The 115,343-nt window shown below is 35.8% G+C and carries 94 protein-coding genes; 41 read left to right on the forward strand and 53 right to left on the reverse strand.

Features of this window, described 5'->3' with window-relative positions:
• Positions 1-93 precede the first annotated feature (93 nt).
• From BZG01_RS02700 to folP, 12 genes are all read right to left on the reverse strand, one after another.
• Complete coding sequence (locus tag BZG01_RS02700) at positions 94-1,557, reverse strand: CsgG/HfaB family protein (protein WP_101308291.1); 1,464 nt, start codon at positions 1,555-1,557, stop codon at positions 94-96.
• 28 nt (positions 1,558-1,585) lie between these two features.
• Positions 1,586-2,008, reverse strand: a complete 423-nt coding sequence (locus BZG01_RS02705; protein WP_101308292.1) for a curli production assembly/transport component CsgF — start codon at positions 2,006-2,008, stop codon at positions 1,586-1,588.
• Positions 2,009-2,025: 17 nt separating this feature from the next.
• On the reverse strand, positions 2,026-2,496 hold the full coding sequence (locus BZG01_RS02710) for a CsgE family curli-type amyloid fiber assembly protein (protein ID WP_180327180.1): 471 nt from the start codon (positions 2,494-2,496) through the stop codon (positions 2,026-2,028).
• Between the two features lie 217 nt (positions 2,497-2,713).
• Positions 2,714-3,733, reverse strand: coding sequence for a PorP/SprF family type IX secretion system membrane protein (locus BZG01_RS02715; RefSeq protein WP_101308294.1), 1,020 nt, complete (start codon positions 3,731-3,733; stop codon positions 2,714-2,716).
• 1 nt (position 3,734) lies between these two features.
• Positions 3,735-8,498, reverse strand: a complete 4,764-nt coding sequence (locus tag BZG01_RS02720) for a T9SS type B sorting domain-containing protein (RefSeq protein WP_101308295.1) — start codon at positions 8,496-8,498, stop codon at positions 3,735-3,737.
• A 209-nt stretch (positions 8,499-8,707) separates the two neighbouring features.
• On the reverse strand, positions 8,708-8,896 hold the full coding sequence (locus tag BZG01_RS02725; RefSeq protein ID WP_101308296.1) for a helix-turn-helix domain-containing protein: 189 nt from the start codon (positions 8,894-8,896) through the stop codon (positions 8,708-8,710).
• Positions 8,897-9,056: 160 nt separating this feature from the next.
• Entirely contained in the window at positions 9,057-9,482 is a 426-nt protein-coding gene (locus BZG01_RS02730; RefSeq protein ID WP_101308297.1) for a hypothetical protein, read from the reverse strand.
• Between the two features lie 351 nt (positions 9,483-9,833).
• The gene (locus tag BZG01_RS02735; protein ID WP_101308298.1) at positions 9,834-11,219 is read right to left on the reverse strand and encodes a sigma-54-dependent transcriptional regulator; all 1,386 of its coding nucleotides are present in this window, start codon (positions 11,217-11,219) and stop codon (positions 9,834-9,836) included.
• A gap of 22 nt (positions 11,220-11,241) precedes the next feature.
• Positions 11,242-13,710, reverse strand: a complete 2,469-nt coding sequence (locus BZG01_RS02740; RefSeq protein ID WP_101308299.1) for a response regulator — start codon at positions 13,708-13,710, stop codon at positions 11,242-11,244.
• A 192-nt stretch (positions 13,711-13,902) separates the two neighbouring features.
• A complete protein-coding gene (locus BZG01_RS02745; protein ID WP_101308300.1) occupies positions 13,903-14,781 on the reverse strand; it encodes a TIGR01777 family oxidoreductase in 879 nt (292 codons plus the stop codon).
• A 10-nt stretch (positions 14,782-14,791) separates the two neighbouring features.
• Positions 14,792-15,583 carry a diadenylate cyclase CdaA gene (cdaA, locus tag BZG01_RS02750; RefSeq protein WP_101308301.1) on the reverse strand — a complete coding sequence of 264 codons (792 nt, stop codon included), beginning with the start codon at positions 15,581-15,583 and terminating at the stop codon, positions 14,792-14,794.
• 52 nt (positions 15,584-15,635) lie between these two features.
• Positions 15,636-16,511: a dihydropteroate synthase gene (gene folP, locus BZG01_RS02755; RefSeq protein ID WP_101308302.1), complete on the reverse strand. Its 876-nt coding sequence runs from the start codon at positions 16,509-16,511 to the stop codon at positions 15,636-15,638.
• Positions 16,512-16,610: 99 nt separating this feature from the next.
• Between folP and BZG01_RS02760 the strand changes: the two genes are divergently transcribed.
• The 4 genes from BZG01_RS02760 (at position 16,611) to prmA (ending at position 20,118) form a co-directional block, all read left to right on the forward strand.
• A complete protein-coding gene (locus BZG01_RS02760) occupies positions 16,611-17,153 on the forward strand; it encodes a DUF1599 domain-containing protein (RefSeq protein ID WP_101308303.1) in 543 nt (180 codons plus the stop codon).
• Positions 17,154-17,168: 15 nt separating this feature from the next.
• Positions 17,169-18,422: a BT_3928 family protein gene (locus BZG01_RS02765; RefSeq protein WP_101308304.1), complete on the forward strand. Its 1,254-nt coding sequence runs from the start codon at positions 17,169-17,171 to the stop codon at positions 18,420-18,422.
• The gene (gene tpiA / locus BZG01_RS02770) at positions 18,419-19,174 is read left to right on the forward strand and encodes a triose-phosphate isomerase (protein WP_101308305.1); all 756 of its coding nucleotides are present in this window, start codon (positions 18,419-18,421) and stop codon (positions 19,172-19,174) included. The genes BZG01_RS02765 and tpiA overlap by 4 nt, the downstream gene beginning before the upstream one ends.
• 101 nt (positions 19,175-19,275) lie before the next feature.
• Positions 19,276-20,118: a 50S ribosomal protein L11 methyltransferase gene (gene prmA, locus BZG01_RS02775; RefSeq protein WP_101308306.1), complete on the forward strand. Its 843-nt coding sequence runs from the start codon at positions 19,276-19,278 to the stop codon at positions 20,116-20,118.
• An 83-nt stretch (positions 20,119-20,201) separates the two neighbouring features.
• Here the strand turns inward: prmA and BZG01_RS21485 are convergent, their stop codons facing one another.
• Positions 20,202-20,351: a hypothetical protein gene (locus BZG01_RS21485; protein WP_180327181.1), complete on the reverse strand. Its 150-nt coding sequence runs from the start codon at positions 20,349-20,351 to the stop codon at positions 20,202-20,204.
• A gap of 25 nt (positions 20,352-20,376) precedes the next feature.
• Here BZG01_RS21485 and BZG01_RS02780 point away from each other — a divergent pair, with 25 nt between their 5' ends.
• Positions 20,377-24,720 (forward strand): hypothetical protein, encoded by a 4,344-nt coding sequence (locus BZG01_RS02780; protein ID WP_101308307.1) that lies wholly within the window; start codon positions 20,377-20,379, stop codon positions 24,718-24,720.
• Positions 24,721-24,773: 53 nt separating this feature from the next.
• Here BZG01_RS02780 and BZG01_RS02785 read toward each other — a convergent pair whose 3' ends face one another.
• Positions 24,774-24,971 (reverse strand): YwbE family protein, encoded by a 198-nt coding sequence (locus tag BZG01_RS02785; protein ID WP_101308308.1) that lies wholly within the window; start codon positions 24,969-24,971, stop codon positions 24,774-24,776.
• Between the two features lie 374 nt (positions 24,972-25,345).
• On the opposite strand from BZG01_RS02785, the gene BZG01_RS02790 reads away from it, so the two are divergent.
• The 4 genes from BZG01_RS02790 (at position 25,346) to BZG01_RS02805 (ending at position 29,104) form a co-directional block, all read left to right on the forward strand.
• Positions 25,346-25,813 (forward strand): hypothetical protein, encoded by a 468-nt coding sequence (locus BZG01_RS02790; protein WP_101308309.1) that lies wholly within the window; start codon positions 25,346-25,348, stop codon positions 25,811-25,813.
• 139 nt (positions 25,814-25,952) lie between these two features.
• Positions 25,953-28,064 (forward strand): polyphosphate kinase 1, encoded by a 2,112-nt coding sequence (gene ppk1 / locus BZG01_RS02795; protein WP_101308310.1) that lies wholly within the window; start codon positions 25,953-25,955, stop codon positions 28,062-28,064.
• A gap of 32 nt (positions 28,065-28,096) precedes the next feature.
• Entirely contained in the window at positions 28,097-28,603 is a 507-nt protein-coding gene (locus BZG01_RS02800) for a SixA phosphatase family protein (RefSeq protein ID WP_101308311.1), read from the forward strand.
• Positions 28,604-28,639: 36 nt separating this feature from the next.
• Positions 28,640-29,104: a hypothetical protein gene (locus BZG01_RS02805; RefSeq protein WP_101308312.1), complete on the forward strand. Its 465-nt coding sequence runs from the start codon at positions 28,640-28,642 to the stop codon at positions 29,102-29,104.
• 54 nt (positions 29,105-29,158) lie between these two features.
• Here BZG01_RS02805 and BZG01_RS02810 read toward each other — a convergent pair whose 3' ends face one another.
• The 4 genes from BZG01_RS02810 to BZG01_RS02825 form a co-directional block, all read right to left on the reverse strand.
• A complete protein-coding gene (locus BZG01_RS02810) occupies positions 29,159-31,522 on the reverse strand; it encodes a type IA DNA topoisomerase (RefSeq protein WP_101308313.1) in 2,364 nt (787 codons plus the stop codon).
• A 102-nt stretch (positions 31,523-31,624) separates the two neighbouring features.
• Positions 31,625-32,029, reverse strand: a complete 405-nt coding sequence (locus BZG01_RS02815) for a response regulator (RefSeq protein WP_101308314.1) — start codon at positions 32,027-32,029, stop codon at positions 31,625-31,627.
• 63 nt (positions 32,030-32,092) lie between these two features.
• On the reverse strand, positions 32,093-35,707 hold the full coding sequence (locus BZG01_RS02820) for a BamA/TamA family outer membrane protein (protein ID WP_101308315.1): 3,615 nt from the start codon (positions 35,705-35,707) through the stop codon (positions 32,093-32,095).
• A 44-nt stretch (positions 35,708-35,751) separates the two neighbouring features.
• The gene (locus tag BZG01_RS02825) at positions 35,752-36,684 is read right to left on the reverse strand and encodes an SdiA-regulated domain-containing protein (protein WP_101308316.1); all 933 of its coding nucleotides are present in this window, start codon (positions 36,682-36,684) and stop codon (positions 35,752-35,754) included.
• A gap of 181 nt (positions 36,685-36,865) precedes the next feature.
• Here BZG01_RS02825 and BZG01_RS02830 point away from each other — a divergent pair, with 181 nt between their 5' ends.
• The 5 genes from BZG01_RS02830 (at position 36,866) to BZG01_RS02850 (ending at position 41,598) form a co-directional block, all read left to right on the forward strand.
• The gene (locus BZG01_RS02830) at positions 36,866-38,059 is read left to right on the forward strand and encodes a Pycsar system effector family protein (protein WP_101308317.1); all 1,194 of its coding nucleotides are present in this window, start codon (positions 36,866-36,868) and stop codon (positions 38,057-38,059) included.
• An 82-nt stretch (positions 38,060-38,141) separates the two neighbouring features.
• Positions 38,142-38,843: a 16S rRNA (uracil(1498)-N(3))-methyltransferase gene (locus BZG01_RS02835; protein WP_101308318.1), complete on the forward strand. Its 702-nt coding sequence runs from the start codon at positions 38,142-38,144 to the stop codon at positions 38,841-38,843.
• A gap of 7 nt (positions 38,844-38,850) precedes the next feature.
• The gene (locus BZG01_RS02840) at positions 38,851-39,507 is read left to right on the forward strand and encodes a DUF4159 domain-containing protein (protein WP_101308319.1); all 657 of its coding nucleotides are present in this window, start codon (positions 38,851-38,853) and stop codon (positions 39,505-39,507) included.
• 128 nt (positions 39,508-39,635) lie between these two features.
• Positions 39,636-40,832, forward strand: a complete 1,197-nt coding sequence (locus tag BZG01_RS02845) for a 6-phosphofructokinase (RefSeq protein ID WP_101308320.1) — start codon at positions 39,636-39,638, stop codon at positions 40,830-40,832.
• Between the two features lie 121 nt (positions 40,833-40,953).
• On the forward strand, positions 40,954-41,598 hold the full coding sequence (locus BZG01_RS02850; RefSeq protein WP_101308321.1) for a YgjV family protein: 645 nt from the start codon (positions 40,954-40,956) through the stop codon (positions 41,596-41,598).
• A gap of 144 nt (positions 41,599-41,742) precedes the next feature.
• Here BZG01_RS02850 and BZG01_RS02855 read toward each other — a convergent pair whose 3' ends face one another.
• From BZG01_RS02855 to BZG01_RS02870, 4 genes are all read right to left on the reverse strand, one after another.
• Positions 41,743-41,928 carry a type II toxin-antitoxin system antitoxin gene (locus BZG01_RS02855; RefSeq protein ID WP_101308322.1) on the reverse strand — a complete coding sequence of 62 codons (186 nt, stop codon included), beginning with the start codon at positions 41,926-41,928 and terminating at the stop codon, positions 41,743-41,745.
• Positions 41,929-41,938: 10 nt separating this feature from the next.
• Positions 41,939-42,793 (reverse strand): SPFH domain-containing protein, encoded by an 855-nt coding sequence (locus BZG01_RS02860; RefSeq protein ID WP_101308323.1) that lies wholly within the window; start codon positions 42,791-42,793, stop codon positions 41,939-41,941.
• A 104-nt stretch (positions 42,794-42,897) separates the two neighbouring features.
• Positions 42,898-43,137, reverse strand: a complete 240-nt coding sequence (locus BZG01_RS02865) for a hypothetical protein (protein ID WP_101308324.1) — start codon at positions 43,135-43,137, stop codon at positions 42,898-42,900.
• A gap of 121 nt (positions 43,138-43,258) precedes the next feature.
• A complete protein-coding gene (locus tag BZG01_RS02870; protein WP_425436058.1) occupies positions 43,259-43,846 on the reverse strand; it encodes an RNA polymerase sigma factor in 588 nt (195 codons plus the stop codon).
• A 201-nt stretch (positions 43,847-44,047) separates the two neighbouring features.
• Between BZG01_RS02870 and uvrA the strand changes: the two genes are divergently transcribed.
• Positions 44,048-46,852, forward strand: coding sequence for an excinuclease ABC subunit UvrA (uvrA, locus tag BZG01_RS02875; RefSeq protein WP_101308326.1), 2,805 nt, complete (start codon positions 44,048-44,050; stop codon positions 46,850-46,852).
• Positions 46,853-46,868: 16 nt separating this feature from the next.
• Here the strand turns inward: uvrA and BZG01_RS02880 are convergent, their stop codons facing one another.
• Together BZG01_RS02880 and BZG01_RS02885 are read right to left on the reverse strand one after the other, a co-directional pair.
• Positions 46,869-47,300 carry a hypothetical protein gene (locus BZG01_RS02880; protein WP_101308327.1) on the reverse strand — a complete coding sequence of 144 codons (432 nt, stop codon included), beginning with the start codon at positions 47,298-47,300 and terminating at the stop codon, positions 46,869-46,871.
• Positions 47,301-47,341: 41 nt separating this feature from the next.
• Positions 47,342-48,202 carry a hypothetical protein gene (locus tag BZG01_RS02885; protein ID WP_143470816.1) on the reverse strand — a complete coding sequence of 287 codons (861 nt, stop codon included), beginning with the start codon at positions 48,200-48,202 and terminating at the stop codon, positions 47,342-47,344.
• A gap of 401 nt (positions 48,203-48,603) precedes the next feature.
• On the opposite strand from BZG01_RS02885, the gene BZG01_RS02890 reads away from it, so the two are divergent.
• Positions 48,604-49,125 (forward strand): hypothetical protein, encoded by a 522-nt coding sequence (locus BZG01_RS02890; RefSeq protein WP_101308329.1) that lies wholly within the window; start codon positions 48,604-48,606, stop codon positions 49,123-49,125.
• 36 nt (positions 49,126-49,161) lie between these two features.
• On the opposite strand, the gene BZG01_RS02895 is transcribed toward BZG01_RS02890, so the two are convergent.
• The 4 genes from BZG01_RS02895 to BZG01_RS02910 form a co-directional block, all read right to left on the reverse strand.
• Positions 49,162-50,166 (reverse strand): dihydroorotate dehydrogenase-like protein, encoded by a 1,005-nt coding sequence (locus tag BZG01_RS02895; RefSeq protein WP_101308330.1) that lies wholly within the window; start codon positions 50,164-50,166, stop codon positions 49,162-49,164.
• Between the two features lie 107 nt (positions 50,167-50,273).
• Positions 50,274-50,939, reverse strand: a complete 666-nt coding sequence (locus BZG01_RS02900) for a YggS family pyridoxal phosphate-dependent enzyme (protein ID WP_101308331.1) — start codon at positions 50,937-50,939, stop codon at positions 50,274-50,276.
• A gap of 72 nt (positions 50,940-51,011) precedes the next feature.
• Positions 51,012-51,704, reverse strand: a complete 693-nt coding sequence (locus tag BZG01_RS02905) for a response regulator transcription factor (protein WP_101308332.1) — start codon at positions 51,702-51,704, stop codon at positions 51,012-51,014.
• A 9-nt stretch (positions 51,705-51,713) separates the two neighbouring features.
• Positions 51,714-52,958: a sensor histidine kinase gene (locus BZG01_RS02910; RefSeq protein WP_180327183.1), complete on the reverse strand. Its 1,245-nt coding sequence runs from the start codon at positions 52,956-52,958 to the stop codon at positions 51,714-51,716.
• Between the two features lie 210 nt (positions 52,959-53,168).
• Between BZG01_RS02910 and BZG01_RS02915 the strand changes: the two genes are divergently transcribed.
• Positions 53,169-53,525 (forward strand): hypothetical protein, encoded by a 357-nt coding sequence (locus tag BZG01_RS02915; protein ID WP_101308334.1) that lies wholly within the window; start codon positions 53,169-53,171, stop codon positions 53,523-53,525.
• A gap of 116 nt (positions 53,526-53,641) precedes the next feature.
• On the forward strand, positions 53,642-54,220 hold the full coding sequence (locus BZG01_RS02920; protein ID WP_101308335.1) for a tetratricopeptide repeat protein: 579 nt from the start codon (positions 53,642-53,644) through the stop codon (positions 54,218-54,220).
• Here BZG01_RS02920 and BZG01_RS02925 read toward each other — a convergent pair.
• Complete coding sequence (locus BZG01_RS02925) at positions 54,209-56,227, reverse strand: monovalent cation:proton antiporter family protein (RefSeq protein ID WP_101308336.1); 2,019 nt, start codon at positions 56,225-56,227, stop codon at positions 54,209-54,211. The two genes, BZG01_RS02920 and BZG01_RS02925, sit on opposite strands and share 12 nt — an antisense overlap.
• A 399-nt stretch (positions 56,228-56,626) precedes the next feature.
• Here BZG01_RS02925 and BZG01_RS02930 point away from each other — a divergent pair, with 399 nt between their 5' ends.
• Positions 56,627-57,592 carry a hypothetical protein gene (locus BZG01_RS02930; RefSeq protein ID WP_143470817.1) on the forward strand — a complete coding sequence of 322 codons (966 nt, stop codon included), beginning with the start codon at positions 56,627-56,629 and terminating at the stop codon, positions 57,590-57,592.
• 122 nt (positions 57,593-57,714) lie between these two features.
• Positions 57,715-57,975, forward strand: coding sequence for a 4a-hydroxytetrahydrobiopterin dehydratase (locus BZG01_RS02935; RefSeq protein WP_101308338.1), 261 nt, complete (start codon positions 57,715-57,717; stop codon positions 57,973-57,975).
• Between the two features lie 5 nt (positions 57,976-57,980).
• Here the strand turns inward: BZG01_RS02935 and BZG01_RS02940 are convergent, their stop codons facing one another.
• Positions 57,981-58,820: a prephenate dehydratase gene (locus BZG01_RS02940; RefSeq protein ID WP_101308339.1), complete on the reverse strand. Its 840-nt coding sequence runs from the start codon at positions 58,818-58,820 to the stop codon at positions 57,981-57,983.
• A gap of 630 nt (positions 58,821-59,450) precedes the next feature.
• Here BZG01_RS02940 and BZG01_RS02945 point away from each other — a divergent pair.
• Positions 59,451-59,945 (forward strand): TlpA disulfide reductase family protein, encoded by a 495-nt coding sequence (locus tag BZG01_RS02945; protein ID WP_101308340.1) that lies wholly within the window; start codon positions 59,451-59,453, stop codon positions 59,943-59,945.
• Between the two features lie 11 nt (positions 59,946-59,956).
• Positions 59,957-60,556 carry a thioredoxin family protein gene (locus BZG01_RS02950; protein ID WP_101308341.1) on the forward strand — a complete coding sequence of 200 codons (600 nt, stop codon included), beginning with the start codon at positions 59,957-59,959 and terminating at the stop codon, positions 60,554-60,556.
• 90 nt (positions 60,557-60,646) lie between these two features.
• Here the strand turns inward: BZG01_RS02950 and BZG01_RS02955 are convergent, their stop codons facing one another.
• Both BZG01_RS02955 and BZG01_RS02960 read right to left on the reverse strand, forming a co-directional pair.
• The gene (locus BZG01_RS02955; protein ID WP_180327184.1) at positions 60,647-61,594 is read right to left on the reverse strand and encodes an NAD(P)-dependent alcohol dehydrogenase; all 948 of its coding nucleotides are present in this window, start codon (positions 61,592-61,594) and stop codon (positions 60,647-60,649) included.
• Between the two features lie 224 nt (positions 61,595-61,818).
• On the reverse strand, positions 61,819-62,391 hold the full coding sequence (locus BZG01_RS02960) for a nitroreductase family protein (RefSeq protein ID WP_101308343.1): 573 nt from the start codon (positions 62,389-62,391) through the stop codon (positions 61,819-61,821).
• A gap of 189 nt (positions 62,392-62,580) precedes the next feature.
• Between BZG01_RS02960 and BZG01_RS02965 the strand changes: the two genes are divergently transcribed.
• From BZG01_RS02965 to BZG01_RS02985, 5 genes are all read left to right on the forward strand, one after another.
• Positions 62,581-63,846: a metallophosphoesterase gene (locus BZG01_RS02965; protein WP_101308344.1), complete on the forward strand. Its 1,266-nt coding sequence runs from the start codon at positions 62,581-62,583 to the stop codon at positions 63,844-63,846.
• Positions 63,847-65,125: 1,279 nt separating this feature from the next.
• The gene (locus BZG01_RS02970; RefSeq protein ID WP_101308345.1) at positions 65,126-65,716 is read left to right on the forward strand and encodes a hypothetical protein; all 591 of its coding nucleotides are present in this window, start codon (positions 65,126-65,128) and stop codon (positions 65,714-65,716) included.
• A 369-nt stretch (positions 65,717-66,085) separates the two neighbouring features.
• The gene (locus BZG01_RS02975; protein WP_101308346.1) at positions 66,086-66,703 is read left to right on the forward strand and encodes a nitroreductase family protein; all 618 of its coding nucleotides are present in this window, start codon (positions 66,086-66,088) and stop codon (positions 66,701-66,703) included.
• Between the two features lie 297 nt (positions 66,704-67,000).
• Complete coding sequence (locus tag BZG01_RS02980) at positions 67,001-68,104, forward strand: lipid II:glycine glycyltransferase FemX (protein ID WP_101308347.1); 1,104 nt, start codon at positions 67,001-67,003, stop codon at positions 68,102-68,104.
• A 140-nt stretch (positions 68,105-68,244) separates the two neighbouring features.
• Entirely contained in the window at positions 68,245-68,967 is a 723-nt protein-coding gene (locus BZG01_RS02985; protein ID WP_101308348.1) for a hypothetical protein, read from the forward strand.
• A gap of 77 nt (positions 68,968-69,044) precedes the next feature.
• Here the strand turns inward: BZG01_RS02985 and BZG01_RS02990 are convergent, their stop codons facing one another.
• Positions 69,045-72,086: a DUF2268 domain-containing putative Zn-dependent protease gene (locus tag BZG01_RS02990; protein WP_101308349.1), complete on the reverse strand. Its 3,042-nt coding sequence runs from the start codon at positions 72,084-72,086 to the stop codon at positions 69,045-69,047.
• 206 nt (positions 72,087-72,292) lie between these two features.
• Here BZG01_RS02990 and BZG01_RS02995 point away from each other — a divergent pair, with 206 nt between their 5' ends.
• The 4 genes from BZG01_RS02995 (at position 72,293) to BZG01_RS03010 (ending at position 76,589) form a co-directional block, all read left to right on the forward strand.
• Positions 72,293-73,150: a PPK2 family polyphosphate kinase gene (locus tag BZG01_RS02995; RefSeq protein WP_101308350.1), complete on the forward strand. Its 858-nt coding sequence runs from the start codon at positions 72,293-72,295 to the stop codon at positions 73,148-73,150.
• Between the two features lie 527 nt (positions 73,151-73,677).
• Positions 73,678-74,457 (forward strand): type I methionyl aminopeptidase, encoded by a 780-nt coding sequence (gene map / locus BZG01_RS03000; protein ID WP_101308351.1) that lies wholly within the window; start codon positions 73,678-73,680, stop codon positions 74,455-74,457.
• Positions 74,458-74,722: 265 nt separating this feature from the next.
• Complete coding sequence (locus BZG01_RS03005) at positions 74,723-75,415, forward strand: IspD/TarI family cytidylyltransferase (protein WP_101308352.1); 693 nt, start codon at positions 74,723-74,725, stop codon at positions 75,413-75,415.
• Positions 75,416-75,674: 259 nt separating this feature from the next.
• Entirely contained in the window at positions 75,675-76,589 is a 915-nt protein-coding gene (locus BZG01_RS03010) for a CDP-glycerol glycerophosphotransferase family protein (protein ID WP_180327185.1), read from the forward strand.
• A gap of 34 nt (positions 76,590-76,623) precedes the next feature.
• Here BZG01_RS03010 and BZG01_RS21750 read toward each other — a convergent pair whose 3' ends face one another.
• The 7 genes from BZG01_RS21750 to BZG01_RS03050 all read right to left on the reverse strand — a co-directional run bounded on the left by BZG01_RS21750 (position 76,624) and on the right by BZG01_RS03050 (position 86,219).
• The gene (locus BZG01_RS21750) at positions 76,624-77,448 is read right to left on the reverse strand and encodes an adenylyltransferase/cytidyltransferase family protein (protein WP_218972989.1); all 825 of its coding nucleotides are present in this window, start codon (positions 77,446-77,448) and stop codon (positions 76,624-76,626) included.
• Between the two features lie 869 nt (positions 77,449-78,317).
• Positions 78,318-78,830, reverse strand: coding sequence for a transposase (locus BZG01_RS03025; RefSeq protein ID WP_101308355.1), 513 nt, complete (start codon positions 78,828-78,830; stop codon positions 78,318-78,320).
• Between the two features lie 291 nt (positions 78,831-79,121).
• Positions 79,122-80,963: a CDP-glycerol glycerophosphotransferase family protein gene (locus tag BZG01_RS03030; RefSeq protein ID WP_101308356.1), complete on the reverse strand. Its 1,842-nt coding sequence runs from the start codon at positions 80,961-80,963 to the stop codon at positions 79,122-79,124.
• A gap of 9 nt (positions 80,964-80,972) precedes the next feature.
• A complete protein-coding gene (locus BZG01_RS03035) occupies positions 80,973-82,460 on the reverse strand; it encodes a capsule assembly Wzi family protein (protein WP_101308357.1) in 1,488 nt (495 codons plus the stop codon).
• Between the two features lie 5 nt (positions 82,461-82,465).
• The gene (locus tag BZG01_RS03040; RefSeq protein WP_101308358.1) at positions 82,466-82,996 is read right to left on the reverse strand and encodes an NUDIX hydrolase; all 531 of its coding nucleotides are present in this window, start codon (positions 82,994-82,996) and stop codon (positions 82,466-82,468) included.
• Between the two features lie 387 nt (positions 82,997-83,383).
• On the reverse strand, positions 83,384-85,081 hold the full coding sequence (gene ggt / locus BZG01_RS03045; protein ID WP_101308359.1) for a gamma-glutamyltransferase: 1,698 nt from the start codon (positions 85,079-85,081) through the stop codon (positions 83,384-83,386).
• A gap of 106 nt (positions 85,082-85,187) precedes the next feature.
• Entirely contained in the window at positions 85,188-86,219 is a 1,032-nt protein-coding gene (locus BZG01_RS03050; RefSeq protein ID WP_101308360.1) for a carbohydrate-binding family 9-like protein, read from the reverse strand.
• 219 nt (positions 86,220-86,438) lie between these two features.
• On the opposite strand from BZG01_RS03050, the gene BZG01_RS03055 reads away from it, so the two are divergent.
• On the forward strand, positions 86,439-86,957 hold the full coding sequence (locus BZG01_RS03055) for a nitroreductase family protein (protein ID WP_101308361.1): 519 nt from the start codon (positions 86,439-86,441) through the stop codon (positions 86,955-86,957).
• A 187-nt stretch (positions 86,958-87,144) separates the two neighbouring features.
• Here BZG01_RS03055 and hisIE read toward each other — a convergent pair whose 3' ends face one another.
• The 8 genes from hisIE to hisG form a co-directional block, all read right to left on the reverse strand.
• Positions 87,145-87,765 (reverse strand): bifunctional phosphoribosyl-AMP cyclohydrolase/phosphoribosyl-ATP diphosphatase HisIE, encoded by a 621-nt coding sequence (gene hisIE, locus BZG01_RS03060; RefSeq protein WP_101308362.1) that lies wholly within the window; start codon positions 87,763-87,765, stop codon positions 87,145-87,147.
• A gap of 20 nt (positions 87,766-87,785) precedes the next feature.
• Positions 87,786-88,541 carry an imidazole glycerol phosphate synthase subunit HisF gene (gene hisF / locus BZG01_RS03065; RefSeq protein WP_101308363.1) on the reverse strand — a complete coding sequence of 252 codons (756 nt, stop codon included), beginning with the start codon at positions 88,539-88,541 and terminating at the stop codon, positions 87,786-87,788.
• A 2-nt stretch (positions 88,542-88,543) separates the two neighbouring features.
• On the reverse strand, positions 88,544-89,275 hold the full coding sequence (hisA, locus tag BZG01_RS03070) for a 1-(5-phosphoribosyl)-5-[(5-phosphoribosylamino)methylideneamino]imidazole-4-carboxamide isomerase (RefSeq protein ID WP_218972990.1): 732 nt from the start codon (positions 89,273-89,275) through the stop codon (positions 88,544-88,546).
• A 220-nt stretch (positions 89,276-89,495) separates the two neighbouring features.
• Entirely contained in the window at positions 89,496-90,086 is a 591-nt protein-coding gene (hisH, locus tag BZG01_RS03075) for an imidazole glycerol phosphate synthase subunit HisH (protein ID WP_101308364.1), read from the reverse strand.
• A gap of 68 nt (positions 90,087-90,154) precedes the next feature.
• On the reverse strand, positions 90,155-91,309 hold the full coding sequence (hisB, locus tag BZG01_RS03080) for a bifunctional histidinol-phosphatase/imidazoleglycerol-phosphate dehydratase HisB (RefSeq protein ID WP_101308365.1): 1,155 nt from the start codon (positions 91,307-91,309) through the stop codon (positions 90,155-90,157).
• Positions 91,306-92,370 (reverse strand): histidinol-phosphate transaminase, encoded by a 1,065-nt coding sequence (hisC, locus tag BZG01_RS03085; RefSeq protein ID WP_101308366.1) that lies wholly within the window; start codon positions 92,368-92,370, stop codon positions 91,306-91,308. Before hisC ends, hisB begins: the two co-directional genes overlap by 4 nt.
• The gene (hisD, locus tag BZG01_RS03090; RefSeq protein ID WP_101308367.1) at positions 92,370-93,662 is read right to left on the reverse strand and encodes a histidinol dehydrogenase; all 1,293 of its coding nucleotides are present in this window, start codon (positions 93,660-93,662) and stop codon (positions 92,370-92,372) included. The genes hisC and hisD overlap by 1 nt, the downstream gene beginning before the upstream one ends.
• A gap of 17 nt (positions 93,663-93,679) precedes the next feature.
• Complete coding sequence (hisG, locus tag BZG01_RS03095; protein ID WP_101308368.1) at positions 93,680-94,540, reverse strand: ATP phosphoribosyltransferase; 861 nt, start codon at positions 94,538-94,540, stop codon at positions 93,680-93,682.
• 819 nt (positions 94,541-95,359) lie between these two features.
• Here hisG and BZG01_RS03100 point away from each other — a divergent pair.
• The 4 genes from BZG01_RS03100 (at position 95,360) to BZG01_RS03115 (ending at position 100,550) form a co-directional block, all read left to right on the forward strand.
• The gene (locus tag BZG01_RS03100; RefSeq protein WP_101308369.1) at positions 95,360-95,707 is read left to right on the forward strand and encodes a P-II family nitrogen regulator; all 348 of its coding nucleotides are present in this window, start codon (positions 95,360-95,362) and stop codon (positions 95,705-95,707) included.
• Positions 95,708-95,742: 35 nt separating this feature from the next.
• Positions 95,743-96,984 carry an ammonium transporter gene (locus tag BZG01_RS03105; protein WP_101308370.1) on the forward strand — a complete coding sequence of 414 codons (1,242 nt, stop codon included), beginning with the start codon at positions 95,743-95,745 and terminating at the stop codon, positions 96,982-96,984.
• Between the two features lie 171 nt (positions 96,985-97,155).
• Positions 97,156-97,737 carry a DUF3332 domain-containing protein gene (locus BZG01_RS03110; RefSeq protein WP_180327186.1) on the forward strand — a complete coding sequence of 194 codons (582 nt, stop codon included), beginning with the start codon at positions 97,156-97,158 and terminating at the stop codon, positions 97,735-97,737.
• A gap of 164 nt (positions 97,738-97,901) precedes the next feature.
• Positions 97,902-100,550: an ABC transporter substrate-binding protein gene (locus BZG01_RS03115; RefSeq protein WP_101308372.1), complete on the forward strand. Its 2,649-nt coding sequence runs from the start codon at positions 97,902-97,904 to the stop codon at positions 100,548-100,550.
• Positions 100,551-100,600: 50 nt separating this feature from the next.
• Here BZG01_RS03115 and BZG01_RS03120 read toward each other — a convergent pair whose 3' ends face one another.
• The 4 genes from BZG01_RS03120 to BZG01_RS03135 all read right to left on the reverse strand — a co-directional run bounded on the left by BZG01_RS03120 (position 100,601) and on the right by BZG01_RS03135 (position 105,993).
• On the reverse strand, positions 100,601-102,046 hold the full coding sequence (locus BZG01_RS03120; protein ID WP_101308373.1) for a glycosyltransferase family 2 protein: 1,446 nt from the start codon (positions 102,044-102,046) through the stop codon (positions 100,601-100,603).
• A complete protein-coding gene (locus tag BZG01_RS03125; protein ID WP_143470818.1) occupies positions 102,043-103,056 on the reverse strand; it encodes a HEAT repeat domain-containing protein in 1,014 nt (337 codons plus the stop codon). The genes BZG01_RS03120 and BZG01_RS03125 overlap by 4 nt, the downstream gene beginning before the upstream one ends.
• Positions 103,057-103,432: 376 nt before the next feature.
• Positions 103,433-104,722, reverse strand: coding sequence for a YaiO family outer membrane beta-barrel protein (locus BZG01_RS03130; RefSeq protein ID WP_101308375.1), 1,290 nt, complete (start codon positions 104,720-104,722; stop codon positions 103,433-103,435).
• 98 nt (positions 104,723-104,820) lie between these two features.
• Positions 104,821-105,993 carry a hypothetical protein gene (locus BZG01_RS03135; RefSeq protein ID WP_101308376.1) on the reverse strand — a complete coding sequence of 391 codons (1,173 nt, stop codon included), beginning with the start codon at positions 105,991-105,993 and terminating at the stop codon, positions 104,821-104,823.
• Between the two features lie 302 nt (positions 105,994-106,295).
• On the opposite strand from BZG01_RS03135, the gene BZG01_RS03140 reads away from it, so the two are divergent.
• From BZG01_RS03140 to BZG01_RS03155, 4 genes are all read left to right on the forward strand, one after another.
• Entirely contained in the window at positions 106,296-106,646 is a 351-nt protein-coding gene (locus BZG01_RS03140) for a DsrE family protein (protein ID WP_101308377.1), read from the forward strand.
• A gap of 9 nt (positions 106,647-106,655) precedes the next feature.
• Positions 106,656-107,318, forward strand: a complete 663-nt coding sequence (locus tag BZG01_RS03145; RefSeq protein WP_101308378.1) for a DUF2461 domain-containing protein — start codon at positions 106,656-106,658, stop codon at positions 107,316-107,318.
• 376 nt (positions 107,319-107,694) lie between these two features.
• Complete coding sequence (locus BZG01_RS03150; RefSeq protein WP_101308379.1) at positions 107,695-109,623, forward strand: DUF3857 domain-containing protein; 1,929 nt, start codon at positions 107,695-107,697, stop codon at positions 109,621-109,623.
• Between the two features lie 240 nt (positions 109,624-109,863).
• Entirely contained in the window at positions 109,864-110,217 is a 354-nt protein-coding gene (locus BZG01_RS03155) for a four helix bundle protein (RefSeq protein WP_101308380.1), read from the forward strand.
• Between the two features lie 111 nt (positions 110,218-110,328).
• On the opposite strand, the gene BZG01_RS03160 is transcribed toward BZG01_RS03155, so the two are convergent.
• On the reverse strand, positions 110,329-111,498 hold the full coding sequence (locus tag BZG01_RS03160; RefSeq protein ID WP_180327187.1) for a hybrid sensor histidine kinase/response regulator: 1,170 nt from the start codon (positions 111,496-111,498) through the stop codon (positions 110,329-110,331).
• A gap of 2,175 nt (positions 111,499-113,673) precedes the next feature.
• On the opposite strand from BZG01_RS03160, the gene BZG01_RS03170 reads away from it, so the two are divergent.
• The gene (locus BZG01_RS03170; protein WP_101308383.1) at positions 113,674-114,588 is read left to right on the forward strand and encodes a carboxypeptidase-like regulatory domain-containing protein; all 915 of its coding nucleotides are present in this window, start codon (positions 113,674-113,676) and stop codon (positions 114,586-114,588) included.
• The last annotated feature ends 755 nt before the right edge of the window (positions 114,589-115,343 follow it).

The raw sequence follows: 115,343 nt of genomic DNA on the forward strand, positions 1-115,343 counted from the left end.
TTTTGCAAACTATTAAAGACAATAAGCTGAGAAATACACAAATAAAAAAAGGGTCGAATATTTATTCGACCCTGTTAATAACTTGTTACTATTTTATTCAGCAGAAACAGACTGACTCACTGCTTTTTTTTGTACTTTTTCTTTTCTGTTTTTCTTCTTCTTATTTCTATCCCAAATCTTATCAAAATAGAAGTTTAAGCCGATTTTCCCTTCCCAAAAATAATCATTAAAATTTCCTTGTTTTAATCCATCTATATTATCATTAAATATGTAATGATTCAACACAGAGAAATTCAAACCTATATGATCATTAAATAAAAATTCTACACCTGCTCCATATATTGCCTGAGTATATATCGAATTTGAAAGATCAATAGTATATATGGACTTTTCATGTTCTGAAAAAACACCTAAGCCACCTTCAATATAAGGAGTCCAATCTTTATAAGGCAGTAAACGATATTTAGCTGTTAAATCAAGAGAATTATAAGTTTTTTGAAAATAATTTGTAGTTGCAAGATCTCCCCGGCTAAAATTAAGTCCAAACTGCAATGCTGTTTGAGTATCGTACAATAAAGATACTCCAGCCATAGCTTTCATCTCCGTATGCTTATAATCTCCCATATACAACCATGATCCGCCATTAAAGCCTAAACCAAATTTACGGCGGCGCGGAGTAATTAACTGATCAAAGAAATCTGCCCCCTGATTATCCTCTTTTCCTTCAACATATTTTGTTATTACATCTGAATTAACATCTTCCGGATTCTTCAAATCCCAGAGTCCTTCAATAACACCTTCTATAATCAATGACTCAACGGCTTTCTCTATTGCTTCTTTCACAGCCATTTCAGACGGTTCATTATAGGTGAAACCAACCTCAGCCTCAAGCAGACGTTTAAACTTAACATATCGGAAGATACTGGCGTCCAATTTTTGAGAAAGAATCATTTTTGAAGTGTACACAGTCTTTAGAATTCGACCATTACTTGTAGAAATAGCACGAAGATAAACAGTTACCCTGTCTTGCCGGTACTGACCAGAAGCCCCAGCACCAAAATACTTTAATCCAGCACCGCCAGTCAAAACATTGGCATCGTAACTAATAACGCCGCCTTCCAATACCAAACCGGCAAACAAAAGAGGAGGCAATAATTGAGAACTTTCATTTTGACCTGCGTAATTTGCACGGCTTGATCGTATAATTTTTCGCTCATTCAGTAAATTAGATAAGCCTTCTCTTTCAATAGGAATAAACCAACCCGATTCTTCAATTGCTTTTAAGAGTATTGATGTGGTTCCCTGAGTAACCGCTGTCGACCAATTGGCTCCATTATCAGAAGGCTTATATTGTCCGGTCTGATCACGGAATTTATACACTGCCGCAACTATCTTTTCTTTTGGCTCAGGCAAACCAACCAAACTTTTCCTTGCAGGTGTTTCAGCTCCAATTTCGGCTCTTTGCTCACTTAAAGGTTGATTAAAATATGGAACACATCCATTTAAGAGAGGTAGTAAAATTAAAACACTATAGTAGTGGCGTATACATTTAAACATATATAGGGAATTAGCGAATAACTATTTATTAATAACTGGGAATAACAATATTTGTAAAATTTCCATTTGTAATATCACTGACATTCACAGTAACACCACTTGCATCTTCAGAAATATCTACCTTGTAATTCCCTAGATTATACGAACCGGTTTCAAGCTGATTATTGTCTCCAAAAATAGAATTAACCAATTTACTTGATAGTTGATTCAATATTTGTCGGTTCAGGTTATCCTGAAAATCATCCAACGGATCTTTATTTAATGCACTATCAGCATTTGGATCTTCAATTCTATTTTGCTGTGTTGCGGAATTCAATAACCAATTGTAATTGTACTGATCACCCCCAAAAGATGAATTTATTGGTTTATACACAAAATCCTGAGCCATAGATTCGGTTGGCAATAACAAACTCAGAAAAAACAAGACAAATACTATTTTTATAATATTCATGGTTCACAGTTTAAAGTTCAAAACATTCCCGTTCCCTGTTGATCTTCATCTTCAAGTTGGGCATTCATTTTTTCATAATTATTTAAAAATTGCATCGCCATTTGGTTTGCGTATTGGGACATTTGTTCCAATACTTCATAGCGTGGCTGCACTCTTTGTTTAAATACTTCATTATCATTTACCAAAACAATAATCTGAGTTGCTAAGCCCGGTAAAACCATTTCTTTAATAGTAATGGTGAAATTTTTTGCTTTTTGAGGCGCAACCCAGACGGAAAAAAACATATCATAGAAATCACGTCCTACTTTGGTCATTGTTTCATCCATAACCAAACCATCAACTTCCATCTCGGAACCTACATTTTCATAGGCTGTATTTTTTTCAACAATATCATCAAGTGTTTGTTGAAGAATCTTTAATGTTTTTATTGAGTCACTCACATCTTCAGTTTCCTGTCCCTTCATTTCCGGAAGTGAAACAAAAAACATAAAAAAAAAGATTAATAGTAAAACTCTATAAAAAATTTTCATTTGAATTTCAATAAAATCAATGATTATCACAACATAAATATATCATTTCTAAATTTAATATCATAGCAATACCAAATTCAATAGACTTCTCTTAAGGAATCTTAACTTTTGTTAACCGGTTAATAATAATTAAACTTCAACACTCTATAATTCAATAACATTCAACCTGTTTATTTTAAAATTTCGGACATCGAATTGCACGTATCCTTCTTTTTTTTCTTAAAAAATAAGTTCCGGAACAAGAAGATTTTGCCTTTCCCAATAAATAGCTAAGCGATATCTCGTGAGCTCCTGAATTTGTTTTCACCAAATTAGACACCACATAATCATAGGAATAGCCAATTCTAATTTTATCAGTTTGGTAACCAATCAAAATAATGAATGCATCAAAATCGAAGGAAAGATTATGACGAAACCAAGCACCAACCACCCAGTTATTTCTGGATAAATACATTCCATAATTTATTTGCTCAAAATCCAATTGTCGTTGATACAATATATTTGGGGAAATGGTAAAATTGCTCTTCATTAATCCACGGGAATATCCCATTGGAATATTTGCACCTGCATGCACTGTATATTTACGAGGTAAAACCGCTATATTCTGTTCTGAATTGAATGCCTCATTGGGTTCTGAGAGATGATCAATTACACCTCCAAAATAAAGACTTTTATAATTTACGATGATCCCCATGGAAAAGTCCCAGTACGATTTACTCAAATTATTTGGCTGAACTTCTCTGGAAGGATAAATCACTCCATACAATGGATCTATCATATCTGAAAACACAAATGAACTCCAATCCAATTTTCTTTGAATATAACCAGCCTTGAATCCAACATTCATTGATAAATTTCGATTAATATCCAAGGAGTACGAGTACATTCCCGAGGCAGTTGTTGTTTTAATTGCTCCTTGTCCCTGATTATCCTGAAGAATTAATATTCCCAGTCCGCCATTCATCAAATCAACGAATTGATCGTAAGAAGCACTATAGGTGACAAAAGGACGATTATTCTGAGGCCACTGATTTCGATAAGACATTCCTAAAGTTGGAACGTACTCTGATCCGGCAAACGCAGGATTAAGATAAAGCCGGTTTGCGTAAAACTGAGAGAACTCAACGTCCTGAGCCTTGACCAATGAAGTCCAAAGCAAACAACAGACAATACAAATAAATCTCCATTTTACCATTTTATCGAATTAAAGAAACATTGCCATCCTGACGGGCTTTCCCATTAACAATCAGGATCCAAACATATACTCCCACATTTGCGTTTTTCCCTTTATAGGTGCCATCCCATCCCTGCCCCAAATCAGTATATGTATAGATTAGTTCACCCCAACGATTGTATATATACATCTCAATATCTTCACCTGCAATATCACCTGTGATTGATGGTCCAAAAGTATCATTAACACCATTTCCGTCAGGGGTAAAAGCATTTGGAACAAATATCCGATACCTATCGACATAAACCATGATGGAATCCATCCCAACACAACCGTTCATATCTGTATATTCCAAAAAGTACTTTCCTTCTTCGGTAACCGTATAGGTTGAAGCCGTTGTACCGTCCTGCCATAGATAATTGCCTGGTAAAAACCGAATATCTATTGAAGGAGATAATATTTTTGATTCGGTGTAAAATATTGTTGTATCCATTCCTAAATCAAAAAAAGGCCTGTCATGAACGGTAAAATCAATCACCGAGGAATTAACACATCCATTTTCTATTTTAGCGAAATAACTTTCACCGGAACGAAGTGAAATTTTAAGCGGATTTAAGACAGGAATGAGTAAATCAACATCTTCATACCAACTCACTGTAACAGAGGCATCAGGTGTTATCTGATTATTAAGCGCAGTCAGGTTATAATTCACAACCTCTCCTGTTCCCAAAACATCCTCACATAATTCTATACTTAGATTATTTGCTTCCGGCAGTGGATCGACTAAGAAATTTAATCGTCCGGTATTTTCACAAGAACTCGCATTAGTGGCAAGGGCATAATATGAGCTTTGATTAAAGACAGTTACACCCGAAGGATTCGCTACAGGAATATTCAATTGGTCATCTTCGAACCATTGCACATTTGCAGCAGGATGGTTACTCACCTGCAGATTATAATCGGTAAGGTTTATTCCAGACAATGAGGACGATCCAAAACTCTCTTCACAAACTACCTCGTTTACTGTTGAGGTTTGAGGTAATGATAAAATATCAAATGACAGCTCTGCAAAATTCTCGCAGACACCATTCCAAACTCTGGCGTAATATACATCTCCGTCCGAAACAAGAACATTTCGAGTATTTAAAACAGCATTGGAATAAGTTGCTTCATAATACCAAATAATAGTACTGCTTACTGATGTTGTAATGTCAGAATAGTAATTATTCAAATTCTCTCCTCTCACCTGCCCGGAATTGAAACTATCTTCGCATAACAAGACCTGATGGTTTTGAGCATCAGGCAACGAATTGATTGTAAAATCAATTCTTCCAACATTACTCTCCGCGCCAAAACTTACGCGAACAAAAAAACTATCTCCGTTAGAAATGGCTGCGTTCATAGGATTTGGAACCGGCAAACTCAAGGCCATATCAAAAAACCATTCTTTAACTGTTCCCGGATCATTGTTTACTGCCGGCTCTAATTTTGAAAGATCGTAGGATGTCAATGAACCACTTCCCGATACATATTCACATAACTCAACCTGCAAATCATTTGCTTCGGGCAGATTTCGAACAGTAAATGTTAAAACTGCAGAGTTTTGACAACTGCCATCATCTACCAAGGCATAATAACTGTCTCCTGTTGTTACATTTACATTATCAGGAGTTAATACAGAAATTGTATGCAAAGCATCTTCATACCACGATATTGAATTGCTTGAAATAATTGAATTATAAGCCAATAAATTTATCCCTGTTGCCAGACCTGTTCCAAAAGTATCTTCCCAAACCTCAACAGTTTGATTAACAGCACCGGGTAATGAATTAACGGTATAAGTAAGGGCGGCAACATTCGTATTAAAGGCATCGCTTACTGATGCAAAAAAACGATCGCCATTTGCAGCAATTACATTTGCAGGGTCAGGAATTGCATTCGTTGGTAATCCATTGGGTTCTGTTGGCCAATCACTATACCATGCAAAAGCATCTCCATTCCCTTCATTAATCTGATTTTCAAACAAACTTAAATCAACCAAAGCATTGCCTGTTCCCGCAACATCTTCACAAACAACGGGAAATACATTTCTGGCAATTGGTGTGTTAACCACTGAAAAATCAACAGTTGCAACATTCGAACAAACTCCGTTTGATACAAGGACATAAAAAACATCACCATCCGCAACATCTTGATTTGTTGGATCAGGAACCAAATTTGTAAGACCAGCATCTAAGTACCAATCAATTGAGTTTGATTGCCCGCCAAGTATCATATTATTGTAAAAACTTAAATCTACGCCAAGAGAAATCATAGATCCGGGCACATCTTCAAATTCAACAACACTTTGGTTATTCGCAATTGGTGAGGAAAGAACCGTATAGATAACTGTGGCCGTATTCGACTCACCGGCACTTTGAACCAAAACATAAAACACTTGCCCGTTGGTTACACTTACATTTGAAGGGGTTGCCACAGGAGTTAACAATGCTGCATCGGTAAACCAACTGACACTACTGGTTGTTCCCCCGTTAATGGCACCATTAAGCAACAATAAATCAATATTAGATGCAATTCCACCTCCAAACACATCCTCGCACACATCTATATTTAAATCATTTGCAATTGGCGATGATCGTACTGTGAACTTGATACTTCCACGATTTAAACATGATCCATTGTCAATATATGCGTAAAAAACATCCTGATCATTCACAACAAGGTTAGTTGTATTTACAATTGGATTTGTTAATGCTGCATCAAAATACCATACGATATTATTTGATCCCGCAACCTGTATATTATAGGATGTTAAATCAACACCTGAAGCTGTTCCTGAACCAAAACTATCTTCCCAAATTTGAACTGAAACATCATTCCCCACAGGAAGTGTTTCGATGGTGTAAGTAACAGTGGCAACACTTGTCTCGGTACCTGTTGATACCTGAGCATAAAACACTTCTCCATTGGAAACTATCCTATTGTTAGGATTTATTACCGGCTGTGTTAAAGCAAGATCGTGGAACCATGTTACTGTGAAACCATTATTATTTGTGATTGCTGCTTCGAGCAATGTTAAGTCGATATTGGAAACAATACCCGTATTATAATTGTCCTCACATAGAGTAATATTTTGATCCAAAGCTTTCGGCAAAGTGTTCACCGTATAAGTTACCACAGCAACATTACTGCAAAAACCATCATTCACCTCAACCCAGAATTGTTGTCCGTTGGTAACGGTTACATTGGTGGCATCAGGCACAACCGATGTTAGGGTGACATCAGAATACCATGTAAAAGTTGATCCTGCCACACTATTTACAGCAGTTTCCAAAATAGTCAAATCTACACCTGTTGCTATTCCCGTGCCTTGAACATCTTCCCAAACAGATTGCGATTGATTATTAACTATTGGCAAAGAACGTATTGCTACAGCTTGAGTAACATTATCTGTTCCTCCTGAAATCAGACTAACTTCTAAATTAACATTGTAAGTGTTTGCTGTTCCGTAAATATGATTTACTGTGAAAGGACTGATATTAGAAGTTAATACAGTTCCATCGCCAAAATTCCAGGTTGCACTTGAAATATTTGTCAGATCGGAACTGATTGTAAACTCAGTATTGTCTCCCCTACAGTCAAACTGATAGGCAAACTCAAGAGTGAAAATACTAGTCACAAAATTTGGCAAACCTAACCGACATCTTCTTCCAGATAAATTTTTCGAATCAGCAACAAAATTTGCTCCAGCCCCAGCTACATCCGGATTATTAATCACATCCAGATTAAGACTTCCGGTTGTTCCGTCCGTATTGGTTTTGGCCATGTAAATTCTATTATCCGGAGCTAATTGCAATGCACCATACAACCACGATCCGTTTCCGATAATTTGAGCAGATCCGTTTATAGTGGCCTGATTATTAGATGAAATATTAAACTGATACAAATTGCCACCTAAGAATGAACTTAGATATAAAAATTCCCCCGAAGGAGAAAACTCAATACCATAAGGAGTGCTGTAATTATTCAGCTGAATTGGATTTGAAACAACTCCTGAGGCAGTATTAAAATCGAACAACTCAGCCCGATCCTGAGTATAAATTGCAACAGCCAATTTCGATCCGCCAGGAGAAGTTTTCATATATCCAATAGCAGATTTCCGATCACTATTATGCCGTACTCCAACCGTACTGATTACAGGAGTTGAAATACCTGTGGCTGTAAATTGATAAGCATAAAAATCACGACTGTCCCATGGATGCATAAGAACCCAAAAATCAGTACCATTAGCATGTTTCACCGCGGTTACTTTTTCGCAAACCTCACTGCCATACAATACCGTATTTTTAACTGTTACAACTCCAAGTCCACCATTTTGCGACAAATCAACAATCGAATAATTTAAACCATTTCGAAGAGCATTTTGATGAGCATCAACAGTAAATATATAATAGAGTATCGCACTTCCCGGCTGCTGCACAATTATTGAAGATTGGGTTGCTGAAGAATTGCCATCCAAGCCTGTTCCATTAGCCATTACTGCATGGGTTTTATTATACACAGTAACTCCATCTGTATAAAATAACAGGTCTCCTTGCGCAGTACAAACAGTTGAACAACCTTCCTCTGTATTTAAACTACCATCAGTTAACGCAACGGAAGGGGTTACATTGAAATCCAAACCTGCATTTTCACCAAAATACCATATCCCAGCCTGTCCCTGACCAAATGCTAAATTTGAAGACAAAAAGAGATAAAAAAGCACTATTCGAAATACAGATTTCATACTTGACTGATATTAAAAAATGGAAAGCAAATAAACTGTTTAAAATTGCTTAAACCCTGATGTTCTATCACTTACATACAATTTACAAAATATATCCAATCAATTAATCAGATGCTGATTGTAATTAAATAAAAATCAGGTAATCCTTCCATGAGTCATGAATAATTACCTGATTATTAATATTAGTTAAACGGCATTGGTCAAAAAAATTAACTAAGGCCTAAGTAATCAAAGAGTTTTGACTTAACTGTTGTAGTCAATGGTCGTTTTCCATTAAGAATATAAGACAAATACACATCTGTTACACCAATAATCTTGGCAACTTTCTTCTTCTTGTCATCAAGAATTCTGAGTCTGTCTTTAATTCTAACTAAATCATCCTGAACTTCCTGCTTCATAACTTCAGTTTTATAATTTAACAATTGAGATTAAGGTTTCTTTTTTAAAATTTGAACCGGAAGCAAATGAAACTTTCATTTGCTTCCGAGATTCAAATTCAATTTTTGTAAATTTTTAATCAATCTACATGGTTGGTTGAAAAGTGAATAGAGCAAAATATCAGTTCGGACTATAATCAAGACCGGAACCAATAGCTTTTTTTAAGTCGAATAAACGAAGTTGCTTCTGCAGCAGTTCGTAATTCATATAGAGTGCTTTTCGGTTTTCCAATTTGGAATTCTGTTCCTCACGGTCAACCGTAATCACAACTTTGGTTTCCTTAAAATTATCATTAATGTATTTTAGCATATCCGAATTGGATAAAGCCTTCAACGGCAAAATTACCAAATCAATTGTCGTCTGATTTAAAATAATTTCCATCTCGACCGGATCATCAGCAAAATACGCTCTGGCATCTAAGCTCTGAATGTATTCTTTCAGCTCATCAATAAGTGATCTATTTTCTTTGACAAAAAGGATATTCATAGGTTCATCTGATGAAGGAATAATTTTCAATAAGTTGCCTTCCAATATTAACAAATCCATACACTAATAATTGATAATAACATACTTCCTTTATCAATCGACATACCACAAAACATATATATCTAAAATACAGATAGTTATATTAATAACAATTATTAATCTGTATTGAAAAAATTATCCGTTTACGGATATATATGTTTAAGAAAAGTAAAACCATCACCTTAACTGCCTGATCTACTTGCAAACAAGTCATTTTTCAATATTTTATCCATTATCGGATACAATAAAAATCGGATACAATAGAAAACCTGAAAAATCTTGATTCTATATGCCTTTACTAAAAAATAGAGCTAATCGTGAATGCAACTCACCAATTTTGGAGGAAAAAAAATATCTGATCGGAATCAGATATTAAACTTCAATTTTATATTTTTTTATTCGCCTATCGAGAGATTGCCAGGTAATATTTAGGAGGTCGGCAGCTTTAGATTTATTATTATTGGATCTTTCCAGTGCTTTACGGATACAATCCATTTCAACCAATTCCAGATCCAGATTTTCATCAGTAGAAAAATCGATTCTTCGTTTTTCTTCTTTCGGGTGGGTAAGTTGGAAATGCGATAAGCTTAATCGATTTGCATCACAAATAATAACAGCTCGTTCCACCATGTTTTTTAGTTCCCGCACGTTGCCAGGAAATTCATAAGCAAGTAATCGCCTAATAACGGCACCATCAATCTCGCTAATGCTTTTCCCCATTACACGGTTAAAGTATTTCACAAAATAATCCAGAAGTAAGGGAATATCTTCTTTTCTGTTTCGCAAAGGCTCTAAATGGATAATAAAAGAACTGATTCGGTGATACAGATCCAAACGAAATCCTTTTTCGGAATGAAGTCCTTCAATGTTTTGATTCGTGGCTGCAATAATTCTTGTGTCAAATGGAATTTCGATATTAGAACCAACTTTCATGATTTTCCGATCTTCTAAAACCCTTAAAAATTTGGTTTGAAGATTAAGTTGCATGTCACCAATTTCATCCAAAAAAAGAGTTCCTTTATTAGCAGCTTCAAACCATCCTACTTTAGATGCGGAAGCTCCGGTAAACGCTCCTTTAGTGTGTCCGAAAAATTCACTTTCAAAAAGTGACTCCGGAATAGCACTGCAGTTTACGGCATAAAAATAATTTTCCTTTCTACTGCTCAGATAATGAATAGCTCTGGCAACTAACTCTTTACCCGTTCCACTTTCACCTGTTATGAGCACCGAAGTATTCTCAGTTTTAGCAACTTTCCCAATAAGATTAATTAAATTCTTCATCTGAGGACTATCTCCGATAATTTCGTATCCCATAGCCTTGTAAAACTCTTCTGAAATTATAGAGTAGTTTCGTTTAACCTCTACTAAACTTTTCTTTAGGTGAACAAACTTTTTGGTTCGTTCGATTGCACTTTCGACATCACGCAGACGAAAAGGTTTTGTGAAAAAATCTGAGGCTCCCAAACGCATCGAATGAATAACAGAATCCATCTCACTGTATCCGCTAATCATAATCACTTCAATTTCAGGAAAATCGTGCTTCACTTTTTCCAGAACATCCAAGCCATTCATCTCAGGTAAATTAATATCAATAATGGCTATATGGATCTCGTTCTTATCCATAATATTGAACGCTTCTGACGGGCTTCCTGCTTTAAATATTCTAAAATTAGGATCATTTAAAAATTCCTCCAATTCATCCCGAACCAGCTTCTCATCATCTAAAATCAATATTCTTAAATTACTTATAGACACCATACTAAGCAGACTTTACTGATGATTAATTATTTTCAAATTTGATTGCTTTTTTTGAATTCTCGAATTCAAAAGGCAATATCAATTTCATTTCCGTGAATTCGTTCTTTTTACTGCTAACTGAAATTTGCCCATTCATCTTCTGCACAATTCCTTTGCTAATATACAACCCGAGTCCTGAGCCAATACCTGATTGTTTGGTCGTAAAAAATGGTTCGAAAATATAATTGAGGTTATCCGGATCGATTCCACAGCCATTATCTTTAATTGCTATTACTACAGTTTTATCCACTAATTCAGCAGTAATTTTTATCCATTCAACTTTTTTCTTTGCATCTGAAGATTGTTGTTTGTACTCAATAGATTCGTAAGCATTGTTTAATATATCAACAATAACCTTCTGAAACTTATACTTATTACCTGTTACGTATAAATCATCAGAACATGCATCAAACGAAACCTCAACAGTTCGTGTCTTATATTGTTTCTTAATCAGGTTTAAAGAATCATGAACAAGACTTTTCACATCAATTAGCTCCTGCGTATTTTCCTTTTGAGAAGAGTTATAAATGCCAATTTGAGACAAATACTTCTTGATGCGGTCGATGTCTGCAAATACCTGCGAACATTTTTCCCGGATGTACCCCTCATCAATATTATTCGTCGACAAACGCAAAAGAATATTATCCATAATCATCGAAATTCCAGTTAAGGGCTGATTGATCTCATTCACCATTGAGCCTGCCATTTTTCCAAGGGATTCAAGCTCCGATTTCTTCAATAATAACTGACGATGAAAATCATTGATTCTAAGCTCTTGTTCAACTTTCTCTTTTAGCTTATTGGTTTTATCTTCAAATTCCTGCTCCTGCCGTTTCAAACCGGTTATAATATCCTTATAATCAAAAGAATTATTTTCAACTTCACCATTTGTAACTATTTCCATCATTATGCCACGCACACCTTTTTCATTATTTACCAAGGTTGAATGAGCTGCTAAAACAATTCGTTTCAGTGAATGTTTTTTGGTAACAATTGACAATAATTCAAACACAAAGCCTTTTTTAGAACTCGACAGATTCAATATCTTCTTAATTCTCTTAGTGTCCTCCCCCTTAAAAAACTGTGTAAATTCCATTCCCTTAGAGTCTTTTAGCGCTTTACACTCCAGGAATTTACATGCGTAATCATTCAAATAGCTGATTTGATTTTTTGCATTCAACTCAAAAATGGCCTTGTCACTGTACGCATCATTTTCAAGACTTAAACTCTCTTTAAATGTCAACTCCAAAGCTTTCTTCTGAGAAATATCCGAAACAAGACCATACAGATGAAATATGTCCTCTGCTTCACGGTATTCACTGTACATCTCAATTTTGAAATGTTTAACCTCTCCGCTGTTATATATATATCGATGTTCAAATTCAATTTTTTGATTTTTTTCAGGAAGATTTAAAAGCATGCGTTCAATTGCCTCCTTATCATCAATATGGGTTTTCAACTTAATTTCCTCAAAAATATTTTCTTTATCAATTGAAGAAATATCATAGAGTCGTAAAAATTCATCTGAACCACGAATAATTTTAGAATAGGAATCCCATTCAAAACTTCCTATTTTGGCTTTCTTTTGAATCTTTCTTAAAACACTTTCTTTCTTAACTAATGTATCTTTTAATTGTTTCCGTTCCGAAACATCACGGCCAATTGCCAAATAGTGCGTATCATCAAATTCTATCTCCTTAAAAACAGTCCATTCCAGGCAAACATTATTTCCAGCAGAATTGACGATATGACCTTCAAAAGTTGTGAATTTATTCTTGCCATTCAGCTTCTTAATTCCTTGAATCAATTGCTCCTGCAAAACTAAATTAACAGAAGCCAAAGAATCTCTGGAAATTCCATCCAAGATATAATTGAAAAAATCTGTAAATGCCTTGTTCGCAAATTCCACCCTATGGAGACTATCCATTTTCAAAATGAGTTCCGATTGTCCTTCCAAAATAGATCGGTAATTGGATGCAAGGTTTCGTAAACGTCCCTCCAACAAATCCTTCTCGTTAAGAGCGACAGTCAACTTCTTATTCTGAGATTCAATCAATCTCCGGTTTTTATATAGTTCCAAAAAGATATTGATCTTATTAATTAAGATCGTATTATCAAATGGTTTCATAATAAAATCAACACCACCGCATTCATACGCCTTTGATTCACTTTGTTTATCCAAAAATATTGCTGTTAAAAAAATAATCGGAGTTGATTTATTCACATAACCACTTCTAATTTTTTGAGCAAGTAAAAACCCATCCATCTGTGGCATTTGAACGTCGAGAATGATAAGAGCATACTCCTTATTCTCGATATCCTGTAAAGCTTTTATTGGTGATTGAATTAACTCTAAACCAACATGTAACTTCCCTAACAAGGCTTTTAGTAATTCCAAGTTTTCAGCACGGTCATCAACAATCAATAATTGGGGAGTAAAATCCAATTCCATAGGTTTCGAGTTAGTGGTTTACACACTTTAAAAAGAAAAAAAATACCCTTACAGGGCACTATTTATTTCATACTAAGGTTGTTTAATCAAAATTAAAACTAATGCATCACAAAATCAACCCCTTTATGATAAAAGGTAACTTAATTTCCTTAGGAATACATATAACAGCGACTAACTATCCGAAAACGGCTATTAAGAATTTGATGATTTATGACTTGAAAATGAATTAAGAGTCGCATGCAAAGTTTGAAAAACAAACTGAAACCCAGCACTTAAAAGACGTTCAGGCACAACTCGCTGGCCTGAAAGAAGAACATTTGCACCTTCCCCAAAAAGGACTCTGAGAATTAATACAGGAACATGGAAAAATGCAGGTCTATTTAAAAAAGCACTAAGTGCTTTGGTATAGTCCCGATTCGTAATTAATTCAGGTGCAATTAAATTGTAAGCCCCTTCCATTTCCTTATTTAAAATAACATAAGAATAAGCATTCATAAGATCTTTTATATGAATAAACGGAAATGCCTGACTTCCATTTCCCAATTTACCGCCTAAGGCATAGCGAAAAATAGGCAGAACTTTTGCGAAAGCTCCTCCTTTGTCGCTCAAAACAACACCTAATCTAAAAATAACAGTTCGAACACCTTGCCTTTTTATCTCATTAGCAGCATTTTCCCAATCAATACAAAGTTCACCCAAGAAATCATCCGAAAAATTTTTACTATACTCGTTGTGTGTATGTTTGTTGTCGTAAATACCAACTGCTGAAGTTGAAATGAATAGCTTTGGTTTAATTTCCATCAAAGCAATAGCACAATTAAGATTTCTAGTTGTAGTAATCCGGCTATTGCGCAGAACCTGTTTATTTTTGGAATTCCACCTGCATAGTACAGGGGCGCCGGAAAGGTGAATTATGACTTCACAATACTTAATAAATTCGGAAAGATCCTGAACATTACCATAAAGAAGTTTTCTTGGAATCAAAAGAATATCAGCATTTAAATCTCCTGCCAATTTTTCTGTTAGATGAGTACCAATCAAACCAGATCCTCCGGTAATTCCAATTTTCATTTCTTTGGTTTTAAATGATAAAACTTGAAAAATCGCCTTCCAAAAATGTTCGTAATTCGTTTGTCGTAATCCTTACCTTAATATTTCCTCCCATAATATAGGAGATATTTCCAGTTTCCTCGGAAACCGTAATTACATGAGAGTCGGTCGCCTGAGTCATTCCAATCGCCGCCCGATGTCTTAATCCGAGGCTGCCCGGAATATTCGTATCGTCCGTAACAGGCAATATGCAGCGTGCAGCAAGTATTCTACTATTTGACCAAATCACAGCACCATCATGAAGAGGTGAATTCTTAAAAAATATGGTTTCCAAGAGGTTTTTAGATACTCTTGCTTTTAAAATTTGTCCTGTATCTGCATAACTTTGCAAATCCATGTTTTTTGCGATTACAATGAGAGCACCCGTTTTCGTTTTTGACATGTGTTCACATGCGCTAACAACTGATCTGATTTCAATATCCGGAATTCCTCTTTCATCAAGAGCGAACCAATTATTCAATGTAAATTTTTGACTTAAGTTGTATTTAGTTCCAAGTAATAGAAAAAATCTCCTGATTTCTGGTTGAAATACAACAATTAATGCAATTACACCAACCCCCATAAACTGACCAAGAATACCACTTAACAATTCCATGTTAAGTGCCCGAACCAACAACCACATTAGGTAAAAAAGAGACAACCCAACAAATATGTTGATGGCAACAGTCCCCTTAATTAACATGTAAATCTGGTAAAGCAGGAAGGCTACAAGTAATATATCAAGAATATCAAAAAGTCCAAGTGTAATAAATGCTGTGGTCATTCTTTTCTATTAAATTCAGTATGTTAACAAAATTACAATTTTATTGGACATATTACTGCAATGAGGATTTGATCTTTGAATACAGCTTTACGCATTCAACAGCTTCTTTCACATCGTGTACTCTTAGAATATTTGCTCCCTGATCCAATGCCATCATATTCAACGCAGTAGTGCCATTTAAACTCATAGATGGATCCCCACCTAAAAATTTATAAATCATCGACTTACGAGACACTCCAATCAATATTGGCAAGTCAAGCTGATTAAATTCCTGTAAATTAGCTATAATTTCATAATTGTGATCCAATGTTTTCCCAAATCCAAATCCGGGATCAATAATAATATCTTTGGCTCCAAATTCATTCAGTCTTTTAATCTGCAATCGAAAAAAAGCAAGCATGTCATTCATTAAATGATGATAAACCGGATTTTGCTGCATTGTTTGGGGCGTTCCCTTGATATGCATCATGATATATGGAACTTTTAATTCGCCAATAACCGAGAACATTTTATCATCCATGGTTCCTCCTGAGATATCATTAATAATGCAGGCTCCAAAATCGGCGACAATTCTTTTAGCTACTTCGGCTCTAAATGTATCGATAGATAATATCGCATCGGGGAATTCCTTTCGAATACATTCTACTGCCGGAATCAATCTGAGAATTTCCTGCTCAGCTGAAACATCTGCAGCACCAGGACGAGTAGAGTAAGCTCCAAGATCAATAATTTCAGCTCCTTCGGACAGAATTTGCTCGCTTCGTTTCAAAATGGCTGCTTTATTAAGATAAGAACCTCCATCATAAAATGAGTCGGGAGTCAGATTCAGAATCCCCATAACCAAAGGCTTTTCAAAATTTATTGACCGATCCCCGCACTTAATAGAAAGATTATCGCTGTTAAAACAATTTGTTTTGTAATTTTGCATCACCGTTTTTTTTGAACAAATTTCGAAGCAAAAGTAAAATAAAATACCATGTCTTAAGCTATTTTCTTACTTTTACAAAGGAAATTTCTAACACTAATTATGAATAAAACAGACCAACAGTACAATTCGATTATTAAAATCTGTACGGATATCTTCACAAAAAAAATGCACGATTACGGAACCGCCTGGAGAATTCTTCGCCCAAGTTCCATAACCGATCAAATATACATTAAAGCACAGCGAATAAGAAGTCTTGAGACCAAAGGAGTAAGCAAGATCGAGGATAATATTCGGGATGAGTTTATCGGAATTGTAAACTATGCCGTCATGGGTATTATACAACTGAAACTTGGCCCCTCAGAAAATGAACTCCCTAATGAAAAAGCTCTTGAGTTGTATTCAAAATATTTTGCTGAGGCTAAAGAATTAATGGAAGCCAAAAATCACGATTATGATGAAGCATGGCGAAGTATGAGGGTAAGCTCTTATACCGACTTGATCCTGATGAAAATTAACAGAACCAAACAAATTGAAGATCTTCGGGGAAAAACATTAATATCGGAAGGTATTGATGCCAACTATTTCGATATGATTAACTATGCAGTTTTTGGTTTAATTAAAATTGAGTTCGAAAACGCCTGATAAGATTGCTGAATTATGAGAATATTACAATTTGTTAGTCGTCTTTTTGTTGGTCTAATTTTTATCTTCTCCGGATTTGTAAAAGCTGTTGACCCAATGGGATCAACCTTCAAATTCACAGATTATTTTTTGGCCTTTGGCATGGATGCTTTAAAGGAGACTGCATTTCCTCTTGCAATTCTTTTATCTGCTCTCGAATTTACTGTTGGAATGGCCTTGATTTTCAACAGTAGAAAAAATATTACTGCATGGTTGGCACTCCTGTTTATGCTTTTTTTCACACCTCTTACATTTGTTTTAGCAATTAGTAATCCGGTAACCGACTGCGGATGTTTTGGAGATGCGTTGGTTCTTAGCAATTGGGAAACTTTCTGGAAAAACATTGTAATTCTTGCTTTCACTTTAGTGATCTTTTTGAGGAGGAAAAAAGATGAAAATCAGCATCCGGTTTGGGAACAAAATTTACTGGTTGGATTCGCCCTTGCTGTTTCCATATGGATCTCAACCTACTCATATCGTCATTTGCCTCTTATCGATTTTAGACCGTATCATATTGGCGCCAATATTTCTGATGGAATGAAAATTCCGGAAGGAGCTCCTGCTGACGAATACCGAAGTCTTTTTAAATATGAAAAAAATGGCGTAGTAAAGGAGTTTGACGAAACCAATTATCCCTGGCAGGATACAACCTGGAAATATGTAGATTCTGAACAAATAAAAATAAAAGAAGGATACACTCCTCCGATTCATGATTTTTCAATCTCGAATGAGACAGAAGGAGACATTACCAATATGGTTTTATCCGACAATGGATATACATTCCTTTTGGTTTCGAAAAATCTTAGTGAAATCAACGAAAGTGCTTTACTAAAAATTAAAGAACTTGCATTTTACGCTCTTGAAAACAACATACAGTTTATTGGCCTGACTGCTTCGGGTGAAGATGCTATGCAAAGTTTTAAAACTACTAATGAATTGCCTTTTGAATTTTACAATACCGATGAAATTCAATTAAAAACAATCATTCGTTCGAATCCAGGTTTGCTTTTACTTAAAAAAGGAACTATCCTTGACAAATGGCATTTTAAAGATTTTCCTGAAGCAAAGCAACTTCAAGGCGATCTTGCAGCTTACTCTATTACAAAACATCAAACACTAAATATCAATCTATTAATTATTAGTATTACATCAACTTTGCTATTGCTTCTTGTTCTTTTCTGTTTGATAAGAATTCGATTTGCAGAAGCAAAAAACAGATTACGATTATGAGAAAGAAAATTGTTGCAGGAAACTGGAAAATGAACAATACACTTGAAGAAGGTATTGTATTGGCGGGACAAATCAATGATTTAGTTGAAAAGACTGAGCTTAATGGTGTAGATGTTGTTATTGGTACTCCTTTTATTCACCTAACTGAAGTAAATAAACTTGTTAGTGGTAAAATTGGTGTTGCTGCTCAAAACTGTGCAGATGAAGTTAGCGGAGCTTATACCGGAGAGATTTCGGCTTCGATGATTAAATCAACCGGCAGTAAATACGTAATTCTAGGTCATTCGGAACGCAGAGAATACTATGGCGAAACCAGTGAGAAGTTAGTTAAAAAGGTAGCTCTAAGTCTTGCTAACGGTTTAACTCCAATTTTCTGTTTTGGTGAGGTTTTGGAAGAACGTCAGTCAGAAAAGCATTTTGATGTTGTAAAAAGCCAGATTGCAGAAGGATTATTCCATTTATCAGCAGAAGAATTTGGAAAAATTGTTTTGGCTTACGAACCAGTTTGGGCTATTGGAACAGGTGTAACTGCTTCTTCAGCTCAGGCACAGGAAATGCACGCATTTATCCGTCAGACTTTGGTTGCTCAATACGGACAAGAAGTTGCAGACAATACATCTATCCTTTACGGAGGAAGTTGTAAACCTTCCAATGCTAAAGAATTATTCGAAAACCCTGATGTAGACGGAGGTTTAATTGGCGGAGCTTCTCTTAATGCAGAAGATTTCATGGGAATTATTACCGCTTTTTAATAGCGTAAACACATATAATTAAAGCCGATACACTTGTGTCGGCTTTTGTTTTTTGATCAGGATTAAATTAACTTGTTGCCTTATATTATTAGACAAATAAAATGGATTATATCGAACTGAAATGTCAGATCCAACCTTTCTCGGAAGAAATTGCAGAAATATTAATTGCAGAACTTGGCGAATTGGATTACGAGAGTTTTACACAAAGTGAAGATGCTGTTGAGGCATACATACAGGCGCCTCTGTTTGATATGAAAGAGGTAGAGCAACTTAGCATTAATCAGTTGCCGAATGCTCCTTTTAAATTGAGCTACTCGAACAAAACAATTGAATCTCAGGATTGGAATGCGCTTTGGGAATCCAATTTCAGTCCGGTTATCATCTCAGATCAGGTTGTGATCAGAGCCTCTTTCCATACCGACACTCCAAAAGTTCCTTACGATATTGTAATTGATCCAAAAATGTCGTTTGGAACAGGACACCACTCTACCACTTCGTTAATGGTTCAGAGTATTCTTGAATTGGATCTGGACGGAAAATCAGTCTTGGATATGGGCTGTGGTACCAGTCTGCTTGCAATTTTGGCATCGAAACGAAACGCTGAAAAAGTAGATGCAATTGACATCGACGAATGGCCTTATACCAACTCACTGGAAAATATCAAAAACAATAAGGCTGATAATGTATCCGTTTTTTTGGGTGATGCCACTTTATTGGAAGGAAAACAATATGATGTTGTTTTGGCCAACATTAACAGAAATATCTTGCTTAATGACATGAAACATTACGTTGCCTGTCTTCCGAAAAACGGAGAATTGGTGATGAGTGGATTCTATACCGAAGATTTAAAATACATTAAAGAGGAAGCTGAAAAAAACAACATGGAATACATCAGCCACAAAGTGGATCTGAATTGGGTTGCTGTTCGTTTCATAAAAAAGTAAAACACACTATTTTTGCTGGTATCTGTTATTCTATACAGAAGACAGAGAACCGGCGTTTTACTTTCCAGATCCCATCAAATTTGTTAAATTGCCTTTGCAAATATACCCATATCCGAAACTTCATTTACAATGAATAAGCTTCTCTTCCCCGTTATTCTTTTTTTTGGAATAGTAATTTCAACCCAATCCATTTTAGCACAAAGTATCAAGTCATTTTCCCACGACTCGATCATTTTTCAAGATGAATTTTTGAAGTTCATGGATCATCCAACCAAAAAAAAAGAAAGCAAAGAGTTTAAAGAGCAATTCCCGGCTTTCTGGTTTTCGCCGGAAATGACAAAAGACAGACGACAGAACATCTACCGGATATGTGATATTTTCCTTGCCAAAAAGGCCAGATCTTTTCCGGATTTTTATAACTATTTCGAAACACTAATGTTGTTTCAGCAACAAAATCGTGACGAAAAAGATTACTCCAATTGGGAGAAGGGGTTAATCCATCAGATCAGTGATAAAAAGAATAAGTTAAGTGCAACACAAGACTTTCTAATTCAAACACAAAACCTTTTAAAGGATACAATAATAAATGAATCGTACGCTACCAAATGGAAATGTGAGAATGCAAAATTCAAGTTTCTATTCGATAAAGTACTATGCATCCAGTTCGATCAGGCAGACCTATATTGCATCGCACAACGAGACAGTTCATGCATTTACAGCACAAGTGGAATTTATCATCCTTTTGAAAAGATTTGGATAGGAAAAAAAGGAAAAGTAACATGGACCAGAGCCGGGAAAAGCGATACTGAAGAATACGCCGTATTTGATTCTTACACTGTTGACACCCAAAAATCATCTTTCCAGGTTGACACCGTCAGCTATTACAACAAGGAACTGTTTGATCATAAAATTGAGGGCAGTCTTTCTGAAAAGATGAACTCGGTGAAAGATCCATCTTTGGCAATTTATCCTCGTTTTGAATCCTTCGAGAAAGAAATCGAGATTAAAAATCTATTCGAAAATCTTAATTACAAAGGAGGTGTTGCCATTCACGGGGCAAAATTTTTGGGAAAAGGAAGTCCCGAAATCCCATCTGTAATAGAGTTATCCAGACATGACACTTTATTTTTAAGGGCACGATCGGAACATTTCTCATTTAACAACAATCGTGTTGTTGGAAAAGATACCGAAATTGAAATCCTGATCGATACCTGCCAAATTTATCACCCCGGATTGTTGTTTCAATACTACCCAGACAAAAAAGAAGTCAATTTAATCCGAGAAGGAGAAGGAATTGCCTTGAGTCCCTACTTCAACACCTATCACAATCTGATTATGGATTTTGGAATGTTGATATGGAATATGGATGAAAATTTAATGCACTTTGGAAGTATGAAAGGCGCTACCAGTCGTCAGGCACACTTTGAGTCCATGAATTATTTTAGTCTCAACCGATTCATGAAAATTCAGGGCATGGATCAGGAGAATCCGCTGGTTTTACTGCGTAAATATGCCGATTATTCTTACGTAGAAACATTTACCGCAATGGAATATGCCAACTTCATTAAAAAACCGGTTAACCATGTGCGCCAGCAAATTATTGGCTTATCGTTTCAAGGCTTTGTAATCTACAATAGAAACACCGATGAAGTTACATTACAGCAACGACTTACCGATTACATTAAATCGGGAATGGGACGACAGGATTACGATGTAATTCGTTTCACTACGCAAACAGAAAATAATGAAGATGATGCTACTCTTCGAATGGGAAGTTACAATTTGGATATTAACGGTGTAAAACACATTGCTGTAAGTGATTCGCAGAATGTGGTGATCTTTCCGAAGCATCAGAAAATAACCCTTAAAAAGAATCGTGACTTCCAGTTCGACGGAAAAATAATGGCCGGATTACTGGATATGTACGGGAAAGATTTTAATTTCTCTTACGAAAAGTTCAAAATTGACCTCGATCTGATTGATTCTCTGCAAATAAACATTGTAACTGACTCACTTTCTAACTATGGCAGAAGATACACAACACAATTGGGAAGTGTATTGGAAAAAATAACAGGAAATCTATTAATTGATGATCCCAACAACAAGTCGGGATTGAAAAACTACGCGGAATATCCGATTTTTAATAGTTCTGATTCTTGTTTTGTGTACTACGACAGCAAAAAAATACAGGATGGAGCTTATAAAAAGGAAGAATTCTATTTCAAGGTTGATCCATACACAATCAACAATATAAACGACTTTAAAAAGGAAGACATTTCGTTAAAAGGAACTTTTGTTTCCGACAGCATATTCCCAACATTTAGAGAAACTCTAAGTATTAATGATGATAATTCGCTGGGATTCTACCACATAACACCTAAAGAAGGATTGCCAGTTTATGGGAAAGGAACTTTTACTGATACCATACACCTTTCTAACGAAGGATTAATTGGTGATGGAACACTGAACTACCTTACCTCTATTACAAAATCTGAAAAATTAGTATTCAGACCGGAAATTATGACCACTCAGGCCGAAAGTTTCGAATTAAAGGAACTTGCTTCGCATATGAACAATCCTGAGGTAAACGGCGAGAAAATTTTTGCAACATGGTATCCGTACAAAGAAGAACTTTACGTGAAGAGTACGGCCTTACCTATCGACATGTATAAAAAGCTGGCAACCCTTGCCGGAACGCTGAAAATTACTCCAACAGAAATTACAGGAGTTGGCGACATGGAATTGGTTAATGCGGAACTTCAATCGGATTATTTTACCTACACGCCTAAAACCATTGTTGCTGATACAGCTGTTTTTAAGCTGAAGAATACAGATTCGGAAAGTTATGCCTTCGAAAGTAAAGATGTTAGAGCACATATCGACTTTATCAACAGAACCGGACAATTTACAAGCACAACAGGAGGAAGCAACAGTGAGTTTCCATCGAACAAATACATGGCCTACATCAATAGTTTTGGTTGGGAAATGGATCAACAGGAGCTTTTATTCGGAAACGAGGATGAAAATACACTTGCCTCTTTGTGGGACCAGAATAAAATGGAAAGCTTACCTAAAACAGCCTATAACAAATTTATTTCGACAAGTTTAAAACAGGATTCCCTTAGCTTTTTCACCCCATTGGCCAAATACAGTTCCATTGATCATACGATTAAAGCACAATTTGTAAAAGATCTGGCCGTTGCTGATGCAAAAATTTATCCTGATAAGGGTGATGTGAACATTGAAGAGGAAGGGCAGATGCAAACGCTTCGTAACTCGACAGTACTTGCCGACACTCTTAATTCATTTCACAACATTTTTAATGCTGCCATAAATGTTCACAGCAAAATCTCCTATTCCGGATCGGGTAGTTACACTTATTTAGATGCCGAAGAAAATGAGCAGGAACTGTTTTTTGATGTAATAGATGTGGACAGCCTCGGACAAACCATTGCCATGGGAAATTTACCGGAAGAAAAATCGTTTAGCTTAAGTCCCGATTTTGATTACAAAGGAAAAGTTAGGTTAGAAGCACGCGAGAAATCACTTTTCTTTCATGGTCAGACCAAAATTCATAACAAATGCGAAAGTATTGGCGACAAATGGCTTGATTTCAATTCACAGATTGATCCGAAAGAAATTTACATCCCTGTTGATTTGCACGTAACCGATGATGAAAGCCTGATGCTTTACAATAGTTTTTTCTTAACGAATGATTCCATTCATATCTATTCATCGTTTTTATCTCGTAGAATATTTTACACGGACAACGTGCTATTGGAAGCCAGAGGATTTCTTACCTACAAGCCAAATTTGCAGGCCTATCAAATTGCACCGAAAGACAAATTACAAGATATGGACGCAACCGGAAATATCCTTTCTTTCTATCCTGGCAATTGTAATATGAGAGGAGAAGGTTTAATTAATTTAGGTGCCGAATTAGGACAAATAAAACAGATTTCAGCCGGAGCTATCGAACACGATTTGTCGAGTGATCTTGTGACCCTTGACTTAATTTTTGGTGTTGATTTCTTTATGAACGATCAGGCCATGAAGATTATGGAAACAGCATTTACGCAGGCAAATTTAAAACACACGAACATCAACAAACAGAACTACACCAGAAAACTGGCTGAAATAATGGGGCGCAAAAAAGCCGAATTAGCCGTGCGGGAAATGGACGACAACGGCACTTTTAAAACCCTGCCCAATGAACTTTTGCATACCCTGTATTTCAATAATCTAGATTTTATCTGGGACAAAGAAGCTAAGGCATATCAATCAATTGGAGAGATTGGGATTGGAAATATTAACGACAAACAAATCAATAAAAGCATAAAAGGTAAAATTGAACTGGACAAAAAACGAAGTGGTAACCGTCTTACTATGTATCTTGAAATTGATAAATCTACATGGTTCTTTTTCGAATATCACCATGGAGTGATGTTTGTAAGATCATCGAACGAGGAATTTAATACCATATTGCACGAAACCAAAGAAGACAAACGTGAATTTAAAGATCCGTTAAAGAAAAATCCTTATTCATATATTATCTGTCCGAGATCTCAGAAAACGAAGTTCCTGAAACGATTTAATTTGTAGAACTTAAATTCATTAGAGGGGCAGCACGCTGCGCCTCTAATATTATAATATTGCTATTCTATTATTTCCTTTACACGGCCAACCTGCCCGTCTTCAAGCATTACCTTTATGCCATGCGGATGTAAATGCGAATTGGTTAATAACTTTTTTACAGTCCCCTCTGTCAACTTTCCTGACCGCTGATCTGCTTTCAGCACAATTCGAACCTCAAGTCCTGGATGAATATCTGCCCTCTTTGTTCCGTCTTTCATTTCATTTTTTTTTTATTTATCGTTACTACAAATATACAGGCTTTTGGGGATTTTGTATTCTTATATTAAGTAAATCATTGGTTAAACAAACAAGACCAGTTTATTTAAGTATCTTTCCAATCAAAATTCAACACCATTGTTACAATCAACCTAAAAAGGATCCCTAACTCTTCTCCATAAAAATTTAGTTTGAGAAAACCCACAAAAAAAATGTATCTTCTAATAATCAGATAGTTTGCATGTAACATTAAAAAAAAACAAACAATCAGAAATAAATACAAAACACACTATAACTAATTCCATATTGTAAAATTTTTATATATTTACATGAACATAACACAAAACCCAATTACGTTTCATAATCAGGCAGAAGAATGAACACCACTAATCATCAGTCCGTAAAAGCAAAGTTCTCATTTAACGGTCATATTTTTTTCTCTTACACCAAACTAAGTTTCCAAAAGAATCTTTTTAGTTTTGCTGTACCTGTTATTCTTATTCCAATATTAATCGTATCAAATTCGCTAAATCTTTACAGTGCATACAAAGATGAGGCAAATTACGAAATGATTTTTTTCTTATCGATCCTAATAATCAGCCTAGGTCTTACGATTGTCACAATTTTCAAATATAAAGAGGTTAAAGCAATGGATGGCAAGGAGTTCACATTCCGAGAGATAAAAATGGTCCGCATTAGAGAATCGAGAACGAATGCCAAATTAGCCTTTGAATTTACAAATGGTATAAAGCATAAAATGTCGATTAAAAAGGACGATGCCTATTCCAATTTCTTCAAGAACCTGAGCTATGCCAATGTAAAAATTTCAACAACTAAAAGTTAGTAAACCCGAACTGCCTTTAGCATACAAAAAGCACCCAATTCTTCAAAATCTCCTTGTATTAGCTGAGATTGATTGCTGTGGAAACAAAAAATTGATTAATTTTATCTTACTAGTTAAACAGTCCATAGTCAATCATCATATGCAAAAATATCAGTTCTTAAATAGAGATTTAAGTTGGTTATCCTTCAATAAAAGAGTACTACAAGAGGCTTCGAATACAAGATTGCCATTATACGAGAGAATTAAATTTTTAGCTATATATTCTTCAAACCTCGATGAATTTTATAGGGTACGCTTGGGCACCTACAAACGGTTTACCGAATTGCCTGCCGAAGACAAAGATATTTTGAGAGAGAATCCTGATGCAATATTAAAAAATATCAATGCTGAAGTTGATCGTCAGCAGAATGAATTTGGGAACATTTTTACGCAGGAAATTATTCCGGCATTGGAAGAGGAAGATATTATTCTGATTCGGGACCAATCCCTATGCGAAGAACATCATCAGTTCGTAAAAGATTTTTTTCTTGATAATTTGTTGCCTCATGTTCAACCCATACTATTATTAAAAAAGCAGATTCAGCCTTTTCTTCAAAATAACGTGATTTATATTGCGGTTAAATTGTTTAAAAAAAGAAAAAAAGAAGAGGAAGAAGGTACTCCCAAATCCCGTCGTTCCAGATATGCGATTATAAAAGTTCCGAGTCATCGTTTTCCACGCTTTATTGAATTGCCTGATAGGGATGGCAAGCACTTCATCATGTTTTTAGACGACATCATTAAATTGAGGATGAAACTCTTGTTTCCCGGTTACAAGATCGATTCCAGCTACAGTTTTAAGCTTAGCCGCGATGCGGATTTACTGATTGAAGATGAGTATTCGGGCGATTTAATTAAAATGATCGAGAACAGTTTAAAAAAACGGGAAACAGGTTCTCCTTCGCGTTTTTTATATGATGCATCGATCCCTAAGGATTTTCTGAAATTTTTAAAAGACTCTTTTAACCTGCAAAACAATGACATGGTGAAAGGAGCCCGATATCATAATTTTCAGGATTTTTTCGGTTTTCCAAATCCAAAATATCCTGAACTGGAACCCGAATCGTTTCACCCCTTAAAGGTGGATGATTTGCAGGGCAATAAATCTGTTTTTAAAACCATTCGGCTAAAAGATCAGATTCTTCATTTTCCTTATCAGTCGTACGAATATGTAATTCGCTTTTTAAACGAAGCGGCAGTTGACCCGAAAGTTGTAGAAATTAAAGCGACCCAATATCGGGTTGCTGATAATTCGGCCGTTGTAAATGCATTAATTAACGCAGCATTAAACGGTAAAAAAGTGACTGTCTTTGTTGAAGTAAAAGCGCGCTTTGATGAAGAAGCCAATCTTAGATCGGCAAATGAGATGCGAAAAGCCGGCGTAAAGATTATTGACAGTATTCCCGGCCTGAAAGTTCATGCAAAACTAGCTTTGGTATTGCGTAAAGGAGATAAAAAAGATTATGCCTTTTTAAGTACCGGAAATTTCAACGAAAAAACAGCCAAAATTTATTCCGACCATGGTTTACTAACTTCAAATGAAGTAATTATTACTGAGTTGAAACAGCTCTTCGATTATCTTGAAAATCAAACCGAGGGATATGAGTTCCGAAAACTTTTGGTTGGCCGATTTAATTTGAGAAGAAGCTTAATTGAATTAATTGATCAGGAAATTCAAAATGTAAAAAAAGGACACAAAGGCTATATTATTCTGAAAATGAATGGCCTTCAGGAACGCGACATGATCACTAAATTATATGAAGCCAGTGAAAACGGGGTGAAAATTGACCTTATTATTCGCGGAATTTGTTGTTTGAAACCGAATAAAACATACGCAAAAAACATTCGGATTATTCGTATTGTCGATCAATTTCTGGAGCACGGAAGAATCTTTTATTTTCACAATTTAGGAGAAGAACTTCTGTACCTGTCTTCGGCCGATTGGATGAATCGGAATTTGCACCGACGAATTGAATGTGCCTTCCCGATTCAGGATAAGAAAATAAAAAAAGAATTGATTGATATCTTAAACATACAGCTTAATGATAATGTTAGTGCCCGAATATTAGACGGAAAGTTGAATAACCTGCCTATTCCAATCAATGGAAAAGTAAAGAAAATTCAATCGCAGAAGGAAATTTTCGCATACTTAAACAAAAAAGAAACAGCGAGCAAATCGAGAAAAAACCGGGCCGCAAAAGATTCCGTGTAAATTTGTATTGTTCTAACCCAAACTAAAGCCCAATGAAACGACTTATTCTTGTAAGACATGCTAAAACAGAAGTTATTCGATACGACATTTCAGACTATCAGCGCAGCTTGGTTAACAGAGGAATAAATGATTCCAAATTGATTGCCAACAAGCTGTTTTTAAAGAATATCATTCCTGATTTGATGATTTCGAGTCCGGCTAACAGGGCTATTCAGACTGCTTTGCTTTTTGCAGATGTGTTGCAATACCCAATTGATAAAATTGAACAGAATGACGATTTATACGATGGTTTCACCACTCACGAATTTCTAGGCTTACTCGATAAACTGGGAAAAGAAAATGAAACAGTTATGGTGGTTGGGCACAACCCCAGCATTGAATATTTAGCCTTTAACCTAACCGAAGAGTTCTATCACAATGTTCCAACCTGCACAGTAATTGGTATCGATTTCCAAATAGACAAATGGTCTGATATTGAAGCTAGAACAGGCAAGTTGGCTTTTTACGAGTATCCAAAGAAATATAAGGAGGTAAAGTAGGTGTAATATTTTCAAACTGATTATTACAAGAACACTATGATTCAACATTTCAAAATACTTACATCAATTTTAATAATTCAATTATTACTTGCATGTTCATATTCTTCAAATAAGGAAAATAATAAAATCAAGGATTCATCTAATATTTCTTTTGCGGATAGTTTATGGATGAAATTTGCCGCTGCTATTGAAGAAGGCAATTTAGAATTTTTAGTGAATAATTCATTTGATACAATTCAGTGTGTCGATTGTATTTCTGAGAATAATGATGAAAAAGAATTCTATCAATCAAAAATTATTTTTCAAAATTATCTTGATAAATTAATGCATCTGGACAACCTAACGAACAAGGAATTTTCAACATTTATGAATGATAGTATTATTCGAGTCAGCTATAATATTAAATGGAAAACAGCACCTGAAGGAGCTTACGGACTTGTATTCTCTTTTGCCAAGAAAAATGAAAAATTCTATTTTGATGGAATGTTTACAATACCATAAATACTCTTAAATTGCACCTTTAGAATTTTCAGCTAAAATAAAAATACGTGTTAATTACTGCTTCCCAAAAATAATCTGTCCCTGATTATCCAAGATTAATTTGCCATCAACAGTTTCCTGCGATTGTGGATCTTTAAAACCTTTAATCAGAGGTGTTTTTCCTTTAGTTGCCAACGATTTTATTTGAGCTTCGCTCAATTTTTTCTCCATAAAAACAAAAGGAACAATAAACTTGCAGCCATTTCGGTAATTGGAGCAACCATAAGCAGCATTCCCCTTTAAGAGTGTGCCTGTTTTGCAAACCGGACAAGTCCATGATTCTGCTTCCCCGGCTATAAACTCGATACTGAAATCGGGTGTTAAGCCTAATTGTCCATTTTGCTTTTTCCCATCAATTTCGAATCCCTTAATTTTGGGCGTTATTTTTTTCAGCACCAATGCCTCAACCTGTTTATCGGTTAATTTCTTTCCTTCAAATTCAAAAGGAATAAGAATTTTACATCCATTTCCCCAATTGGAGCATCCCCAGGCATTATTGCCTTTTAAAATCTTCCCTTCTCCGCATTTAGGACAAGTTAATTCTTTCTTGATTGCTGGTTTTACCTTCGCTTTTTGCTTTTCCTTTTCTTTTTCCTTCTCCTCATCAATCACTTCTATTTGATTGATGTTTTTCCGCGATTTTACATCCCAAACAATTCCTACAACCATATTTTTCAATTCGGCCATAAACTGATTTACTTCGTAGTTGCCCAGCTCAATTTCCCGAAGTTTCTTTTCCCATTGTCCGGTTAGTTCTGCCGATTTTAGCAGCTCATTCTGAATCGTATCAATTAGCTGAACACCTGTAACCGTAGCCTCAAGTCGCTTTTTATCTCTTCTGATGTATTTTCTTTTAAACAGAGTCTCAATAATATTCGCCCGGGTGGAAGGACGGCCAATTCCGTTCTCTTTCATTAAATCCCTTAACTCATCATCATCGACCTGTTTGCCGGCGGTTTCCATGGCACGAAGCAAAGTTGCTTCTGAATAATATTTAGGAGCCTGCGTCTGTTTCTCGGCCAAATCGGGCGTATGTTCTCCACTCTCCCCTTTCACAAAATCAGGAAGAATAACTCCATCGCCAATATTACCGTCTTTAGCATATAAAACACGCCATCCTGGTTCCAAAATCTGTTTTCCCGTTGCCTTAAAATCTATAGTAGTCACCTTTCCTAAAACGGTGGTGTTACTCACTTTACAATCCGGATAAAATACCGAAATAAACCGTCGTGTAACAATATCGTAAACCTGCTTCTCATCATACGACAAAGTACCCGGCACAACACCTGTAGGAATAATGGCGTGGTGATCGGTCACCTTCTTATCATCAAAAACCTTTTTCGATTTTTTAATTTTTGCTTTTAAAAGCGGCTCTGTAAACTCGCTGAATGCTGTTAGCTTTTGAAGAATTCCCGGTATTTTTTTATACAAATCATCCGTAAGATAAGTCGTATCAACTCTTGGGTAAGTGGTTAATTTCTTCTCGTACAAACTTTGAATCATTCGCAGTGTATCTTCTGCCGAAAAACCCAGTTTCCGGTTACAATCTACCTGCAACGAGGTTAAATCATATAATCTGGGAGGTAGTTCTGTTCCACTCTTTTTCTCAACAGAAACAATTTCGAATGGCTCCGAATTAATTTTATCAAGGAACTCAATTCCTTGCTCTTTTTGTTCAAACCGCCCATGAGTTGCAGCAAAACTCACATCACGATAAGTGGTTTTTAGCTCCCAATAAGTTTGAGGAATAAAATTATCAATCTCTTTTTGACGATTTACAATTAAAGCCAAAGTAGGCGTTTGCACACGGCCAATGGAAAGTACCGACTTACCGTTTGCGTATTTTAGTGTGTAAAGTCGTGTTGCATTAATTCCCAACAGCCAGTCGCCAATCGATCTTGATGATCCTGCAGCATATAATTTATCAAACTCCTTACTATCACGTAAATTATTAAAGCCGTCACGAATAGCCTCTTCGGTTAGAGATGAAATCCAAAGTCTTTTAACGGGAACCTTACACTTAGCTTTGTGCAAAACCCATCGTTGAATTACTTCCCCTTCTATTCCGGCATCACCACAGTTTATCACTTCGGTGGCATTGGCAATTAGCTTTTTAAGAGTATCGAATTGTTTCTGAACGCCTTTATCGGGAATTACCCGAATTCCAAAACGCGGAGGAATAATTGGCAAATCATTTAAATGCCAGTATTTCCAATTAAGATTGTATTCATGAGGTTCTTTCAAGCCGCACAGATGACCAAAAGTCCATGATATTTGATATCCGTTTCCTTCGTAATATCCATCTTTTTTATTTTTGGCACCCAATATTAGGGCAATTTCACGTGCTACACTTGGTTTCTCAGCTATACAAACTATCATGCTTTACTCCTCTTGTTTTAAGGCAATATATTCTTAAACATTTCACAAAAAATCAGATTCCTGATTCTAAGGAACCAAACAATTTATTCTGTAATATAATTTTTATTTCTTTCTTTCCCGCTTCATCCACTTTTCAACCATCATGAACAACTCCATTTTTGAAACTGGTTTCATAATAAAATCGTCCATACCTGCTTCAGCAGATTTCACATGGTCATCCGAAAAAGCATTTGCTGTCATAGCAATAATCGGCCTGTTGAACCCATTCTTACGCAATGCAACGGTTGCCTGATAACCGTCTATTATTGGCATTTGCAAATCCATAAACACCATCAAAACACATTCTTTATTTTCCTGACAAAAATCGAGAGCTTCCCGGCCATTTTTCACCCAATGGGTAGGAATATTATCCATTTCCAACAGACGGGATATGATTTTACCATTCACAAAATCGTCCTCTACCAACAGTACTCTCCCATTACTAAACTCAGGCTTTTCTTCCTCCATTATTCTGATTTATTATTTTCAATGTAAATATGTATTGTTTTATCCAATTATCATATTAAATCACTAAAACAAGTATTTAAATTCGATAGAAAGAATATCATCTTCAATTGAATGGCTAAAATTAGCAGTAATTACCATTAATTTATAAGGTGCGAGCCAAATTCCTCCTCCATATCCATGGTGCCATTTGTTAGAGCTCTCATTATCAACCCAGACCTTGCCAAAATCATTAAAACCTAAAATACCCACTTCACCTCCCAAAAAATAAGATTTAAAACGAGCAATCCTAAGTCTCAAATCAGTATTTTGAAATACAATATCATCCCCTGCGAATCGATCCTGACGATATCCTCTTAGATTTGATTTTAAACCTAATTTATTCGCCTGAAAAAATGAATATCCACTGCTGTTATGACTGGCACCGGCACGCAATGCCAATATTGTTCTTTGAGGTCTGCCAAAACTAACATACATTCGCATATCAGTCTCCATTTTATGAAAATTATTATCATTCCTCTCCAATCCCTTATAGTATTTCCAACTGGATGACCAATAAATTCCTCTTGAAGGAAGTACCTTATTATCCCGTGAATCCCACAAATAATTAGCACTAAGGCCTAAATATCTTCTGGTATTAAAATCGGTTAAAGGATTCAAATCATTGTCAGGATTGGTAAAATCGGTTACAAAACGATCCGGTGTAGCTTTCAACTCCAGCTGCTGATAAAATGAACCAATTGAAATAAAATGTTTCTCCCCAACTTGTTGTCTTAATTGCGGATGAATAAAAAACTGAGCCATTCGAATCCTGTTGTAAGCATCATCATCGATTTTAGAATTTTCTGTTTCATTTCCCAATCCGTAAAAGTAGCCCTGAAAATTAGGTGTATTGTAATGAATATCTGTTAGAAAATCAGTTTTTCGAAACACCTGCTTGAACTCACCGGAATATTTTAACTCTACCGATGGATATGCAAATGCATAATTAACAATGAATTTATGAGATGATCCGTATGGTTCTTTCCTAAATCCTTGGGTTTTAACATTTACACCTGCACCTAAAACCAAACCATCATCACTAACAAAATTAAGGTTCGCACCAGGGCTTACAACATTATACTTAAATGCTTTTCTATCGTATGAATTTACTTCAGAACTTTTCCCAAATCTCTTTTTGTAAGCTCCATCGCCCTTAATTCTGGTTTTTGATTTATCGTAAATAAGCAGATTTTGTTTCCCTGTATCTGCCAGTTTAAACTTATCTTTTCCTTTTCCTCCAATAATCCGAAGCTTTATTCCATTTTTGTTATTTCCATTTACCTCAAACTTATCTTTTCCATCCAGTCCAAAAATTCTCACCTCATTGGTTTCATCCTTACTAAAAGTTCTGCGATACAACAGTTCCTTTTTATTCCCTTTACTGCTTAACCGATGGCTTTCAACAATTAATTTTCCATTTCCAATCCAGTTGATATCGAAACTCTCGTTATCATTTGTACCTACAACATCAACTTCTTTCGCCAAAAATTCATAAAACTCCTCTGCCAATGTTGGTAGCTGATCTCTTCGAGCCTTTAGCTTTTGTGTAATTTCGTCACCCGAAATTGCATAGACTTCCCTTGGCAAAGCTTTCACTGATTCTTGAATAATACTATCGCTTAACTTGCTTTGAAGTTCCTTTGCCATTTCAATCCAATCATTTCTATCCTTGGATTGTAAAAAGTTTCGATCAAAATAACGGGCATTAAAACCAAGTCCTACCACATTTTCGACAATTGAATCGAATGATTGAAATTTAGGCATAGCCCATTTTCTTCGAATCAACCAGGGGATTGCTCCATCGCTAAAGAAAAAAGCCTGATCGCGGTCTCTTGGAATCGGCCTCGCAATAGTTTTGCCATCTTTTTTGAAGGTTGCCCACCTCCACTGATCATCGTGCCGATCCCAGTCATTTAAGAAAATATCGAATAAACGGGCACGCAGCACAGCAGTTTCATCAATCTGAAGGTCTGAATTTTTGAATCTCTTTTTAAGCAACTTATCTGTTCCTAAAATATCATGGGAGTTCCCAAAATTATCCATATCAGATACATCGCCGTTGGGGCGCTCTTCGAAAAGAAACAATTCATTCTTAAAACCATCCTGATAAATTCCAAAGCGAGGATCATTGGGAACGTAAACAATTTTTGGATTGGTATGATAGACACCCACTGCTTTTGCCATTTTGGGAACGGCTAAAGCCGCATACGGGTAGGATTCTGAAATTCCATCCTGTACAATTTTGGCCGCAAAGCTTCCTTCCAACCCTGGAGGAATTGCTTTTTCGGTATACTTTTCTACCGACCGCAACACAAATTGCTTTCCATCTTTGGCCTCTAGCCGCAATGATCTGGTTTGCTGTCCTCCTCCTCTTTTCAGAATTTTTAATCCGCCTTTTTCTGTTGCAATATCAAAAACCGGGACTATGATAGGAGTAGCCCAATCTTTTCGATAGTTCTGCCCTAAAATTTTTGTTTTTAATTTTCCATCTGTTTCATAAAATGTGCTTGCAGCAACTGAAATAGTACTATCCGAATAATTGATCTCTTTGTATTTGCTAATTAAATCTTCCTTAGAAGGAACTTGCTTAGTATAAAGTTTTTCCCGAAATGCCAAATGAGGCTCTTCCACTCCTTCAGCTCCCACCGACCAAAATTCCAGCCAAACCTCATCATTCGAGTAAAAGTTGATTCTCGAGAAACCAACCTCACGCATAGCAATATCCATTTTATTTTTTGACACATAGTCGCTCTTGCTCCCCGATCCTGAAACAACAAAAAATGAATTGTCCTTTTTAGTAAACTGCAAGCTATTATCGTGAGCCGCAACAACAATAATGTTATCGTATCCCACTCCTACTTTTCGGGACATATACCTCATTTGCTTGTAAAAAGGATAAGCGAAATCCTGCGGTGTGCCAAAAAGTTTCCGATACAACTCTACAGGACCCGGAAAAGCAAAATTTCCGCCATGCTTTCCTGCACTGTAAATAGGATGATGTGTGGCAAAAACAATTTTCTTATTCTTATTCCTCTTTATGGCATCATTTAATAGAATTAAAAAATCATCATTGCTTTCCAGATCACATTCCGTTTCCGGTTTATCTCCCAAATGAAGCCACCATTGTGAATCTACAATCAGTAAAACCACTTCATCCGTTAAATCTATCTCAACTGGGCCGGGACAACCTCCCGAAGGAAGAAAAACATCTCCCCGATCCAAATAATCCTCTATAAATGTCTCAGTATTCAGTAAAGCTTCCCATCCATGACGTCGTCCCTCGTTCCATTCTTTTTCGCCCGGAATAAAAATAAGTTCACCCTTAAAATCCTTTATCGAATGCAAAAGTTTCATTAAATCAGGATTCTCTGCGTCTATGTCCTCCATTTCATCCTCTAAATATCCTTTCGGGAAAGTGTTGCCTAAAAATACGAGTGTCCCTTTCTTCCCAACTTCATTCATTTGACCTTTTAGCATGTCGATATTTGAATCAACAATAGCCGATTCACCAACATCACCAATAAAAAAAATGGAATGATCGAGCAATATTGATGCAGGAGCTTCCGGCAACTTGGTGTTTTGTGCAAATACAGTATTTATTGAAATAAAAACACCGATATAAAGTAAAATCCTCTTCATCGTATTATCAAAATTAAGATACAATCACATTCGTCAACTGCAGTTTATTTGTGGTAGCTGAACCTGTAAATATTAGCAGTTCTTCCTTTTCCTTCATTAGAAATATACATAGTCCCGTCAGGAGAAAAACAGATTCCCTCCGGCTGTCTGAACATCTTTCGTTTCAATTTCACAATAGCCAAAACATCGCCTTCCGGATTAAGCACCAGTAATAATTTACCAACGGATCCTAATACATATAAGTTATTGGTAATAGGATGCGTTGCCACCGCCGATGGTTGAAATGTAAAATCTCCTTGTGATGGATTAATACTTTCCACCAAGGTCACAGAAAAACTTGTATATCCGTCAAAATCAAGAATTCTCCTTATTTGTTCCTGATCAATTAAAAAAGCAGGAGAATCAGACAATTTATTCGTTGTGAGAGAATACTTATAAATTGCTCTTTTCCCTTTAAAATCATTATTAATGCCCGGATTTCCTTTGCATGCAACAAGAAGACTATTGCTTTGGAAATCATAACCTAAACCTTCCGTATTGTTTCCTGCATTCAATTGTGTTTTGGTTTTCACAGATAAAATATCCTCATTCTTCATATGATCAACTGCAAAAATATTTCCATCAGACCGCAGTACAAAAACCTGATCACCTACAACTTCAATACCTTCATAATCTCCTGGTTTATCAAACACATATTTTTTTGTAATCTCTTTCTTCTTTAAACTGAATTTGTAAATAATTCCTTTCTCATCGTTCACACAAAGCAAACTGTGATCATTATAATAAGATAATCCGGAAATCTCTCTTAACTCATCTTTCAAATCATATTTTTCATCAGCCTCCAATATAGAGTAAGGAAATTGATAGGTAGAATCCAATTCATATACCAACTTAGTATCAGCTGATTTCTGCTTACACGATTCAAAAAAAACTAGAAAACTTAAAAGAACAATATAGGAAATTAAAAATCTGTTCATTATATGAGTGTATCTTTTTCGGATTTAATTAGGAACTTAAAATTACATAAATAAGGCTCAATTCCCAACAAAAAAGAGGAACCCAAGGCATTATTATAGAATTTTCAAATCGTTTTCCACTATAATGACTATATTTATTCATTACAATTTTATTTAGCCAACATTAGAAAAAAGAAGAGAAATGAATATCATCCATGAAGCGGAAACATTTGTTACTAATTTAATCGAAAGTACCCACCAGCCAATCTTTACCTATCACAATTTGGAACACACTCAAAATGTGGTTAAACAAGCAAAAAAAATTGGTTTGGAAACAGGATTGTCTCCCGACGAAATGGAAAATCTTATTCTGGCAGCCTGGTTTCATGACACCGGTTACTATGAAAACTTTGCTAAACATGAAGAAATAAGTGCTGCGCATGCCAGAAAATTTCTCGAAGAAAAAAATTACCCTGAGGAAAAAATACAACAAATAACTGAAGCTATTTTACACACAAAGATGCCGCATCTTCCTTGTGATGAAAAAATATGTAATGTGCTGTGCGATGCAGATCTGCACCACTTATCAACAAAGGATTACATAAAAATATCCGAAAAGCTGAGAGAAGAAAGAAGTGGAATTCTTCATCATGACATTCACCCCAAATTGTATTGGGAAGAAACCTTGCGTTTTTTAAAAGATCATCATTATCATACCAATTACGGTAAAAAAACTTTGGCTAAAAAGAAAGAGGTGAATTATCAAAAAGTAGTTGATAAAGTGGCTGGTTTTCAGACTAAAGAAATAAAGAAGCTTACCGAAATGGTAAGTAAACTGGAGCAACAGAACACAAAGCTAAAAACTCCGCAGCGTGGCATTGAAACCATGTTTAAAGTAACTTCAAGGAATCAGATTAATTTAAGTTCCATTGCCGATAAAAAAGCCAACTTAATGATCTCTGTCAATTCAATCATCATCTCGGCCATCTTCTTTATTTTCAAAAATATAATGGATGTTCCTCATTTCATTATCCCTTGTGTTATTCTTTTGATAGTATGTTTGTTCACCATTACTTATTCTGTATTGGCAACCCGGCCTATTGTTACGTCAGGAACATTCTCGCAGGAAGACATCAAAAAGAAGAGAGTAAATTTAATGTTTTTCGGAAATTTTCATAAAATGGCTCTTGCCGATTATTCAGACGCATTAAAAGGAATGATGTCGGACTACGATGAATTGTATGACAGTTTAATTAGAGATCAGTATTTTCTTGGAAAAGTTCTGGGTAGAAAATATCGTTTTTTACGAATTTCTTATACCATATTTATGTTTGGCCTCATCTTTTCTGTTCTAACATTTATTCTGGCTGCAATTTACCAGCCTATGGTTTGGTAAATTTTTATTTCAAATTAATCCCTGAAAAGAAATACATAAGCTAACTTTGCAACATCATGTTTTTTTTTACTTGTGAAAGCTTATGAACTTATTTTATACACCAGATATCCAGAATCGATTTTATCAATTGGATGAAATTGAATCAAAACATTGCATTAGAGTACTTCGGTTAAAAGAGGAAGATATTATTCATCTGATTGATGGCAAAGGCTCTCTTTACAAAGCAAAAATAATTGACGCTCATCCTAAAAGATGCACTGTTGAATGTATCGAGACTCAAACGGAATTTGGGAAACTGAATTACCAATTACACATTGCTCTGGCACCAACAAAAAATATGGATAGAACAGAATGGTTCATGGAAAAATGTACCGAAATTGGTATTCATGAATTCACTCCTCTTCTATGTCAGCACTCCGAGAGGAAAGTAGTGAAACATGAGCGTTTGTTTAAAGTAATTACCTCAGCAGTTAAACAATCGCTTAAAGCTTACCATCCAATTTTAAATGAACAAACCAAATTTTCCGATTTGGTAACGTCCCCATTCGATGGAGAAAAATACATAGCTCATTGCAACGAAGGTGATAAAACGCATCTAAAAAACCTTTACCGGGCAAAACAAAATGCACTAATCTTGATTGGTCCTGAAGGAGATTTTAGTATTGAAGAAGTAAATCTGGCTAAAGAAAATGGCTTTAAAGAAATTAGTCTGGGAGAAAGCCGTTTGAGAACAGAAACAGCAGGAGTTGTTGCATGTAATATCATTAGTTTAGAAAACCAATAATCATTTGATGAGTAAAATAATTCATACTGCGCTTTTTTTGCTCATTAGTTTGTGCTCCTTTTCACAAAACACAACGGTTCGAATCGGTTTACTAAAATACAATGGCGGTGGTGACTGGTATGCAAATCCAGGATCACTTCCCAATCTCATCGAATTTTGCAATCGCAACAATATTGCAAGCATCTATAAAGATGCCAATATTGTTGAAGTGGGAAGTCCTGAGCTATTCTCCTATCCATTTGTTCACCTAACCGGGCACGGAAATATTGTTTTGAACAATCAGGAAGTTACAAATTTAAGGAAGTACCTTGAAGGTGGAGGCTTTCTTCATGTTGATGACAATTATGGTTTAAATGCCTATTTCAGACGCGAGATAAAAAAAGTGTTTCCGAACGAAAAAATGATTGAATTACCCTTTTCTCATCCAATTTATCATCAAGTGTACGAATTCCCAAACGGACTACCGAAAATACATGAACACGATGGAAAACCGCCTCAGGGCTTTGGTATTTTTCACAAAGGCAGATTGGTTTGTTTTTACACTTACGAAACAGATTTGGGCGATGGCTGGGAAGATACTTCTGTTCACAACGATACAGAAATTAATCATCAAAAAGCACTAAAGATGGGTGCAAATATTATTTCTTACTCGTTTAGTAATTAGAATTATTCTTAATTACCTTATTCTCTTCCCATAAACGAATCTTCATCTTATTTTGGCTTGAATTTCCCTTAACAAAATGATATCTTATACTGATATTACATTGTTTTCAGTTACTTAAGATATTTACTATGGCAAAATCAACGAAAGGAATTATTGGAATTCTAACTGGTGGTGGTGATGTTCCCGGTTTAAATCCCGCTATTCGTGCTGTCACAATTAGAGCAATAAGGGAAGGTTATCAGGTAATCGGCATTCGCAAAGGCTGGAGAGGTTTAATTGATATTATCCGTGATAAAAAAGCAGATAACAGCGAGAACTATATTTCATTAAGTGAAGAACTGGTAAACAAAGTTGGTAGGACCGGCGGTACATTTCTTCACACTTCCAGAGTAAATCCTTCAAAAACATCAAGAGATAGAATTCCAACTCATCTAAAAGAAAAATACAATGAAGAGGTTAATGATTTAACGGAAGAGGTTCTTGCCAATCTGGCTTTTCTGAACATTGACTATTTAATTCCAATAGGAGGTGACGACACTCTTAGCTATGGTGTGCGATTGTACAAAGAAGGATTTAAAGTTATTGCCATACCTAAAACCATGGATAACGATGTTCCCGGAACTGACTACTGTATCGGATTTAGTACATGTATCACACGTACCATTTCATTAACACACAGCCTAAGAACATCAGCTGGTTCGCATGAAAGATTACTGGTATTGGAAGTTTTCGGTCGTTATGCGGGATTTACAGCAATTTTACCAACGCTGGCCGGTGCCGCAAATAGATGTGTAATTCCAGAATACAATTTTGACATAGAACGCTTAACCGAGTTAATGATACAGGATCGATTCTCAAATCCAAGTCATTATTCCGTTGTGTTAATTTCTGAAGGAGCTAGTTTCTCAGGCGGGGATATGATTTTCCAGGATGATGTCAGAGACGATTACGGACATAGAAAATTAGGTGGCATTGGTGACCGTGTATCCGAACATCTGAAACAATTATCTCCAAAATACAACAATTCAAAACCGATTAATGTTATCAATCAAAAGTTAGGTTATCTGGTTCGTTGCGGTGATCCGGATGCTATTGATTCCATAGTTCCTATGGCATTTGGAAATCTGGCTTTGGATTTAATCATTAAAGGAGTTCATGGCAGATTAATAACACTCCGAAATGGAAGATATGATAATGCTCCGATAGATATTGTTACAAGCTCTAAAAAATTGGTGGATGTTGACCGATATTATAATACCGATCGGTTAAGACCAAAATACAACAGCTTCGAAATGCAGCCATTATTTTTAATGACCGGATTGTAAGAAAAAAATGTTTAGTATATTTGAGAAACCTTTCGTTACCGAAAGGTTTCTGCTTTTATCAGAATATCCAAACCATTTTTGAACCCTCTTCAGAATTTATTTTTTCACTATTAAATTTATTATGCTGGAATATAACATCTTAGGCATTCAATTACTTGAATGGATTGGCTATGCTGCCTCGGTATTGGTTTTGATTTCTTTAACAATGACTTCGATTGTAAAATTAAGATGGTACAATTTGACTGGAGCTATTCTTTTTTCTGCTTACGGATTTTTAATTGGCTCCTTACCTGTTGGAATCATGAATTTTCTTATTGTTTGCGCAAACCTATACAATCTGCAGAAAATGTATAAGCGAAAAGAAGACTTTAAAATCATTGAGATAAAAGAAAATGACGAGCTGTTAACGCATTTTCTTGACTTTTATAAAAAGGACATTAAGAGTTTCTTTCCGGATTATAAGATGGAAAAAGGACAATTGGGAATGTTTGTACTAAGAGATATGGCAGTTGCAGGAATTTTTATCGGATCTAAAGATCAAACAGAACTAAGAATTGAAATGGATTATGCATTACCTCAGTACCGCGACTTTAAAGTTGGTGCTTATTTGTACAATCAATTAAGTGATATTTTACAGAAACACGATATCAATTCCGTTTATTTCGACACGGGAATAAATCTAAAATATATGGAGAAAATGGGATTTGAAGCATCCAATAAAGATGGCAATTCCATCATGCAAAAATCACTAAAAAAATCCTCTTAATAACTTAAGAGGATGTCCAAAAAGTTCAATCTTATTGTCATTCTGAGCTTGTCGAAGAATCTTTATCTTTGAAAAACAGATGTTTCGACTTCGCTCAACATGACATTTTCGAGTGAAACTTTACTTTTTGGACACCCTCTTTTTTTATTCTTCTAATTTGTTGGCATCTTCGGAGCCATTATCTTTTTTTCGTCCTGCTTCATTCAAGGCTTTATTCAAAATCCATTCAATTTGTCCATTCGTACTACGAAATTCATCAACAGCCCACCTTTCCAACTTTTTGTACATCTCAGGATCAAGACGCAGAACAAATGATTTCTTTTTTGCCATAGTTAATTAATTATTGATACAAAGTTCCGGTATTTACAACAGGAGTTACATCTTTATCGGAACAAAGCACAACCATCAAATTACTAACCATTGTTGCTTTTTTATCCTCATCAAGATCAACAATGTTTTTTTGTGCCAATTGCTCCAATGCCATATCAACCATACTAACAGCACCTTCAACAATTTTAAAACGCGCAGCAACCACCGCCGTTGCCTGCTGACGACGCAACATTGCACCCGCAATTTCAGAGGCGTACGCAAGATAGTTAATTCTTGCTTCCATCACTTCAATTCCGGCAATTTCCAATCGTTCAGTCAACTCTCTTTCCAATAATTCACTTACATTATTTCCTCCCGAACGCAAGGTAATCTCAGCCTGTTCATCCTCAAAATTATCATACGGATACGAACCAGCCATATGTCGAATAGCAGCCTCAGACTGAATATTCACAAAATGTTCGAAGTTATCTACATCAAAAGCAGCTTTGTAGGTATCTCTTACCCTCCATACCAAAACAACCCCAATCATAATCGGATTTCCAATTTTGTCATTCACCTTTATAGGATCACTATCCAGATTCCGGGCTCTCAAACTCACTTTCTTTTTTACCATAAATGGATTTACCCAAAAGAATCCATTAGTCATTATGGTTCCTTTATATGCTCCAAACAGCACCAAAACTGAGGTTTCATTTGGATTAACGATTGTAAACCCCGGAATAAAAGCTATTACCAAAGGTATAAAAATAACGAAAAACGGATTCCTTACCATTACCAATCCTACTATGCCAATTACCAGCATAGCCAGAACAATGAAAACCATTAAAAATCCTGACTTTCCAGAATAACTTTTTTCTTCTCTCATAATAATTTAGTTTGATATCATTTTGATATCAAATATACATCTTTATTTTAAAATTGGAAATTTTAGAACAAAAAAAACCGGAGTACAAATACTCCGGCTATTTCTTAGTTTAATGCTATTTCTGCAATATCTGGCAATTTCAGATTCACATTTTTTGTGGACTGACGAAATCCTAAAACACGATGAAGAAGATTTGATTGAGACTTCACTTTGAATCTGTCCAGATATTCAACGAGTTCAACAGATTCGAAAACATCAGAATTTGCAATCCGATCCATAAGTGAAATCATTTCTTGTCCTGTATTTTTACGGGCAAAATTTAAAAGAGTATAAACATCATTCATAGGCAAATAATTATTTCTATTTTCCTATTAACGATTAAAATTTCCTTTTAGTATCCGGAATCAAAAAAGACTGGAAAACGTACATCTTCCAGTCAATTTATTTTTAGATAAAATATTCCTGCTAAAGAGTAAGACTCATATTTTTTTCTTCAATTGTTTTCCGCATATTGATTAAGGCATATCTCATACGCCCCAGAGCAGTATTGATACTAACATCAGTATGTTCGGCAATCTCTTTAAAACTTAAACCTTTATAATGCCGCAAAATAACAACTTCCCTCTGATCCTCAGGAAGTTCATCAACCAATTTACGAACATCATCATGAATCTGATTTTGAATAAGTTCATCTTCATAGTTTCCTTCACAATATTTGGAAGAATTGAAAATATCCAATTCATAATCATCTTTCGAGAACGTGTTATTCTGTTTCTCTTTTCTAAAATGATCTATAATTAAATTATGAGCTATTCTCAGCACCCAAGCCAAAAATTTCCCATTGTCTTGATATTTCCCCATACGGAGCGATCGGATTACCTTAATAAAGGTATCCTGAAATAAGTCCTCGGAAAGCTGATGATTTTTTACAATTAGATAGATATACGTATATACTCTGTCCCTATGTCGGGTTACAAGAGTGTCAATACTATCATGATTACCATCAATGAATTGCTTAACGAGATCATAATCGGTAGGATTAATTTTTCTCAATTTCACAGCTATTTAATAAAACAGTGTAAAAATTATTCTATAAGCAATGTCTCCTTTTTTATTGATGGTTAATAAATATCCCTAACAAGATGCAATAAACTAATTTTTAATGAGATTTGAAAATGTTTAGAAGTTAAATATCTTTGTAGATTAGATTTTAGTAAACTTATAAGAAACCTAATTCAGGGTCGAATAATAAATATGGCGGACAAGAATTCAGAAAAGTACATTTATATAAAAGGGGCAAAAGTTCATAATCTAAAGAACATCGACCTTAAGATTCCCAGAAATAAGTTTATTGTAATCACAGGACTTTCAGGATCAGGGAAATCATCATTGGCATTTGACACCCTTTACGCTGAAGGACAACGAAGGTATGTGGAAAGTTTATCTTCCTATGCAAGACAATTTTTAGGACGAATTGACAAACCTGAGGTTGATTTTATTAAAGGGATACCTCCTGCCATCGCAATTGAACAGAAGGTAAATACCCGGAATCCACGCTCAACAGTTGGCACATCAACAGAGATTTACGATTATCTTAAACTTCTTTTTGCAAGAATAGGGAAAACGTACTCGCCCATTTCAAATACCCTGGTTAAGAGGCACTCCATTACTGACGTTGTGAAGTATATCCTTAGTCAGGAAGAAGGTGTTCCGGTAATGATTTTAGCAGAAATGCTTAATGGCGACCGAAGTAAAAAAGAGCAACTGGAAGTTTTATCTCAACAAGGATTTTCAAGAGTAGAAAATAAAGGAGAAATCCATAAGATTTTTGACGCAATTGAGAATCCGGGTCTTCTTCAGGATGATGAGCCAATTCATATCGTAATTGATCGAATAAGAGTTTCTTCAGATGAAGATACTCAAAACAGAATAGCTGATTCCCTGCAAACTGCATTTTACGAAGGAAAAGGTGAATGCCTGCTTTCTATTAATGGAAGTGCAGATTACCAAGCTTTCTCGAATCGTTTCGAGGCCGATGGAATTGTATTTGAAGATCCAAATGTTCACACATTCAGCTTTAACAATCCACTTGGAGCATGTCCAACCTGCGAAGGCTTTGGAAAGGTAATTGGTATTGATGAAGATCTGGTTATCCCAAACAAAACACTAAGCATCTACGACGATGCTGTTGTTTGCTGGAAAGGTGAGAAAATGCAGGAATGGAAAAATAAATTAATCTATTCTGCCGATAAGTTTGATTTTCCTATACATCGCTCCTATTTTGAATTGAGCAAAGAAGAAAAACTTTTACTATGGACTGGAAATAAACACTTTAAGGGTTTAAATGATTTTTTTAAATATCTGGAAGCAAAACAATATAAGATTCAATACCGGGTCATGCTATCCCGATACAGAGGAAAAACAGTTTGTCCGGACTGTAGAGGAACCCGGTTGAAAAAAGAGGCCGGCTATGTAAAAGTAAATGATAAAAACATTCAGGACTTGGTGTTAATGCCATTGAATGAGCTCAACGTTTTTTTTCAGAATTTAAATTTGGATAAAACCGATGAGAAAATTGCCAGTCGCTTACTTGTAGATATTAGAAACCGCATTAATTTCCTATCTGATGTCGGATTGGGTTACCTAACCCTTAATCGATTATCCAGCAGTCTGTCCGGTGGAGAATCGCAGCGAATCAATTTAGCAACCTCATTAGGAAGCAGTCTTGTTGGTTCGCTTTACATTCTGGATGAACCAAGTATCGGACTTCATTCGCGGGACACCGAATTGCTCATAAAAGTTTTGAGGGAATTGCGCGATTTGGGAAATACGGTTATTGTTGTTGAGCACGATGAAGATATAATTTTGGCCGCTGATGAACTTATCGATATCGGGCCATACGCCGGCCGGCTTGGCGGTGAAGTCGTATTCCAAGGAAATATTGATCAGTTAAAAAAGTCATCGGAAAGTTTAACTTCTCAATACATTTCCGGAAAAATGATGATCCCTGTGCCCACCACACGAAAAAAATGGAACAATTTCATTGAAATAATTGGTGCAAGGGAGAATAATCTAAAAGGCTTAAACATTAAATTCCCATTAAATATCATGTCAGTTATCACTGGTGTGAGTGGATCCGGAAAATCTTCTCTTGTGAAAACGATCCTGTATCCGGCCTTAAAGAAACATTACGGCGGGTACTCCGATAAAAGTGGTCATTTCGATGCTCTTAAAGGAGATCTTCATCTTATTAAAGACATCGAATTTGTCGATCAGAATCCAATTGGGAAATCATCCCGGTCGAATCCTGTTACCTACTTAAAAGCATATGACGAAATCCGAAAACTATTTGCCGATCAAAAAGCATCTAAATATAGTGGTTTTAAGCCTTCACATTTTTCCTTTAATATTGACGGAGGCAGATGCGATGAATGTCAGGGGGAAGGAATAATTAAGGTTGAAATGCAGTTTATGGCTGATATTTACCTGCAATGCGAAAGTTGTAAGGGAAAAAGATTCAAAGATGATATTCTGCAAATTAGATACAATCAGAAAAACATTCATGACGTATTGGAAATGACTGTAAACGAATCGGTTGAATTCTTTTCTCAGGGTAAAAGCACAACAGAAAAGAAAATTGTTCAACGATTACAACCACTGGTTGATGTAGGATTAGGTTACGTGAAATTAGGTCAATCATCAAGCACCTTAAGTGGTGGTGAAAGCCAAAGAGTAAAACTAGCTTCCTTTTTGGCGAAAGAAAAAGCAGAACCTTGCCTGTTTGTTTTTGATGAACCAACAACTGGCTTGCATTTTCACGATATCAATAAATTAATGGATGCATTTAATGCCCTAATATCAAGAGGACATACGCTAATTATTATTGAACACAATATGGAAATAATTAAATGTGCCGATTGGTTAATTGATTTAGGTCCTGAAGGTGGAATTAATGGAGGGCAGATTGTTTTTGAGGGAGTTCCCGAAGATGCTGTTCATTGTTCAGCTTCCTATACAGGACGATATTTAAATGAAAAAATAGATAAAAAAGGTTCTTAAAGGAACCTTTTTTTACTTATAATTTCAAACCAAACAAAATAGAGACACAACCGCTTTTCTCTTCGGATTCAATATCTTCATTTTTGACAAAATCCAAAGATATGATTAGTGTTTTAGCCTCATCCAATTCAAAATCAAAGAAATCAGTGTAATTACTATCCTCGTTATCAAAAATCACATTCAGATCCGAATCGGTAATTTTAAAATGTATTGTTGGCATGTTATCTTCACAACCAACTACTACACGATATTTTTGTCCGCTAAAAAAGGCTTTATGCAATTCAACTTCCTCGTCTTGATTTAGTACTGCTCCGTTGTAATTACCATCATGAATATAATTTTCAAGTTTAGGTTTACAATGTTCTTTTGCAAAATCCCGGCATTGAGAAAATACAAGATTAACAGAAAAAAAGAATGCAAGTAAGGCTGACAATAAATAATACTTCATATTAAAAATGCTGTATGTGTAATTCTTAAATTATTTTCACACTAATGAACTAAATAATCCCTCATATCACCTATTTTCGCAACTAATTGTACAAATACCAATTCATCAACAGAATCAATAAAATCAGCCCCCTCTTTCATATCTGAAGTTTTAATACTCATTTCAAATAATTTCTCAAGCTGTAATACGTTCTGGTAAATGGGTTTAATAATTGGATCAGCCTGATTGTCCTGCAACACCGTTTTTATACTTTCAAGAGACAATTTCTGATCTAAAATTTGTTTGATTAACTCCTCATGTGATTTCTCATTGGGGTTAACACTTTGAGTTGCTATATACATGCACTCCACCCATCCTCCAATTAACATCAAAGCAGACAGTGAATACCTGTCCTGCTCTCGTAATTGTTGATTCGATTCCATATAAATCTCCGATACAATATCAACAATCAATTCCTTATTTGTCACATTGCTTTCAAGCAAACGAACCTTGTCCTGTCCAACTGTTCTAAGAATCCCTAACGATTCTGCGAGACTTCTGGACACATTCATATACTCAATTGAGATCTGATATTGTTCATTCAAGCTTGCATAGCTTAAATCTGCACAATAAACCCCCAGCGCTATCGCCCTTGACGAGCTTGTTGAATATCCCGGTAAATTCTCCATGCTGTTCAGCAAATCTTCCCTAAAATGAACTCCTGATTTTTTAATTAATAATGAAATTTCAATTGGGCTGGGAAGTACAAAAAAAATTCTCTTCATCTTATCCGCATTTTCCTTCATCAACTGATACTCCAGCAATTCTCCCTCAGAAACCTGCTCTTTATTTTTTTTTGATGAAAACAAATTGCATGAATTGAACAGTAGTATAATTTCTAAACTCCAAATAATTTTTCTCATTGAACTCATTCTGAAGATTAACATCTATCTTTCAACGAACTTAAATTACAATTTTTCAAGAAAATAACATCTTTTTTTCAAGAATATTTCACAATCCAAAATGAAATGGAAAAAGATCATTTTGCTGTTAAAATGAATGTTCTCCGCACAAAACTATCCATTCCTAATCATTAAACATAAAATTGCCACTTAACTTCTTGCAATTAAAATAAGCATATGCAGATATACAACTTTTGAGTTTTTGTAAAAAAAAAAGCAACTCAAGACTATCCTTTCAATTATTAAGTTCCAATCAATTAGCCATAAATTAATGAAAATGCAATTAGTAAACAGATGATATTGAGAGGGGCTAAAAACAAATAAAAATTACTAGTTTTGCATCGAATAAAAAGAACAATTTAATGAGCAATATTAGTAAAAAGGATTTACACAACTCCATAATCTTAGGACTTAGTTCTTTGGATAATAAAGTGGTACTTGATTCAATCAATCAATTACGTGAAGAAGGAAAACCAGAAGATATTACACCTCTGTTAGAACTGATGATTTCTAATTCCAGTAAGGAAATACAATCAGCAATCCATAGTTTTCTTGCTGATCTAAAAAATCAGGATTCGGATAAAATTATTATAGAGGCAATCGCTGATGAAAAGTATCTGACAATTAGAAAAATTTTAATTTCAATTTGCTGGGAAACCAGTATTGATTTTTCAAAATACATATCAACTTTTGTTGATTTGTTAATTGTGTCGGATTTTGAAACTTCCTTTGAAGCATTTACAGTAATAGAAAATCTTACCGAAAAAATATCAGAAGAAAGTAAGCCTGTGGAGATGGCGAAACTTAAAGATGCCATTTCAGGAGCATCTCCCGAAAAAAAGGGAATTCTTCACGAAGCCATTCATATAATAGATCAACTATAAGAAAAAAGAAAGCCGCTTAAAAGCGGCTTTTGTTTTTTATATTAAAACGTCCTTTTCATTATTTGAAAAGTATTTCATAAACTGCGCTCTTTCATACAAACCAGGATCTTGAATACTGCCATAATTAAGACTGCCGCGAAATTCATCAACAGTTTTAAATCCTTTTTTGGTCATCCAACTGGTTAAGTCTCCCAATATATTGGTAATTTGATCGAAACCATGCTCATATACAGTAGAACAAATCTGTACTGTTTTAGCACCTGCCAACAATTGCTTGATTGCAGCCTCGCCATTATGAATACCTGTTGAAGCTGCAATATCAATTCCTTTAATTTTATCAGACAACATACCAACCCAACGAAGAGATTTACGAATATCACTTGCTGAACTCAACACTTCGGCACTGGTAATTTTCATTTTCTCAATATCGATATCCGGCTCATAAAAACGATTAAACAGCACCAATGCATCTGCTCCGTCAGCATTTAAACGATTAGCAACTGAAAATAAATTGGTAAAGTATATTCCAATTTTCATTGATATTGGAATATTTACTTCCTTTTTAACGGCATTAAATATGTCGAAGTATAAATTTTCGTATTGCGCAGAACTCATGTTTCTGTCGTTTGGAACGATAAACACATTTAACTCAATAGCATCGGCTCCGGCTTTTTCAATTTCTTTAGCAAAAGAAGTCCAATCCGATGAAGAAACACAATTAATACTTGCAATTACAGGAATAGAAACAGCCTTCTTAGCTTCCTTAATAAGTGTCAAATAATTCGAAACGGAATTTCCTTTGATGTAGGTCTGAATATAATCTTCAGCTTCAGGATAACTTGTATTTGAAGGATCTTTACCAATCAAATTTTTAGCTTCGTTGCGAATTTGTTCTTCGAATAAAGACTTTAAAACAACAGCTCCTGCCCCTTTTTCTTCAATAATTTTAATTTTTCTTACAGAATTTGTAAGCCCGGAACTGCTGACAATTAAAGGATTCTTTAACTGCAATCCCATATAGGTGGTTTCAAGATTAATCATGCTATTTGATTTTTTAATATTTTTCAATCGATAACGAACAAATATAGTAAATTCAAAAGAGATATTTACATCCTTAGTACTGACTTAGCCTATAAAAAACCCAGAATTTAATATCTCGATCCGAATATTGTGCTTCCTACTCTAATTATTGTACTGCCCTCACTTATTGCCAGCATATAATCACCCGACATTCCCATTGAAATTTCTTTAAATTCAGGACTGTCAATAAAAAAATCTGATTTTAAACTTTCAAATATAGATTTAAGATTACCAAACTCATTTCTGATCCGGACTTCATTATTGGTGTATGTGGCCATTCCCATTACGCCGGCAATTTGAATCGCTTTTAATGATTTAAAATCCTCCGAAGTAAGCAATTCTTTTGCCTCATCGATAGTAAGACCAAATTTAGTTTCCTCCGAAGCGATATGAAATTGCAGCAAGCAACTGATAACTCTGTTATTCTTCTCTGCCTGCTTGTTAATTTCTTTCAGTAATTTAATACTGTCAACAGCATGAATAAGCTGCACGAACGGCGCTATATACTTCACCTTATTGGTTTGAAGATGACCAATAAAATGCCATTCTATATCCTTGGGAAGATCGTTATATTTTTGTGCCAGCTCCTGTGGTTTATTTTCACCAAAAATCCGGTATCCTCCTTCGTAGGCTTCAATTATATCCTCTTTGGGTTTGGTTTTAGATACTGCTACCAATTTTACGTTAGCAGGAATTTTCGCTAGAATAGTGTCAATTATTTGAGGTATGCTCATGGCAAATTGCAGATTTTAAATTTCAGATTCAAAATTACAACTTTTATGGATTTTGATGTGTTGTTTGGGATTTTAATTATTTTCTGATAAAATAAAACCAACTCCATGCACATTTTCAATTTTTATGGTAGAATCCAATTTTAAGTGCTTCCTTAATTTAGTGATAAAGACATCCAGGCTGCGTCCCATAAAATAATCATTTTCGCCCCACACATTTACCAGTATATCTTCTCTTCGCAATACATTATTTTTATTCTGAAGCAAAAGATACAATACATCACCCTCTTTTTGAGTGATCCGAAAAATTTCTCCATTTAAAGTCAAAGTAAGATTTGCATGATCGTATACAAATTTACCCACATTAAATATTTGTTCTTTTATTTCAGGTGCTGTATTTACACGCTTTAGCACGGCATTAATTCTTCGGACCAACTCATCCTCATCAAAAGGTTTCGTGATATAATCATCTCCTCCCAAATCAAAACCTTTTAACTTATCCTCCTTTAGCGATTTTGCAGTTAAAAAGATAATGGGAATCTCTTGATTAATTTCACGAATCTTTTTCCCCAAAGTAAAACCATCCATTTTTGGCATCATGCAATCCAATAAACAAAGGTCAAACTTAGAATTAGAGAAAGACTCGAATCCTTTCTCCCCATCTCGGGCTAAACATACCGAAAAGCCCTCCATTTTTAGAAATTCATTTAAAACAAGACCTAAATTAGGATCATCCTCAACTAGCAATATATTTTTAGAATTGGTCATAAAATAATTTTAGATTGATGGCAAAACAATAGTAAAGGTACTGCCGGAGTTTCTTTTGCTCAAAACATTTATTGAACCTTTATGAGAATCAATAATCATTTTTGAATAGGACAAGCCAATGCCAAAACCTTTCACATCATGCAGGTCGCCGGTTGGAGCTCTGTAATATCTATCGAATACATGCTTCTGTTCCTCTTTAGTCATTCCAATTCCTTTATCAGTTACCGCAATATAAAGATGTCCATTCGTATTTTTAGTCTCAACTTCTATTTCTGGTTTAGATTCGGAATACTTCACTGCATTATCCAGAAGATTTAACAATACATTCTGCAGCAAATCTTTATCACCACAAACCATATCATTTTCCGCATTCAGCTTGTACGCTATGGTTCCTTCACGCTCTGCCAATTGCACGGAAATAAAATCGGAACACTCTTTTAACAAGGAGTGCAAATTTATTTGATCTGAATTTAACTGCAATTCTCCGCGTTCCATACAAGCCAGTTTTAACAACTGATCTACTTGACTTTTCAAGCGATTATTCTCTGAAAAAATCATGCTTGAATAATGAACTACTTGATTGGGATCGGCATAAACCTTATTTCGTTTTAACATTCCACTGGCCAGCGAAATTGTTGCCATCGGTGTCTTAAACTCGTGTGCTATATTATTAATCAGATCAGTAGTTCTACCCAAAATCTTTTTATCATTTATCAATGAAAAAACGGTTATCCCGAAAAATGTACAAAGAATTAAAATAAGAATTAATGAGCAAATAAACATACTCCCCATACTATCCATTAAATTTTTCTCTCTTTTTTGGAAATAGACATTTAATATTGCCTTATCGTGACTTAATGCTTTACGCAAACTATAGTAAAAACATTTACTTTTAGGCTGCTCGTCAGCAGTACTTAATACTTCAATGGTATATGGCGATTGAATCTGATAATTTTTAAATTGCTGATGAATAATTGAATCCAGGCGGCTCACCTCCATCTTTAAAAGCTCACTATCCGAAGCATTGTATTTCGATTTAGACATGCACTCCCGCATCTTCTCACAACTCTCCTGATCTTTTGTAAACTCATCGACAGACTCATGCAAAGCCAAGCCAACACGATGATTGAATTGCTCTTCGTTTAAGCTTCTGGCTCTGCTTATCCATCTAATTTGAATTAAAAGTAGAAGAAGCAGAACAATTATTGATATAACAATAAATATCTGGATTCTATAAACCTTAAATTTTCGCATTGTATTTTTAAACAACAAACTCATAGACTAATACTTCCTTAACATCTAGATCTTATGATCTTTTTAACGACTCAAAATTAGTGTAAATTTTAAGAGTTTTTGATGCTTTAACAATTCATTAACAAGAGATAAAAAGATCTTTTACGTTCTTGTAGTATTCAATTCAAAATTAAACTAAAACGGATTAATTAACATTTTAATAAAAAAAACATGAAAAAGTTATTATTTGGACTCTTATTTGTATTTGCGATAAATGTAGTAAGTTTTGCTGCTCAACCGGTAATTTCAATCTTTGATAATCAAATTTCTTTGTCTCAGGATCAAGATCAAAAACAGGATCAGGAGAAGAAAAAAGTTGAAAAGAAAAAATGTGAAAAAGACTGTAAAAAAGCCTGCTGCACCAAAGACGCTAAGGCTGAAAAATGTGATAAGGCAAAAAAATGCACAAAGGAAGCTAAAGCAGAAAAATGTGAAAAAGACTGTAAAAAAGCTTGTTGTACTAAAGAAGCCAAGGCAGAAACTAAATGTCCTAAAGACTGCAAAAAAGAATGTTGTAAGAAATCATAAGGATATCTTCTATATCTGCAAACCCTTCAATAAAATTGGAGGGTTTTTTTATGCAGTTTGGTACAATTTATGTTCTTACTTAAGAGTTAATTCAATAGAACGTAAACTGTTTTACAATGAAAAATCTGCTGTTTTTATTTATTGGTGTTTTCGGTTTTTCCGGAGTATTTTCACAGAATGTAGAAAGATACATGGAATATCATGACAATGGAAGAACTCTGATATTGCAGGGGGAATATGAAAAAGCCATCCTTTACTTAGACACTGCCATTACTATTATGCCTTACTATTCCACCATTTTTCAAGATCGCGGATACGCAAAAATGCAGTTAAAAAAATACGACGAAGCAATTCTTGATTTTGACCATGTGCTGAGTAAAAAACCTTATCTATCGGAAGTACGACTACAAAGAGGCATGGCACTTTACCACCTGAATCGTTTAAACGAATCTGAATCTGACTTAATAGAAGTATTAAACAGTAATCCAAATAAAAGCCGTGAGGTAATTATTTATCTTGATAACATTCAAAGGGAAAGGGATATAACAGCACAACAAAATTATGATGCGATGTTGCAATCAATGCGGTTTCAAGTCGAAAATGAACGAATTTACCGGGCCCGCCATCGGGAAGAAGTTATCTGGAATACTGTCGTTCCTTTGGCATTCTGGACTACCGTATTTTTAACCTGGTAAATCCGGATCTGTCTTGATTGACTTTCTTTTTAATGAAATTGATTTTCCCATAAAACGAGCTTTATTATAACCGGGCAAGTCTGTGTCTTCCATTTTTAAACGAACCTTTTCCAGACTTTCCACAGATCCAACAACAGTTAACACATCACCCAACCGAAGTCGTGTATATCCGGTAGAAATTAAGGTGTTATTATTACGTTTGGTAGCCAAAATAATAACATCGGTAGGAATTTGTAAATCCCTTAAAGTGATGCCGTGCAATTCTTTATTTTGCATTTCAATGTCCACAGTATCCTGATCTTTTTCCATACCAAGCAACAATGAAGTGGCAATTGGTGATCGCACCAGATGATCCATTAAGCTTACCATTACTGTGGAGGGTTCAACAATCAGAGCTCCCAACTCGTGAAATTTACTTACATAACTCCTCTCATTTACCCTAACAACAATATCCCTTGTACCAAATTTTTCATAAGCTAATTCACAAAATTTAAGATTGTCTTCATCCTGATTCAAGAGCACTATCGCATCCGCATTATCCACTTCAAGTCTCTTTAATTCAACCATACTTAATTCTTTCACATGAGTCACATTAACACCATGATACTCTAAATTTGCTCTCTCCTCACTACGGGTTACTAATTTAACCTCCCAGCCATGTTCCTTTAATTGCCGTGCTAAAGCAAGCGATTGTCCTTCCAGACCAAAAATAATAGCTTTCTGAATTTTGTTTTCATGCAATAGTTCTTTCTTTTTATGACTCTCCCCAACCATTAATATAAACCATTTAAAAAGTGGCGGACCACATATCTCATTGAGTACAATAACTCCAATTAATATCGCTCCGAATTGAGGTCCCCAATCGGGATATTTCACTGCCACCACAGATACCAATCCAATAGCAACTCCGGCCTGAGTAACATACGGCATCCAAGAAATTCTGTTTACCCTGAAAGGATCACCTCCTAAAGTTCCTCCAATAAAAGCGCCAATAGCCATACTGATCAGCCTAATTGCAAAGAACAACAGTGCCACACCCCAGGTTTGAGCCAGGATATCCAAAGAAACTGATGCACCTGTAAGGGTATAAAAAATAATGTAAATAGTAGGAACAACCAATTCTATAATTTTAACAAACTCCCGGCGGTAACTTCCAAAATTAACAACAACAAAACTTCCAATAATACAAATCAACAAAGGTTCAATATACACCCTAAATCCAAGCAAATTTTGACTTTGTTCACCTACCAAATGAGCAAAAAGATAGATACTATATCCTATTGCTACCAAAAAAACCGCTTTTTGCATTGTAGTAATTCCGCGAGCCAAAATCCAATTAATAGTTTGCCCCAGCAAAAAACCAATTAAAATTGAAAAACATAATTCTCCAATTAGAATAACAATTAACCAAATATCAAACGGAACTTTAGAAATTAAAGCACCTGCGATGGCAAAACATATCGTAAATAAAATGATTACCAAAACATCCTTTATCACCGTAACCCCAATAGCAGTTTGTGTGTAAGGTCCTTTCGCCCTCATCTCATTAATTACAGCAATTGCAGATGCTGGAGAGCGGGTAATAAAGATGGTTCCAACCAGCAAGGCAATGGCAAGCTTCACCTGCCAATCGAGTTGTGCCATAAATAACAATCTGGCAGATAAAAAGAATATCGCCAACACACTCAAACCAAAGGTGAAAAAAAGTTGACTGAAAGTCATCCATTTGATACTTTTCATCCTGCCTTTTAATTCCTTCAGGTAAAGTTCTGCCCCTGCGGCAAAAGCGATAAAAGCCAAACATATTTCGTTTATAAAATGCAATTGGGTAATGGCCTTTCGTGGAACAAAATTTAAAATAAAAGGTCCGCAAAGAATTCCAATGAAAAGAAGACCTGTTATAATGGGTAATTTAACTTTAGGAAAATACCTTGAGATTCTATTTGCAGCAATTGCAACTATCAGAAATCCCACAACTAAAATAAATATTTCAAGGTAATTATTCATTTAATTCGATTAAGGTTACTTGTATTTATCTTACTTATTCCAATTTTAAGATACAGAATTATATCAATCAAAGCAACGCAATAAGTTGATTAGCCATTTCTTTGAAAAAATTTGGAATGCCAATTCATTCAAATAATTCTGATTAATGATAAAAACAGGTTCACTATTTTGGTTCTATTTCACAAACATTTAAATTGTTCATATCCGAACACCAACTGTACGATACCCAACACTATTAAGACTCTGTAAAAATAGCTTAAGCCAACATTACACACTGACATACATACAATTAGGGTTGATGGCACAAATACTGATGTATAAAAAGTGCAAAACCACTGTGATTCGATACGGGTCATAATTCTATTAATAATCAGACAATTAACTAATTAACCAACTCGAATGAAAAAATATAGTTTTATATGGATTTTCCTGTTTCTAGGCATAGAATTAATGTCCTGTTCATTGAGTATGGCAGAATCATATGACATTAAAGATATTGAGACTATCCTAAGAGAAACCAAAGCGTTATGTCTTAAGGACAATGGCATGCTTTGGGGAAGAACTCTCGATGTTCCTATTCTTTTGGTTGATAAAGAAAATGGACGAATCTACTCAAATAACAATAGCAAAAAGTTAGGTTTAGACTCCTATAATGAAATTTACACCGGTATTCTCCCCAATTTTGTTGATGTGATAAAAGGACCAGCCAAAATCGGCAATCAAATTTGGGCCGTTATCCCACTGCCCTTGCCTGAAGATAAAATTGAAAGACAATGTATTATTCTTCATGAAGCTTTTCATTGTGTTCAACCTGAAATGGATTTAAAACCCGAACCTTATAACAACAAACATATGGACGAAATGGAAGCTCGTTTTTGGTTGAAACTTGAATGGAAAGCTCTTGAGCTGGCTCTGCAAAGTGAAGGGGAAAATAAAAAACAGGCAATTACTGATGCACTCTGTTTTCGCCATTACCGCAGAGCTTTGTATGGTAAATGTGACGGCTGTGAAAATCGATTTGAGATTCATGAAGGCATGGCCGAATATACAGCTCAAAAATTATGCAGAAACGATAAAGATTTAAAGACATATTTGCAAAATAAGCTGCACTCAATGTGGAAATCTCCATCTTTTGTAAACTGTTTCGCTTATTTTTCCGGTCCCGTTTATGCATACCTTCTTGACAAAACGGAAACTAACTGGAGAACACACTTAGGTGCCAAAGATGATATTGCAGCTATAGTTCAATCGGCCTATGAAATATCCTTACCGTTCGATATTTATATGGAAGCAGAAGAAAGATCAGTGCTTTACAGCGGCGCCCAGATAATGGGCGAAGAATTGGATCGTGAGCTCGCATTATAAGAATACTTTATCAAACTTTCAATTAAGAAATCAGATACGGGGCAACTTAATTAAGTTGTCCCGTTTTTTCTATTTACTTTGGTTTAGACTTTATGTATCTTTAACTACTAAATGAAAATATCATGGATATATTATTGGATCAAGGTTGGAGCGAAATAGACAGTAAATTGGTTAAAAATTATGAATTGCCGAACTTCATTGAAGCAATCAATTTTATAAATTTAGTAGCTGCAGAAGCCGAAAATATGGATCATCATCCAGATATCAAACTGTACAATTATAAAAATGTACGCCTAATTTTAACCACCCACTCCAAAGGTAAAATCACAAAAAAAGACATTGTTCTTGCCAAAAGCATCGACAAAGTTTTTAACTCGATGTAAGTCTTTTAAGTGATCACAATACCTTTGTTGTAAGTACCCAATACTTTCATTCCTTTCGTATAAGCTGATATTTTATCCAACGCATCCCTAAACTGCCGGGGTCCCTGAAATTCCAAATCGACATGAAAAAAGTACTGCCAGTTGATACCGGGAATTGGCAGAGATTGAATCTTCGAAAGATTAATGTTCTCCTTGGCAAAACAATCCAAAATATAAGACAAGCTCCCCGCTTTATGACTGGTACTAAAATATAATGATGCTTTATTGTATCCTCCGTTTGGAACAACATCTTTCTGTCTCTTTAAAAGAAAAAACCGGGTTTGATTGTCTTTTATGCTTTCAATTTCCTCAGCTATAATTTCCAAGCCATACAATTCTGCCGGATAATCACCGGCAATAGCTCCCACACCCATCAATTGATTGTCTCTTACATTCTTAGCACTTAAGGCCGTATCCTCCATTTCCACCAATTTAATATCTGGATAATCGTGAAAGAAAGCACGACACTGATGAATTGCCATTGGATGGGAATGAACTTCTTTTAAATCTTCAATTTTCTGCCCGGGCAAAGCCATTAAATTTTGCTTGATTCTCAGAAATATCTCCCCTTCGATTACAAGACCGGAATCCTGAAGGAGCCCGTAATTCTGCAGAATACTTCCGGCAATAGAGTTTTCAATCGCCATAATTCCTCCATCGCATACTGATTCGTCTTGAATCAATTCAACAAGTGTGGCGAAATTACCGGCAGGAATAATTTCAACATCTTCTCCGTAATAAGCATTAGCTGCCAAATGGTGAAAACACCCCTCAACTCCTTGAATAACAATTTTTCTTTTCTCCATGGTTATAGTTAGATTTTGTATCACAAAAAAGAGTCCCAATTAATCAGGACTCTTTGTAAATAATATTATATTTTATTTCATTAGAATCCTGTTCCTCTCTCCGTTAAAAAAGAAAAAAATAAAAAACCAATTATTAAAAAATACTGTTTTCATTCGTAATTATTTTAAGTTTTTGCCATATAGCCTGTCCCGAACTTGTTTCGGGAGAACTTACCATGCTGGAATAATCTTTTCCTGTGTTTCAAAATCGCTTTGACATGGACGTTTCATATAGTCAAAAAAAAAGAGCCCTTACAGAGGCTCATCATCAATTAAATAGTACGTGAATCCTCTTCTAACAACAGCTGCTAAAAAAGAAAAATCGCCCGATATGGATATTGTTATTCATATTTTCTGTACTAATTCCTTCCAAAGGTAAAAAAATATTTCATACAACCTTACAATTATCATTCTCATGCACAAAGTTGTGCTGTTAAACCACTCAATTTTACCTTATGCTGTCTGGTAATTCTTCTCAACCCCTGCTATCCTCTTGCAAACCTAAATTTTAACAGATCAATAACAAGTAAGCCTGTACTTTTTCAACGAATAGTAGTATATTTAATACTTCGATGTCTTTATATATAGAAAATGAAATTTAGATACCAGTTATTACTACTTAGCTCACTTATTATTTCAATAAAATCAGTGAGCGCTCAGGAAATTAAATCCCATAATTTTAATGAATTAGAACCTATTCTCCATTATCAGAATGATACCACCTACGTGATTAACTTTTGGGCGATGTGGTGCAAACCATGCGTTGAAGAACTCCCCGAATTTGAAGATATCCGTAAAGACTATACAGATAAAAAGGTGAAAGTAATACTGGTCAGTCTCGATTTTGGAAAAAATACAGAAGATCGCTTACTCGGCTTTTTAAAGAAAAAGAATATAAATGCTGAAGTTGTTTTGCTTGATGATCCGGATGCAAACAGCTGGATTGGAAAAGTGGATAAAAACTGGGATGGTGCTCTTCCTGCAACTCTTATTTATAGAAAAGATGAAAGAATAGTTTTCACCCGCCAGATTTCGTACGACAAATTGGCGGACTCAATTGATAAATTAAATAATCAACCGAATTAAAATTTATAATTATGAAGAAAGTATTGATTCTTGGCCTTTTTATATTGGCCGCAATGGGAATACAAGCTCAAGGCTACCAGATAGGTGACAAGGCGAAAGATTTTAAACTGAAAAATGTTGATGGAAAACAGATTTCGCTCGCCGATTACAAGGATGCCAAAGGATTCATTGTGATTTTCACATGCAATCATTGTCCGTATGCTGTAGCTTATGAAGATCGAATTATCGAAATTGACAAAAAATACAAGGAAAAAGGATTCCCTGTAATTGCGATCAATCCAAACGATCCGGAATTGTATGAAAGCGATTCTTTTGACAATATGATTGTACGGGCTAAGGAAAAAAGATTTACATTCCCTTATTTGATGGATGAAACACAGGAAGTATTTAAGAGATTTGGAGCGACCAAAACTCCTCACGTTTTTATCTTAAGCAATAATAGCGAAGAATACACCGTGGAATATATTGGTGCGATCGATAACAATTACAAAGACGAAACTCAGGTTACAAGTACATATGTTGAAGATGCTTTAGATGCACTCTTACAAAATAAAAAGCCGGAAATTACTTCGACAAAAGCAATTGGTTGTGGAATTAAAACCAAAGGATAAGAATCATCAAGGAAAAGATCCGGGTATCAAATGATGCCCGGATCTTTACTAAAATTCAATTACATTCTAATCTGTGGATTTGAATCCTGTTTATTCGGCAATTTTTAAAGAGAGCTTTCCAACCACCCTACCCGTTTCACTGTACTGATGAGCTTTGGCAACATCCATTAAATCGTAGGATTTATCGATGTAAGTTTTTAAAAGACCTGCATCAACAAAATCAGCCAATAATTCGAGATCTGCCTTATTTTCCTGTACAAAGATCTTCTTCATTTTTTTGGAACTAAGCAGGTTATGAACAGACCCGAGCAAAAGAATGTTGAAAGAAGGGAGAGTTGTCACAAAAATTCCTCCCCGCTGCAAAATGTGTTTTACTTTTGAATATTCCTGATTTCCTACCACATCGAAAAAAATGTCGTACTCTTCCTGAAGCGAAACAATATCCTGTTTGATATAGTCAACAACCCGGTCAGCACCTAAATCTTTTGCAAACTGCACATTTCTGCTGCTGCAAACTCCTGTAACTTCACAGCCATAAGCTTTTGCAATTTGAACTGCAAAAGACCCAACACCTCCCGAGCAACCATTCACCATTACATTCATTCCTTTCCGAATTCCACCCATATCCCGAAGTGCCTGCAAAGCTGTTAATCCTGCCAAAGGCAAAGTGGCAGCCTCTTCAAAATTCATATTTTGCGGTTTTAATGCCAGATGGCTTGCTGTGGTAGCAACATATTCAGCATACGCACCATTCTTAGTAATATCAATTTTCCCAAACACCTCGTCGCCAACCCGAAAAAACTGTACTTTTTTGCCGATTTCGACCACCCGTCCGGCTATATCACCTCCTAAAATACAGGGTAGTTTCTTTCTCATGAATAGTCTTAAGCTGCCTTTACGGATTTTCCAATCGACCGGATTTACTGATGAAGCATAAACCTCAACCAAAACCTCTGTGTCATTTATCTGCGGACGGGAAAGATTGGCAATCTCCAAAACATCCGGCGTCCCGTATTTTTTCATTACTACCGCTTTCATCTGTCTAAATTTGTTTAAAGATGTCACATGGAACTCCCAAATTACACTCATTCTCCTGTGTGTAATACTTTTTACATGGTTGTTTCACATCCTAAAAGTTTAATGATACAAAACTCTCATAATGAATTTCTTGTACATAAATCAAGTTACAACAAGTTTCCAATATTTTCAAAATAAAAAGGCTTACCCTTAAGGATAAGCCCAGTCTGTATTCCAAATACATTTTATTTCATATCGTCCCAATCGCCATCAAACAGAATTTTATCCAAAGAGCGCCGCTCCCTTTTACTCGATTCCATTTCCCTGATATTTTCGGGCAATTGCATTGGATCACCTATATAACCAACAGCAATCATTGTTACAATATCAAAATCGAAAGGAATTTCAAACATCTCCCGGGCCTTTTCAGCACTAAAACCAGCCATTTGATGCATATATAACCCCATACCCGTTGCTTGAACAGACATGTTTCCAATGGCCAAACCCAAATCATGACGTGCATGATGATTCTCTTTTTGACTCTGAGCAAACTTTTTTGAAGCCAGTGTCAAAATAATCATAGGTGCAGTTTTTACCCACATCTGATTAAACTCTACCAAACAAGACATCAGTTGATCATACCGCTCCGGATAATCCTTTGTTGCATAAATAAACCGCCAAGGCTGTTCGTTAAAACAAGACGCGGCAAATGATGCTGCCTCGAATAATTTTTCAATCTTGGTTGGTTCAATTTCCTGATCCGAAAAGGCTCTTGGACTCCATCGTTTATCAATCAATTCATGAATTTTCGCACTCATTGCTCTATAGGTTTGTAGTGAATAAATGTCCTGACATCAGTAAAACCGGGATACTGAAGTAGGTTTTAGTGATGGGGTTATAATGCTTTGAAGATAAGCATATTTTAACAAAAATTAAGGACTTGCTTGTATTTTATTGTCTATATTTGAGGCTATTTAATAATCAATGAACCACTTATAAAAACTTGGATGAAAGCAAGTGTATATTTATTGATTCCTCTGTTACTATTTATGCTGTTGGTAGATATTTATACCTACCGTGGCGTGAAACCTCTGATTGCCCGAATAAAATATTCGCTGGCAAGACAATCATTAACCATGCTGTTTTGGGGTATTTCCGTTTTAATTTTTGCTGGTTTTGTCCTGTTTATATTCGGGATCAAGCATGTGCGGCAATCTGAAGCCTACATCTATGTTGGATATCTGGTAGCTGGTTTTTCATTGTTTTACATTCCAAAGTTTGTATTTATACTTTTCGTTCTGTTAAAAGATATACTAGGGGCGATTGCAGGAATCATTAATTGGTTCGGGGAGAGAAAGAAAAAGAGTGTACCACAATTTAATTCGAAGAGAAAAATGGAGAGATCCGAGTTTTTATATCAAATGGGATTGGTTTTAGCAGCCATCCCGTTTGCATCCATATTGTATGGAGTAACCAAAGGGAAATTTAACTACAGGGTAATGCGCGAAAAGATCGGTTTCGATCACCTTCCCAAATCATTTAAAGGACTGAAAATCGTTCAAATATCAGACATGCACCTGGGCAGTTTCAATAAGAATTTTGAGAAAATTGCCAAGGCTGTTGAACTGATCAACGAACAGGAACCGGACCTGATTCTATTCACAGGCGATTTGGTAAATAACTTTGCGGAAGAAACAGAAGGATGGGCTCCTATACTATCCAAAATGAATGCTAAAATTGGAAAATATTCCATCATGGGAAATCACGACTACGGTGATTATTCGTACTGGAAATCTTCTGGCGACAAAGCTGAAAATTTACAGGCAATTAAGGATTTCCATAAAGATATGGGCTTTAAGCTGCTTTTAAATGAATCGGAAACCATATCAGTAAACGGGGAAGAAATTGCACTGCTTGGTGTCGAAAATTGGGGCAAACCTCCTTTTCCGCAACACGGCGACTTACAAAAAGCAATCAACGGATCAGCCAATATCCCCTTTAAAATTCTGATGAGTCACGATCCTTCGCATTGGGATGCGCAGGTTTTGGATACGGATATCGCCCTTACCTTCTCGGGTCATACGCATGGCATGCAGTTTGGACTCGAACGGGCTGGCATAAAATGGAGTCCGGTGCAGTACAAATATCCTCGCTGGGGCGGATTGTATCAGCAAGGAGATCAATACCTTTATGTGAACCGCGGCTTTGGTTACATCGGATTCCCCGGCCGGATTGGTATGCCTCCGGAAATTACGTTGGTGGAACTGGCCTAATTAAAAGCTGGCTGATGCTAACACATCTAATTTTAATGAGATTCTAAAATTATACATGAGGATTCGCACTGTGCGTATCCTTTTTTTATTCCACACCTCAACCTTGGCTGAAGAATACCACACAGGCATTCTGTTTTTGGGCAACTGTTAACTGCGTTTTTAAAATCTCTGTGAACCTCAGCGTTCTCAGCAGTGAAAATCGTTTTACCACAAAGTACACGAAAGGATTGCACAAAGTAACACGAAGGAGATAGGCTTACCCAATAATGGTTGATGCACTATCACTCAATACTGTTTTCTCCTCTCCTGAAGGAGAGGGATAGGTTGAGGTATTTTTATTTTACACCTCATCCCCGACCCAACTCCTTACATAGAAATAAGAATCGTTAACAAACAAAATCTTCCCATCTTAAAGGGAACACTACGCTCCTGTACTATCTGGTTTTAGAATCAACACTGAAAGAACCCGAAAGAGTCTTTTTTTATTTTGGTATTCATTGATCTCCCCGAGTAATCCCACTCAACATCGAAACATTGTGCAGTTCCTTACCTCTGGTCAGGATCACAAATCAACTTTTCCTTTTCCATATCCACGACCACAACGGTCGTGGTGCTACGACCACAACGGTCGTGGTGTTACGACCACAACGGTCGTGGTGCTACGACTACAACAGTCGTGGTACTACGACTACAACAGTCGTGGTGCTACGACCACAACGGTCGTGGTACTACGACCATAACAGTCGTGAAAAAACAAGAGCCGATTCAAAACTATAATTGGCAAAACAGATCCATTTTTATGCTAATAAAAACACTTCAACCCGCGGCATACGTTCTGTTTACAGGGTTTTGAGGAAAAATGTAAAGAATGTTAAATTTATCAGATGCACCAAAATACAAACAAGCGCCAATCGCAAATAAACAGGCATTTATTCCTGACGAACAACACTAAATCCCAACTAAATCAATTCTCTTTAGTAAAACCAAGCAGACAACACAAAGCACAAACCACTGACTGCGAGTCCTTTCTTTACTATTTACATTGATAATTAATAAGCGAATCTACTTCCCTGTTTTTATTTTATACTTATTTTTAGGGGGCAAATGTAAAAAGCAAGTGAAATTTAGATTCATCTGATTAAAAAACCTCTTCCATAATTAAAAAGTCCATTGGATGTAATTTTAACGGATAAGAATAACATCAAATTATAAAAACAGCTGGTAGGTGATATAAAGTGCACTTTTACTTTCACTTTAGGGCACATAAAGGCAGAGATTTATGACAATAGATTTGACAATAAATGAGCGTAATATTGATTCTGATTTTCAAAGAATCGCCTTTGACTTAATGAATCATTGGATTCTCAAAGTGCAATCAAAAGCATATCGGATTACAGAGATTGAATTTTATTTTAAAAGTGATTCTCATAATGACAAATATATTCATGGGCATAAGTTGCAAATGGAGAAAGAAAGATGGTATTTTCATGGTTCAGGGGTTGATATAACGTTTGGCACGAATAGATCCTACGGCAGCATTCTGATTAGGGCAATATATGACTATACAAATGACAGTTATATTTATGGGCCACTCAATTGTGTGACAGAGTTGTTTAGTAATATTGATTTCGTTTATGAGACAAATATATCGTTTGGATTAGTCAATGCAGAACCACCGGATTTTGAAATTGAAAAACCGATTTCTGCTCCACGAGTAGGCTTAAATCCACAAAAAGACAAGGAAAATTTTGATGCTTTTTACCGTTACTTAATAATGCCTAAAAAAAGACATGCTGAGAAATCAAAAATTGCACAAGGAATGAAACAGCAGAAATATTTGGAAGAACAAATTAAGGAAATATGGGGATAACAGTTCTATTAACTACAAAATAGACTGTTATTAGAAAAATTAGTTTAGTGCCTTTTTTTGATGTTTATTAATTTATGTTTAAAAAAACAGAGCAGTACTTGTGGACAAATTCCTCATAAAAACCACCCGTCTGCAAAGCTGGGCTTACTGGGTAAACATAGCCTATTTTGTTACCATCTGTACCGCAAACAGCAAACTACAAAACAGTCGGCTGCTGCTCTTATACTAAACGTCAGACTGTCTAAAAAGCAAAGCTTGACAGTGATTTATATAAGTAGTAGTCTGTAAAAATGAATAAATAGGAGAATCTAAGCAAGTTAGTTTAGGTTATTAGACAGACTGACGTTGGACATAATTGTATAAAAGACTATGGAATTAAAAGATGTTATCGAAAAAAGAAGAACCATTCGGGATTTTCAAAGTAATAAAATATCTAAGGACATTATTGATTACGCGATAGAAAACGGATTTAAAGCACCGACATATAACCATCTTAGGGATTGGGATTTTATTATTTTAAATCATCTTGAATCCAAATTAAAACTGATTGAATCGGAGAATCTTGATAAATCAATTGATAGCAAAGAACTTGAGCATCAATTCAAGAATGAGGAAAAGATAATGAAGGAAATGTATCTTGATGCAATCCCTAAACAGAAAAAAATGATTCTTGAAGCGCCAACAGTTATTATTGTTGCATTTAAACCTAAAACAAGAGTTGCAGAAGCTAAAAAAATATACGACTTAAATTGTTTAGCATCAATATGGACTTGTATTGAAAATTTCTTGTTAAGCCTTGCAGAGTATAATGTTTATGGAGTAACATTCATTCCTCAAAATATAGAAACCATTAAGAAAAAATTGGAAATTCCTGATGAACTTGAAATTGCATCAATAATTCCGATTGGCTATATGGCTGATAATGCAAGAATCTTAAAGCAGAAAACTATCAATATTTCTGAGAGAAAACATTACGAAAAATGGTAAAACAACTATAACCAACACTCGTACCTCTTGCACAACCAAATAATATTCCCATAAAATAAAAGCTTTAAAAGTTCGCTAATTAGCGAACTTTTAAGGTTTCTTTTTTAGATTAATAATCTTGAAACTTTAAATTATCGAAGGATTAAAATGGATTTAAATACACCTTTAGTTGTGATATGGTTTCGAAAGCTTTCGAGATTACCATACTGGAATAATCATCCCCCTGTGTGTCACAAATACCTTTCATGCACGTTTCATATTAAGTATTTTATTATTTAATTTTGTAGCAAAAAAAGGATGATTTGTAATTTAGAGAAGAAAAATATTGAAGAATTTAAGACCACAAATATATTACCTCAAACTCCTTTCTGGGCACGCGTAAAAAGAAATCAAGGATTTATTCCAAAGGGGTTTGAGTTGACAATCTCAAAGGATTTATTATTTAGCACAGCTAACTCTTTGGAGAAAAAAAGTGAAGATTTATTGGTTTTAATCAAGTACGTAGATAATGTTAATTGTTTTGCATATATCCCATACGGGCCGAAATTAGAACCTGCATTTGAAAATCAAGGATTATTTTTAGAACAATTATCTGAATCGATAAAAGCATTTCTTCCACCAAACTGCATTTTTATTCGTTACGATTTAATTTGGGAGAATCAGTGGGCACTTGAAGAGGAGTATTTTGACAAAAATGGAAATTGGATAGGACCACCGCCAAGTGCAACTCAAGAATACCGGCTAAATTTTAATACGGCTAATTGGAATTTACACAAAAGCATAGAGGACAATTTGCCAAAAAATACCTTTTTTCTTGATTTGACTTTAAAAGAGCAGGATTTGCTCAATAATATGAGATACAATACACGGTATAACGTAAAAAAAGCGAATAAGAAAGGTATTAGGGTACTTGAATATGGTATTGACCATATTGGGCAATGGTATAAATTGTATCAAGAAACAGCTGTACGCCATAACATGCCATTGCAAAATCAAGAATACTTTGCGGCCATATTAAAAAATCAGGACAACGGTAAAAAAGGAGTAAGCGTTAAAATGCTAATGGCTGATTTTGGCGGTAGTTTTCTTTCATCAATGTTTTTGGTTTTGTCAAAAAAACGGGGAACATATTTATATGGAGCATCCACATCCTGTAAAAATAATTTAATGGCAAGCTATTCTTTGCAATGGGAATCGATACGAATTGCAAAAGAATGGGGATGTTCTGAATATGATATGTTTGGTTCTGCTCCTAACTTAAATCAGGCTCATCCTTTACATGGAGTTCATATTTACAAAAAAGGATTTGGTGGAAATATTTACCATAGAATGGGATGTTGGGATTATCCGTACAATAAAAAGTTGTATAATTTATATCGGGTACAAGAGATCAAAAAATAATTTGTGTTTATGTATTTTCTCAGCTATGTATACTAAGAATAGTTGCCAAGCTTAGTACGTGTGAGCGTGCAGGTAATTGTCTTAAGATAGTGAAAGCAAAGATTAACATGCTTACGACATCTACATTAAACCAAATCACAATGAATACAAACAGCCTTGCCCTCATCCTGTTCTTTCTGCTAACGGGATGTGCACATCAGGGAATCTATAATATCAAACAATTAAACGTAAGGCCGATAAGCCGGGAATCGGAAGGAACCATACTGCAAAGCGATTCGCACGAATTACAAATGACTCCTGATGGAATGTTTCAACGGCAAATGGTGTTCGATGTGCAATTCAAAAACACCTCTGCCGACAGCCTGATTATTGATCCCTCACAATTTAGATATTGTCCGGCTTTTCCAAAAAATTATACTCCTGAAGATCAAAAGTATGTGCAATGTGTCAATCCGGATGCAACACTTGAACAAATGAGGGAAAACAAGACAAACTTAATCGCTGCAAAAAATCCATATAGCTTAAAAGATAAGAGTATTGGAGATATACTAACAGATGGACTAATTGAAGGTTCAATTAATCTTATTTTTGGGATCGATACAGATGATGAAAATTATGAAACCCCTGAAGAGAAAGAACTTAACTGGAACAAAGAAAAGGAAAGTGAATTAAAATCTATTGCTGCGAATATGGATTTTTTGGAGAACAAGGCATTGCTGAAAACCACCTTGCCTCCCAATAAAACCATTGCTGGCAAAATACTTTTCCCAATTGAAACAAAGGCAATTCAAATACAAGTAATTTTGCCTGTTGGAAACCAATCGGATACAGTTAGTTTTAAGCAAGCCATTGATTGGTATTGACCGGAACAATTACTCACGTTTACAACCGTATTTGCACCTACACTTATTCATGTTCAACCATTCCGGATTACCCTCTGCTAAAACGCACTCAACGAAAAGGATATTAACAAATTCGCAAACATGCTGCCTGTTTGATCCTCATATCCGACACGAATACCCAAATCAACAGGAGCCGAAAAGCGAAGTACATGCAAATCGGTGCTTAGCTCAGCACCAAAAGATGTGAATGCATCATCATAGGCAAATAGATTCTGATTTACATCTGATACTTTTCCTTTCTGATATCCGTAATCTATAAAAGTATTCATTTTCACTCGTTTAAAATAGGCCAATGGTCCCAAATTCCAATCGGGATAAAACAAAGGCAATGCATAATCAAAGCCAGTCGAAAAAATATCTTCCCCATAAATATCAGTCATTCCCCGCGGACTTTTAATCATATTTGAAAAACGGGAATTGCAGCTGGAACGGTTTTGGTATCCGCCATACATTTTAATGCCATGATGCTTCACAAATCCGGGGAAATACAAGTGACCTTCGGCCGACCATGTTTCACCCAGTTTTGAATCGCCAAATGGTGTGTGGCGATAGTTCAATTCCAACACCTGTGCCCATTGATACTGCACATCGCGTGGAGCCTTTTTTGCAATGTTATAGGCAAAAATCTGATACTCCATAATCTCCTGAGTAATATTTTTGTCGCCAAAATCATACTCCCCCAATCCTAATGGATTTGTTTGTGTAGCAGCCAATGGAGTATATTTTATATTGGCCAGCTTTGCCAAACTGTAGGTTATCTTAGGGATAATGCGTGTGGAATATTTTCCTCCTGAAAGATCGAACGGCAACTTGATACTATTCTCCCATTCCCACTGTTTTAAAGCGCGGTGAACCAATATGGTATCAACCTGAACCGGCGAAATTCGATCGGCAAGGGTCGCAAACTGCGCTTCCTTATTTCCCACAGTCAGTTTTGAGTCGATAATCGGAAACCATCCCTGATAAGATAGGTTCACATAAAACTGTCCGTTTTTATAGCCCTGTTCTTTCTTATATCCTACGGTGGTCAATAAAGTACTCAGCTTATTTTGCGAGGCGACCGACACACCTATATCGGATTTTTGATCCAACCCATCGATAAACAGAGGTGCCCAGGAATGAAAATTGAACAAATGTCCCAATTTTGAGTAATTCTTCACCTCGAAACGAGCCAGATTTGTTGTATCAGGAGCCAATTTTTCACCCAATTGCTCAGATAGACTTTCCGCCAATTGGAATGACGAATAGTCACCCTCCCACTCTTTCCAATTACTAACCCGGTAATCTGTCTTTACAGGCAAATAGCCATCGGATGTGTAATCGGAATAATAAAGTTGATTACCATTCGCATGAAGATCGCGTGCACCAAACCTCGATGATGTGGCCTGATACACTTTCCCACTCGATTTATCAAAAGCAAACACATTATCGATTCCCGTGAAACCGGCTGTAAAAAAGATATGTTCATGGCTTACCTCCAGCTGAGAGATTTCCTGTTTCCCGGAAAAAAACAAGCAGGTTCTGTTTCCAGTATTTACATCGAGAGATACCAATTGCTTTCCTTTTTTATTCAATAAAATGTGTACTATCGATTGGTTTCCATCCCACTTTGGTGATAAAATAAACTCACCTTTTCCAGCATCAATTCGTTGCTCTGTCAGCTTACTTTCAGCATTAATGATTACCAGATGATTATCGCCCAGTTCATCTGTTTCCACCGCTGCAATTTGCTTCCCATCCTCTGAAAATGCCGGTGCAAACAAAGAGTTTTTGTTTTTAATTTTGCTTCTTCTTTTCGATTTGGTATCATACATCACCAATACACTTTTATCGGCTTTTTCCCAACGCAGATGATCCTTTCGTTCCGACCAAATCAGTTTCCCGTTTTTGCAATCGAAACCAGTATTAAAATCGTATCCGGGAACGAACAGTTTCTCTTGTTTTCCTTCTTTACTGATTTTCTCAAAATAAGCAGCATCAGCCAAGCCTTCTTTCAATACAATTACTTCGCCCGATTCGTTAACATGGGGAAAGCGTTTGTTGGTATAGATTCCCTCACGATTTGCCAATGGTTCAAAATCTGTCAAATTCAATTGAGCATCCTGAACTTCCCATTCCCATTGCAATTCCTTCATGGTATCGTAATACAACATCAGCTTGCCGTCGGCCCGGGTATTTTTCTCTTTTACCTGTTCCCAATCAATATCCTCTATCTTTATTCCTTGGGCAAGAATCTCTTTTTGCTTTTCGGATAACGAATCGAATACAGCATCTCGTTTCCCATTCATTCCCTGCTTAATTCCATCAGCAAAACTGGTAATCCCTAAAGGTCTTCGCCCAACCCGATTCAATGTATTTTCCCACAATTCATCTCCGTAATGTATTCTTGCTTTGCCAACCAAATAGTAACCCAATTTGTAGCGATCGGCTGCATAATCCTGATACGATCCGTTGATTGCCTTATCGTAAGAATAGTTTCCTTTTTCAATCAATTGAGCCCGCAGTTCCTGCTCAAAAAACGGCAGGCGTCCCCGCCCCGATTCGCTTAAAGCTGTTTCAGTACAAACCGCATCGCCTTCCAAAAACCAGGGAGGTAAATACAGCCCAACCACAACAACAGTAGCTTGCTGGCCAAATACATAGTTAAAAAAGCGCGTAAATCCTTGTTCTAATTTATCCATCTGAATAACATGCCGGTATTCATGAGTGGTTACATGATCAATCCAAACCTGAGCATCATTATCGGGTGCCGAAGTATTATAAATCTCCATTCGCTTCGGAGCCCAAGCCACCATACCATTACTTGCAGCGCTTTGGGTATGCACAACTACTGAAAATTTCTTAGGTTTATGATTGAGATCTTTTCCACCTTTTTGAAGTAAATCCTGAAAAACAGCAGCCATGTATTTGGCCTTTTGTTCGTACCCTTCAGGAAATATAATTTGAAAATCCTTCGTATTAATTTGTTTCCAGTTTATGGAAGCAGGGTCTTGTCCCGTACTAAAATATTGTCCTTTAGCAAGGCTGTAAGTTGTTATCAAAAAGGAGAAAACAAAACATATTCTAACAAATTTCATCATATCAAAAGAGTAATAATATTGATTGTACTTTTAAAATAATATCGGGAAAATTTATAATATTGATCCATAGGAACAAAGCCATGCTCAAAGAATAACAATTAAACTGGATACCATCAAAACAGTGCAAGTATGCTAGCAATTCCAAATAAATATTAATTTTATAAGCCACTAAAAATACTTATTTTTAATTGAATATAAACTTCCCTATGAATATCGATCAATATAAAATCTCGAAAAAAATAAGCTTAGCAAAAACAGACACGTTCAAAGAAATTGAAAATGCTAAAGAAAAGCTAAAACACATCCGCAGAAAAATCAGCGAATTGCAGGACACCATGTATGCGCACGGCAAATACAATATGCTTATTTGCCTGCAGGGAATGGACACATCCGGAAAGGATAGTTTGGTGAGAGAAGTGTTTAAAGATGTAAACGCCAGAGGTGTTGTGGTACATAGTTTTAAAGCTCCTACTTCTGCAGAATTGAAACATGATTTTTTGTGGCGGCATTACATTGCGTTGCCGCAAAGGGGCAAAATTTGTGTTTTTAACCGCACCCATTACGAAAATGTTTTGGTTACACGGGTACACCCGGAATATATTTTGGGTGAAAACATTCCTTCGGTGACCAGCCTTAACGATTTGGACGATGCCTTTTATCACAAGCGCATGGAGCGGATCGTGAATTTTGAAGAGCACATTGCAGAGAGTGGTACCATTATTTTAAAATTCTTTTTGCACCTTTCAAAGGATGAACAGAAAAAGAGATTGTTTCGAAGACTTCGCCGAAAAGAAAAAAACTGGAAGTTTTCCAAAGATGATTTAAAAGAACGAAAGTCGTGGAATGCTTATCAGGAATGTTACGAAGATGCCATTAATCGTACATCGAAAGATTGTGCTCCCTGGTACGTTGTTCCTGCTGACGATAAAGCAACTGCCAGATTGATTGTAGCTGAAACAATACTTCAAAGTCTGCAATCATACAAAGATATGGTGGAACCAAGCCTCGACGAAGAAACATTATCTCATTTAGATGAATTTAAAAAACAGCTTGAAATTGATTAGGGAGCAGAGAACAAGGGGCAAAGGAAGAAGGAAAAAGGTATTGTCATCCCGAGGAACCGAGGGATCTCATTCATAAGGTTTCGGAAGAATAAGGAAAAAGGGGCAAGGGAAAAAGGAAGAAGGAAAAAGGAGAAAGGACAAAGGACAAAGGTATTGTCATCCCGAGGAACCGAGGGATCTCATTCATAAGGTTTCGGAAGAAAAGGAAAAAGGGGCAAGGGAAAAAGGAAGAAGGAAAAAGGTTAAAGGAGAAAGGACAAAGGTATTGTCATCCCGAGGAACCGAGGGATCTCATTCCTTAGGTTTCGGAAGAAAAGGAACAAGGGACAAGGGACAAGGAAAAAGGGAATAGTTATCGGTGACTGGTTATGTTAGTAAATGCGTTAACTCCAATATATCTTCAACCCGTTAGAATGAATAAAATCTCCTGAAATTTGAGTCTTATTTGATTTGCATAATTCGATTTCTATGCAGACCTTTGCCTTTCTAAATATGCAAAACAATCAGGTTTTTGCGAACACAAAATTATGAGTAAAATTATTATTAAAACTCCGGAGCAAATTGAGGGGATTCGAAAAAGTGCTCAGCTAGCCGGAAATACTCTAAAATATATTAGCGATTTCGTTAAAGAAGGAGTTAGCACAGAATACTTAAATCAGTTGATTGAAGACTACATTCGAAACAATGGTGCAATACCTGCGCCTCTGAATTATCATGGTTTTCCAAAATCATGTTGTATTTCTTTAAATGATGTGATCTGCCACGGTATTCCGGATGAAAAAACCATTCTTAAAAATGGTGATATTTTAAATATTGATGTAACTACAATTCTGGATGGTTACTATGGCGATACAAGCTCCATGTTTACTATAGGTGAAATTTCTGAACAAGTGGCAAAATTGGTTGAAGATACAGAGCATGCTTTGTATTTGGGAATTGAGCAAGTGAAACCGGGCAACTACTTTGGCAATATCGGATTTATGATCGGAAGATTTGCGAAAGGAAAAAAATATAGTGTTGTTTACGAATTTTGTGGTCATGGTGTTGGTATCGACTTTCACGAAGCACCTCAGGTTGAGCATATCGCTCCCAAAAATTCCGGACCAAAGATGAAAGCAGGAATGATTTTCACCATTGAGCCAATGATTAATCTCGGAAAACCAAGAGCCGTTGTTGATGAAAAAGATGGATGGACAGCGCGCACGATTGACAAGAAATTATCTGCTCAATTTGAACATACCGTTTTAGTAACTGAAGATGGATATGAAATTCTTTCGGATGTTGGAGAATACGATATTTTTAAATAGACTTTAGAAATTAGACCTTAAAGAGCACTTCCAGTAAAATACAATTCTCCTGCTCTACTAAAAAAATAAACCGCTTCATTTGGAGCGGTTCTTTTTTGCTTTTTAAAACGCCGATTTAATTGTAATTTCGATGCGTTAATTTAAATCAGAAAAATGAAACGTCCATGTAAAAAGTGTTACACACAGGAAGATAAGTGTAATTGGGGAGTTCTCCCGAAACAAGTTCGGGACAGGCTATATGGCAAAAGTTTAAAATTATAATCATATGAAAAATACAGCTGTTATATTGGCCGGAGGAAGCGGAAAACGGATGGGAGGATCGTTACCTAAACAATTCATGATTCTTGGCGGAAAACCAATCATTCAGCATTCTATTGAAGCGTTTGAAAATCATCCTCAAACCGACGAAATCTGCATCATTATTCATGCCGATTTTATTCATGAAGTTGAATGCATTGTGAGAGAGAATAACTTCAAAAAAGTGAGATACATTTTACCGGGAGGTAAAGAAAGAAGTGATTCAAGTCTCGCCGCTATTCGTGCATATCAAGAAGAACAAAATATCAACTTAATCTTTCATGATGCTGTACGCCCCTTTATTTCCAGCGAAATTATTTCTAATGTAATTCGAGAACTTAATGCTGGAAAATCAGTTGCTGTTGCTATAGCAACTGTTGATACCATTTTTGAAGTTGACGAGAAAAACAAAATCGTTTCTGTTCCTCAAAGAAGTTTTTTAAGAAGAGCACAAACGCCACAGGCCTTCTCTTATCATACAATTAAATCAGCTTATGAAATTGCTTTAAAAGATCCTGATTTTTTGGCAACAGATGATTGCGGTGTTGTATTGAAATATCTGCCAACAGAAGCCATCTTCATTGTTGAAGGTGATAAATCCAACATCAAAATTACTTTTGAAGGGGATTTAGTGTTGGGGGAGGAGATTCTAAATAAATAGAATACCACTTTAGTTGTTTCTTCAAATGCAAATATACCATTGGCTAGATTCTCTAATTTAAAAATAAGGCTACCTTTGGAGCTCTGATCCACTTAATAAAATTTACGAAATGAATATTTGCTTTGATGTATTAAACATATACTACATCCCTCAATATTTTCCAGTTTGGAGAGAACTAAAAAAAAGAGGTCACAATTGTTCCCTTGTAGTCTACTCCAAAAAGAACGACAAAAATTTACTTACCTATACTCTGGAAAATTTGGATATTTCGTATACATGGGTTTATGATGACAATGAAGCAAAGGATTTATACCTGACTAAAAAACCTGATTGGATTTTCTTTGGCAATGAATTTGCTTTTCTTGATGAAATCCACAAGAACTCGAAAACGGTTCAAATGGGACACGGAGTTGGACCTAAACCAAGTTATTATCGAAAATCGGATAGTCCAATGACTGTTCGCTTCATGGAAGGGAAATTAAGGTTAAAGAAAATTGAGGAAATGTATCCTAACGATAAGTTTGTTCAGGTTGGATTTAGTAAGCTTGATCCTATTTTTGATGAAACGGAACAAGGTTTAGATCTTGCGAATTTGGGATTGGATCCAAATAAAAAAACAATTTTATATGCTCCTACATTTAATCCTACTTCATTAGGATGTTTCCCTAAAAATTGGCCAAGCGAATTCTCTGAATATAATATTTTAATAAAAGTTCATTCACTTACTCTTTCTCGTAACCGTTATAAAATAGATCAAGAAAGAATTCAGGCATGGAAACAGTACTCTAATGTTTATGTTGCTGGAGTTGATGAATTTTCATTAGTCCCATTTCTTAAAACTGCAGATATTTTGGTGAGTGAAGCCTCTTCGACTCTATTTGAATTTGCGGCTCTAGATAAACCTGTAGTTATATGTGACTTTTATGATTTAAAGTGGTCTTATAAAGGCATCTTTAAATATCGTTTTGAAAAAAGATTTGGTAAAGACTCAGCAATATATAAAGACTTAGGAGCACATGCCACTAACTATAAAAAACTTAACACGGTAATTAAGGATGAAATTGAAAATCCTGAAAACTTTAAAAATAGCAGACTCAAATACAATATTGATCATGTTGGCCCTACAGATGGTAATGCTTCGATTAGAATTGCAAATTATTTAGAAAGTAAGTAAAAGGCTATTTTTATGAAACAGCCTTTACTTTTAATTATTTTATCAATTTTAAAGTATCTTTTAAAATCGTAGAACTCACACTTGGTGTGTAAGGGAAATAAACCATTTCACAACTAACGGAAGGGTATTTACCTTTCCAATCATCTCCTACAGAAATAGCATCAATATGATGTTCATCTACAACTTTTTGTTTGTTTTTATCTCCTTGAGGAATCACTTCATCTACAAATCTTATTGAGGATATAATTTTTGCACGTTCCGCGTATGGAATTACAGGTTTTTTACCTTTTGATTTGAAAATTAATTCATCAGTTGATACTCCAACTATAAGATGTTCACACAGCTTTTTAGAATTCTCCAAGATGTTTAAATGTCCGTAATGAAACAAGTCAAAACATCCCGAGGTATAAATTCTTTTGTATTTCTTTTGTGGAGATGATTCTCCTAATTCAGACTGTACTTTCTTTTGAAGAAAACTAAACATTTCTGAACTAACCAAATTATTATTTACTGCAAAATTTACTGGCCCTGGCCAGAATGCATCAATAAACTCCTGATTATTGACTGTAACAGATTTCTCATAACGAGGAATTACATGAAAATGAACCTCCGGATCAACCATCATCAGCATCAAATAATTAATTTTCTGATTGCCAAAAGCTTTATTTATTCCTATCTCAACATCTTTAGTAATAAACGATAATTCACTCATTGCATTAGAAGAAATAGACTGAAAACTAGTTTTCTCTTCTTTGCAAATTAAAATCATTGAACCTAAAGTTACCTGATCCTTCCGCAACAACAACAACCAATATTTATATTCCTTTATTAAAGATTGAGGGTAATAAAATTTTGTCAAAGTATCATTAAGCATTTTTAATCTCCTATTATTTTCATATAATCCAAACTAATCTTTAGTTACAATAATACTACTTAGCTATTTGAATGAAGAGACCAAATTAATTAATAGTTCCCATTATCAACAAAAGAAGCAATATTAAATGGAATCTTTTATGCTGGTATTCTTCTATTAAATTAAAAAAAACACATCGACCTCCATAATTAACTCCATCGAAATCTCCATGTAAAAAACCTTGGTAGACTTCCTCTTATTTTCATTTCAATTTGTATTTAATTCAAAAGACAAAGATAAGGATTAAAAATTGGGGTTCTTAAAAATATTGTGACTTATCAAACGCTATCGAGAGTATAATTTAGAGGGAATTGGGTATATACTTTAGAATATCCCTTTTTCAAATACTATCAAAACATAGCAGTAAGCTATTCTCAAGAAACTCCTGTGCCATTCTTTATTGTTAGAAGTAAAAGGATACTAAAAAAAATAAATAATAAGGGCGAAAATTTTGAAATTTATAGTCAGTAATAAAATAAGTATCTATTATCACAAATTTCTCTAATACGAGGAAGGTTATCAAAATATTCGACAACCCTATTTTATTTTTCAGCCTGTCTTGTCAATATCTAAATATTCATAATAAAAAAGCTAATTAGGGTTTACTGAAAAACGGATAAAGCAAACTTTGTCGGTTTTTCATATCCTAACATTTTTATGAGCATGATTTTTCCATATTGAGTAGATATTTATCAAACTTATACTCATTTGAGCAAGAGGCATAAAAATTTGCTCCAATCGAAGCAAATTAAGAACAAATATGATATAGCTCAACCATGACTGCGATGTATCAAGTCTTTTAGCTCTAATGTTATTCATGTTGTATCCTCTTTTGGCTTGTCCGAATTTTCCTTCAACATGCCTCTGTTTTTAGGATTTCCCTTTTCATCCCTGTTTCTTTTGTTGTGTCCATGATCTTTCCTGGCCTCAGCACATTTAATAATCTCCTGATTGAACTGATCAAATAATTCTGCTGACATCCTCCTTCTTATTGTAACAAACAAAGATGAATCAAAGACTGGTGCTTCTTGAAATTCACTCAAACCAAGCATGAACTGCATGTATGGATTTTCTTTAATGGTCTCAATGGTTTCAACATCACTAAGCTTGAGCTTATGTTTTATTATCATTGCTCCAATCACTGTTTGTGGTGAAACGCCTGTACGACCAGTCTCAGTGCTCATTGTTTTCATGTAGTAAACAGCCAAATGATCCCATGGAATAACTTCGCTTAATTTTACCCAACGATTCTCTTTTGACAGATTAGTTTCGAAAGGTGTTTTGAATTCTTCGATCGTTAATTGAGAATGAAATGAATATTTTATCATAAGTGCATGACTTTAAGACCTTAAGATAATAAAAACCATGCACACTTACTAGTTGAAAATAGATTAATTTACTGAACATCAGGAGATTGAATGTTTTTCAGCAAGCCCTAATTAAACTTGCCTAGTGTAATTTTCATTGATACTCATTAACTTTCTCCTTAAACGTAGATTTATTTCTAAAAAAAGATTAAATCTGTTCAATAATCTCAAAAGGCCTTAACTGAGCAATAAATAAACTATCATCAAGTAAATTATTTTCTCTTAAAAAAATTTCCTCATAAGTTTCAATATTTACTGTCCTTTAAACCATTTCTTAGATGTTGCCTTCAAAAATTTTTTTTGTTTAATTTTGGATTTATGAGCAATATCAAATTTAATTAACAATTGAAAAGCCTCATCTTCATTCCTGTTATTAATACGTGCATACTCCCTGGCTACAATTTCTAATTCATCTTCGCTAGCCCATATTTGAGAAAAATTTTTTAATCCTTTCAAGTAGCCCATTTTCTCAAATTTTAGTCGGTTAATATCAACTATAGAAAAATCGTATTTACCGTTTCCTTTTTTGGTAATTAATATATTACCCCGAGAATAATCTAAATGATGAATACCATTTTTATGGAGTTTCTCATAAGTAAAAACAGCAAATTGCTTTAGAATATTCTCTTTATCTGGAAATTCAAAGCCTATTAAATCACGAATGGTAAAATCATAATTATTATGAACTGAAACATAATAGCTTTTATTAAATAATCCATTCTTTAACACTTCCACAACAGCTATTGGTTTCGGTGTATTCGCCCCTCTTCTAAGGATTTCCATTCCGTACTCGTAAGAATGTTTCGCTTTAGACCCCCTAAACCATGCATAGGCTATCTTATTAATGAAATGCGGCACTTTAAACGATTTAACATTAATTAATAAACCTTTATGCTTAAACGTTTTAATTGTATTTCTACCCGTATAAATACAATCCCCCTCTTTTTCAAAAACACTAGGTAATTTTTTAACAAAATCAGTGAGAATTGAATAATCCTCATTTACTAAATAGCGCATTTTTCTTTCAGACATCGTCTTTTCCTCCTTCTTATCAAGCTCAGGCAAAACTTCCATTATTTTATTTGCAACGCGTTCCCCTGCCCGGCCATCCAGCGTTTCAAACATTCTTCTATTGGCAATCTCGCGTTCTTTTTTTTTGAGTCCTGAATTTGCATGTGCATACGCCAGCATTTCATTCAATTCCTCTTCCGTTTCAATTTGAAAACTAATCGAACTGATTATTTCCCGTACTTCCGGTACTGTTCTCTTCATTACAGGCACTTTAAATGTCACAATTGGTTTATGTAAAGCACACATTTCAGAAAGAATTGAACTTGTATCACCAACACAAATATCTGAAATCATTATATATGGTGTTATATCTTGTGTTTCGACGTAGCGAACACCTTCCGTATTCTTAATTACATTTTTATATTTTTCTGAAGTCCAAATATGAAGTGTAACCAGAACATTGTATTTCTCAGTGTAACTTGATAGTTTATCATACCAATGATGCACTGCGGACATTTGCGAACTATCCCAAGTAGCTGAGAACAAAACAGTTCTTTTATTACTGTCAAGATTTAATTCTGCTCTTATTTTTGAAAGAACCTCTTCAGAATAAGTTCCGTTAAAAGCATCGTCTATTTTTGGAAAACCTAAGCCAACTCCAGATGTAATTCCGATCAATCGGGCTTCCTCCACCTCTTTTGAACTGGTAAAATGAAATTGATTAAACATATTGTGTCCATTTACATTGGCAAAAGGTTTAAAATGATATGCTCCATGCGCAATCCCAATTCTAATAATTTTTGATTCCGGAAATAAATAACATGCCTGACGGCACATTATCACTGCCGTGGGAAACACGGGCATCACCCTTGCTTTTATTCCTTTTTCAAGCAATTTTTTCTGAAGACTGCGATTTTTAACAACGATTGGAATTGGCTTTAAATGCCTCTGTACATTTTTAAAAATCTCTAAATCAAGCTCATTTGCACAGTAAAATACAACTGCCCTTCTTCTTTTTATCACATTGAGAAGATTCCATATCACCTTATAAGGAAACTTTATAACATAGTATGTTAGAACCATTTTCCAGAATTATTTATTGGTTAATTTTTTCTTCCCTGATAAAATTCCTGTTTTAACCAACTTTATTTGAAAACCAATATTATTGTCTAAATATTTACCGCGATCAACGGCAATACTTGTTGATACTTCAAATGGTACTGCTTTCCATCTTGGAAAAATTACCTCCATTAAATAAGATTGTTGAGAAAGACCATTCGGGTACGTATAACTTTTTGAATAATTTTCTTCCTGATTTCCTTGTCCATCATTTACAAGCAGTGCCCGACCGTAATTCTCTGAAAAAGTCAGTAAGGTTTTGTACTTAAACTTCCCAACGACACCCGTAATACCAAAATGATGAGCAACAACAGCATTATTTGAAATTCCTCCCACAACACCATCATTTATAGAAGCTGTGAACAAAGGCAAACCAATTATTCGTTGATGATTAGTCCAACCTGACTGAAAAATGCCATTAGAAAAGTACCCATCAAATCCAATTACTGGTTCAATCGGATGATTGGGACGAATACTGTAGCCTCCCTGATCTTTAGTGTAGTAGTACTCATACAGAAAGGATGAAATCAATTTTTTGTTTTTCATCTTCACGAATAGACTAACATTCCAATCGTTTACTTTATTGATATGCTTAAAATCACCTGATTTATCCTCATAAATATTTTTAAAACTCAACACTGATTCTATTTTCGAAGTTGAATATGAAAACTCAAACATATTTTGTCCGATATGATTTCCAGATTTATTATAACTCTCGCTTATTGACTCATTCCCATTTTCATCAATTAATACTTTTCCTCCTCTTACAAGCACTGCATCTGCAAAAGCATCAAAACCGCCTAAGTTACCCCACTTAGGCGAGGTTCCTCCCCATTGAGCATAATGATCCAACCCAATAGTAAATGACAAGCCCTTCTTTTTACCAATTCTTAAAAACGCATTCTTGTGATGGACATTAGTTTTGTCAACATATCTATCATCACACATAATTCCATTCCCAAAGCTTCCTTTTACCCACAACCAATTATTTGAGAAAGGTAGAGGAATAAATTCTTTTAATTGAAATTTTAATTCCGGATACATCCTGGCATTACCTGAATAAAGCAAATCATTATTAGTTACAGACAAACCATCAAATTGGACATCCCGATGTTGCATACCTAAATTAATGCTGATTTTTTTCCATTCCGCAGAAACATATAGTTCATCAATAAAAAATTTAGACTCACTGGCTCGGCTTCCAACTAAAGAAGCTCCATAATTAAAATCTATACCCTTTATATTCTTAGCCGGAGTACTGTATATTTTAAAATTTGCAATACCACTATTTTCATCAGGAACAATACCATACTTATTGGTAACCATCCAAAACGGAAGGTTGCTTTTAGAAGAAACCTGTGCTGAAATTTCAGTTTCATAATTCACTTTCTTCTTTTGTCCGAAAAGAGTTTGACCCGATGCAAAGAGCAATATCAGTAAATAAAGATTTTTTTTGTACATTTTAATTATTTCATTTTTTTCACAAAAGATTTAACAATTTTCTTCATTGAAATGGATCCGATTTCCTGATACGGAATAAATTCAGGCTCATAAAACTCAAATCCTGATATGTCATCCTTTGCATCAATTTCTTTAAAAGATTTTATTTTGCAAATATAGACCAAATCCAATGTAAATACAGATAATCCACCAAAAACATATTCGTTTGGATAAGACATAAAATAGGACAATTCTGAAACTTCTAAATTCAACTCTTCTTTAATTTCACGACAAAGTGCCTGTTCTGCTGTTTCCATTACATCCACAAAGCCTCCTGGTAAATCGAGCATTCCTTTCTGGGGCTCAACAGCTCGTTTAGCAAGTAACAACTCTCCTTTTTCGTTAACTATTAAAGCAGCAACTGCTGCAGAGGCATTTACATACAAATGAAAATTACAGTTCTCACACAAAAATGAATTATCACTTTTGTAAAGAAACTCTGCTCCACCACATTTGGGACAATATTTAATTACTTTTTGAGGGAATGTTGGACTCATCTTCAACTTTTTTTTATGAACAACAAATCTACGTGAATGAAATTTGTTTCACAATAATCAAACGACATTTTTAGCTGAATATTGGCATTACATTTATTTGGATTGACAAAAAATAAGCCTGTGATTTCTATTTAGCTGTTTGATATTTTGAAAAAGTTATTACTTTTAAAACGAAGCAAATTACTAATGGGACGAGCCAACCTCGTTTCTATCCTGACACTTTTTGGGGGTTTATCTTTTTCATGTTTCATTAAGTCGCTATTACTGATTAAGAAAAGATATCCTGGCCTCCCATTATTTTTTTTGCTGTTTAAACAGGAATAAATTTCTAACCCAACTACCATAAAATCAAAAAAGGCAAATTTCATTTGAAATTTGCCTTTTTTACTAATAGCCAGACGCCCGGCTGTCCTTATGTCTTTTAGTATCTGCAACACCAATGTATTCTCCCGAGTCCGAAACAAAAATATCGGCCATCATTCCAATTTTCGATTGAGGTTTTACTATATGTTTCAGATCTTTAAGTTTATTTACAACTTCCTTCGATGGAAAATCCGTTTCTACATATATTTCATCGGGCAACCATTGTGAATGAACGCGAGGTGCGTCAACAACCTCCTTCGGATCCATATTAAAATCAATTTTATTAATTATATTTTGAAAGACTGAGGTTATTATTGTCGATCCTCCGGGAGAACCCAACACCATAAACAGTTTTCCATCTTTCTCAACAATTGTTGGTGTCATACTGCTCAGCATTCTTTTTCCGGGCTGAATGGCATTCGCCTCACCGCCAACCAATCCGAACTGATTTGGGAAGCCTGGTTTACTACTAAAATCATCCATTTCATTATTCAGAAAAAAACCGCCTTCTTCCACCACTACTTTACTACCGTAATTCCCATTTAACGTAGTGGTTACAGCAATTGCATTTCCTTCTGAATCGGCGATTGAAAAATGAGTGGTTTCAAAACTCTCTATCAGCTCAACGCTTCCGGCTTTTATATCCTGCGAATTTGTTTTCTTATCCATTTCAATATCAGCAAATCGATTCTCTAAATACTCATCGTCAACTAATCGATTAACAGGAACTTCGTAATAATCGGGATCGCCAAGCCATGCAGCCCGATCGGCATACACTCTTCTCTCTAATTCTACCATTAAATGAATGTGCTCAAAAGATCCAAAACTATACTTATTCATTTTATACATCCCGGCTCCTTTCAGCAACTGAACCAATGCTACACCTCCACTTGATGGCGGAGGCATTGAAATGATCTTATGCCCCCGGTATTCACCTAACAATGGCTTACGCCAGACAGATTGATAATCCTGTAAATCCTTAGCTGTAATAATACCGCCATGTTTTTCCATCTCCGAAACAATCAAGCCAGCAGTTTCCCCTTCATAAAATCCATTGCGTCCACTTGCTTTTATTCGTGACAATGTTCTTGCCAATGCAATATTGCTCAAGGTATCTCCCTCGCTAAAAAGACCTTCCCTTAAATAAGGAACTAAACTCTTCCCTTTGTTTTGCTTTTGTATTTGATCGTGGTAATCATTTAATTTATTTGCTTCCAACAAACTTAAAGCAACACCATTCTCAGCCAGTTTAATTGCTGGTTCTAACAATGCCTTCCAATCCATTTTCCCATACTTCTGATGTAACTTTACCATTCCATCTACGGTACCTGGAACTCCAACAGCCAGATCTCCATTTTGACTCAAATCAGAATTAACTTCCCCATCCTCATCACAATACATCTGTTCATATGCAGCTTTTGGTGCTGTTTCCCGAAAATCAAGAGAATTATAATCTCCGCCAGAAGTTCTGATAACGGCAAAACCTCCTCCGGCAATATTTCCAGCTCTTGGGTAAACAACTGCCAATGCAAATTGTACGGCAACAGCCGCATCAAAAGCATTTCCACCTTTTTGTAATATCTCCTTTCCAACTTCAGAAGCCAAATAATGAGCCGTTACCACAACCCCGTTTTTATAAGATTGGGCATTTTGAGGTTTACTGCATGAAGAAACCAGAAGAATAAAGGCTAAAAGAATTGAGGTTAATTTTGTTTTGCACATGTTAAATTTGCTAAATGATTCAGAATTCTAAAGATAAATAGGATTTATTCAGTACCATATATTTAATACAAAAAAAGATGCCCTTTTTGGACACCCTCAAATTTTCTTATTCACTCCATATCTTACTTTCGTGATCGATATACCAAGTTTTCCCTGATTTTCCTTTGGCATAAATTAAAAATTGCTTTTTCGTTACTTCCACCTGAATTGCAAAAGGTGATTTCAATTCTTTTTCGAAACACGCCTTATCCTTATAGTATTGTTTCTGCTTATTATACAATCTAATAAGCTCCATTTTCAATGAATAATCTTCATCCATTTTAAACACATCACTTCCCTCGCCTGACTTTGTTGTTGAAAACTGTACATACCCCCATGTTTCAGGCTGATGCATTGCAATAACTCCTTGTGGAGACCATACCCAATTGTGTTCCGGAAAGGGGTTTCCAGTTTCTGGATCAATACATTTTAAGTACGTCCCCTGATCTGCTTTCACATCCCAATTGACCCTTGAAAAATTGACCCTCCATTGTTCTCCGTTTTTCGGCTTTCGCTGTTCAGGAGCACACTCCTTCAATACTTCCCAAGGGAAAGCAATTTCCAATGTCCACTTCTCATCTTTGTCCGAAGAATCATTTATTGTTCCGTAAATGGCTGTTGCCGATTTTAATCCTTTTATATCCCATGCATTAATTGCAGGAGCACCATCACGATATGGTTTTGCCAGCATCAAATCCCAAATGGTATTGAAAGCATTCATTTCAAACTCATAATATCTGTGATTATCCCCTTGAGGATCAATAAATACCTCGAAATCATTATCGTAAAATATTACTGTATCCCGTTGTTTTAACTTTGCCCAAACATGTGGTTCTTCCAATTCTGCGGCCACATAAAAATAATCCTCATCCCATGCCATTTTAACATTAGTTTTATAGGCAGGCAAAGGTTTTTTATCTCCTTCTATATCTACAAAATATTCTGACCAATTTATATCTCCCCACTCCGAATCACTTAAAACTCCATCTATATTTATTGGATTAGACGTTTTACAGCACATATATGATCTTGCCTGATCCTGAGCTTTTCCCAAAGCAATAACAGTTAGCATCAAAACGATTAGCAATGTTGTTCTCATATCAAGCAGTGTATTTATTTTTATTTAAAATTAAGTAACAAAATAAGCATTTAACTAATTTCAAATCTAAGGATAATTTTCAGCATTAAAATCCGAACTTTGCAACATTTTCGGGAGTTTAAAAAGGAATTCCGCTACATCATCAGTACTAATCTGGTTTAGTAGGATGAAAAAAAAACATTTATTCCTACTTTTGGAACGAAGCTAAAAATCAAACTCATGTTAGAATTATTTTACCAACGACGAAGCATTCGAAAATTTACCGACAAACCTATCGAAACAGAAAAATTGGACCGTATTATGCAAGCCGCCTTATTGGCTCCTTCATCAAAAAGTGCATATCCATGTGAATTTGTAGTTGTTGAGCAAAAGGAAATCAATGAAAAACTTTCTGCCTGCAAACCACTTGGAGCTGGATTCCTAAAAAATGCAGCTTGTTCCATAATAGTGGCAGGCGATGCTGACAAAAGTGATGTTTGGATAGAAGATTGTGCCATTGCATCCACTTTTATTCAGTTACAAGCGGAAAAGGAAGGATTGGGAACCTGTTGGATTCAGATAAGAGAAAGAGAATACAATGATAAGCAATCAGCAGAATCTTATATTCAGGAAGTGGTAAACATGCCTGCAAATATTAAAATTCTGGCCATTATTGCTATCGGTTATAAGGATGGTGAAAAAGCAGGCCGTGATGAAAGCTTTCTCAAAAAAGAAAAAATCCATATTAATTCATTCTAAAATACGACTAAGAAGGTGTCCAAAAAGGAATATTTTGTAATGGATTGTCATGTTAACCGATCCCAATGGCTATCGGGACGAAACATCTGTTTTCTAAAGTGAAAGATTCTTCGTCCCGATTCATCGGGATCAGAATGACAATAGAACAACTTTTTAGACACCCTCTTTTCTTTGTTCAAATAAATTTTTATTTGCTGTGGCGCTCTACCAAAAGATTAACAACTTCTTCCAACTTATAATCCTTCGCTGCAAGGAGCACCAGGTAATGAAACATCAGATCAGCAGCTTCACCCATAAATAAATCTTTATTATCATCCTTGGCTTCAATCACGAGCTCAACGGCCTCTTCACCTACTTTTTGAGCAATTTTATTGATTCCTTTGTTGAAAAGACTTGCGGTATAAGATTTCTCAGACAAATTCTTCTTTCTCTCAGTAATTACCTGCTGCAACTGCAATAAAAAATCAATGGATGATGCTTTGTTCTCTTCCTGCCAGCAAGTGTCCGTGCCTTTGTGACAAACCGGACCTACCGGAGCCACTTTTATCAGTAAAGTGTCATTATCACAATCTAAGCTTAAATCTTTCAACTCAAGAAAATTACCGCTTTCTTCTCCTTTGGTCCAAAGTCTTTGCTTACTCCGGCTGTAAAATGTCACTTTTCCGGACTCTATTGTTTTTTCATACGATTCCTTATTCATGTATCCCAGCATCAACACCTTTTGTGTTTTTACATCTTGAATAATAGCTGGAACAAGTCCTTCTCCTTTTTCGAAATCAATTTGGTTTGTCAGATCTTTAAAATTCATCTTTTATAATTGTGGTTCGTTTATATTCTAACTGGTATATTTTTACTTTTTAGATAATTTTTCAAATTGGGAATTTCTATTTCCTTAAAATGAAAAACACTTGCCGCCAAAGCAGCATCAGCCTTCCCTTCGGTAAATGTATCGGCAAAATGTTCCATATTTCCTGCTCCACCCGAGGCTATAATAGGAATATTGATCATCTCAGATAGCTTTGCCAAAGTCTCATTTGCGAATCCATTTTTGGTTCCATCGTGATTCATTGAGGTAAACAAGATTTCTCCTGCGCCTAATCTCTCCGCCTCCAAAATCCAATCGAACAGGTCAATTCCTGTTGCAAGTCTTCCGCCATTCAAATAGACTTCCCATTTGCCATCAGCAAAGCGGGCATCTACAGCAACAACAACGCACTGACTTCCGAATCGGGAAGCCAAATCTGAGATTAACTTCGGATTTCGAACTGCAGAAGAATTTATCGAAACCTTATCAGCTCCGGCATTCAACAGAACGCCAACATCCTCCGGAGTGGAAATGCCTCCCCCAACCGTAAAAGGTATATTTAGTTCTTTGGCTACTTTTTGCACCAAATCAACAAGCGTTTTCCTCTTTTCATGAGTGGCCGTAATGTCTAAAAAAACTAACTCATCGGCTCCTTGCTCTGCATAATATGCAGCCAGCTCAACAGCATCACCCGCATCTCTTAAGTCAACAAAATTAACTCCCTTAACTGTTCTTCCGTCTTTTACATCCAAACAGGGTATTATTCGTTTCGATAGCATATTTACAGGATAAATTCGTTAACCAATTCATTCATGTCAATTCGTTTTTCGTAAATTGCTTTGCCGATAATCACTCCCCAACAACCAATTTCATTCAAAATACGAACATCTTCAATATTACCAACACCTCCGCTTGCAACCAGTTCTAAACCAGGAAACTCTTTCATTACCGATTGATACAACTCAACAGCTGGTCCCTGCAGCATTCCATCTTTCGAAATATCTGTACAGATTACTGTTTTAACGCCTTTTCTCTGATAATTCTCTAAAAATTTGAACAAGTGATAATCCGAATCTTCTTTCCAACCAGAAATTGAAACCATTTCGTTTCGAACATCAGCTCCCAAAATCATTTTTTCAGATCCGTATTTACCCATCCATTTTTCGAACAGTTCAGGATTCGAAACGGCAATACTGCCACCTGTAACCTGATTCGCTCCGCACTGAAAAGCCAATTCAATATCTTCATCAGATTTTACTCCTCCGCCAAAATCGATTTTCAGATTGGTTCCGGAAGCCACTCTCCGCAACACTTCCGAATTGCAAATATGTCCTGATTTTGCACCTTCCAAATCGACCAAATGCAAACGGGTTATTCCCAATTCTTCAAAACCTTTAGCTATCTGTAATGGATCTTCGCTATATACTTTTTCGGTATCGTAATCACCTTTTGTTAATCGCACACATCGTCCGTTTATGGTATCGATGGCTGGTATTATTTTTATTTTGGTCATTTTTTTTAGATATAAGACATGAGACATGAGATATGAGATTTGCCCCCCACAACAGCTAAAGCAGTTGGCAGCGCAGAAAACCTTTCTCCTTTTTCCTTTCACCTTTTCCCTTTTTCCTTTTTCCTTTCTCCTTTCTCCTTTCTCCTTTCTCCTTTCACCCTTTACCTTAAAAATCCCCACAACAACGAAAGAAGCTGGCAAAACAGAAAACCTTTTCCCTTTACAGATTGATAAAATTTTCGAGTATCCTAACTCCTACTTCTCCCGATTTTTCGGGATGAAACTGACAGGCATAAAAATTATCTTTCTGAAGAGATGCGCTAAAATTTAAAATATAGTCACAAGATGCAACAGTTTCTTCCGAACAAGGCACATAGTAAGAATGTACAAAATAGGCAAATTCCATTTCAGAGACTCCTTTAAACAAACTGCCTTTTAGTTCCTCCAACTGATTCCAGCCCATGTGCGGCACTTTGCGTTCATTGGTAAAGCGTTTTACTTGCAGCGGAAAAATACCCAATCCTTTTGTATTACTTTCCTCGGAGCTTTCGCACATCAGCTGCATTCCCAAACAAATACCCAGCACAGGCTGTGTTAATTGAGGAATCAATTGATCCAAGCCATTCTTCCGAAGCGAATTCATAGCCCAGGCGGCTTCACCAACTCCGGGAAATATCACTTTATCTGCACTGCGAATCACTTCTTCATCATTTGAAACAACAGGTGTAATTCCCAGACGCTCAAAAGCATATTTTACAGATTGAATATTTCCTGCATCATAATCGATGATAACAATTTTCTGATCTTTCATTTTATTTAGACTAAGATGAGAGTCCCGAATTCCCGGGATTAGATAAATCACTTCCCTTACCCATTTATTTAAAGTTTCCCCTTAGTGGACGGCAACTGCAAACAATTTGCGTCTCTTCGAATCGCCATGCTGATGGCTCTGGCCAAAGCTTTAAAAATGCCTTCTATTTTATGATGCTCATTTTGTCCTTCGGCCTTGATGTTCAGATTGCATGAAGCTCCATCGGAGAATGACTTAAAAAAGTGGAAAAACATCTCTGTTGGCATTCCTCCAATCATTTCGCGATTGAATTCAGCCTCCCAAACCAACCAGTTTCTACCTCCAAAATCAATAGCAACCTGCGCCAAACAGTCATCCATCGGCAAACAAAATCCATAACGATCCAATCCCAATTTATTGCCAAGAGCTAACTTAAATGCTTCTCCCAAAGCAATTGCAGTATCTTCTATGGTGTGATGTTCGTCAACTTCCAAATCGCCTTTTACGGTAACGCTCAAATTAACTCCGGAGTGTTTGGCAATCTGATCGAGCATGTGATCAAAAAATCCGATTCCTGTATCAAATGTGCCTTTTCCTTCTCCATCCAGATCTAAAACAATTCTAATCTTTGTTTCGTTCGTATTCCTTTCAACCGTTGCGGTTCGTTCACTTAAGCGCAAAAACTCATATATTTTCTCCCACGATTCTGTGCGTAATTCAATACAAGCTTCCAATTCCTGTTTCGATTCCGACAACTCATCATCACCAATATTTCCACTTGATGAAATAAAAATTGCTTTTGCATTCAAATTCTTAGCCAATTCAACATCAGTCCAACGATCACCAATCACAAACGAATTTTCCAAATCATACTCTTCCGAGAAATACTTTGTTAACAAAGCGATACCTGGTTTTCTTGTTGGTGCATTTTCATGCGGAAACGTTTTATCGATACATATATCAGCAAATTCGATTCCTTCGCTCAAAAAAGCCTGTATCATTTTATTCTGAGCCGGCCAAAAGGTATCCTCAGGATATGAATCGGTTCCCAAACCATCTTGATTGGTAACCATCACCAATTCAAAATCGAGTTGCTTTACAATTTTTGCCAGTCCATTAAAAACACCAGGATAATACTCCAGTTTCTCCAGACTATCCACCTGATAATCAACAGGAGGCTCCAGAATCAATGTTCCATCTCTATCAATAAACAGAACTTTCTTTTTTGTAGTTGTATCCTTCATGATTTCAATTCAAATTTTGTTAATGTATTTTTCAAAATCTCATTTTCCTCCCTTGTACCAATACTAATGCGAACACAGTTTCCCAGACTTTGAATTTTTGACCGGTCCCGAATAATGATTTCATCGGTAAGCAAATAATCATATAAGCCTCTTGCATCATTCACAAGAATCAAAATAAAATTAGCATCAGTAGGATATACTTTCTCAACAAAAGACAAATCACTCAAAAAAGTGATCAAAACTTCTCTTTCTGTGATGATATTCTTCACCTGTTCTTCATACAAATCATCAGCTTCCAATAATTCAAGAGCTTTGGTCTGAGTCAGGCAATTCACATTATAAGGTGGCTTTATTCGATTCAATATATTGATGATTTCCTTTGATGCCAAACCAATACCCAAACGAATTCCTGCCATTCCCCATGCTTTTGACAATGTTTGCAGGATCACCAAGTTAGGATAGCTTTCCAGCCTGTCCAACAGACTTTTACCCGGAGAAAAATCGATATACGCTTCATCAACAATTACAAGTCCAGAAAAACTCTCAAGCAATTCAACAACCTTACTCTCATCCAACAAATTAGCCGTTGGATTATTCGGCGAACACAGAAACAACAGTTTCGATTTCTCATCTACAATTGAAAGTACGTCATTTACTTCCGGTTGAAAATCCTTATCAAGCGGTACTTCGCGATTCTCAATCGCATTGATTCCTGCTGCAACTTCATACATCCCATAGGTTGGCGTACAAATAATTACATTATCGATATTCGGCTCACAAAATGCTCTAAACAAAAGATCAATAACCTCATCACTGCCATTTCCAAGAATCATATTTTCAGGATTCACAGCTTTCAATTCTCCCAAACGTGCTTTTAATGTTCTTTGCATAGGATCCGGATAACGATTTACTCCATTTTCATACGGATTTTCGTTGGCATCCAAAAAGACAGATCCCTTTCCTGAAAATTCATCTCTTGCAGAAGAATACGGCACCAGTCTTTTCACGTTCTCCCGAACCAATTTGTTCAAGTCTATGCTTGATTTTATTTTTGCTCCCATCATGAATTCAATTTTATCTTATTCAAACGAACCGTTACTGCATTACTGTGAGCATCCAATTGTTCGGCTTTTGCCATAACTTCGATTACAGGCCCCAAATTCAGCAAGCCCTTCTCACTTATTTTTTGGAAACTGATACTCTTCATAAAAGAGTCCAGACTCACACCGGAATATGCCTTTGCGGCTCCGTTTGTTGGTAAGGTGTGATTGGTTCCAGATGCATAATCGCCTGCACTTTCCGGAGTATAATTTCCTAAAAAAACAGAACCTGCGTTTTTGATTTCATCAATCAACAAATCTTCATTTTTTACTGATACAATAAGATGTTCCGGCGCATACGAATTGCTTAATTCAAGAGCTTCTTCCTTTGATTTCACCAAAACAATTTTCGAGTTCTCCAAAGCTTTGGCAGCAACATCTTTTCTCGAAAGAGCCTGCAATTGTTTTTCAAGTTCTTGTTCAACTCCTTCTATTAGCTGCTCAGCCCAAGTCACTAATACCACCTGACTATCAGCACCATGCTCTGCCTGAGACAATAAATCTGCGGCAACAAATTCCGGCTCTGCTGTTTCATCAGCCAAAATCATTACCTCCGAAGGTCCCGCCGGCATATCAATTGCTACTCCTATTCTATTTGCCCGTTGTTTGGCCGCAGTCACATACTGATTTCCCGGTCCGAATATTTTATGAACTTTTGGTATCGATTCGGTTCCATAAGCCATTCCTCCGATTGCCTGAATGCCGCCGACCTGAAAAACCCGATCGATTCCTACCAACTTGCAGGCATATAGAATTGCCGGATTAATTTTTCCATTCTTCCCTGGAGGTGTACAAAGAACAACCTCTCCACAACCAGCCAATTTTGCAGGAATCCCCAACATTAACACCGTTGAAAACAAAGGAGCACTTCCACCAGGAACATACAAACCAACCTTTTCGATTGCTGTTGATTTCCTCCAGCAACAAACTCCTTCACTTGTCTCAATCACCTCAGAATCCTGAAATTGAGCCTCATGAAATGTTCGTATATTCTTTGCCGCAATTACCAAAGCTTGTTTTAATTCATCATCAAGCATACTCTCCGATGCATCAATATCTGCTCGGTTAACTTCCGTTTTATTAATATTTACGCCATCATACTGCAGGGTATATTTAAACAATGCTTTATCGCCATCCCGTTTTATTTCTCCAAAAACCAGATTTACGGCATCCTCCAACTCATCCACATTAAAGATAGGACGGGTTAATACACTATTCCAAGATTCTTTCGCCGGGTATTTTATTACTTGCATTTTCGTAGGAATTAAACTTACAACACCATTTTCTGAATTGGAATAATCAATATTCCTTCTGCACCATTCAATTTTAACTGATCAATGACTCCCCAAAAATCATTCTCATTTATAACAGAGTGAATAGAACTCCATCCTTCCTGTGCCAAAGGCAATACAGTTGGACTTTTCATTCCAGGCAGCACCTTAATAATATCCTCCACTTTATCATTAGGAGCATTCAGCAAAATATATTTGTTGTTTTTTGCGGCTAAAACCGATCTCATCCGAAACAGTAATCGTTCCAATATTGCACTCTTCAAATTGCTGATATTTTTATTCGCAACCAAACAGGCCTCCGAAACCAAAACCTCTTCCACTTCAACCAGTCCATTCTTAAACAATGTACTACCAGAACTCACCAAATCGCAAATTCCATCGGCTAAACCAATATTAGGCGCAATTTCAACAGAACCGGAAATTACGTGAATTTCACAATCTAAATTATTGGCATCTAAAAACTGCTGCAAGGAATTTGGATAGGAAGTGGCTAATTTTTTTCCGTTAAAATATTCCAATCCGGTATACTCCACATCTTTCGGCAAAGCCATTGCCAACCGGCACTTCGAAAATCCCAGTTTCTGCAGAACCTCAAGTTCCTTTTGTTTTTCAATAATTACATTCTCTCCTACGATAGCAATATCTGCAACCCCATCCTGAACGTACTGAGGAATATCAGAATTTCTTAGGTATAAAACTTCGAGCGGAAAGTTGGAAGCGTTTGCTTTTAACTGATCTTTTCCATTATCGATGGAAATACCACACTCTTTCAAAATCCGCAATGAATCTTCCTGCAGTCTTCCTGATTTTTGTACTGCAATTGTTAATTTTTCTCCCATGGTTAAAATTTTTGGTGCCTTACGGTATCTGTTTCAGGCATAAAAAAACGCCCGACTGTTACCAGCGGGCGTTTAAATGTTAGTTAAAATATCTTTAGAAATACTGCATAACATCCTCAGCTCACCGGTTGGTAAGTATAATGATGATGATGATGAATTGCAGTAAATTTCATTTTTTCTTTTTTGATACGCCACAAAGATTAGTAAAATATTTTAAGCATCCAAATTCAGACTCAAAGAATTACAATAATATAAACTTAAATTAACAACACCTGATTTAGGCTGTATGCAATAAATTACATGACATTTTACGACACAAAACCACACCTTACATGGGGGTCATCTCAAAAAAAAAAACAATTTTTCTTCTTTATACCCCTTATCGTAATCGTTATAAATACTAAAAACATCATTTTTTATAAATTACCCCCTATTTTTCTGTTGTAGTTTTGATTTTTTTAATACTTTTACAAAATCAAACTATTAAATATAGGGGTCACATTAAAAAAAAACCACATTTTACAAACCGATACCCCCACATTACGAATGGTCTGATTGAAATAAACCATTTTTACTAACTATTGTAGAAAACCTAAATTTTTACCACATGCAAAAACATTATTTAGCTCTTCGAAACAAAGCCACATTGCATTCCGAAGATAAAAAAGAGCAATCCCTTTCTTCAAATTTTCGACAACGGTCGAATTTACGCTTGGTCTAAACCCGAAACCCGAGATTCCTTAATCCGGGGAATCTCGGTGTTTCAATTAGCCGAAAATGAAAGAGTATGATTTGAGAAACTATTAAAACAATTAGCTCATGAAAAAGATCGAAGCAATTATTCGTAAAACAAAATTTGAAGAAGTAAAAAAAGGCCTGCACAATATCGGAATTGACTACTTGTCATTCTGGGATGTAAGAGGTGTAGGAAAATCAGTAGAAGAGAGAGTTTATCGAGGTGTAATCTACGACACCAGCAGTATCGAAAGAACATTAATTTCTTTCATTGTGCGGGATAAATATGTTGATAACTGTATTGTAAGCATTCGTGAAAATGCTTTCACCGGAGAAATTGGAGACGGTAGAATCTTCGTTTACAATGTTGAGGATGCTTACCGTATTCGAACAGGAGATTCGGGTGATCGTTCCTTATACGACGAAGAGTAATCAACAAGCATTTTTCACTATTTAAATTACCTATCATGGAAGAAACACTTACTTTAAATACTTTACAAGCAGCCGTTACCGAAACGGGACACTCAATTGATATTGTCTGGGTTTTAATAGCAACAGCACTTGTTATGTTTATGCAGCCAGGATTTGCCATGGCTGAAGCTGGTTTTACAAGATCAAAAAACACAGCCAACATCCTAATGAAAAATCTTGTTGATTTTGCTGTTGGATCCATTGCATTTTTCCTAATTGGATACGCCCTGATGTTTGGCACAGATATAGGAGGATTGATTGGAAAACTGCCTTTTATGGAAGATATCAGACCTGATATTGACCTGTCATTTTTAATGTTCCAAACCGTTTTTGCGGCAACAGCGGCTACCATTGTATCCGGTGCCGTAGCTGAACGAACCGAATTTAAAGCCTATATTCTTTTTAGTATTGTAACTACAGCTATTGTTTACCCAATATCAGGACACTGGATTTGGGGCGGCGGATGGTTAAGCGATCTTGGCTTTCACGATTTTGCCGGATCAACTGTTGTTCACTCCGTTGGAGCATGGATGGGACTTGTAGGAGCAGCTATAATTGGCCCCAGAATAGGAAAGTATAATGGCAAAGTCAACGCAATTCCCGGTCACAACCTTACCTTTGCTGCACTTGGTGTATTTATTCTTTGGTTTGGATGGTTTGGTTTTAATGCAGGCTCTCAATTAGCTGCCAACGGAACAGCAAACACTGTTGCAATATCTCACATATTTCTGACAACCAATTTATCCGGAGCTGCGGGTACTTTAGCAGCACTGGTAATTAGCTGGATTCGCTATAAACGTCCTACTCTTTCATTAAGTCTGAACGGTTCATTAGCCGGCTTGGTAGCAATTACTGCCGGTTGTGATATTGTATCGCCTGAATCTGCTATTATTATTGGTTTAATTGCTGGTACAGCCCTTGTATTTGGAGTAGAATTTATTGACAAAGTTTTACGAATTGACGATCCGGTAGGTGCTGTAACCGTACACGGAATTAATGGTGCTCTGGGAACAATATTAGTAGGATTTTTCGCTAAAGAAGGCGGTGTATTCTACGGAGGTGGTTTCAGTTTACTGGGAGTTCAGGTTTTAGGTGTTGTTGCTGTTGCAGCATGGGCCTTGGGAACAGCATTTATTATTTTTAAAGTACTAAAAGTAACTGTTGGACTAAGAGTATCGGCCCGTATAGAAGAAGAAGGTCTTGACATCTACGAACATGGAGAAAAAGCATATCACTAACACTTTCTCATAAACTCGTTTCTCATAAATGGCAAGGTACAATATTTGTTCCTTGCCATTTTTTTTGCTTATCCATGTTTTATTGCAAGATACTTTGTAATTTCATGTGAAATTCTGCGTTAGGTTAGAATGAATAATCACAAATTTTTTAACCAAATAAAATTAAATCAAATGAAGAAAGTAAATGTATTTTTATTAGCTTGTTTTTTTCTAGTGCTAAGCATTGGACAATCCGGTTGTTACGGACCATTCCGCCTGACAAAAAATTTGCACGAATGGAACAGTACTGTAGGTGACAAATTTATTAACGCACTGGTATTTTTTGCCTTTATTGTAATTCCAGTTTACGAAGTTGCTGTTTTTGTTGACGGTGTTGTACTGAATACCATTGAATTTTGGACCGGAGATAATCCTGTTACAATGGGCGAAAATGATAAAGATGTTCAAATTGTAAAAAAAGACGGTAATAAATACCGTATCACAGCCACGCAAAATAAATTTCATATAGAACAACTTCAAGGTGACAACAAAGGTGATACAGCAGAATTAATCTTCAATCCTGAAAATAACTCATGGAGTTTAAAAGATGGTAATAAAGAACTTCAGAAACTTGTTGATCTAAACGTTGAAGCGAATCTGATTCACATCTACAAACCTGATGGTCAGGCTGTAACTTTTGATCAGAATACAAATAATATGGCATCTATTGAAGCCCAACTAAAAACAGAATCAGTAAACTGGGCCCGAAAATAAACGATAAACCCAGCCAAAATGAATGAAACCCCAATTGTTGTGTCTGACTTTTGGGGTTTCCTTCAATTGCATTGACCCCAACTCTAAAATTATATAGTCTAAAAATTTTTTCCTTGAACTGATAGATGTAACTTTATTTAGTAATGATTCAACTTTAGGACAATATGAACGCAAAAGTAACTGAACCTATCAAAAGTGCTTTTTCAAGGTATTTTTTTGTCCTTCTTTTCCTTTTATCACACTTATACTCTTTCAGTTTACCTCTCAGCAAATCTCCCGAAAACAAAAAAATCACCCTACAGCTTAAATACTTCCATCAATTTCAATTTGCGGGCTATTATGCAGCTCTTCACAAAGGGTTTTATGAAGATGCAGGATTAACAGTTGAATTAATTGAAGGGGGTGCAATAAACTCAATAAGTAAGGTATTAAACGGCGAGGCTGATTACGGTATCGCTGCCAATGATTTACTAATAGAACGACTTAACAACAAACCAATAGTTTTATTAGCCTCCATATTCCAAAGCTCTCCGTCCATATTTATCTGCCTGAAAGAATCAAACATTCATACGGCGCATGATCTTATCAACAAAAGAATAATGTTGCTGGATGAATACAGAGATCCGGAACTAATGGCTATTTTTTATAAGGAAGGAATTCAAATAAATGACATCAACCGAATTAGCACAACCTACAATATTAATGATTTGATTGATGGAAAAACTGATGCATTAAATGCGTACTCTACCAACGAAGCCTTTTATCTGGAGGAAAAAAACATTCCATACACAATTATATCACCCAAAACCTACGGTATCGATTTTTATGGTGACTGCCTGTTCACAAGCGAAAAAGAAATCAAAAATCATCCAAAAAGAGTTAAGGCATTTCTCGAGGCAAGCAAAAAAGGCTGGGAATACGCACTGAAGAATCAAGATGAAATTATCGATTTAATTCTTGAAAAATATTCAGCAAATAAAACCCGGGAGCATTTAGAATTTGAAGCAAATGAAATTCAAAAGCTAATTCTGAATGAGTATGTTGAGATCGGTCATATCAACCCCGGCAGATGGGAAAACATTGCCGAAACATGCTCTAAGATGGGAATGATCTCAAAAAACTACGACTTAAACGGTTTTATATACCAACAAGAAACATACAACACTCCTGCATGGCTAAAATGGGTACTGGGAATTGCTGTATCACTTAGTGCTATCGTAATTGCCATATCTTATTATCTGTATTTTTTTAACAAACAATTGCAAAAAGCCGTTTCGAAACAAACATCAAACCTACGCCAAAAAAACATCGAATTGCAAAATGAAATATCAGAAAGAATAAGAACTGTAGCTGCACTAAAGCAATCTGAAAAGAGATTTCGAGAGATGATTGAAAACCTGCCCTCAGGTGCTATTTTAGTAGAAGAAGATGAAAGTTTGTTCTCCAATAAAAAAGCATTTGAAATTACCGGTTACACCAATTCCGAACTGCAGGATATCAACTCATGGTTTTCAACCCTTTATCCAAAAAGCAGGGAGGAAAACATTCAATTGTATTTGGAAAATAAGATCAACAACTTTAAGAGTGCTTCGATCTCAAGCATAACATGCAAAAATGGTGATCGCAGGCATATTGAATTTCACGCCTACAAGTTTGACAACAAGGAAATTTGGCTGATAAATGATATAACAGAAAGATTAAAAACTGAAAATGATTTAATCTCCAGCGAAAATAAACTCAGAACTTATATTGAAGAATCTCCAAACGGTCTGGTTATTTTCAATTCAAACACAAAGGTAAAATTTGCCAACCAGGCATTTACAGACCTTATGGAAATTTCTGAATCCAAATTAGATGATATTTGTATTACTGATTTTTTTGCTCCCACACATCTTCAACAAAATAAAAAACTATTCAATCAGCTTTTAAACAAAGGAAAAACTCAAGGCGAAATATTCATTCAAACAACATCCGGCAAAAACATTCCGGTATACATCAGCGCTGTTCAATTAATCAATCAGGAATTTTTAGCTTTTATTGTCGATATTTCAGCAATAAAAGAAGCAGAGAACAAATTAAGCCTGGCATTAAAACATGCAGAAGAAAGCGACCGTTTAAAATCTGCATTTCTAGCCAATATGAGTCATGAAATACGAACTCCTATGAATGGAATTTTAGGATTTAGTCAACTACTGCTAAAAGAGGATCTAAGTCAGGAAAAAAAAGAAAGATACATTGATATACTAACACAAAACGGGAAACAGCTTTTAGTAATTATCGACAACATTATTGATATTTCCTATCTGGAAGTAAATCAACTTAAAATAAATTCTTCTGTTTTTCAGGTTCAACAATTATTCGATAATCTGCAGCTTTTTTTTTCTGTTGATAAAAACAGATACAAAAAAGATCATTTGGAAATTCGTTTCAACAATACCATCTCCGTTGAACATGATCAAATAAGTTCTGACTATGAAAAAATCAATCAGATACTCATTAATTTAATAAACAACGCTTTAAAATTTACCGAAAAGGGAACAATAGCCATATCATCAAGAATTGAGAAATCCTTGCTTTACATCACTGTTGAAGACAGCGGGATTGGCATCCCCAAGGAAAAACAGGATATAATTTTTGAACGTTTCGGTCAGGTAGAAAACGCCTACACCCGTCAATTTGGTGGTGCCGGTCTCGGCCTGCCTATTTCGAAAGGTTTAATCGAACTTTTAGGCGGTGAAATATTTTTCGAATCCAATGTCGGAATTGGTTCAAAATTCGAATTTTACATCCCTATCAACAAAAAAAGAAGATGACAAAAAATTAGCCTTGAAAGTAGAATACACAAACTAATTTAGGACTTGAATCAATTCTTTTTAATTTTTTCCTTTTGGTGTAGAAATCCTTTTCGCTCCATTTTACCCCAACTTCTGTTTCCCATTAAATATTCTATATTTCCCTTAACTGCGAAAAATAAACTTATTGGATGAAGAATAAATGGCTCTAACAAGGCCGCAATCCACAAGCGAAAAACGTCCATTTTTCGTTCGTAACGATGAAAAGTTAATTCCTCGTACAAAATTGCCCATGTAGAAAAAAACACCGCAAAAGTATATACAAACAAAGACGTAACCAGTATAAAACTCAGGCTTAAATTATCTGTAAAAAACAACACAATCATATAGATTATACCCACCACTTCCACCAGAGGTGCTAACCACTCAAATAAAAACCAGAAAGGATAACCCAGCAAACCCATGGCACCATATTGTGGTGAAAGAAATATTTTTGAATGATCAGTCAGTGTTTCAATCGTACCACGGGTCCACCTACTCCTCTGTCTTCCAAACACTTTCAAACTTACAGGAGCTTCTGTCCAACACAAAGGATCAGGAACATATTCGATCTTATACTTCTCGCGATTCTCGGACATGTATCGTCGAATTCGAACAACCAATTCCATATCCTCACCAATCGAATGTGCATAACCACCACTTTGAACCACCACTTCTCTGTCGAACATTCCCATTGCACCTGAAATAATAATCAGCCCATCGAGCTGAGCCCAAGCCATTCTGCCCATTAGAAATGAACGCGTATATTCCAAAACCTGCATTCTGGCTAAAATATTCCGCGGGACTTTCACGTTGGTTATTCGTCCGTTTTCAACCAAACACGAGTTGGCTATCCGCACAACGCCCCCGGCAGCAATTACTCTTCTGTCGGTTCTTTCCAGGAATGGCTTAACTAATTTCAAAACGGCATCCGGCTCCAAAATAGAATCAGCATCAATCGCCATAAATAAAGCTTTATCTGATACATTAATTCCTGCATTCAAGGCATCTGCTTTCCCTCCGTTTTCTTTGTCGATAACCACTAAATTGGAATATGTAGAAAGAATCGATTTGTACACTCCTCTCACCTCTTTAGTTGGAATCTCCATATTAACTGCAAAATCGACCTTCTCTAATTTAAATGCAGTTTGCAAATCCTCAAATGTCGAATCCGTACTCCCATCATTAATAACGATAACATCAAAATTATTGTAATGAATCGTATAAATAGACTCAACATTATCTACAATAGTTTTGGACTCATTAAATGCCGGCACAAGCACCGAAACAGAAGGAGCCAAAGGAGAATCAAGAATTACATTGTAATCTACAAAGCTATTCTTCTTCAAATAATAATTCAAAGCAACTCCCGAAATAATACTCAACGTTGTATAACTAAAGATCAAAAGAAATGCATAGGAGATAAAAATCCCATCCAAAAAATAACTTATAAATCTTATAAACTCATCGTAATTCATATTCTTGGATCTAAAACATGACTGATTATCCTCTTCAATTCTTCATCCCCGTTTTCGGAAAGTGATTGCAGCTTCACAATACCAGGTACGCCAACAAGTGCCAGAGACTTACAGCATTCCATTCTAATCTTAAACTCTTCATTGTTGATATTTTCAATAAGGAAATTCATCTCACTCTCCAAACGCAACTGACCAATCGATCTTATAATATTAATCTGATTAGGAAGCTCCTCTAATAAAAAAAGCTTTTTCAACTTACCAACAGCCTCCTCACTCTCCAAATCAACCAGAGTTTTAATAACCTTTCCTTTCACCAAATCATTGTCATGATACAGTAATTCCATCACTTTTGGAGCTGCTTCCCTTTGTTTTAAAACGCGTATCATGTCCAAACAAAACATCACCACAGAGTCATTCCAGTGATCAAGCCACAAATGAAATTCTGGTATTTCAATTCTCTTTTTGCGAATTAAATCGAAAACATTAATCTGCTCCCAAACAGTAAACGGTTTTTCCTGAGAATCCAGAAAAGCAAAGGGTACAAAAGGCAGCAACTTAATTAATCCCATCTGAGATTCAATTCGAAGAATTTCATTTGGTCTTTTAAGAAACTCCATAATATTTTTATTCTCACTCTTCACTCTCATGTGACTGAGTTCACGAATCCCCCTAATTTTATGGTGCCATCTCTTACGAAGTTTTCCTACGGAATCTTCATTTAATTTCATATCCAGATACAACTTTCTAATTTCACTGCTTACCAACTTACTCTCTGCCGTATCAATTGAAATTAAAACCGCCGTCAATATCTTTCTATGAAATTTAGACTTGACATTTTTCAAATCTGACAATTCTTTCTCCGACAAATCATCGATCAAAAAGCGAACAATAATTTTAGAATACTTTTGATACAACAATTCTGTTTTCTTCTTCCGATAAGAAAGGTATAACTTAGAAAAAAGAATTGATGGAAGAAGAAAAACCAATGCAACAAAGAAAACAATGATCATGGAAATGATCAATCCATTCAGTGCATTGTATGGCAGCCTTTCAAATGCATAATTTACAATTGACTGAGTTTTCTCTATAAATGTCTTTAAAAAATCAAAAAACACGAGTAGTACCCCCTGAACATGACCAGCATATTCTAACAGCTCAATTAAAATTATATATATAAACTTTATCTGCATCCTACTTCCTGCCCTCCTCCTTAATTTCCAATTCTTTTTTCACAGCCTTTATTTGTTACACAATAAATGATTCCTGTCCAGAAACATAAGCTCCAATATTCTCCACACTCCCAACCGCTGAATGAACATTTGTCCAGAACTCTTTGTTGGCATACATTTTAATGAATTATTAACTGGAATAATCCATTCCTAATATTTAAAATTGATAAGACAACTTCACCGAGAAAGAAAACGCTTTCCTCTTTTCATTAACCCTATACTCTTCCCGTTCATAACCAAATTTCAGGAGATAAAGCAAGCGATCGGTCCCTAATCGGTCCTGATAGGACAATCTTAATTTTCTACTTTTGTATTTGTATACATCCGGTGACGAAAAATTCCCTCTGGGTTCATCAGGCGAAATACCTGTGGCTAATTCAAGACCTATATAATTCTTCGAATCTCTTAAATACCTTCTTGCTTCCAACCAATACACCTGTGAGACATTACCATTTTCGGGGGTCAGGTATGTTCGAAAAGAAAACCAGTATTTCCTGTAGTATTTTTCCAGCGAAGCTGTGTAAATGAAAATATTTTTATTCCCTGCATCAGAATTGAACTGAAGAAACCGCATGCCTGCCGACACACCAAATTCCTCTGGTAATTTATGATACAATTCAGCTCCTGCACGATGTTTAGGAAACAAATTATTGGGAGAATATCCATAATTTAAATAAGCATAACTCATTTTAGTTACCCGTGGGTAGGCATCTATTTCAAATTGTTTCGCCACCTCCCTGGACCAAAAACTTTCACCATCAGAAATTAAATCACCCAAATTTATCTTCCCAATAACAGTACCCCAACTATTGCGCCGGGCCAACTGAAACGAACTTAAATGCCACTTTCTATTGTAAGGCTCTTTGAAATACTCATAATCATGCTGATAAATCGCTTTATAAACCATTTTAGATGATCTGTATTTTTTCATCAGAGCCAACCCCTCTTCACTGCCGGGATTCAACTCTAACAGTTCATCAAGAACAAGTAATGATTTACTTTCCTCACCAATATCCTGCAGCAGCTTAACTTTCTGAACTAAAAAGGCCTCTTCATTAGGAAAAAACGACAAACCATACTCACAATAAAAAATTGCCTTATTAGGATCTCCTGCCCATTTTTCCATATCAATCATAGCAAAAATGGCATCACTATTATCAAAATCTTCATCCAAAACCAGTTGTAACTCCGCTCTTCCCGGTTTAAAATTTTTATCCCAGCCATAAGTTCTCCCAATTAGTATTCTCGCATCATAAAACTTTGGATTTTGATTCAAAATTTCAGAACAGATACTTCTGGCTTCTTCACGATTCCCTGCAAAAGCCAATTCCCTTGCCCGATTAAATTCATCTAAACTATTTTGCTTAGGCACAGAAGTTTCCTGAGCAAACCCTTGCCCAATCATGCAAAATAATAAAAGTGTTAAGAGAGATAAAAATTTCACCATCCAAAATACATTGTTTATGTTTATTTAAAATAATCAATTAAAGTAAAACAAAGCACAAATGTCCAACTTATACTTGACAATATCAAATTAGTTTAAGTTTAATCCACACACATCACCTTTCGAGCCTTTCTTGCTGATATACTATCCATTACAGTCCCCATAAATGGCCGGTAATACTTCCAGAAAAACATTTTCCTATCTTTAACCTGATTCGCATTGTAAAATGCACCACTCAATCTATTAATTCCATTAAAGTAGGAAGAATAAATTCCCATTTCGTTGTTTGAAAAATCACAGGCAAAATAAATAAACCGATAATCCTGATCGTGTTCCAAAATTGCCGGAAACTTTTTTGGCAAATTAAACTGATCCAACAAAGCCTTTCCTTCTTCATTCACATCTAAATTAAACCACGCCAAAACATGATTGCGTGAATCGGTTGAATTGATGTCAAACCAAAATGGATAATATATTGATTCAGGTACATTATATTGCAATTGTGTACTCAATTCACTTTCCAAAACGGGAAAATGTCTGTTTAAATGTTTTTTAGCATCCAGAATAACAATTCTCTCTTTATTATCAACCAAAACGATTCCGGCATTTTTAAAATCATACTTCTTCTTATAATTCTTTTTATACAAATCCGGCAACCAGCTGGGAATTTCCGGATCAAGCACTGTATCTAAAGTATGGTAATATTTACCAACCCATCCACTCCATTTTAGTCCCAGCAATTGTTCTGTTTGATTTCTAACCAATTCCGAAGTAGGCGCTGCAATAAAATTAAACTCTGCAATGATCGTTTTGCCTTTTCTCTTCATCTCTCTTATCAGGTTGAACTCTGCCGGTTGTAATCCACCATAAAATAAGGATATTGTATCCTTTCCATAATCCGGATGATCTTTCCAGTTGGAATTATAAATTCCATATGTATCGGCAAAAAATGCGAGATCCAAAGAATCAGCAAGTGCAGACAACCCCTGCTTTTCTAAAATGCGCAGATCCTTTATTATATACCTGCCATCACCTCCGGGATGAAAGCCGTAAAAATCCTCCGCAAAGTTATATTCCTCTCCATTCGATTTTACCCAACGCTTTTGATTGGCAACCCAAAAAAAAGACAGGTGCTCAGAATAATTGCCGTTTGGAACTGTTTTATCAACAACTAACAGATTCATTTGAACCTTATCTTTAAACTTCCAACAGATCCAGGAAATAACAGGAATCATCAGAAGCAAGAGAATTATTATTCGTAGTAATTTCCACATTCGCTCTTTTTATTTTAAATTACTTGCAATATTCATCTTTATAACGGATTTAGTCAATATTAAGTTTGTTTTTTTTGATAAGTAATTTTTATTCAAGGATGTAAGGCTCTTTTTTTGACTTGACTGATTTCATCCTCCTTTTAATAAAAATAAATTTCATAGCCGAAACCATGATATTCATCTATTAATTAAAAGTATTTTTCCATGAAAAACATTCTTGCCGCAACATTTTCCGCTTTCAGGAAATCTGTTTCAATTCAACGGATTCTTATTGTCAGACCCCCAATACTCATGAACAAGATATGAAACCAAACAGAAAACAAAAATTAGCAGTTGTCTGGACAAGCGGAGACCGGGATGTGGCTCTTAAAATGGTATTTATGTACACCTACAATGCTAAGAAAATGGGCTGGTGGGACGAAATTAACCTTATCGTTTGGGGACCATCCTCAAAACTGTTATGTGAAGATGCAGAGCTTCAAGAATACATTGAAAGAATGCTGCAAGAAGGAATATCCATTTTTGCATGCAAAGCCTGCGCTGATATGTATGATGTTACTCCTCAACTTGAAAAATTAAATATTGATGTCAAATTCATGGGTGAAGCACTAAGCGAAACTCTTCAAAAAGACTATAAAGTAATTACCTTTTAACATTACAACATGCTAAGCAATAGTATTTACGAGTTTTTACTCGAACTAAGAGAGAATAACAACAGAGATTGGTTTCATGCGAATAAAAAAAAGTACGATAAGGCCAAAAAGGATTTTGAACTTTTCGTTGAACTAAGTATCGAACAAATCAAAGTTATTGATCCGGATCTATCAGGACTAAATGCCAAAGACTGCATTTTTAGAATATTCCGGGATGTTCGGTTTTCTGAAAACAAACAACCCTACAAAACACATTTTGGAGCTTTTCTGTCAAAAAATGGTCGGAAAAGCAAATATGGAGGTTATTACATCCATATTGAACCCGGAGGAAGCTTTTTGGGAGGCGGTTGCTACATGCCTGCACCAAATGTTCTTAAGGCCATTCGTGAAGAAATATTTCACAACCCACTGGAATTTCAAGAAATCATCACGAATAAAGAATTCTCATCTCATTTTCCTGAAATGTACGGTGAAAAACTAAAGACTGCTCCACGTGGTTATCCTAAAGATTTTGAATACATCGACCTGCTAAATTTCAAGAATTATGCGGTAGGGAAAATGGTGCCCGATCGAATCGTGTTATCAGAGCAATTTTCTGATGAGATTTTAGAATGCTTCACCAGTTTACGAACGCTAAATACATATCTAAACGAAATACTGGCAGATTTATAAAACGAAATTCTCTTTTCATGATGAAATTTCCTTACTAATATTAGCGGAGGAAACCGTAAAACAAAACCTTTTCTTAGTTGGAGCAGATCACTCTTAACCTCCTAAAAGAAAAGGTTTTCTACTGATGGCTGTCGATACAATTTAAATTACCTGTTCAATTTAAGTTGATAAAACCATGTATCCTGAGATTTAGATTCATTCTTTTATGTTCGTTTACTATATTAGACGAGCTATACAAAAATTTACCTGATTAAGTACAATTGAGATTGAAAACGAACAAAATGAAATGTTCATGCCAAAGATATTATAACACACAGGGGGATGATTATTCCAGCATGGTAAGTTGCATATGGCAAAAACTTAAAATTATAATCATATGAAGCAAATCACACTACTAAGTCTAATTGCTTTCTTTTTAGTTCTTACGCCTGCCTTTGCAAAAAAAGAAACATTTAAATATCCTGCATTTACCATCCCTGCCGAACTTAAAAAAAATGCCAATGCCGTAGTTCGTTTGGATGAAGCCGAATTTACGGTACACTCAAGAAAAAGCTCCAGTCTGACACAAAAAATGGTGATTACAATTCTAAATAAAAAGGGAGAAGTTTACGCATCAATTCCATTTGGATACAGCAAATTTGAAACTTTGGAGAGTTTAAAGATCACCATCTATAATTCCCTTGGCATAGTGATTAAAAAAGTAAAGGAATCAGAAATTAAAGATTACAGCTATAGTTCTGCGGGTGAGTTGATAGGAGATTCGCGTTTCAAAATTTACGAACCTGTTCAAAAGCAATATCCATATACTATTGAATACGAATCGGTATCAGACTACAAAGGTCTTTTTGTTTATCCAAGCTGGAAAGCCTATCCCGGCTATCTGATAGGTGTTGAAAAATCCATCATGAAAGTCATTATTCCTTCGGAGGAAAAATTACGATACAAATGCATTAATTTTAAAGATTCAATCAGTACTACAACAATAAATGACCAAAATATCTACCAATGGGGTATCGATAGTTTGCCTGCCTTAAAAAGCGAAGCTTACTCTACCGGCGTACTCTCACAATCACCTCAAATTCTTTTGGCTCCTCTCGATTTTGAAATGGATAATTACCCAGGCAGTTTAGAAAGCTGGAATAGTCTGGGGAAATGGTCGGCCGTTTTAAATCAAGGACGCGATCAGATTCCTGAAGAAGAACAGGCTCATATCCTGGAACTTACCAAAGACTGCCAGACAGATATTGAAAAAGTAAAAATATTGTATGAATACATGCAATCGAAAACACGTTATGTTGGTATACAATTGGGAATAGGTGGCTGGCAAAGTTTTCCGGCCGAAATGGTTTCGGAAAAAGGCTACGGTGATTGCAAAGCATTGTCGAACTACATGAAGTCCCTGCTTAAAGTCGTTCATATTCCATCTAATTACACTTTAGTGAAAGCAGGGGAAAGCAATAATTTACAACATACAGATTTTGTACACAGCTATTTTAATCATGTTATTTTACGGGTTCCGCTGCAGAAGGACACCATTTGGCTCGAATGCACAAGTCAGAAGATGCCTTTTGGCTATCTGGGAACCTTTACCGACGACCGCGATGTGCTGTGTGTAAATGATGATGGCGGAGAACTATGCCATACTCCTTTATATACCATAGAACAAAACCAGCAGATTCAAAATGGTACTTTTACCCTATTGGAAAATGGAAACGCGCATGCTGAAATCTCGACTGTTTACACTGGAATTCAATACGAAAACATTGAAACTCTTTACCATAGAAGCAGTGTGGATGATCAAAAGAAATTCCTTTACGAAGAACACATCAACCTACCCGATTTTACAATTAATGATTATCATTTTCAGGAGGATAAAAAACAAATTCCATCGTCAGTTTTAAGTGTAAACCTTGATGTAAGAAACTATGCTTCGCAAACAGGGGATCGTTTATTCATCCCATTAAATAAAATCAACAGAATTACTTACATTCCTCCCAAATTGGAAAACAGACTCACCGACATTCGCTATATCAGATCAACTGAAGATAAAGACAGCATCTGTTTTATACTACCTGAAGGATACAAAATTGAAAGTCTTCCTGAGGAAAAAATTATTGAATCGGACTTTGGATACTATCAAAGCAATGCTGAATTGGTTGACAGTAAAGTTTACTACATACGAATTTTCCGTAAAAATAAAAACACATTCAATGCATCCCGCTACGAAGAGTTTCGGTCATTTAGGAAAGAACTCGCAAAAGCCGATAAAGCAAGTTTGGTACTAAAAAAGATTACGAAATCCTGAAGGGGCTGAATAAAGTCTTGAAGGGTCTTGAAGGGTCTGGAAAAGTCTAAAAGCCAGAATAATCAAAGAGGCTGGAAAGATCGAAGGGGCTGAATAAAGTCTGGAAAAGTCTTGAAGGGTCTGGAAAGGTCAAAAGGTCTGGAAAAGTCTAAAAGCCAGAATAATCCAAGAGGCTGGAAAGGTCGAAGGGGCAGGAAAAATCCAGGAGTTTAAAAGAGTAAAAAAATACGAAATAATTATATGAGTACAATTAAAAAATTTGAAGAACTGGTGATTTGGCAAAATGCCCGGAAATTGATTAATGAGATATACAAAGAAATGAATGGGATTAAAGATTTTGGATTCAAAGACCAAATTCAACGAGCTTCAGTTTCTATCATGAATAATATAGCCGAAGGTTTTGAAAGATATTCAGACACTGAATTCAGACGTTTTTTGGACATTTCGAAAGCTTCATGCGGTGAGGTTCGAAGTATGCTTTATTTAGCCGAAGATCTCCATTATCTTGATAATAATACAGCTGAAAATTTACGGAAAGATTGCAGGCTAATATCAGGTAGTATTCAGAATTTAATTAACAGCTTAAAATCCTAATCATTCAATCATAAGCCACTTCCATACTATTTTAACCTTTCGACCTTTGGACTCTTCAAAACTGTTTGACGCTTCGACATTTCAAGACTCTTCGACCTTTCCAGACTTTAGTTAGTACACCGGAAGCTGAAATGAAACCCGAACACCACCTTCGCTAAGATTCTCCACATCAACAATGGCCTTGTGTAAATCCATAACCAATTTCACAACTACCAAACCAGCGGTAAAGCGTTTAAAATCCTGTCTTCGGTCTTCTTTGCTTAGTTCAAAAAAGTGGAATGTGTAATTCACTTCGGATGGAGTAAACTGCACTCCTAAATCCTGAACAAAAACCTTGACACTTTGACCTTCCAACGAAGCGCCAACCAAAACTTCGGAACGCGAAGGTGCATTGGTAACTGCATTTTCAATTACTTTCTCCATGCTGATGCCAAACAATTTCTCATCACCACGAATGATATAATTCTTAGGGATCTCTACCTTTACTTTAATCTTTCGCTCAGCGATCAATGGTTTTAATTTTTCGATGCTGTCTTTGACTACCTCGTAAACAGAAATTCCCAAAATTTTCATTTCATAACGATCAAAACGCAAAGCAGAAAGAAGTAAGGCCATATCCGAAACACCAGTCAGTTTTTCACAAGCCTGAATAATGTAACGCACATATTTTAAATTGGTTTTATTTTTAATGGAAAATTCCAACATTTCAGCAAAACCCACAATACCATTTAGCGGCTCTCTCAGTTCTGTTGACATGAGTGACAGAAAATCGTTTTTAGCATCTTCGAGAGTTGAAAGCTGATGGTTTGCATGCTCAAGACTTTGGTTTGACTCAACCAACTCCATGGTTCGGGCAGCAACCCTCTCCTCCAATTCCAGATTCATCATTTTCAGCTCCTGATTTTTACTTTTTAAATCAAGATGCGTATTCACTCTGACAACTAATTCCTGTGGATTGAATGGTTTGGTGACATAATCCTGAGCTCCTGCTTCAAAACCTTTAATTATGGATTCTTCATCAACTCTCGCAGTGAGGAAAATTACAGGTATATCTTTTGTTTTTTCTTTTGATTTAAAATACTCACAAACCTCATAACCATCCATTTCCGGCATCATGATGTCCAGTAAAATCAAATCAAAACTTTTTGCAACACACAGCATTATCGCATCTTTACCATTTAATGCGTAACTAATTTCGTAGGAGTCGTCGGAAAGAATGGATTGTAATACTTTAATGTTATCTGGTATATCATCAACGATTAAAATCTGGTATTTCTTCATTTCCGGTAAATTATATAAGTAGTCAGTAGTCATTGAAACAGAAAATGTAAGAATCAGAATATTTAACATTCATGCACTCTCACAATATTAACGCATAAATATAACACATAATTCTTTACATAGAAACCTAAAAACTGTTTTTTTTTGAATGCTTGTTTTTTAGATTGGATCGTCGAACATTCTAAAAGTAAAAAGTCAAAAAGTCTGGAAAGGTTGAATGGTCAAAACAAATACCTTTTTTTGACTATTGGATCTTGTGGCGCAGAAGAAGATTCTCTTTTTATTTTAAAGGCACCCCTCTGCCTGTCGGCATCTCCCCTTAAGATGGGAGAATTATTTCATTAGGCATTCGGCTTTTAATCCACTGGCTGAAGCCAAGTGGCAAAGCAAAGTTATCCTTATTCTATACCATGGGCCAAAGTCACATGACAATCCAATCCTCTACCTCTTTTGATTACAATGGACTTTTAGACTCTTTGACCTTTCAAGACTGTTCCAGATTTTTTTCATCAAACACCCCTCTGCCTGTCGGCATCTCCCCTTAAAAAAGGGAGAATTATTACATTAGGCATTCGGCTTTTAATCCACTGGCTGAAGCCAAGTGGCAAAGCAAAGTCATCCTTATTTTATACCGTGAGCCAAAGTCACATGAAAATCCAATCCTCTACCTCTTTTGATTACAATGGACTTTTGGACTCTTTGACCTTTCGAGACTCTTCAAGACTTTTTATCAAACACCCCTCTGCCTGTCGGCATCTCCCCTTAAAATGGGAGAAATATTACATTAGGCATTCGGCTTTGAATCCACTGGCTAAAGCCAAGTGGCAAAGCAAAGTTATCCTTATTTTATACCATGAGCCAAAGTCACATAGTAATCCAATCCTCTACCTCTTTTGATTACAATGGACTTTTGGACTCTTTGACCTTTCGAGAGTGTTCCAGATTTTTTAACTTTTGGACTTTTCAACCACCATAATGATAGATTAAAAGACTAATTATCCTGACAAACAGACTGATTTTAATGATTATTAACATTTATTTTGATTTTTAATTAAACATCCGAAAGGATTATATAAATATTTTTATTTACATTTATTTTAGAATTATGTTACAGCTGTTTTAATTCTTTGTTTGCAGGTTGATATGCGAAGAAAAATATCAATTTGAATGTGATGCCGTATCGAAAGAGATGCTTCTCCGGTAAGAATCCGGACAACTATCGTCTCCTGATCAGTATGGGAAATCAGGAACCAGGCGGATGTCTCCCGGTACCAGATCCAATTACTCTCTGGGTTATTTGCCAAGCAATTCGTGCAAATCAACCCGCATCATCTGCACAAAGCGATTTCTGCAAATGACTTACTTTCAACAATTGTTTTTATCCATCAATACTCAATTCTATTTCAACAACAATTAAAACAGCTTTATTTCCTTCAATAGATCGTTAGATATCAGACATGAAGTATTAGATTGATTTACAATACGCTTATTTTCGAATGTTTGCATCGAAACACATACCCGTTCAAAAAATCACTCTAAAAAATCAAGCACTTACAAAACCTTAACGAACTATTGTCATTTATTTTCAGTTATAAATTTAGTTATAAATCATTGGTAGATTACAGGAACGAAAGTGCTCCGGACAAAGGTGAATCCTCCGCAAGGAATAATATTTCTCTGTGGCACCATTTCTGATCAGTGAATTAACAGAAGTAAATTCCGGCATCATTTGATGACCTGATGAAGTTCTGGATTGACTTTGTTTTTTCATCTGATCAGTTGATGAAGTTCAGGAATCACTTGGTGAAGTCCGGGAATCACATTGTATTTTCATTTGATGACCTGATGAAGTTCTGGATTGACTTTGTTTTTTCATCTGATCAGTTGATGAAGTTCAGGAATCACTTGATGAAGTCTGGGAATCACATTGTATTTTCATTTGATCACCTGGTGAAGTTCTGGATTGACTTTGTTTTTTCATTTGATCAGTTGATGAAGTTCAGGAATCACTTGGTGAAGTCCGGGAATCACATTGTATTTTCATTTGATCACCTGGTGAAGTTCTGGATTGACTTTGTTTTTTCATTGAATCAAGCTCTGTTTCATTTTTGAGCTGTACTTCGCTCAAGTACCCGAAGTTATGTTCCTGTTTTCTAACATTTAAAACAAAAAATTATGCAAAAATCATTAGAGTCTCAAAAAGAAATGCAAAGAACATTTCGAGGTTTTATAAGTGGTAATCAAGTTAAACTGGATGCAGTCCCTGTTGTGAAGGAAATCACTGATTTGCAGGTGGCTAAAATGGATCGGTTCGATGTTCTGTGGGAGCTTACTCAAACGAATAACAGCGGCACCACCATTACCAAACACAACACAAAGGCATTGGCAGCCAATTATCTGAACCGCATTAATCTTCTTTTCTACAATTATTGCCTGAAAAGCAACAAACTGGAAGATCTTCCCAATTTAAAGGGCAGTGTTTCGTTTTACCTGAATTTGTCCGATGAAAAATTCATCAGTAAACTGGACTTTACCTGCAGATTTGGTGACAACTTGGGCGATCAACTGGCCGAAACAGCTGTGAGTACAGAAGAATTGGCAGATCTTAAGGTGCTTCGCTCGGGCTATATCGATCTGGCTCCAAGACCCAGGGAAATAAAGAGCAATACAAAAATTTCGAATCAGGAACTGAAAGATGTGGGGGCAGAAATTCTCAACATTAACAAAATCAGACTGGACAATGTGATGCAATCTCTCTTTGCCGGTTCCGATCCAGAATTGTATCAAAGTTATCTGGAAGCTACCAACATGATGAAAGTGGGGCGTCGAAAAACTGCCGTATCCGGAAGCATTACCGATAAGGTAAGCAAACTAGCGGTTCTTCAGGCGCACATCCTGATTCCTGAAGCGGGAATTGATCACATCTGTACCAGTAAAAAAGGCGGGTTCCGAATTGATAAACTGAACCCGGGCACCTATCAAATTCAAATTAAAGCCGTAACCTATAAAACAATCAGCATGGAATTGGTACACCGTTACGGTGAAACCAATGTGCTTGAGGTGGAAATGGAGACCGAGAACGGGTTATAATAGTCATTGGGAACTGGTCATTCGGAATCCCAAAAATGGAAACATTCCTGCAAGCTTTAAAATGCAAAACCCAAAGAATTGAATTTCTTTGGGTTTTGTTCTGCTGTTAATTCCTCATAAATAGTTTAGCCCCGAAATGGAAATGCTGCGCATGTGGTCATCCTGAACGGAGGAACGAAGTGAAGGATCCCATCCATTTTGGCTTTTCGTCAGTGCTTGTTGAAACACCTCTCCCCGGCCTTTCCTCTTTTAAACAACTCTATTAAACACCTCTCCCCAGCCCTCTCCTGAAGGCGAGGGAGTTAGCCCCGAAATGGAAATACTGCGCATGTCGTCATCCTGAACGGAGAAACGCAGTGAAGGATCTCATCCATTTTGGCTTTTCGTCAGTGCTTGTTGAAACACCTCTCCCCGGCCTTTCCTCTTTTAAACACCTTTATTAAACACCTAACCCCGGCCCTCTCCTGAAGGTGAGGGAGTTAGCCCCGAAATGGAAATACTGCGCTGTGGTCATCCTGAACGGAGAAACGCAGTGAAGGATCTCATCCATTTTGGCTTTTCGTCAGTGCTTGTTGAAACACCTCTCCCTAGCCTTTCCTCTATTAAACACCTTTATTAAACACCTCACCCCAACCCTCTCCTGAAGGCGAGGGAGTTAGCCCGAAATGAAAATACTGCGCTGTGGTCATCCTGAACGGAGGAACGCAGTGAAGGATCTCATCCATTTTGATTTTTCGTCAGTGCTTGTTGAAACA

Source organism: Labilibaculum manganireducens (assembly GCF_002843385.1).
In the GTDB taxonomy this organism is placed as follows: Bacteria; Bacteroidota; Bacteroidia; order Bacteroidales; family Marinifilaceae; genus Labilibaculum; species Labilibaculum manganireducens.

What these genes read in the sequence shown, in the direction of transcription:
- BZG01_RS02700 (WP_101308291.1), bottom strand. Translation starts at nt 1,557, where the DNA reads ATGTTTAAATGTATACGCCACTACTATAGTGTTTTAATTTTACTACCT.
- BZG01_RS02705 (WP_101308292.1), bottom strand. Translation starts at nt 2,008, where the DNA reads ATGAATATTATAAAAATAGTATTTGTCTTGTTTTTTCTGAGTTTGTTA.
- BZG01_RS02710 (WP_180327180.1), bottom strand. Translation starts at nt 2,496, where the DNA reads ATGTTTTTTGTTTCACTTCCGGAAATGAAGGGACAGGAAACTGAAGAT.
- BZG01_RS02715 (WP_101308294.1), bottom strand. Translation starts at nt 3,733, where the DNA reads ATGGTAAAATGGAGATTTATTTGTATTGTCTGTTGTTTGCTTTGGACT.
- BZG01_RS02720 (WP_101308295.1), bottom strand. Translation starts at nt 8,498, where the DNA reads ATGAAATCTGTATTTCGAATAGTGCTTTTTTATCTCTTTTTGTCTTCA.
- BZG01_RS02725 (WP_101308296.1), bottom strand. Translation starts at nt 8,896, where the DNA reads ATGAAGCAGGAAGTTCAGGATGATTTAGTTAGAATTAAAGACAGACTC.
- BZG01_RS02730 (WP_101308297.1), bottom strand. Translation starts at nt 9,482, where the DNA reads ATGGATTTGTTAATATTGGAAGGCAACTTATTGAAAATTATTCCTTCA.
- BZG01_RS02735 (WP_101308298.1), bottom strand. Translation starts at nt 11,219, where the DNA reads ATGGTGTCTATAAGTAATTTAAGAATATTGATTTTAGATGATGAGAAG.
- BZG01_RS02740 (WP_101308299.1), bottom strand. Translation starts at nt 13,710, where the DNA reads ATGGAATTGGATTTTACTCCCCAATTATTGATTGTTGATGACCGTGCT.
- BZG01_RS02745 (WP_101308300.1), bottom strand. Translation starts at nt 14,781, where the DNA reads ATGAAAATTGGAATTACCGGAGGATCTGGTTTGATTGGTACTCATCTA.
- cdaA (WP_101308301.1), bottom strand. Translation starts at nt 15,583, where the DNA reads ATGACCACAGCATTTATTACACTTGGACTTTTTGATATTCTTGATATA.
- folP (WP_101308302.1), bottom strand. Translation starts at nt 16,511, where the DNA reads ATGCAAAATTACAAAACAAATTGTTTTAACAGCGATAATCTTTCTATT.
- BZG01_RS02760 (WP_101308303.1), top strand. Translation starts at nt 16,611, where the DNA reads ATGAATAAAACAGACCAACAGTACAATTCGATTATTAAAATCTGTACG.
- BZG01_RS02765 (WP_101308304.1), top strand. Translation starts at nt 17,169, where the DNA reads ATGAGAATATTACAATTTGTTAGTCGTCTTTTTGTTGGTCTAATTTTT.
- tpiA (WP_101308305.1), top strand. Translation starts at nt 18,419, where the DNA reads ATGAGAAAGAAAATTGTTGCAGGAAACTGGAAAATGAACAATACACTT.
- prmA (WP_101308306.1), top strand. Translation starts at nt 19,276, where the DNA reads ATGGATTATATCGAACTGAAATGTCAGATCCAACCTTTCTCGGAAGAA.
- BZG01_RS21485 (WP_180327181.1), bottom strand. Translation starts at nt 20,351, where the DNA reads ATGATCGAGTCGTGGGAAAATGACTTGATACTTTGTGCTAAAATGGAT.
- BZG01_RS02780 (WP_101308307.1), top strand. Translation starts at nt 20,377, where the DNA reads ATGGATCATCCAACCAAAAAAAAAGAAAGCAAAGAGTTTAAAGAGCAA.
- BZG01_RS02785 (WP_101308308.1), bottom strand. Translation starts at nt 24,971, where the DNA reads ATGAAAGACGGAACAAAGAGGGCAGATATTCATCCAGGACTTGAGGTT.
- BZG01_RS02790 (WP_101308309.1), top strand. Translation starts at nt 25,346, where the DNA reads ATGAACACCACTAATCATCAGTCCGTAAAAGCAAAGTTCTCATTTAAC.
- ppk1 (WP_101308310.1), top strand. Translation starts at nt 25,953, where the DNA reads ATGCAAAAATATCAGTTCTTAAATAGAGATTTAAGTTGGTTATCCTTC.
- BZG01_RS02800 (WP_101308311.1), top strand. Translation starts at nt 28,097, where the DNA reads ATGAAACGACTTATTCTTGTAAGACATGCTAAAACAGAAGTTATTCGA.
- BZG01_RS02805 (WP_101308312.1), top strand. Translation starts at nt 28,640, where the DNA reads ATGATTCAACATTTCAAAATACTTACATCAATTTTAATAATTCAATTA.
- BZG01_RS02810 (WP_101308313.1), bottom strand. Translation starts at nt 31,522, where the DNA reads ATGATAGTTTGTATAGCTGAGAAACCAAGTGTAGCACGTGAAATTGCC.
- BZG01_RS02815 (WP_101308314.1), bottom strand. Translation starts at nt 32,029, where the DNA reads ATGGAGGAAGAAAAGCCTGAGTTTAGTAATGGGAGAGTACTGTTGGTA.
- BZG01_RS02820 (WP_101308315.1), bottom strand. Translation starts at nt 35,707, where the DNA reads ATGAAGAGGATTTTACTTTATATCGGTGTTTTTATTTCAATAAATACT.
- BZG01_RS02825 (WP_101308316.1), bottom strand. Translation starts at nt 36,684, where the DNA reads ATGAACAGATTTTTAATTTCCTATATTGTTCTTTTAAGTTTTCTAGTT.
- BZG01_RS02830 (WP_101308317.1), top strand. Translation starts at nt 36,866, where the DNA reads ATGAATATCATCCATGAAGCGGAAACATTTGTTACTAATTTAATCGAA.
- BZG01_RS02835 (WP_101308318.1), top strand. Translation starts at nt 38,142, where the DNA reads ATGAACTTATTTTATACACCAGATATCCAGAATCGATTTTATCAATTG.
- BZG01_RS02840 (WP_101308319.1), top strand. Translation starts at nt 38,851, where the DNA reads ATGAGTAAAATAATTCATACTGCGCTTTTTTTGCTCATTAGTTTGTGC.
- BZG01_RS02845 (WP_101308320.1), top strand. Translation starts at nt 39,636, where the DNA reads ATGGCAAAATCAACGAAAGGAATTATTGGAATTCTAACTGGTGGTGGT.
- BZG01_RS02850 (WP_101308321.1), top strand. Translation starts at nt 40,954, where the DNA reads ATGCTGGAATATAACATCTTAGGCATTCAATTACTTGAATGGATTGGC.
- BZG01_RS02855 (WP_101308322.1), bottom strand. Translation starts at nt 41,928, where the DNA reads ATGGCAAAAAAGAAATCATTTGTTCTGCGTCTTGATCCTGAGATGTAC.
- BZG01_RS02860 (WP_101308323.1), bottom strand. Translation starts at nt 42,793, where the DNA reads ATGAGAGAAGAAAAAAGTTATTCTGGAAAGTCAGGATTTTTAATGGTT.
- BZG01_RS02865 (WP_101308324.1), bottom strand. Translation starts at nt 43,137, where the DNA reads ATGAATGATGTTTATACTCTTTTAAATTTTGCCCGTAAAAATACAGGA.
- uvrA (WP_101308326.1), top strand. Translation starts at nt 44,048, where the DNA reads ATGGCGGACAAGAATTCAGAAAAGTACATTTATATAAAAGGGGCAAAA.
- BZG01_RS02880 (WP_101308327.1), bottom strand. Translation starts at nt 47,300, where the DNA reads ATGAAGTATTATTTATTGTCAGCCTTACTTGCATTCTTTTTTTCTGTT.
- BZG01_RS02885 (WP_143470816.1), bottom strand. Translation starts at nt 48,202, where the DNA reads ATGAGAAAAATTATTTGGAGTTTAGAAATTATACTACTGTTCAATTCA.
- BZG01_RS02890 (WP_101308329.1), top strand. Translation starts at nt 48,604, where the DNA reads ATGAGCAATATTAGTAAAAAGGATTTACACAACTCCATAATCTTAGGA.
- BZG01_RS02895 (WP_101308330.1), bottom strand. Translation starts at nt 50,166, where the DNA reads ATGATTAATCTTGAAACCACCTATATGGGATTGCAGTTAAAGAATCCT.
- BZG01_RS02900 (WP_101308331.1), bottom strand. Translation starts at nt 50,939, where the DNA reads ATGAGCATACCTCAAATAATTGACACTATTCTAGCGAAAATTCCTGCT.
- BZG01_RS02905 (WP_101308332.1), bottom strand. Translation starts at nt 51,704, where the DNA reads ATGACCAATTCTAAAAATATATTGCTAGTTGAGGATGATCCTAATTTA.
- BZG01_RS02910 (WP_180327183.1), bottom strand. Translation starts at nt 52,958, where the DNA reads ATGCGAAAATTTAAGGTTTATAGAATCCAGATATTTATTGTTATATCA.
- BZG01_RS02915 (WP_101308334.1), top strand. Translation starts at nt 53,169, where the DNA reads ATGAAAAAGTTATTATTTGGACTCTTATTTGTATTTGCGATAAATGTA.
- BZG01_RS02920 (WP_101308335.1), top strand. Translation starts at nt 53,642, where the DNA reads ATGAAAAATCTGCTGTTTTTATTTATTGGTGTTTTCGGTTTTTCCGGA.
- BZG01_RS02925 (WP_101308336.1), bottom strand. Translation starts at nt 56,227, where the DNA reads ATGAATAATTACCTTGAAATATTTATTTTAGTTGTGGGATTTCTGATA.
- BZG01_RS02930 (WP_143470817.1), top strand. Translation starts at nt 56,627, where the DNA reads ATGAAAAAATATAGTTTTATATGGATTTTCCTGTTTCTAGGCATAGAA.
- BZG01_RS02935 (WP_101308338.1), top strand. Translation starts at nt 57,715, where the DNA reads ATGGATATATTATTGGATCAAGGTTGGAGCGAAATAGACAGTAAATTG.
- BZG01_RS02940 (WP_101308339.1), bottom strand. Translation starts at nt 58,820, where the DNA reads ATGGAGAAAAGAAAAATTGTTATTCAAGGAGTTGAGGGGTGTTTTCAC.
- BZG01_RS02945 (WP_101308340.1), top strand. Translation starts at nt 59,451, where the DNA reads ATGAAATTTAGATACCAGTTATTACTACTTAGCTCACTTATTATTTCA.
- BZG01_RS02950 (WP_101308341.1), top strand. Translation starts at nt 59,957, where the DNA reads ATGAAGAAAGTATTGATTCTTGGCCTTTTTATATTGGCCGCAATGGGA.
- BZG01_RS02955 (WP_180327184.1), bottom strand. Translation starts at nt 61,594, where the DNA reads ATGAAAGCGGTAGTAATGAAAAAATACGGGACGCCGGATGTTTTGGAG.
- BZG01_RS02960 (WP_101308343.1), bottom strand. Translation starts at nt 62,391, where the DNA reads ATGAGTGCGAAAATTCATGAATTGATTGATAAACGATGGAGTCCAAGA.
- BZG01_RS02965 (WP_101308344.1), top strand. Translation starts at nt 62,581, where the DNA reads ATGAAAGCAAGTGTATATTTATTGATTCCTCTGTTACTATTTATGCTG.
- BZG01_RS02970 (WP_101308345.1), top strand. Translation starts at nt 65,126, where the DNA reads ATGACAATAGATTTGACAATAAATGAGCGTAATATTGATTCTGATTTT.
- BZG01_RS02975 (WP_101308346.1), top strand. Translation starts at nt 66,086, where the DNA reads ATGGAATTAAAAGATGTTATCGAAAAAAGAAGAACCATTCGGGATTTT.
- BZG01_RS02980 (WP_101308347.1), top strand. Translation starts at nt 67,001, where the DNA reads ATGATTTGTAATTTAGAGAAGAAAAATATTGAAGAATTTAAGACCACA.
- BZG01_RS02985 (WP_101308348.1), top strand. Translation starts at nt 68,245, where the DNA reads ATGAATACAAACAGCCTTGCCCTCATCCTGTTCTTTCTGCTAACGGGA.
- BZG01_RS02990 (WP_101308349.1), bottom strand. Translation starts at nt 72,086, where the DNA reads ATGATGAAATTTGTTAGAATATGTTTTGTTTTCTCCTTTTTGATAACA.
- BZG01_RS02995 (WP_101308350.1), top strand. Translation starts at nt 72,293, where the DNA reads ATGAATATCGATCAATATAAAATCTCGAAAAAAATAAGCTTAGCAAAA.
- map (WP_101308351.1), top strand. Translation starts at nt 73,678, where the DNA reads ATGAGTAAAATTATTATTAAAACTCCGGAGCAAATTGAGGGGATTCGA.
- BZG01_RS03005 (WP_101308352.1), top strand. Translation starts at nt 74,723, where the DNA reads ATGAAAAATACAGCTGTTATATTGGCCGGAGGAAGCGGAAAACGGATG.
- BZG01_RS03025 (WP_101308355.1), bottom strand. Translation starts at nt 78,830, where the DNA reads ATGATAAAATATTCATTTCATTCTCAATTAACGATCGAAGAATTCAAA.
- BZG01_RS03030 (WP_101308356.1), bottom strand. Translation starts at nt 80,963, where the DNA reads ATGGTTCTAACATACTATGTTATAAAGTTTCCTTATAAGGTGATATGG.
- BZG01_RS03035 (WP_101308357.1), bottom strand. Translation starts at nt 82,460, where the DNA reads ATGTACAAAAAAAATCTTTATTTACTGATATTGCTCTTTGCATCGGGT.
- BZG01_RS03040 (WP_101308358.1), bottom strand. Translation starts at nt 82,996, where the DNA reads ATGAGTCCAACATTCCCTCAAAAAGTAATTAAATATTGTCCCAAATGT.
- ggt (WP_101308359.1), bottom strand. Translation starts at nt 85,081, where the DNA reads ATGTGCAAAACAAAATTAACCTCAATTCTTTTAGCCTTTATTCTTCTG.
- BZG01_RS03050 (WP_101308360.1), bottom strand. Translation starts at nt 86,219, where the DNA reads ATGAGAACAACATTGCTAATCGTTTTGATGCTAACTGTTATTGCTTTG.
- BZG01_RS03055 (WP_101308361.1), top strand. Translation starts at nt 86,439, where the DNA reads ATGTTAGAATTATTTTACCAACGACGAAGCATTCGAAAATTTACCGAC.
- hisIE (WP_101308362.1), bottom strand. Translation starts at nt 87,765, where the DNA reads ATGAATTTTAAAGATCTGACAAACCAAATTGATTTCGAAAAAGGAGAA.
- hisF (WP_101308363.1), bottom strand. Translation starts at nt 88,541, where the DNA reads ATGCTATCGAAACGAATAATACCCTGTTTGGATGTAAAAGACGGAAGA.
- hisA (WP_218972990.1), bottom strand. Translation starts at nt 89,275, where the DNA reads ATGACCAAAATAAAAATAATACCAGCCATCGATACCATAAACGGACGA.
- hisH (WP_101308364.1), bottom strand. Translation starts at nt 90,086, where the DNA reads ATGAAAGATCAGAAAATTGTTATCATCGATTATGATGCAGGAAATATT.
- hisB (WP_101308365.1), bottom strand. Translation starts at nt 91,309, where the DNA reads ATGAAGGATACAACTACAAAAAAGAAAGTTCTGTTTATTGATAGAGAT.
- hisC (WP_101308366.1), bottom strand. Translation starts at nt 92,370, where the DNA reads ATGGGAGCAAAAATAAAATCAAGCATAGACTTGAACAAATTGGTTCGG.
- hisD (WP_101308367.1), bottom strand. Translation starts at nt 93,662, where the DNA reads ATGCAAGTAATAAAATACCCGGCGAAAGAATCTTGGAATAGTGTATTA.
- hisG (WP_101308368.1), bottom strand. Translation starts at nt 94,540, where the DNA reads ATGGGAGAAAAATTAACAATTGCAGTACAAAAATCAGGAAGACTGCAG.
- BZG01_RS03100 (WP_101308369.1), top strand. Translation starts at nt 95,360, where the DNA reads ATGAAAAAGATCGAAGCAATTATTCGTAAAACAAAATTTGAAGAAGTA.
- BZG01_RS03105 (WP_101308370.1), top strand. Translation starts at nt 95,743, where the DNA reads ATGGAAGAAACACTTACTTTAAATACTTTACAAGCAGCCGTTACCGAA.
- BZG01_RS03110 (WP_180327186.1), top strand. Translation starts at nt 97,156, where the DNA reads ATGAAGAAAGTAAATGTATTTTTATTAGCTTGTTTTTTTCTAGTGCTA.
- BZG01_RS03115 (WP_101308372.1), top strand. Translation starts at nt 97,902, where the DNA reads ATGAACGCAAAAGTAACTGAACCTATCAAAAGTGCTTTTTCAAGGTAT.
- BZG01_RS03120 (WP_101308373.1), bottom strand. Translation starts at nt 102,046, where the DNA reads ATGAATTACGATGAGTTTATAAGATTTATAAGTTATTTTTTGGATGGG.
- BZG01_RS03125 (WP_143470818.1), bottom strand. Translation starts at nt 103,056, where the DNA reads ATGATCATTGTTTTCTTTGTTGCATTGGTTTTTCTTCTTCCATCAATT.
- BZG01_RS03130 (WP_101308375.1), bottom strand. Translation starts at nt 104,722, where the DNA reads ATGGTGAAATTTTTATCTCTCTTAACACTTTTATTATTTTGCATGATT.
- BZG01_RS03135 (WP_101308376.1), bottom strand. Translation starts at nt 105,993, where the DNA reads ATGTGGAAATTACTACGAATAATAATTCTCTTGCTTCTGATGATTCCT.
- BZG01_RS03140 (WP_101308377.1), top strand. Translation starts at nt 106,296, where the DNA reads ATGAAACCAAACAGAAAACAAAAATTAGCAGTTGTCTGGACAAGCGGA.
- BZG01_RS03145 (WP_101308378.1), top strand. Translation starts at nt 106,656, where the DNA reads ATGCTAAGCAATAGTATTTACGAGTTTTTACTCGAACTAAGAGAGAAT.
- BZG01_RS03150 (WP_101308379.1), top strand. Translation starts at nt 107,695, where the DNA reads ATGAAGCAAATCACACTACTAAGTCTAATTGCTTTCTTTTTAGTTCTT.
- BZG01_RS03155 (WP_101308380.1), top strand. Translation starts at nt 109,864, where the DNA reads ATGAGTACAATTAAAAAATTTGAAGAACTGGTGATTTGGCAAAATGCC.
- BZG01_RS03160 (WP_180327187.1), bottom strand. Translation starts at nt 111,498, where the DNA reads ATGAAGAAATACCAGATTTTAATCGTTGATGATATACCAGATAACATT.
- BZG01_RS03170 (WP_101308383.1), top strand. Translation starts at nt 113,674, where the DNA reads ATGCAAAAATCATTAGAGTCTCAAAAAGAAATGCAAAGAACATTTCGA.